The organism is Streptomyces sp. NPDC003034, from assembly GCF_053591375.1.
In genome coordinates this window covers 112,645-227,079 of record NZ_JBSFTS010000005.1, presented here as the reverse complement: position 1 = coordinate 227,079, position 114,435 = coordinate 112,645, and the positions used below count along the sequence as shown (strand labels likewise).

Sequence of the window (114,435 nt, the reverse complement as noted above, 5' to 3'; positions counted from 1 at the left end):
CGGCGGCCCCTACCCCGCGGCCACCTCGCATTCCACGTCGGTCGGCGGGACCGCCGTCGAACGCTGGCTGCGGCCGGTGGTCTACCAGTCGGTGCCGGACGCTCTCCTTCCGGCGGAGCTGCGCGAGGGGAACCCGCTGGGGCTGCCGCGCGTCGTCACGGGACCCGCGGGGGCCTGAGGGGCTTCGGGGCGGCGAGGTCGGCTGCGGGGTCGCGGCGGCCGCGGCTGCCGGGATGCCGGGATGCCGGTAAATCCGTTGCCGCCCCGCCCGCGGCGACGGCAGGCTGCGCCTCATGCCGAAGCCGCACGGGTTCACGTACGCCGTACACAGCGACCGCTCCGTCGTCATCACGCACCGGGGCCGCGCCGCGGGCACCCTGCGCGGGGGGCGCGCCGACAAGTTCCTGGCCGAGGTGGAATCGGGCGACGCGCAGCTGGTGATGGCCCGCTGGACCGGCACCTACAAGTTCGGCAACGAGCGGGCCGCGAAGAACCACCCGCGCAATCGGCGCTGAAATATCCCGCGAGGGCAAGGGAACGGCAAAGCACCTCCGGTCGTTCTCCGGGCATGACCGCAATGACCCCTGGTTCCAATCTGCCGCTCAATACCGTCCGGGTGACGGTGGATGTGGCTGCTCCGGTGCGGCTCGACGTATCGGGGCTCCTGCTCACGGCGGACGGCAAGGTGCGCTCCGACGCCGACTTCATCTTCTACAACCAGCCCTCCGGGCCGGGCGTCACCTACCGTTCCGGCGGCGGTTCCGCGCCGGACTCGATCAGCATCGACACCAGCGCGGTGCCGCCGGGAATCGAGCGGATCGTCGTCACGGCCAGCCCCGATGCGGCCGGGCAGACCTTCCAGGGCGTGGAGCCCACCGCCACGGTGCGGGCCGCGGACGGCGGCGCGGTGATCGCCTCCTTCACCCCGCCGAAGCTGGGCGCGGAGACCGCGCTCGTCGTGGTCGAGATCTACCAGCGGGGCGGCGTGTGGAAGGTTCGCGCGGTCGGCCAGGGGTATGCGAACGGCCTCGCCGGCATCGCCACCGACTTCGGCGTGTCCGTGGCGGAGGAGCCGGCTCCGGTAGCCGCCCCGCCCGCACCCGTGGCCCCGCCCGCACCCGTGGCCCCTCCGGCACCGCCCGCCGTGCCGGCTTCCTACCCGGCCTCCCCCTGGCTCGGCGGTGCGACACCCGCCGCGGCCGCGCCGGCCCCGGCGGCCCCCGCTCCCGCTCCCGCCGCGGCCGCCCCCGCCGGCTCCGGGAAGATCAATCTTGACAAGGGCCGGGTCAGCCTCCAGAAGAACCAGACCGTCTCCCTCGTCAAGGGCGGCCGCCCGCTGCTCTCCCAGGTCAAGATGGGTCTGGGCTGGGAGCCCGCGTACCGCGGCCGGGACATCGACCTGGACGCCTCCGTCATCGCGTACGGCCCCCAGCGCAACCACATCGACAGCTGCTACTTCGGCAAGCTGTCGATCCTCGGCGGCGCCGTCAAGCACTCGGGTGACAACCTCACTGGCGAGGGGGGCGGCGATGACGAGGTGATCGTCGTGGACCTGGGCCGCCTCCCCGCCGATGCCACCGGCCTGGTCTTCACGGTCAACTCCTTCTCCGGCCAGAAGTTCACCGAGGTCGCCAAGGCCTACTGCCGCCTGATCGACGCGGCGAGCGGCGAGGAGCTGGTGCGCTTCGACCTCACCACCGCCGAGCCGCAGACCGGCGTCATGATGGCCAAGCTGGTCAAGCAGTTCTCCGGAGAGTGGGAGATGACGGCCATCGGCGACTTTGTGAAGTCGCGCACAGTGCGCGGCATGGTCAAGCCGGCGGCGCAGGCACTCTGAGCAGGTGGGCGGGCACATGGCGCGAGCCGGTGGCCCTTGCGGGTGATGGATGCCACGCGTAATGCGGCGGTGGCTGTCAGTGTCCGCCCGTAGCCTTGAGGTATGCAAGAGACACTCGCACCCGTGGGTCCGGCCCGCCCGTCCGCCGCTGAGGCGAACGAGGCGATCCGGCACCTTGTGGAGACCCGGGTGGACGGCGAGTGGCCCTCGGAGGCGTATGAGTTCCTGCTCGCCGAGTGGGCCGCGGCCTCCCACGCGGAGGCTCCCGCAGCCCCGTGACCCGGCGGTATGCGGGCGCCCCCTGCGCCGGCTGTCACCGGCCCGCCGTCAGCCCCCCGGCTCCAGCTACTGCCCCGGCTCCGCTACTGCCCCGGGCCGCGCCGTCAGTGCCCGCGGCGCCACGGCCCGGTGATCGCGAGCATGATCCCCGGATCCTGGATGCACGCGTACAGGGTGCGCCCGTCCGGGGAGAAGCAGACCCCGGCGAACTCGGAGTACTCCGGCTCCTCGGCCGACCCGATGTTCAGTTCGTTGCGCGCCAGCGGGTAGGTGCGCCCTGAGGCGGTTGCGCCGAACAGGTGCTGCAGTCCGTCCCCGTCCTCCGCGAGGATCAGCCCGCCGTACGGCGACACCGTGATGTTGTCCGGTCCGTCGTGGCCGCCTCCCTCCGAGGGGTCCGCGTTCACACCGATCAGCACCGTGAGGCGCAGCGTGCGCCGCTTGGGGTTGTAGAACCACACCTGGCCGTCGTGCGCCGCGCCCGGGCTCTCCTCACGGGCGTAGGACGAGACGAAGTACGCGCCGCCGTCGGCCCACCACATGCCCTCCAGCTTGCGCCCCCGCGTCACGGCCCCGGCCGCGAACTGCTCGCGCACGGGCACGGTCCGCGCGTCGCGGTCCGCCACGTCCACCCAGTCGACCCCGTAGACGGTGCCGATCTTCACGGCGCGCGAGAGGTCGTCGACGAAGCGGCCGGAACTGTCGAAGCACTTGGCGGCCTGGAGCACACCGGCGTCGGCCGCGAGCTCGCGGAGCCGGCCGCGCCCGTGGCGGAAGTCACGGGGCGGGGTCCACCGGTAGAGCAGCCCGTTGGGTCCGGAGGCGTCCTCGGTCAGGTAGGCGTGCCCGTGGCGCGGGTCGATGACCACGGCTTCGTGGTCGAAGCGGCCGAAGGCTTTGACGGGCTGCGGGTCGCGGTTGGCGCGGCGGTCGTGCGGGTCGACCTCGAAGACGTAGCCGTGGTCCTTGGTCATCCCGTTCGTGCCCGCGCGGTCGGAGTTCTCCTCGCAGGTCAGCCAGGTGTCCCAGGGGGTGGTGCCGCCGGCGCAGTTGGTGGAGGTACCCGCGATGCCCACCCACTCGGCGACCTCTCCGCCGCGCCGGACCTCGACGACCGTGCAGCCGCCGGCCGCCGCCGGGTCGTATACGAGGCCCTCGGCGAGCGGGACGGGGTGGTCCCACTTCTCGCGCCTGCCCTTCAGTTCGTGGTTGTTGACGAGCAGCGTGACTCCGCGGCTGCCCTCGAAGGCGGCCGTCCCGTCGTGCCGGGTGGGGGTGCTCTCGCCGGAGTCGAGCTTGGTCACTCCGCTGTGGGTTATCACCCGATAGGAGAATCCGGCCGGGAGGGCGAGCAGGCCGACCGGGTCGGCGACGAGGGGACCGTAGCCGGGCTCGCAGGGCCGGCCGTGCTCGTCGCGCAGCGCGCCCTCCTCGGCCGCCAGCGCTCCGGGCGCGGTGGCGAGGGCGCCGACCGTACCGGTGAGCGCGACTCCCGCGCCGGCGAGGACGGTACGGGCGGTGAAGTCTCTGCGGCTGAGAGGCATCTCGTCTCCAGGGGTGGGGAGGTGGTGCGCCTGTCGTGCGGTCGTCGGCGCACACGCTCCCGCCCGCACGTGAACGGCGGCTGAACTACCCACGAAGGAGAACCGTCCCCCTGCCCGGTGGTCAGAATGGCCAACTCCACGTCAAGAAACGGCGCGTTGTCGACGTCCGATGAGCGCTTTGCGCAGGATCAGGACTGCTTCACGACTGCTCTGGCACCACTCCAGCACCACTTCACGACTGCCCCGCACCACTCCAGCACCGTTTCAGCCACGTCCGGGCCGCTTCACGACGACTGCCGGGAGCGCGCCTTGAAAGCGGCCTTGCGGGCCTCCTTCGCCGCCTTCCGGTCCGGGTGCAACCGTCCCATCGCCTCCAGGACGTACGCCGTCGCCGGGTGCTCCACCCGCCACACCTGGTCGAAGAAGCCCGAGTGATGTGCGGTCAGCGTCTCCATCAGGAGCGGCAGCTCCTCCGTCTCCCCGTCCGCGGCGAGCTGCGCCGCGATCGTGTCCACCGTCAGCCAGAACACCATCGCGCCGTCCGGCGCCGGTACGTCGGCCACGCCGCGCTCGGCCAGCCAGACCCGGGCGAGCCCGCCGAGCTGCGGATCGTCCAGCACCGCGCGGACCGCCGGCTCGGCCTGCGGCCCGGCCGGCGCGAGGGCCTGCTGGCAGCGCAGCCGGCGCAAGGGCGCGCCCTCGTCGTCACCGCGGGCCGCCGCCAGCAGTTCGGCCACCGCGGCCGGAAGTTCGCGGCCGGCCAGCCACTGCTCGATCTCGGCCTGGGCGGCGCTCTCGGGGTAGAAGGAGACTCCGTCGAGCAGCGCGTCCGCGCCCTTGTCGGCGAGTTCGCCGACGGCGGGGGCCTCGACTCCGGCCTCCAGCATCCGGGCGCGGACCCCGTACAGGCCCAGCGGGGTCAGCCGGACCAGCCCGTAGCGGGAGACGTCCTCGTCCTCCAGAGACCCGGCAGCGGCGCCGGCCGGAGAACCGGAGGCGGCTTCCGGCGCGGCCGGGTCCTCCACCTCCGCCAGCAGTTCCTCGTCCACGGGCCGGAACTCGACCAGCCCGATCGGCTCCAGCTGCCGGAACTGGTCGTCCAGGCGCATCATCGCGTCCGAGACCTGCTCCAGCACGGCGTCGGTCGGCTCGCCCATATCGTCGGGTACGACCATGGACGCGGCGAGCACCGGCAGCGGAACCTGCCCTCCCGGCGTCCCGCCCCCGGCCACGCTGAGCAGGTAGAGATTGGCGAGCACCCCGTCGAGGAAGTCCGCCTCGCGGCGCGGCTTCCAGTCCAGCTCGTCGAAGTCGATCTCGCCGCCCGCGTCCAGGGCGTCGACGAGGCCGTCCAGATCGGGTACCGCCGCGTCAGCAAGGACCGTGTCCAGAGCGACCAACCACAGGTCGAGTACGTCGCCCGGCGCACCGCTCGTCACCAGCGCGAGGTCCTCACCGGGCAGGGCGGTGCCGAAGCGCTCCTCGCCCTCACCCGCGGCCCCGCCCTCGCCCGCGGCCTCGCCCTCACCCGCAGCCCCGCCCGCAGCCTCGCCCCCAGCGTCTTCCTCCGGCTCGGTCACATCGACCAGGCCCGTGTCCACGGCCACCCGCCAGGCCCGGCTCGCCTCCATGGCGGCGTCCCCCTCGGCCGGGTCGAGGCCGAGCACCCCGGCCGCCTCGGCCAGCTGGGCGGCGACGAGTTCGCCGCCGGCGTCCACGCGGGTGTCGGGTCCGGCCCACCGGGCCAGCCGTACCGCGCGGGCGAACAGCGGGGCGACGAGGGCGTCGCGGGCCAGTTCCGCATCGGAGTGCAGCCGTACCGGCGGCAGCGTGGGGTGCGGCTCTGCGGACATGGGGCGGTTCTCCTCGCGGGCGTGGTGGGGCTGTCGGCACGATCTACGGCGCCCCAGCGTAGACGCATTTCGGGCGCCCCCGGCGAGGCATCCGTACGGGTTCATCCCCCAGTCAACTGCCGTCTTCCCGGGAAACCTTGACAACGTCCCTACGAACCCAGGAAATTGACGCGCGTAGACATGTAGAGGCCCTCGCGGTTTCCGCAGATCACACCGCACCTCCTCCGCTCCCCTCACCCAGACACCGGAGTTCCCGCCCATGCGCTCCTCGCATCCCCGTTCCGCCGCCGTCGCGGCCCTCGTCGCCACCGCGCTGGCCACCGGCCTGCTCGCGGGCTCCGCCGGCGCGGCCGAAGGCGACGCCGTGTCCGCCGATCCGATACGCATTCACGACATTCAGGGCACCACCCGGATATCCCCGCTGAACGGCAAGCAGGTCACCGACGTCGAGGGCATCGTGACCGGCGTGCGTACGTACGGCTCGCGCGGCTTCTGGATCCAGGACCAGGACGCCGACGACAACGCCGCCACCAGCGAAGGCGTGTTCGTCTTCACCGGCTCCGTCCCGACCGTCGCCGTGGGCGACGCCGTGAAGGTGTCGGGCACGGTCGGCGAGTACGTCCCCGGCGGCGCCAAGTCCGGCAACCAGTCGGCGACCCAGATCTCCAAGCCCGTCGTCACCGTCGTCTCCTCGGGCAACACACTGCCCCAGGCCGCCGCCATCAACGAGTACACCGTGCCCGCCGAGTACGCCCCGGCGGGCGACCCGGCCGCCGGCGGCAGCATCAACGGCCTGACCCTGGACCCCACGCGCTACGCACTGGACTTCTACGAGTCCCTTGAGGGCATGAACGTCGCCATCGGCACCTCGCGCGTGGTCGGCGCCACCGACCCGTACGCGGAACTGTGGGTCACCGTCAAGGGCTGGGAGAACGCCAACACGCGCGGTGGCACGGTCTACGGCTCCTACGAGTCCCAGAACACCGGCCGGCTCCAGATCCAGCAGCTCGCGCCCCTCGCGCAGCAGCCCTTCCCGGTGGCCAACGTCGGCGACAAGCTGACCGGCACGACCGAAGGCCCGCTGGACTTCAACCAGTTCGGCGGCTACACGCTCGCGGCCCGGACCCTCGGAACCGTCAAGGCGGGCACCCTCACCCCCGAGAAGACCAAGGCCCAGGGCGCGCACGAGCTCGCGGTGGCCACGTACAACGTCGAGAACCTCGATCCGACCGACCCCCAGGCCAAGTTCGACGCGCTGGGGAAGGCGGTCGTGGAGAACCTGGCCTCGCCCGACATCCTGGCCCTGGAGGAGATCCAGGACGACAACGGCAAGACCAACGACGGCACCGTCTCGGCCGAGCAGACGCTGACGAAGTTCACGGCGGCCATCAAGGCGGCCGGCGGCCCGGCGTACCAGTGGCGGACCGTGGACCCGGAGAACAACAAGGACGGCGGCGAGCCCGGCGGCAACATCCGCCAGGTGTTCCTCTTCAACCCGGAGCGGGTCTCCTTCACCGAGCGCGCCCCCGGCGATGCGACGACGGCGACCGGCGTGGTCCGGGAGAACGGCCAGGCCGCCCTGACCCGCTCCCCCGGCCGCGTCGACCCCGCGAACCCGGCGTGGGCCGACAGCCGCAAGCCGCTGGCCGGTGAGTTCGTCTTCCGCGGCAAGACCGTCTTCGTCATCGCCAACCACTTCGGCTCCAAGGGCGGCGACGAGGGCCTGACCTCGCACCACCAGCCGCCGGTGCGCTCCTCGGAGGCCAAGCGGCTGCTTCAGGCGCAGGCCGTGAACGGCTTCGTCAAGGAGATCCTGGCGGCGGAGAAGAACGCGAACGTCCTCGTCCTCGGTGACATCAACGACTTCGAGTTCTCGGCGACGACGGACGCGCTGACGGACGGCGGGGCGCTGTACCCCGCGATCAAGTCGCTGCCGAAGTCGGAGCGGTACTCGTACGTCTACCAGGGCAACTCGCAGGTGCTGGACCAGATCCTGACGAGCCCGGCGATCAAGCGCTTCACCTATGACAGCGTGCACATCAACGCGGAGTTCGCGGACCAGAACAGCGACCACGACCCCCAGGTGCTGCGCTTCCGCCCGTAACGGGCGACGTCCCCTGAGCCAGTGGGTCCGGCCACCGTCCCGGCCGGGCCCACTGGTCGCCAGGCACGAAGGAGTGGCTGGACCTCTCCCGGACAAGGGGGCTTTCGGCTGGGAAGTGACGCTCGACACATCTCGGCTGATTCGACCGGCATGTGGTGTTGAGTGTCTGCACGCCCGATCTCGGACCGCTTCGTACCGGCCGCTCTCCCTGGAGGACCGCGTGCTCCCCTCCGTCTCCCTCGCCCAGCACATCGGCCTGGCAGTCCTGGCCGTAGCCGTCCTGGTCCGGGTGGCCGGTCTCGGCCGCAGGACACGGGGCAGCCGCATCCCGCACCCGGAGCCGGCGGTGCCCAAGAACCTGCCGTCGATCCCGGCCCAGCGCGGCCGGGCGTCGCACCCGCTGGAGTCGGTGGAGCTGACCGAGGCGGAGAAGCAGGCCTTCGCGCGCCTCATCCGCTCGATCCCCCAGCGCTGACCGGGCCGCACACGACGCAGCCGCACGCAGCGGCACCCATCGGACGCAGCGCGCCCATCGGGCGCGCGCACAACGCCCTCCCACCCCGGCCGGGGTGGGAGGGCGTTGTGGCAGCCCGGACCCGGAGGGTCAGTTGTGGCTGTGGAGGATCTCGTTGAGGCCGCCCCAGACCGCGTTGTTCGGGCGGGCCTCGACGGCGCCGGTGACCGAGTTGCGGCGGAAGAGGATGTTGTTGGCGCCCGAGAGCTCCAGGGCCTTCACGATCTGGCCGTCGGGAAGGGTGACGCGGGTGCCCGCGGTCACGTAGAGGCCGGCCTCGACGATGCACTCGTCGCCCAGCGCGATGCCGACGCCCGCCTCGGCGCCGACGAGGGTGCGCTCGCCGATCGAGATGATCTGCTTGCCGCCGCCCGAGAGGGTGCCCATGGTGGACGCGCCGCCGCCGATGTCGGAGCCGTCGCCGACGACGACACCGGCGGAGATCCGGCCCTCGACCATGGAGGTGCCGAGGGTGCCGGCGTTGAAGTTGACGAAGCCCTCGTGCATCACGGTGGTGCCCTCGGCGAGGTGCGCGCCGAGGCGGACGCGGTCCGCGTCGGCGATGCGCACGCCCTTGGGGGCGACGTAGTCCGTCATCCGGGGGAACTTGTCGATCGAGGTGACCTGGAGGTGCAGGCCCTCGGCGCGCGCGTTGAGGCGGACGGTCTCGACCTGGTCGACCGCGACCGGGCCCAGCGATGTCCAGGCGACGTTGGCCAGCAGGCCGAAGACGCCGTCGAGGTTCTGGCCGTGCGGCTTGACCAGGCGGTGGCTGAGCAGGTGCAGGCGCAGGTACGCGTCGTGCGCGTCGAGCGGCTTGTCCTCCAGGGAGGAGATGACCGTGCGGACGGCTACCACCTCGACGCCGCGCACCGCGTCCACGCGGACGGCCTTCGGCCCGGTCGCGCCCAGCAGCTCCACGGCCTGCTCGGCGGTGAGGCGCTGGGTGCCGGCCGGTCCGGGCTCGGCGGCCAGCTGGGGGGCGGGGAACCAGGTGTCGAGAACGGTGCCGTCGGCGGCAATGGTGGCAAGTCCGGCGGCGACGGCGCCGGTGGTACGCGTAGCAGTCATGCCTGAAACCTAACCGGCGACGGCCCGCGGTCGCGAACCGGTCTCATGTGCCGGTCGCACGTCCGCCGCCCGGGCCCCGCCCCGGCACCCCGGCACCCCGGCACCCCCGCGGCGGACAGCGGGAAGGCCCCCGGCGGGAACCGCCGGGGGCCTTCCTCACGCACCACGCACGTCTCAGACGTTGAAGCCGAGGGCGCGCAGCTGCTCACGGCCGTCGTCCGTGATCTTGTCCGGGCCCCACGGGGGCATCCAGACCCAGTTGATGCGCAGTTCGTTGACGATGCCGTCCGTCGCCGACTTCGCCTGGTCCTCGATGACGTCCGTCAGCGGGCAGGCCGCCGAGGTGAGCGTCATGTCGAGGGTGGCGATGTTCGCGTCGTCGATGTGGATGCCGTAGATCAGGCCCAGGTTCACGACGTCGATGCCCAGCTCGGGGTCGACCACGTCGTAGAGGGCCTCGCGGACCTCTTCCTCGGTGGCCGGCTTGATCGACGCCTCGGGCGCCGCGTTCTCGGTCATGCCGTCTTCCTCTCCGCGTCGCCCAGCACCTGGGCGGTCGCGTCCTTCCACGCCATCCAACTCAGCAGAGCACATTTCACGCGCGCGGGATACTTGGAGACGCCGGCGAACGCGACCGCGTCCTCTAGCACCTCCTCCATCTCCTCGTCCGGCTCCAGCTTGCCCTTGGACTGCATCAGCTCCAGGAACACGCTCTGGATCTTCTGCGCCTCGGCCAGCTCCTTGCCCACGAGCAGCTCGTTCAGTACGGACGCGCTGGCCTGGCTGATGGAGCAGCCCTGGCCCTCGTACGAGACGTCGGTGAGCGTCTCGCCGTCGTACTTCACGCGGAGCGTGATCTCGTCGCCGCACGTCGGATTGACATGGTGCACCTCGGCATCGCCGTCGCGCAGGCCGCGCCCGTGCGGGTGCTTGTAGTGGTCCAGGATCAGTTCCTGGTACATCGAATCCAGCTTCACAGCGTCCTCGTCAGCCTCTTGTCGTCCGACTCGTCGTCATCCGAAGAAGTTCCGTACGTGCTCCAGCCCGTCGATCAGCGCGTCGACCTCGGCGGGAGAGGAGTACAGGTAGAAAGACGCTCGCGTCGTCGCGGGAATTCCGTACCGCAGGCAGACCGGTCGTGCGCAGTGGTGTCCCACGCGGACCGCGATGCCCTGCTCGTCCAGCACCTGCCCCACATCGTGCGGGTGAATGTCTCCGAGCACGAAGGAGATCGCGGCGCCGCGGTCCTCGGCCGTCAGCGGGCCGATGATCCGCAGGTCGGGAACCTCCGCGAGGCGCTTGACCGCGTAATCGGTGATCGCGTGCTCATGCGCGGCGATCTTGTCCATGCCGATCGCGGTCAGGTAGTCCACGGCCGCGCCGAGGCCGACGGCCTGGGCGATCGGGGGCGTGCCCGCCTCGAACTTGTGGGGTGCCGGGGCGTACGTCGACGAGTGCATCGACACGGTCTCGATCATCTCGCCGCCGCCGAGGAACGGGGGCAGGTCTTCCAGGAGCTCCTGGCGGCCCCAGAGGACGCCGATGCCGGTCGGGCCGCACATCTTGTGGCCGGTGAAGGCCACGAAGTCGGCGCCGAGCGACTGGACGTCCAGCGGCATGTGCGGAGCGGCCTGCGAGGCGTCGATCAGCACCAGGGCGCCGACGTCCTGGGCGCGGCGGACGATCGCCTCGACCGGGTTGACGGTGCCCATGATGTTGGAGACCAGCGTGAAGGAGACGATCTTCGTCTTCTCCGTGATGACCTCTTCGATGTTGGACAGGTCGAGCCGGCCGTCGTCGGTGAGGCCGAACCACTTCAGCTTCGCGCCGGTGCGCTGCGAGAGCAGCTGCCACGGCACGATGTTGGAGTGGTGCTCCATCTCCGTGATGGCGATCTCGGTGTCGCGGTCGACCCGGTAGGGCTCCTCGGCCCAGCCGAGCATGTTCGCGACCAGGTTGAGGGACTCCGAGGCGTTCTTGGTGAAGATCACCTCGTTGCGGCTCGGCGCGTTGATGAACGCGGCGACCTTGTCACGAGCGCCCTCGTACAGCGCCGTGGCCTCCTCGGCGAGCACGTGCACGCCGCGGTGGACGTTGGCGTTGTGCTGCTCGTAGTACTCGTTCAGCGCGTCGAGCACCTGGCGCGGCTTCTGGGAAGTCGCCGCGTTGTCCAGGTAAACGATCTTCTTCCCGTCGTGGACCACACGATCCAGCAGGGGGAAGTCCTTGCGGATCGCCTCTACGTCGAGGAGGCCGGGCATCTGAATCACGCGGTCGCGCCACCCTTCACGTACTTGTCGTAACCCTCGGCCTCCAGCTGGTCGGCGAGCTCGGCGCCACCGGATTCGGCGATGCGGCCGTTCGCGAACACGTGCACGAAGTCGGGCTTGATGTAGCGCAGGATGCGCGTGTAGTGCGTGATCAGCAGGGTGCCGACCTCACCGGACTCGCGGACCCGGTTGACGCCCTCGGAGACGACGCGCAGCGCGTCGACGTCCAGGCCGGAGTCGGTCTCGTCCAGGATCGCGATCTTCGGCTTGAGGAGCTCCAGCTGAAGGATCTCGTGGCGCTTCTTCTCACCGCCGGAGAAGCCCTCGTTGACGTTGCGCTCGGCGAAGGCCGGGTCCATGTGGAGCTGCTCCATGGCGGACTTGACCTCCTTCACCCAGGTACGCAGCTTCGGCGCCTCGCCGCGGATGGCGGTGGCCGAGGTACGCAGGAAGTTGGAGACCGAGACGCCGGGGACCTCGACCGGGTACTGCATGGCCAGGAACAGGCCGGCGCGGGCGCGCTCGTCGACGGTCATCTCCAGGACGTCTTCGCCGTCGAGGGTCACGGTGCCACCGGTGATGGTGTACTTCGGGTGACCGGCGAGCGAGTACGCGAGGGTGGACTTGCCGGAACCGTTGGGACCCATGATGGCGTGCGTCTCACCCTGCTTGACGGTGAGGTCGACACCCTTGAGGATCTCCCGGGCGCCGGACTCGGCCTCGACGGAGACGTGCAGGTCGTGGATTTCAAGCGTTGCCATGGATACCTCAGGACTCCTGGGTGAGGGAGACGAGCACGTCGTCCCCTTCGATCTTTACGGGGTATACGGGTACGGGGCGCGTCGCGGGCAGACCCGACGGCTTGCCGGTGCGCAGGTCGAAGGCCGATCCGTGCAGCCAGCACTCGATCATGCAGTCCTCGACCTCGCCCTCCGAGAGCGAGACGTTCGCGTGCGAGCAGATGTCGTTGATCGCGAACACCTCCCCCTCGGTGGAGACGATGGACACCGGCGTGCCGTCGAGTTCCACCCGCTTGGGGGTGTTCTCCTTGAGCTCGCTCAGCGCACAGGCCTTGACGTAGGGCATCAGACGGACGCCTGCAGCTCGTTTTCGATCCTCGTGAGCAGGCGCTCCTCGATGTCCGGGACACCGATCTGCTGGACGAGTTCGGCGAAGAAGCCGCGCACGACCAGACGGCGGGCCTCGTCGGCCGGGATGCCGCGCGCCTGGAGGTAGAAGAGCTGCTCGTCGTCGAAGCGGCCGGTCGCGGAGGCGTGGCCGGCTCCGACGATCTCGCCGGTCTCGATCTCCAGGTTCGGCACGGAGTCGACCCGCGCGCCGTCCGTGAGGACGAGGTTGCGGTTCATCTCGTAGGTGTCGGTGCCCTCGGCGGTCTTCTCGATGAGGACGTCACCGATCCAGACGGCGTGGGCGTCCTGGCCCTGGAGCGCGCCCTTGTACACCACGTGGGACTTGCAGTGCGGAGCACTGTGGTCGACCAGGAGGCGGTGCTCCTGGTGCTGGCCGGCGTCCGTGAAGTACAGGCCGAAGAGCTCGGCCGCGCCGCCGGGGCCGGCGTAGGTCACGCGCGGGTGCAGGCGTACGAGGTCGCCGCCGAAGGTGACCACGATCGACTTGAAGCTGGCGTCGCGGCCGACCAGGGCGTTGTGCTGGGAGACGTGCACTGCGGTGTCGTCCCAGTCCTGCACGGAGACGACGGTGAGCTTGGCGCCGTCGCCGACGAGGAAGTCGACATTGGCGGCTCGCACGCCGTCGCCGGTGTGGTCGATGACGATGACGGCCTCGGCGAAGGCCTTCACGTCGAAGACGGTGTGGCCGAAGGTGGTGCCGCCCTCGCCGTGCAGCGTGACGCGCACCGGCTCCGTGAGGACGGCTTCCTTGGGCACGGTCACGACCGTGGCCTTGGCGAAGGACGAGAACGCCTGGGCGGCGATCCGGTCCACCGGGGTGCCGGCCTTGCCGATGCGCGCGTCGTCGCGCTCCACCGACTCGATCGTCACGTTCTCGGGGGCGTCGATCTGGGCCTTCAGGGTTCCGTTGGCGACCGCGGTGCCGTCGTGGAGACCACGCAGGCGTGCCAGCGGGGTGAAGCGCCACTCTTCCTCGCGGCCGTGGGGCACGGGGAAGTCCGCCACGTCGTAGGACGGGGGGGCGCTCATCCGGGTGGCGACGGTGGACTCGGCGGCCACCGCGATCGCGCCGGCGGTGGTCGAACCCGCCGGAATGTTCTGAGCCTCAGCCATGGCTGTCGTGTTGCTCACTCTCTTTTACGGACACTGCCTACGTCGTTGCGATCCTCGGTCCGCGGGGGACACGGACCGCGGAGCTGGTGGTGGGAGGGCCGGGGTCAGCCGACCGATCCCTCCATCTGCAGCTCGATCAGCCGGTTCAGCTCCAGCGCGTACTCCATCGGCAGCTCACGCGCGATCGGCTCGACGAAGCCGCGCACGATCATGGCCATGGCCTCGAACTCGGTCAGGCCGCGGCTCATCAGGTAGAAGAGCTGGTCGTCGGAGACCTTGGAGACGGTCGCCTCGTGGCCCATGGACACGTCGTCCTCGCGGACGTCCACGTACGGGTACGTGTCCGAGCGGGAGATCGTGTCGACCAGGAGCGCGTCGCACAGCACGTTGGACTTGGAGCCGTGCGCGCCCTCGCCGATCTCGACCAGGCCTCGGTAGGAGGTGCGGCCGCCGCCTCGCGCCACCGACTTGGAGACGATGTTCGAGGAGGTGTTCGGCGCCATGTGGACCATCTTGGAGCCGGCGTCCTGGTGCTGGCCCTCGCCCGCGAAGGCGATGGACAGGGTCTCGCCCTTGGCGTGCTCGCCCATCAGGTAGACGGCCGGGTACTTCATCGTGACCTTGGAACCGATGTTGCCGTCGATCCACTCCATGGTCGCGCCCTCGTACGCCACGGCGCGCTTGGTGACCAGGTTGTAGACGTTGTTCGACCAGTTCTGGATGGTCGTGTAGCGGCAGCGGCCGCCCTTCTTCACGATGATCTCCACCACGGCGCTGTGCAGCGAGTCCGAGGAGTAGATCGGGGCGGTGCAGCCCTCGACGTAGTGGACGTAGGCGTCCTCGTCCACGATGATCAGCGTCCGCTCGAACTGGCCCATGTTCTCCGTGTTGATACGGAAGTAGGCCTGGAGCGGGATGTCGACCTTGACGCCCTTGGGGACGTAGATGAAGGAGCCGCCGGACCACACCGCGGTGTTCAGCGAGGCGAACTTGTTGTCGCCGACGGGGATGACCGTGCCGAAGTACTCCTGGAAGAGCTCCGGGTGCTCCTTGAGCGCGGTGTCGGTGTCGAGGAAGATGACGCCCTGCTCCTCCAGGTCCTCGCGGATCTGGTGGTAGACGACCTCGGACTCGTACTGGGCCGCGACACCGGCGACGAGGCGCTGCTTCTCCGCCTCGGGGATGCCGAGCTTGTCGTACGTGTTCTTGATGTCCTCCGGCAGGTCCTCCCACGAAGCGGCCTGCTTCTCGGTGGAGCGCACGAAGTACTTGATGTTGTCGAAGTCGATGCCAGAGAGGTCGGAACCCCAGTTGGGCATGGGCTTGCGGTGGAAGAGCTTGAGCCCCTTGAGACGGAGGTTCAGCATCCACTCCGGCTCGGACTTCTTCGCCGAGATGTCGCGGACGACTTCCTCGGACAGACCCCGCTTGGCAGCGGCGCCGGCCGCGTCGGAGTCGGCCCAGCCGTATTCGTAGGTGCCCAGGCCATCGAGCTCAGGGTGAGCAGTCTCCGTGGTCATGCGGGGTTCCTCCCGGCCGTACTTGCAGATACTGATGAGTCGGTCTGTGCGGCGCTCGCGCTGCGCGGAATGAAGGTGGTGCACACTCCGTCGCCGTGGGCGATCGTGGCGAGGCGCTGCACGTGCGTCCCGAGCAGACGGGAGAAGACCTCGGTCTCCGCCTCGCAGAGCTGCGGGAACTGCTCGGCCACGTGGGCGACCGGACAGTGGTGCTGGCAGAGCTGTTCACCGCTGTGCGGACCGGGAGCGCTCTTCGCCGTGGCAGCGTACCCGTCGGCGGTCAAGGCCTTGGCAAGGGCCTCGGTGCGCTCCTGCGGTGCGGCCGCCTCGACGGCCTCCTGGTAGGTCCGCGCCTGTGCTTCCATCCGCGCCCTCGCGAAGGCGGCCACGGCCGCCTCTCCCGGCTCCCCGCCGCCGGCGGCCTGCGCGATCCAGCGCAAGGCGTCCGCGGCGAGCGTGTCGTAGGACTGGTCGAAGGCGTCACGGCCGCAGTCGGTGAGCGCGAAGACCTTGGCGGGCCGGCCCCGGGTGCGCGCGCCGTACACGCGCTGCTCGCGGGACGCGACCACGTCGTCGGCGACGAGCGTGTCGAGGTGGCGGCGGACGGCGGCCTGGGTCAGGCCGAGGCGAGCGGCGAGGTCGGCGACGGTGGACGGACCGTGGTCCAGGATGGACCGCGCGACCCGGTTGCGGGTTGACCGCTCCCCGGTCGCGAGCTCCCCCTGGGGGGTCTCGGCCTGCCGTTCGCTGTATTTCACAACGCCATTGTTGCGTAATTAACCGAGCCCCGACAAGCCGTGACGGACGCCACCCCGGGTGGCCTCCATCACTAAGGGTTACCTTATCTATCGACGCAGAGTTATGCGGAGGGGAGCATTCCGCAGGTGCGCCGACCATCCGCACCGACCCGGCGAACGGCTCCCACCTGCGAAGCCCTGCCCGCTGGCGGCCGTCGGCGCCATGGACCCCGACGTCCCGAAAAGATCACGCGAATAGGCCCGGCCTTCCGCGATCGCCGGTCGAGAAGAGCGGAAACGGGCCTCGCCTGGCCCCCGACCCCGGCGCCCCGCACCCCTTCCCCGGCTCCGTAGACTCAACGCCCATGAGCAACGACCCCGCCGTGGAGATCCGCGGACTGGTGAAGCGGTACGGCGCCAAGACGGCGGTGGACGGCCTCGACCTCACCGTCCGCAAGGCCTCCGTCACCGCGGTCCTCGGTCCCAACGGCGCGGGCAAGACGACCACGGTCGAGGCCTGCGAGGGCTACCGCCGCCCGGACGCCGGCACCGTCCGCGTCCTCGGCCTCGACCCCTTCGCCCAGGCCGCGGCCCTGCGCCCCCGCGTAGGCGTGATGCTCCAGGCCGGCGGCGTCTACTCCGGAGCCCGCGCCGTCGAGATGCTGCGCCACATGGCCAAGCTGTACGCCGACCCGCTCGACGTGGACACCCTGGTGGAACGCCTCGGCCTCGGCGGGTGCGGCCGCACCCCCTACCGCCGCCTCTCCGGCGGCCAGCAGCAGCGCCTCGCCCTCGCCATGGCCGTGGTCGGCCGCCCCGAACTCGTCTTCCTGGACGAGCCGACCGCCGGCCTGGACCCGCAGGCCCGCCGCGCCACCTGGGACCTCGTACGCGAACTGCGCACCGACGGTGTCTGCGTCGTCCTCACCACCCACCACATGGACGAGGCCGAGCAGCTCTCCGACGAGGTCGCCATCGTGGACGCGGGACGGGTCATCGCCCACGGCAGCCCCGAGCAGCTGTGCCGCGGCGGCGCCGAGAACACCCTGCGCTTCACCGGCCGCCCCTCCCTCGACCTCGCCTCGCTGCTCAAGGCGCTGCCCGACGGCACGCGGGCCGCCGAGCTCAACCCCGGGGTCTACCGGCTCACCGGCGACGTCCACCCGCAGCTGCTGGCCACCGTCGCCTCCTGGTGCGCGCAGAACGGCGTCATGCCGGACAGCCTCTCCGTGGAGCGGCACACCCTGGAGGACGTCTTCCTGGAACTGACTGGCAAGGAGCTGCGCGCATGAGCGCCGGTACGTTCACCCCCAGCCCGGGGGCGGCTCCCGTCTCCCGCATGATCCTCGCGCAGACGGCACTGGAGACCCGGATGCTGCTGCGCAACGGGGAGCAGCTGCTGCTGACCGTGATCATCCCCGCGCTGCTCCTGGTGCTGTTCTCGGCCGTCGACGTGGTCACGGTGCCCGTGCGGGAGGACGGCAGCGGGAAGTCCGTGGACTACCTCGCGCCGGGCATCCTGGCCCTCGCCGTGATGTCCACCGCCTTCACCGGCCAGGCCATCGCCACCGGTTTCGACCGCCGCTACGGGGTCCTCAAGCGGCTCGGGGCCTCCCCGCTGCCGCGCTGGGCGCTGATGGCCGCCAAGACCTTGTCGGTGCTGGTCACCGAGGTGCTGCAGATCGCGCTGCTGACGGTGATCGCCTTCGCCCTGGGCTGGTCCCCGCAGGGCGACCCGCTGTCGGTGGCCGCGCTGATCCTGCTGGGCACGGCCGCCTTCTCCGGGCTGGGGCTGCTCATGGCGGGCACGCTCAAGGCCGAGATGACCCTGGCCGCCGCCAATCTCGTGTTCCTGCTGCTGCTGGTCGGCGGCGGGGTGATCGTGCCGCTGGAGAAGTTCCCGGACGCCGTCCGCTCCGTCCTCGGCCTGCTGCCCATCACGGCCCTGTCGGACGGGCTGCGCGAGGTGCTCCAGCACGGCGGCGCGCTGCCGTGGCGGGACGCGGCCCTGCTGGCGGGCTGGGCGGTGCTCGGCCTGGGGGCCGCCGCCCGGCTCTTCCGCTGGGAGTGAGCCCGGCGCCGCGGCGCCAGGAGGGGCGGCGCCGTGGCGCCACCCCCTCGTGAAAGTTTGCACAAGGCTCGGCTTACGATAGTGGCCGTGTTGAACCCCCTCGCTTACATCGCCAGCCGCTGGACTCCGTCACCCCGGACCGTCCGGCGGGCCGCGTTCGCCGCGCTCCTCATGAGCGTGGCCATCGTCGTCACCGGCGGCGCGGTACGGCTGACCGGATCCGGTCTCGGCTGCGACACCTGGCCCAAGTGCACCGACGACAGCCTGATCGCGACCCCGGCCCAGGGCTTCCACGGCGCCATCGAGTTCGGCAACCGGATGCTGACGTACGTGCTCTCCGCGGCCGTCGGCTGGGCCATCATCGCGGCGCGCTCGGCCAAGCCGTGGCGCCACTCGCTCACCAAGCTCGGCTGGATCCAGTTCGTCATCGTGATGTCCAACGCCGTACTCGGCGGCATCACCGTCAAGACGGGGCTCAACCCTTACAGCGTCGCTGGGCACTTTCTGCTCGCCACCGCCCTGATCGCGGTCACCACCCTCACCTGGCAGCGCACCCGCGAGGGCGACGGCGCCCCGCGGCCGCGCGTGCCCGGCCCGGTGCGCAAGCTGTCGTGGGCACTGATCGCGACCACCTTCGTGCTGATCGCGGCGGGCACCGTCGTCACCGGCTCCGGCCCGCACGCGGGCGACAGCAGTGAGATCGAGCGGATGCCGGTCGACTGGGCCTCCGTCGCCCACGTCCATGCCATCGCCGCCTGGGTGGTGTGCGCGCTCGCCGTCGCCCTGTGGCTGGTGCTCCGGGTGGTCGACGCCCCCGCCGACACCCGGGCCCGCGCCCGGGACCTGCTGATCGTGCTGCTGGCCCAGGGCGCCATCGGCTACGTGCAGTTCTTCACCGAGCTGCCCGAGCTCCTCGTCGCCGCCCACATGCTCGGCTCCTGCCTGGTGTGGATCGCGGTGCTCCGCGTCATGCTGAGCCTGCGCGAGCGGCCGGCGGCGAAGGCGGAGATCCCGGCCCAGGGCGACGCGCAGCTCTCGGCCGTCTGACGGGCGGCGGCCCGGTCCGGCGACGGCAGGGGGCGTCCCGGCCGCCCCCTCGCTCAGGGCCGCTCGTCCAGCCGGTAGACGCGGCGGGCATTGCCCGCCGCGACCATCGCCGCCACCCGTTCCGCGTCCCGCCAGGACCAGGCCCCCTCGCCGACCCAGCCGCCCAGCACCCGGTTCAGCGCCTCCCGGAACACCAGGGCGCCCACCGCGTGCAGTTCGGGCAGCTGCCGTCCGCCGCTGGAGTACAGCAGCTTTCCGAACGGCGCCGCTGCCAGCAGCTCCGCCAGCACCACCGCGGCCCGCGCCCCGCTCTGCCAGAGGGCCGCGCCGACATCGGCGTGCACGTGCGGGAAGGCCGAGGCCAGCTCCGCGGCCTGCCGGTGGTACGGGTACCCGCCGAGCAGCACCAGCCGCGTGCCGAGGCCGGCGGTGGCCCGTACGAAGCCGGTCAGCAGCGCGGGATCCGTCCGGTCCGCACACTCCCCCGGCTCCCCCGTGCCCGTACCCGTGTGCAGCTGGAGCGGCAGCCCGGACTCCACCGCGCTCCACAGCAGGTGCCGCAGGAGTACGGGGTCCCGTAGGACCGCGCCCTTGGAGCGCCCGGCCAGCCACCGCCCGGCCGCCGCACGCACCTCGCCCGGTCCGGGCGGACCGGGTTCCAGGGCCAGCGTGGCGGCGTATCCGGGGCGGGAGCCGCAGGTGAAGGCGGCGGCTCCCGTGGCGGCGTGGTGGACGGCGCCGGAGAGGTTGGCGAGGAAGGCGGCCACCGTCCCGGAGGTGTCGGCGACCTGCTCGGCCAGGAATTCCAGCCGGACGACCTCGAAGCCCTCGGCGTCCCCGGCGAGCGCCAGTTCCTTGGCCCCCGCGAGATCACCGGGCGCTCCCGTGTCCACCAGGTAGGCGGCGACCCCGGACCCCCGCAGCAGGCGGCGCCCGGCTTCGACCGCCCCCAGCTCGCGGCGCCGGGCCAGATACCGGGCGGCAGCGCAGTGCGGCTCCAGTCCGAGCAGCGGCGGGCACCACCGGCGCACCGCGAAACCGGTCTGCGAGTCGAAGAAGGTGGTGCCGGCGGCGGGCGGGCCCGCCGAGCGGACCAGCTGGGCCTCGAAGGTGCCGAGGCCCAGCTCCGTACGGAGCACTCCGTGGCAGTACTGGTCCACCAGGGGCGGGGTTTCGATCATCCGGGCATCCCGTTGCGGACGTGAGGAAGGGGCTTCCACACGTCCTAACGGGTGAGCGGGGTGCGAGGTGTTGCTCGCGCTGTTGACCGAGGGGCCACGGAGGGATCGGGCTCCTCGGTCACAGACCAGGCTCCTCGGTCAAAGACCGGGCTGCCCCGTCGAGGATCAGGCTGCCCGGTTCTCGGGGCCGCCGATCTGGATGCCCGCCATGCGCGTCCACTCGTACGGGCCGGTGCGCACCCGGGCGGCCAGCTCTCCGTCGAACTCCTCGTGGAGGGACAGCGCGGCCTTCTCGGCGGCCAGCCGGGCGACGGCGTGGGTCGGGGCCACCAGGTCGCCCCAGGCGCCGTCCTTGCCCACGAGCACGATCCGCGTGCCGGCCTGGCCGATGTGGGCGAGGTGTCCGTCGGCGCCGCCGTGCTCCTCGGCGAAGGCGCCGATCCGCCGGGCGAGCTTCGCCGCCTTGCGGTCCTGCTTCTTGTCCGCCGCGCCGGCGGTCTCTGCGGTGTCTGCGGTATCTGCCATACACCGCATGCTACCGGCGGGTAATCACCTGAGGAAGGGATCCACGGCCACCGCCACGAAGAGCAGCGACACATAGGTGATCGACCAGTGGAACAGGCGCATCTCCTTGAGCTTCGCGCCCGTCAGACCCGACTTCGCCCGGGCGTGCAGGGCGTGCGCCTCCCACAGCCACCAGCCGCCGGCCAGCAGCGCCACCGAGGTGTAGAACCAGCCGGTGTACCCCAGCGGGGTGAGCAGCAGCGAGACCGCGACCATCACCCAGCTGTAGAGGACGATCTGGCGCGCCACGACCCTGTTGCCGGCCACGACCGGGAGCATTGGCACGCCGACCCGCGCGTAGTCGTCCTTGACCTTCATCGACAGCGGCCAGTAGTGCGGCGGCGTCCAGAAGAAGATGACGAGGAAGAGGATGACGGCGGCCCAGGAGACCTCGTTCTTGACCGCGGACCAGCCGATGAGGACCGGCATGCAGCCCGCGATGCCGCCCCAGACGATGTTCTGGGCGGTGCGCCGCTTCAGCAGCATCGTGTAGACCACGACGTAGAAGAGGAGCGCGCCGAGCGCGAGGGCGGCCGACAGCCAGTTGACGAGCAGACCGAAGAAGAGGGTGGAGAGCACCGCGAGGGAGATGCCGAAGACCAGGCATTCGCGGGGGCTGACCATGCCGGTCACCAGCGGCCGCCCGGCGGTCCGGTCCATCAGCGCGTCGATGTCGCGGTCGATGTACATGTTCAGCGCGTTGGCGCCGCCGGCGGAGAGGTAACCGCCGAAGCAGGTCGCGAGCACCAGCCACAGCGACGGCACGCCCTGTTCGGCGAGGAACATCACCGGCACGGTCGTGATGAGCAGGAGCTCGATGATCCGAGGCTTGGTCAGTGCCACGAAAGCCATGGCCCGGGCCCGGAACGGCCGCTGACCGGAGCTCGTCCCGAGCGTCCCCTTGGCCCCGCTGGCATGGGCGGTGACCCCACCCGCTGGACGGGATTCGACGGCCGTCACGCACACCCCTGACAGAGAATCCAGCAAGCTCCAACTCGGACCGTTCAGGACATGAAGATCCGGTAAAGGCTTGCGCGTACCACGCCACTCTAGACGTTGCCCTTGGGCCGCCTTGCGCGGGGGTCGCCCCGTGTTGGGTTCGATCGGGCCGGGCCGGGCAGGCGGAGAAGGGCCCACGACGTAGTGACGGACTGCCGGTACTCGAATAGCTGCACGCCGTGGCGGGGGTAGGCTCAGAATCGCGCCGGTGCACCGTTCGTCACCGGGAACAGACATGTGGAGAGGAGCCCTGACCAACGGTGAGCACCAAGCCGACCACCACAGAGCTTGAGTGGACCGAACTGGACCAGCGGGCCGTCGACACCGCCCGCATCCTGGCCGCTGACGCGGTCCAGAAGGTCGGGAACGGCCACCCCGGTACGGCGATGAGCCTGGCCCCCGCCGCGTACACCCTCTTCCAGAAGGTGATGCGGCACGACCCGGCAGACCCGGAGTGGGTCGGTCGTGACCGCTTCGTGCTCTCTGCGGGGCATTCCTCCCTCACCCTCTACACCCAGCTGTACCTGGGCGGGTTCGGGCTCGAACTGGACGACCTGAAGGCCTTCCGCACCTGGGGCTCCAAGACCCCCGGCCACCCGGAGTACGGCCACACCCCCGGCGTGGAGACCACCACCGGTCCGCTGGGCCAGGGCGTCGCCAACGCGGTGGGCATGGCCATGGCCGCCCGCTACGAGCGCGGCCTGTTCGACCCCGAGGCCGCCCCCGGCACCTCCCCGTTCGACCACATGATCTACGCGATCGCGGGCGACGGCTGCCTCCAGGAGGGCATCTCCCACGAGGCGTCCGCCCTGGCGGGCCACCAGAAGCTCGGCAACCTCGTACTGCTGTGGGACGACAACCACATCTCCATCGAGGGTGACACGGAGACGGCCGTCTCCGAGGACACCGTCGCGCGCTACGAGGCCTACGGCTGGCACGTCCAGCGCGTCGCGCAGCAGGAGAACGGCGACCTCGACCCGAAGGCGCTCTTCCAGGCGCTCCAGGCCGCCAAGGCCGAGACCGAGCGCCCGTCCTTCATCGCGGCCCGCTCGATCATCGCCTGGCCCGCCCCGCACGCCCAGGGCACCGAGGCCTCGCACGGCTCGGCGCTCGGCGACGACGAGGTCGCCGCCACCAAGCGCGTCCTCGGCTTCGACCCGGAGCAGACCTTCGAGGTCTCCGACGAGGTCCTCGCCCACACCCGCAAGGCGCTCGACCGCGGCCGCGAGGCCAAGGCCGCCTGGGAGAAGGACTTCTCCGCCTGGCGCACCGCCAACCCGCAGCGCGCCGCGGAGTTCGACCGCATCAACGCCAACGAGCTGCCCGCCGGCTGGCAGGACAAGCTCCCCGTCTTCGAGCCCGGCAAGGGCGTCGCCACCCGCGCGGCCTCCGGCAAGGTGCTCCAGGCGCTCGGCGCGGTCATCCCGGAGCTGTGGGGCGGCTCCGCCGACCTCGCCGGCTCCAACAACACCACCATCGACAAGAGCTCCTCCTTCCTGCCGGAGGGCAACCCGCTGCCGGAGGCCGACCCGTACGGCCGCACCATCCACTTCGGCATCCGCGAGCACGCCATGGCCGCGGCCATGAACGGCATCGCCCTGCACGGCCACACCCGCGTCTACGGCGGCACCTTCCTGGTGTTCTCCGACTACATGCGCAACGCCGTGCGCCTGTCCGCGCTGATGCACGTGCCGGTGACGTACGTGTGGACGCACGACTCCATCGGTCTGGGCGAGGACGGCCCGACCCACCAGCCGGTCGAGCACATCGCCGCACTGCGCGCCATCCCGGGCCTGAACGTGGTCCGTCCGGCCGACGCGAACGAGACCGCCATCGCCTGGCGCGAGATCCTCAAGCGCCACACCAAGGTGTTCGGCAAGGGCGCCCCGCACGGACTGGCCCTGACCCGCCAGGGCGTGCCGACGTACGAGCCCAACGAGAATGCCGCCAAGGGCGGTTACGTGCTCTTCGATGCCGAGGGCGGCGACCCGCAGGTGGTCCTCATCGGCACCGGCTCCGAGGTCCAGCTCGCCGTCGCCGCACGGGAGGCGCTGCAGGCCGAGGGCATCGCGGCCCGCGTGGTCTCCATGCCGTCCGTCGAGTGGTTCGAGGAGCAGGACCAGGCGTACAAGGACAGCGTCCTGCCGCCCTCCGTCAAGGCACGCGTCGCGGTCGAGGCCGGCATCGGCCTGACCTGGCACCGCTACGTCGGCGACGCGGGCCGGATCGTGTCGCTGGAGCACTTCGGTGCCTCCGCCGACGGCGCCGTGCTGTACCGCGAGTTCGGCCTCACCGCCGAGGCCGTCACCGCGGCCGCCAGGGAATCGCTCACCGCCGCCGCGCGCTGACGCCGGTACAGAACCGAAGTAGGAGATGTAATCCCATGACAGACGCACTCAAGCGCCTCTCCGACGAGGGCGTGGCGATCTGGCTGGACGACCTGTCCCGCAAGCGCATCACGTCCGGCAACCTGGCCGAGCTCATCGACCAGTCGCACGTGGTCGGTGTCACCACCAACCCGGCCATCTTCCAGAAGGCGATCAGCAGCGGCGAGGGGTACGAGCAGCAGCTCGCCGACCTCGCGGTCCGCCGGGTCACCGTGGAAGAGGCGCTGCGCATGATCACCACGGCGGACGTCCGCGACGCCGCCGACATCCTGCGCCCGGTGTACGACCGCACCGACGGCCAGGACGGCCGCGTGTCGATCGAGGTCGACCCGCGCCTGGCGCACAGCACGCCGGCGACCATCGCCGAGGCCAAGCAGCTGGCCTGGCTGGTGGACCGCCCGAACACGCTCATCAAGATCCCGGCGACCAAGGCCGGCCTGCCGGCGATCACCGAGGTCATCGGCAAGGGCATCAGCGTCAACGTCACGCTGATCTTCTCGCTGGAGCGCTACCGCGAGGTCATGGACGCCTACCTCGCGGGTCTGGAGAAGGCCAAGGCCGCCGGCCTGGACCTCTCCCTGATCCACTCGGTCGCCTCCTTCTTCGTGTCCCGCGTGGACAGCGAGATCGACAAGCGCCTGGACGAGGTCGGCACCGACGAGGCCAAGGCCCTCAAGGGCAAGGCGGCGCTCGCCAACGCCCGTCTGGCCTACGAGGCGTACGAGGAGGTCTTCTCCTCGGACCGCTGGGCCGCCCTGGAGCGGGCCGGCGCCAACAAGCAGCGTCCGCTGTGGGCCTCGACGGGCGTCAAGGACCCGGCGTACAAGGACACCCTGTACGTGGACGACCTGGTCGCCCCCAACACGGTGAACACCATGCCGGAGGCCACGCTGGAGGCCGCCGCCGACCACGGCCGCATCACGGGTGACACCGTGCGCGGCACCTACGAGCAGGCCCGCGCCGAGCTCGACGCGGTCGCGAAGCTGGGCATCTCGTACGACGATGTGGTCCAGCTGCTTGAGGACGAGGGCGTCGAGAAGTTCGAGGCGTCCTGGAACGACCTGCTGAAGTCGACCGAGGCGGAACTCGTCCGTCTCGCCCCCGCGGAGGACTGAGTAACTTGTCGGTAAACGGAGCGAACCCGCTTCGTGACGCACAGGACCGGCGGCTCCCGCGCATCGCGGGGCCGTCCGGCCTGGTCATTTTCGGCGTTACGGGTGACCTGTCGCGCAAGAAGCTGATGCCTGCCGTCTACGACCTGGCCAACCGGGGCCTGCTCCCGCCGGGCTTCTCGCTGATCGGGTTCGCCCGCCGTGAGTGGCACGACGAGGACTTCGCGCAGGAGGTCCACGACGCCGTCAAGCAGCACGCCCGTACGCCCTTCCGCGAAGAGGTCTGGCAGCAGCTGGTGCAGGGCTGCCGCTTCGTCCAGGGCGACTTCGACGACGACCAGGCGTTCGAGACGCTGAAGGCGACGATCGAGGAGCTGGACAAGGCACAGGGCACCGGCGGCAACTTCGCCTTCTACCTGTCCGTCCCGCCGAAGTTCTTCCCCCAGGTCGTCGCCCAGCTCAAGAAGCACGGGCTCGCGGACCAGAAGGAGGGCTCCTGGCGCCGCGCGGTCATCGAGAAGCCGTTCGGGCACGACCTGACCAGTGCGCAGGAGCTCAACCAGCTCGTGCACGACGTCTTCCCGCCCAACGAGGTCTTCCGGATCGACCACTACCTGGGCAAGGAGACCGTCCAGAACATCCTGGCGCTCCGCTTCGCCAACACCATGTTCGAGCCGATCTGGAACCGGTCGTACGTCGACCACGTGCAGATCACGATGGCCGAGGACATCGGCATCGGCGGCCGGGCCGGGTACTACGACGGCATCGGCGCGGCCCGTGACGTCATCCAGAACCACCTGCTCCAGCTGCTCGCGCTGACGGCGATGGAGGAGCCCGGCTCCTTCCACCCCAAGGCGCTGGTGGCCGAGAAGCTCAAGGTGCTCACGGCCGTGGAACTGCCCGAGGACCTGGGCAAGCACACGGTGCGCGGCCAGTACTCGGCGGCGTGGCAGGGCGGCGAGAAGGTCGTCGGGTACCTCGAAGAGGACGGTATCGACCCCAAGTCGAAGACCGACACCTACGCGGCCATCCGCCTGGAGATCAACAACCGCCGCTGGGCGGGCGTGCCGTTCTACCTGCGGACCGGCAAGCGCCTGGGCCGCCGGGTGACCGAGATCGCGGTGGTCTTCAAGCGGGCCCCGTACCTGCCGTTCGAGTCGGGCGCGACCGAGGAGCTGGGGCAGAACGCCCTGGTCATCCGGGTCCAGCCGGACGAGGGCGTGACGGTCCGCTTCGGTTCGAAGGTTCCGGGCACCTCCATGGAGGTCCGGGACGTCACGATGGACTTCGCCTACGGCGAGTCCTTCACGGAGTCGAGCCCCGAGGCGTACGAGCGGCTCATCCTCGACGTGCTCCTCGGCGACGCGAACCTCTTCCCGCGCCATCAGGAAGTCGAACTGTCCTGGAACATCCTCGACCCGATCGAGGAGTACTGGGACAAGCACGGCAAGCCCGCGCAGTACCCGGCGGGCACCTGGGGGCCGGTCGAGGCGGACGAGATGCTCGCACGAGACGGACGGAGCTGGCGCCGGCCATGAAGATCGACCTCACGGAGACCAACTCCAGCAAGATCAACGCCGCGATGGTGCAGGCACGCCGGGACATCGGCACGCCGGCCATCGGCATGGTGCTCACGCTGGTGATCGTGACCGACGAGGAGAACGCCTACGACGCGCTCAAGTCGGCGAACGACGCCTCCCACGAGCACCCCTCGCGGATCATCGTCGTCATCAGGCGGGTCAGCCGCTCGCCGCGCAGCCGCCGCGAGGCCCGTCTCGACGCGGAGATCCGCGTCGGGGCGGACTCCGGCACCGGCGAGACGGTCGTACTGCGCCTGCACGGCGAACTGGTCGACCACGCCCAGTCGGTGGTCCTCCCCCTCCTGCTGCCGGACGCCCCCGTGGTGGTCTGGTGGCCGGACTGCGGGCCGTCCGACCTGGCGGGCGACCCGCTCGGCGCGCTCGGCCAGCGCCGGATCACGGACACGTACTCCTGCGAGGACCCGATCGGGACGCTCGCCGCGCGGGCGGCGGCCTACGCCCCCGGGGACACGGACCTGTCCTGGACGCGCATCACCCCGTGGCGGTCCATGCTGGCCGCCGCGCTGGACCAGCAGCAGACCCTTTCGGTCAGCTCCGCGACCGTCGAGGGCGAGGACGAGAACCCGAGCTGCGAACTGCTGGCCATGTGGCTGGCGGACCGGCTGCAGGTCCCCGTCAAGCGCGCGCTGTCCGCCGGGCCGGGCCTGACGGCCGTACGCCTGGAGACCAAGGACGGCGAGATCGTCCTGGACCGGGCGGACGGGTCCCTGGCCACCCTGTGCATGCCGGGTCAGCCCGACCGTGCGGTGGCGCTCAAGCGCCGGGAGACGGCCGAGCTCTTGGCGGAGGAGCTGCGCAGGCTGGATCCGGACAACACGTACGAGTCCGCGCTGAAGTTCGGCGTGACGAGACTGGAGGCCCTGTCCGCGGCCGCCGCTCCGGCGGAGGCCGAGCCTCCGGCGAAGGCCCAGGCCCAGGCCCAGGCTCCGGCGGAGGCCGAAGCTCCGGCCACGAAGCCCGCCCCGAAGTCGGCCGCCAAGCCGGCCGCCAAGCCGGCCAAGAAGGCCGCGGCCAAGTAGGCGGCACGGTGGGTGCGGGCTCCCCCGCACCCACCGTTTCCATCGCCGGCCCGCACCCGCCCTGGACGGAACCGGGCCCTGCCCGTCCCCGGCACCTCGAAGCCCGGACAGGCCGAAACACCGGCCGCGCCCGCGTGCGAGGCGCCGGCGCCGGCGCGGACCCCCGGAAAGGGGCCCGCGCGGCCCCACCCACCGCAACGACCAAGAAGGCGGCAGCAGCATGGGTATGACGACTCCCCAGGTCGTCGTCCACCGGGACAAGGAGCTGATGGCCCAGGCCGCGGCGGCCCGGCTCATCACCAAGATCGTGGACGCGCAGACGGCCCGCGGTACCGCGTCCGTGGTCCTCACCGGCGGCCGCAACGGCAACGGACTGCTCGCGGCGCTCGCCGCCGCCCCGGCCCGGGACGCGATCGACTGGCACCGGCTGGACCTGTGGTGGGGCGACGAGCGGTACCTCCCCGCCGACGACCCCGAGCGCAATCACACCCAGGCCCGCCGCGCCCTCCTCGACTCCGTCCCGGTGGACCCGGCCCGCGTCCACGCCATGCCCGCCTCCGACGGCCCGTACGGGACCGACGTCGACGCGGCGGCGGCCGCCTACGCCGCCGAACTGGCCAAGGCCGCGGGCCCGGAGGACCACGGGCCGGTGCCCCGCTTCGACGTGCTGATGCTGGGCGTCGGCCCGGACACCCACGTGGCGTCCCTCTTCCCCGAGCATCCGGCGGCCCGCGAGACTGAGCGCACGGTCGTCGGCGTCCACGGCGCGCCGAAGCCCCCGCCCACCCGGATCTCCCTCACCTTCCCGGCGATCCGGGCGGCCCGCGAGGTCTGGCTGCTGGCGGCGGGCGAGGACAAGGCCGGCGCGGTGACCCTCGCCCTCGGCGGCGCGGGCGAGGTCCAGGCACCGGCGGCGGCCGCCTACGGCCGCTCCCGCACCCTGTGGCTGCTGGACCGCGCGGCGGCGGCCAAACTCCCCCCGGGGATGTACCCGCCGGCTTGAGCGGCGTCGTCAGAGGTCCGGTAGGTCCGGCAGGACGCGCGGAGCGCCCCGCACCCCCCTCGGGTGCGGGGCGCTCCGCCGTTCGTACGGGGGAGGCCTCAGCCGCGGCCGCTCAGCCGGCGGTAGGTGGCCACCAGGGCCTTGGTCGAGGGGTCCAGGCCGGGCACGTCCGCGCCCTGCGACAGCGCCGGCTCGATCCTCTTGGCGAGCACCTTGCCCAGCTCGACGCCCCACTGGTCGAAGGAGTCGATGTTCCACACCGCGCCCTGGACGAAGACCTTGTGCTCGTACAGTGCGATCAGCTGTCCCAGCACCGCCGGGGTGAGCTCGGCGGCCAGGATCGTGGTCGTCGGGTGGTTGCCCTGGAAGGTCTTGTGCGCGACCAGCGGCTCGGGGGTCCCCTCCGCCCGCACCTCCTGCTCCGTCTTGCCGAAGGCCAACGCCTGGGTCTGCGCGAAGAAGTTCGCCATCAGCAGGTCGTGCTGGGCTGCGAGCGACGGCGACAGCTCGGCGACCGGCCGGGCGAAGCCGATGAAGTCGGCGGGGATCATCCGCGTGCCCTGGTGGATGAGCTGGTAGTAGGCGTGCTGCCCGTTGGTTCCGGGCGTGCCCCACACCACGGGACCCGTCTGCCATTCCACCGGATCGCCGTCCCGGTCCACGGACTTGCCGTTGGACTCCATGTCCAGCTGCTGCAAGTAGGCGGTGAACCGCGACAGGTAGTGGCTGTACGGGAGCACCGCATGCGACTGGGCGTCGAAGAACGCGCCGTACCAGATGCCCAGCAGCCCGAGCAGCAGCGGGGCGTTGCGCTCCGCCGGCGCGGTGCGGAAGTGCTCGTCCATCTCGGCGAAGCCGTCCAGCATCTCCCGGAAGGCGTCCGGGCCGATGGCGATCATCAAGGAGAGCCCGATGGCGGAGTCGAAGGAGTAGCGTCCGCCGACCCAGTCCCAGAACTCGAACATGTTGGCCGTGTCGATGCCGAAGTCGGTGACCTTCTCGGCGTTGGTGGACAGGGCCACGAAGTGGCGCGCCACCGCGTTGGGTCCGCCGGCCGCCGACCCGGAGGCGTCTCCCTCGGCGAGGCCCGCCAGCAGCCACGCGCGCGCGGCGGTGGCGTTGGTGATGGTCTCGATCGTCGTGAAGGTCTTGGAGGCGATGATGAACAGCGTCTCGGCCGGGTCCAGGTCGCGCAGCGCCTCGTGCAGGTCCGCTCCGTCCACGTTGGAGACGAAGCGCAGGGTCAGATCGCGGTCGGTGAAGGCGCGCAGGGCCTCGTACGCCATCGCCGGACCGAGGTCGGAGCCGCCGATGCCGATGTTGACGACGTTCTTGATGCGCCGTCCGGTGGAGCCGGTCCACTCCCCGGAGCGGACCTGCTCGGAGAAGGACGCCATCTTGTCGAGGACGGCGTGCACGCCGGGTACGACGTTCTCGCCGTCCACCTCGACGACCGCGTCCCGCGGGGCGCGCAGGGCGGTGTGCAGGACCGCCCGGTCCTCGGTCGTATTGATCTTCTCGCCGCGGAACATGGCCTCGCGCAGTTCGGCCACGCCCGTGGCCGACGCCAGCTCGCGGAGCAGTTCCAGCGTCTCGTCGGTCACGAGGTGCTTCGAGTAATCGATGTGCAGGTCACCGGCCCGCAGCGTGTAGCCGGTGCCCCGGCCCGGATTCGCCTCGAACAGCTCCCGCAGATGCGTCCGCCCGAACTCCTCCCGGTGCTTGCCGAGGGCCAGCCACTCGGGCATCCGGTTGAGCTTCGTACGACTGTCTGCGTTCATCTCGGACATCAACCCACTTCTTCCGTCCTGTCTTTGCCCCGCCCATGCCCAACCTAAGGGATCGGAAGCGGCTGCGTGTGACACCGGCTCCGGCGCGGGGCGCACGTGAAAGAGGTCCGGTCCCGCAGGAAGAAGTCTCCTGCGGGACCGGACCCCCGTCACACATTCACCCGGTAGTTTCAGATCTCGCCGCGAAGTTTGGCGAGGGCCTCCGCGAGGATCGCCTCGCCGTCCGCGTCCGTGCGCCGTTCCCGTACGTACGCCAGGTGGGTCTTGTACGGTTCGGTGCGCGGCGGCGCCGGCGGGTTGTCCCGGTCCTGGCCCGCCGGGAAGCCGCAGCGCGGGCAGTCCCACGTGTCCGGCACCTGCGCGTCGCTGGCGAAACTCGGCTGTGTCTCGTGCCCGTTGGAGCACCAGAAGGAGATGCGCAGGCGGGGCGCGGATTCCCCGCGCTCGGCCTCGCCCATCGGCCCCGCTCCGACCCGACTACCACGGATCGCGTTGCCACTTGCCACGGTCGTAACTCCCTGCGTGATGGTGCAGCCAAGCCTGAGTGGAATTCCTCATGATAGGCCGGGCCGAGCCGACCAAACCGCCGGAATGGCCAGAACGGTCAGCTGCTCGCCTTCATCAGCAGGCCGAGCGCCACGATGCACGCGAACCACAACAGGCCGACGACGACGGTGATGCGGTCCAGATTCCGCTCCGCGACGGAGGAACCGCCGACCGACGACTGCATACCGCCGCCGAACATGTCGGAAAGGCCGCCGCCCTTGCCCTTGTGCATCAGCACGAGCAGCATCAGCAGGGCGCTGAAGACGATCAGGGCGATCGAGAACCCCATAATCACGGCTGATTCCTACTTTCTGGCTTTCTGGCTTTCCGGCTTTGCTGGGATGTGCGCGGGGGCCAGCCGCTGGTGGTCCAGCCTCTGGCCCCCGCAAGGGTACGACGGATCGGCCCTACCGCATACTCACCGTGGTGCTCACTGGTCGCGGAAGCGGACGATCCTGACGAACTCGTCCGCGTCCAGCGCCGCGCCGCCGACCAGGGCGCCGTCGACGTCGGGCTGGGCCATGATCGCCGCGATGTTCCCGGACTTCACCGAGCCGCCGTACTGGATGCGGACCTTGTCGGCCAGCTCCTGCGAGTAGAGCTCGGCGAGGCGGCCGCGGATCGCACCGCAGACCTCCTGGGCGTCCTCGGGGGTGGCGACCTCGCCGGTCCCGATGGCCCAGACGGGCTCGTAGGCGATCACGATGGACTCGACCTGCTCGGCCGGGACGTCCTTGAGGCCGCCGTCGAGCTGGTTCAGCGTGTACTGCACCTGCCGGCCGGCCTTGCGGATGTCCAGACCCTCGCCGACGCACAGGATCGGGGTCAGTCCGTGCCGGTAGGCGGCCTTGACCTTGGCGTTGCAGAGCTCGTCGCTCTCGCCGTGGTACTGGCGGCGCTCGCTGTGGCCGACGGCGACGTACGCGCACTTCAGCTTCGCCAGCATCGCGCCGGAGATCTCGCCGGTGTAAGCGCCGGAGTCGTGCGCGGAGAGGTCCTGGGCGCCGTACTTGATCTTCAGCTTGTCGGCTTCGACCAGGGTCTGGACCGAGCGCAGGTCGACGAAGGGCGGCAGGACCGCGACCTCGACGGCGTCGTAGTCCTTGTCGTTGAGGGAGAAGGCGAGCTTCTGGGTGTGGGCGATGGCCTCAAGGTGATTGAGGTTCATCTTCCAGTTGCCCGCCATGAGCGGGGTGCGGGTGGTCATTGGGGGTCAGCCCTCCAGGGCGGCGAGGCCGGGGAGCGTCTTGCCCTCAAGGTATTCGAGGGAAGCACCACCACCGGTGGAAATGTGTCCGAAAGCGTTCTCGTCGAAGCCCAGCGTGCGCACGGCCGCGGCCGAGTCCCCGCCGCCGACGACGGTGAAGGCGCTGCTGTCGACCAGGGCCTGGGCAATGGCCTTGGTGCCGTGGGCGTAGTCGGGGTGCTCGAAGACACCCACCGGACCGTTCCAGAAGACGGTCTCCGCGTCGGCGATCTTCGACGCGTACAGCTCGCGCGTCTTGGGGCCGATGTCCAGGCCCTCCTTGTCGGCGGGGATCTTGTCCGCGTCGACGGTGACGTACTGGGCCGGAGTCTTGCCCTTGAGGTCCGGGAAGTCGGCCGAGGCCAGGATGTCGACCGGGAGGACCAGCTCGACGCCGGTCTCCTCGGCACGCTTCATGTACTCCTTGACGACGGCGACCTGGTCCTTCTGCAGCAGGGAGATGCCGACCTCGTGGCCCTTGGCGTAGAGGAAGGTGTACGCCATGCCGCCGCCGATGAGGATGCGGTCGGCCTTGCCGAGCAGCTGGTCGATGACGGCGAGCTTGTCGGAGACCTTCGCCCCGCCGAGGACGACGACGTACGGCCGCTTGACCTCGTCGGTCAGCTTCTTCAGGACGGCGACCTCGGTGGCGATGAGGTAGCCGGCCGCGTGCGGCAGGCGCGCGGGGAGGTCGAAGACCGAGGCGTGCTTGCGGTGGACGGCGCCGAAGCCGTCGCCGACGTAGACGTCGGCGAGCTCGGCGAGCTGGTCCGCGAAGGCGCCGCGCTCGGCGTCGTCCTTCGCGGTCTCACCGGCGTTGAAGCGCAGGTTCTCGATGACGGCGACCTGGCCGTCGGTGAGGGCCCGGACGGTCTCCTGGGCGGAGGGACCGACGGTGTCGGTGGCGAAGGCGACATCCGTCCCGAGCAGTTCGCCGAGGCGCCGGGCGGCCGGGGCGAGGGAGAAGGCCGGGTCCGAGGCGCCCTTGGGGCGGCCCAGGTGCGAGGCCACGATGACGCGGGCGCCGGAGGCGGCGAGCTTCGCGATCGTGGGCTGGACGGCGCGGATGCGGCCGTCGTCGGTGATGGTGCCCTCGGCGAGCGGGACGTTGAGGTCCGCGCGGACGAAGACCCGCTTGCCCTTGACGCCTTCGGCGAGCAGTTCGTCGATCGTCTTCATGTGTTTCTACTCCTTTGAGGCCTTCCCCCGAAGGGCGAGGAAGGGAGAACGAGGCAAGCGACAGGGCCCGTGCGGCGCTTCGTCGCGCTGCCCGGACCCTGTGCTCACATCGTGGTGCCTTGCCTAGACGCGTCTTTGAAGCCCGGCGGCCTTAGAGCTGGCCACCGACGAAGACCGTGAGGTCGACGAGACGGTTGGAGTAGCCCCACTCGTTGTCGTACCAGCCGATGACCTTGACCTGCTTGCCCTGGACCATGGTCAGGGAGGAGTCGAAGGTGCAGGAGTACGGCCAGTTCACGATGTCGGAAGAGACGATCGCGTCCTCGGTGTAGTCGAGGATGCCCTTCAGCTGGCCGGAAGCGGCCTTCTGGAAGGCGGAGTTGACCTCGTCCTTGGTGACCTCGCGCTCCAGCTCGATGACCAGGTCGGTGACGGAGCCGGTCGGGACCGGGACGCGCATGGCGATGCCGTCGAGCTTGCCCGCGAGCTCCGGGATGACCAGCGCGGTGGCCTTGGCGGCGCCGGTGGTCGTCGGGATGATGTTCTCGGCGGCGGCGCGGGCGCGGCGCAGGTCCGAGTGCGGGAAGTCCAGGATGCGCTGGTCGTTCGTGTAGGCGTGGACCGTCGTCATCATGCCCTTGACGATGCCGAAGTTCTCCAGGAGGACCTTGGCCATCGGCGCCACGCAGTTCGTGGTGCAGGAGGCGTTGGAGATGACGTGGTGGTTGGCCGCGTCGTACTTGTCCTGGTTGACGCCCATCACGATCGTGATGTCCTCGTCCTTGGCCGGAGCCGAGATGAGGACCTTCTTCGCGCCGGCCGCGAGGTGCTTGGCGGCGTCGGCCTTCTTGGTGAAGATGCCGGTCGACTCGATGACGATGTCGGCGCCCAGCTCGCCCCAGGGGAGGTTCGCGGGGTCACGCTCGGCAAAGGTCTTGAAGGTGTTGCCACCGACCGTGATGGTGTCGGAGGTGTGGGACACCTCGGCCTTGAGGCGGCCCAGGATGGTGTCGTACTTGAGCAGGTGCACCAGGGTCGCGTTGTCAGTCAGGTCGTTGACACCGACGATCTCGATGTCCGCTCCCTGCTCCAGGAGCGCCCGAAAGTAGTTGCGGCCAATGCGGCCAAAACCGTTGATGCCTACGCGGATCGTCACGAACCGATCTCCTCGTTGGTGCGCCGGTCTGTGCGCCGGCGAGCTGTATGGGATGTCCCCGACCGCTTACGACCCTACCTCTCCGTGAGCTTCGCAGTGACATCGGCCGGGGGCTGACACTCCCCCCACTTCCTGGGAGGACTCTTGCGGGGCCCCGGCCGGACACGTCGGCACGGGGCCCCGGGACCTTGGCCCCCGTCACTCACCGTGAGCATCGGGGAGGCCGTTGCTCAGTGCTTCAGCGAACTGAGCGCCCTACCGACGAGTACCGCGCGATCCGCCGCGGCCGGCAGGTGTTCGAGGCCGAAACCGAGGAGTACGGTGTTACGGCCAGTAACCGCCGCATAGGACGTGAACAGCTCCCCGGTCCGCGACCAGTCACCCGCGACCGCGGGACTTCCGGCGGGCGCGCCCCGGGCGCTCCAGGCTCCGAGGGAGGTCTCGAAGCCCTCGGCGGTCCGGTCCGCGCCGCCCACCGACAGGCGCGCCTCGTCCGCGAAGACGCCGCGGCCGCCCGAGCCGGGGTCGGTGATGGAGGAGAGCGAGAGCTCGACGCTCTTGCCCGCGTACGCGCTCAGGTCGAAGGAGACCTGCCGCCAGCCGTCGGAGGAGCCGGTGAAGCTGTTCCAGGCGCCGCTGCTGCCCCGGGGTGCGCAGCCGCCGCCGTCCAGGGTGAGGTAGTGGCGCAGGAAGGGATGGCCGTTCAGGAGGAATCCGGCCGCGCACTCCTGCGGCACCTCGGGGCTGGTGAGGCCGCCGGCTTCGGGCAGGGTGGTCCAGTCGTCCCCGCCGGCCGTGCGGGCCTCCAGGACGGCGTGGTCGTAGCCCTCCTCGGTGTTCCAGTTCAGCGCGAGCTTCAGACGCGGCTGGTCGGCCGCGCTGACGCCGGTGAGGTCGATCGTGCGGACCAGCCGCTGCCAGTCGTCGTCGTGATGGGTGGCCGCGGCCATCCCGGTACCAGCGTACGGGGCGTACGGGTTGACGACCCCGGCGAACCGGCCCGCTTGCGCGCTGGCGAACTGCGGGAACCGGTCGGGAGCCAGGGTCTCGGAGGTCACCGTGTAGGAGCCGGGGGAGTCGAGCGGGTTGCCCGCGGCGTCGCCGAGGCCGCCCCTGGCTCCGGCGAGGGCGCCCGCGCCGGTGAAGCCGGTGGCGCCGCGGGCACCGGTACGGGCGTACGCGCCCAGCCAGTACTGGCTGAAGTCATTGGTCACGGCCCGGCCGACCCGGGTGTTGCCGCCCGCCAGTTCACCGGCCTCGATCAGCCTGCCGCCCTCGTTCAGGAAGTCGCGCAGCGCCAGCTGGGTGTCGCCGCCGGGGGTCGCGGCGCCGGTGTAGTGCAGGGCCGTACGGAAGTGGGAGAGCACTCCGAGGTGGTGCGGGGCGCCCTGGGCGGCGACGTCCCAGATCGCGGCGGAGCGGCCGTTGGCGCGCAGGGCGTCCACGTACGTCTGGGCGTGCCGGGCCTTGGCCCCCTCCTCGGCGATCACGAGGACGTCCGCGCGCGGCCGCGCGGCCACCCTGTACGTGAAGTGCTCGCTGGAGACCTTCTTGCCCGAGCGGTCGCGGCCGGTGAACCAGACCTCGACCTCGTCGCCCGGGCCGGCGCCCTCGACCTCGGCGCGGTACTCGTCGAACCAGTTGTTGTCCTCGCCGCCGTAGACCTCGCCGCCCTTCCAGGCGGTGAGGTCATCGTCGTGCGTGCGCCCGCCGTTGATCTTGTAGTTGAGCTCCTTGTCCCGCAGGGACTTGCGGGCCGTGACGGAGACCGGCTGGTCCTCGCCGCGGGCGGCGTAGGAGGTGGTGAAGGGGTCCGGGGTGAAGTCCGCGGCGCTCAGGCCCACCGGGGACACCGGCCGGTCGGGGTGCGCGGCGCTCTCGCCGACCGAGAGGGCGAAGTCGATGTTCTTGGCGAACTCCGCCTGGATGAGCTTCTCGTCGTCCGGGAAGTTGAAGCCGGAGGCGCAGTCCTCGGGCTTCCACTCGTCGTCCGGGTCGCTCGCGGAAGCCGTCCGGCAGGTGGTCATCTCCGGCGTGAACATCATGATGCCGTTGACGTTGGCGGCGTGCCCGTCGGCCTCGCCGTTGGTGGTGTAGAGCTCGGAGGAGACCTGCGGGTGGTAGCCGGGGACTGCGGGGTTCTCCGGGGTCCCGGCGAGCGCCTGGTAGGCGACGTCGTCCGGGGTGGGGGTGGCCACCTGCCAGCCCACCCCGTAGAGCAGAAGCTCGGCGGCGGAGTGGTAGTTGATCGCGTACTCGAAGCCGATACGCTTCTGGAAGGCGTCCAGGGCGGCGGTCTCCGGCTCGGAGGAGGCCTTGGGGCCGCGGTAGGTCTCCCCCGCCGGATTCGGGGAGGAGCCCTCGTTGTCGTAGCCCCACTTGTAGGCGAAGTTGCGGTTGAGGTCGACGCCGTCGCCGGGGGCGTGCTTGCCGTCGCCGTCGTTGTCGCGCATGTTCTTGCGCCACAGCCGCTCGCCGTCGGGGGCGTGCGTGTAGTCGTACCCGTCGGGGTTGGCGGACAGCAGGAACCACAGCTCGGTGGAGTCCACCAGCCGGGTGATCCGCCGGTCCTTGCCGTAGTGGGTGAGGGTGTGGTGCATCAGCCGCCGGGTCATCTCGGGGGTGATCCACTCGCGGGCGTGCTGGTTGGACATGTACAGCACGGACGGCTTGGCGCCGTCCTCGACCTTGCGGGCGTTCTTGCTGACCTTGAGGGCGAGGATGTCCTGACCCCGGACGGTCTTGCCGATGGAGACGACCTTGGTGAGGCCGGGGTGGGCCCGGGCGGTGGCCCGGATCTCCTCCTGGAGCCCGCCCTTGCCGCTGTACGGGCGGAAGACCCCGTCGCCGGCGGCCTTGGCACGGGCCAGCGCCTCGGCCGCGACCTCGCGTTCGGTGAGCTCGACTCCCTGGGCGGCGAGTTCCCCGGCCTGGGCGCCGGTGAGGAAGAGCTCGACCTCGGCGGTACCGGTCGGCGGGGCCTGCTCGGTGAGCTCGTGGGCGTCCTGGCCGGCGGCGAGGACGAGCGGGACCTGCTCGCGGGTGATGCGGGCGTCGTAGACCCGTACCTCCCCGGCGCCGGACGCCTCGCCGGAGCGGGACGCCTCGCCGGGGCCGGCCGCGGGGCGGGCCTGGGCCGTCACGGGGAGCGCGGCCAATGTGGTTGCGAAGACGAGTGCGCTTGCGGCGAGGATCGATCTCGCGCGGTGCCTCATGTGCCCCCCTGGGCGTCGTCGGCCACGAAAGCGTTCGCACGACAGGCTCACGACAGCCCATGCCCATGTCAATGGGGCCTACGGGAAGGGGCCCGCACGATCACTCGTGCGGGCCCCTCGCGCCGTGCGTACGGGCTGGCCGGGGATGGTGTCCGGGGGCGGGCCGGGGACGGGACCTAACCGGCCATGTTGTCGGCCATCTCGTCGCTGAGGTCCAGATTCGACTCGGTGCCCGGAATGCCGAGGTCCTGGGCCCGCTTGTCGGCCATCGCCAGCAGCCGCCGGATCCGGCCCGCGACCGCGTCCTTGGTCAGCGGCGGGTCGGCGAGTGCGCCGAGCTCCTCCAAGGAGGCCTGCTTGTGCTCCATGCGCAGCCGGCCGGCCGCGGCGAGGTGCTCGGGGACCTCCTCGCCGAGGATCTCCAGCGCGCGCTGCACGCGGGCGCCGGCGGCCACCGCGGCCCGCGCCGAGCGGCGCAGATTGGCGTCGTCGAAGTTGGCGAGGCGGTTGGCGGTGGCGCGCACCTCGCGCCGCATCCGCCGCTCCTCCCAGGCCAGCACCGACTCGTGCGCGCCGAGCCGGGTCAGCAGGGCGCCGATCGCGTCGCCGTCGCGGACCACGACCCGGTCCACTCCGCGTACCTCGCGTGCCTTGGCGGCGATGGAGAGCCTGCGGGCGGCGCCCACCAGGGCCAGGGCGGCCTCCGGGCCGGGGCAGGTGACCTCCAGGGAGGAGGACCGACCCGGCTCCGTCAGGGAGCCGTGGGCCAGGAAGGCGCCGCGCCAGGCGGCCTCCGCGTCACAGGTGGCCCCGGAGACCACCTGCGGCGGAAGCCCTCGGATGGGGCGGCCGCGGCCGTCCACGAGGCCCGTCTGACGGGCCAGCTGGTCACCGCCGGCCACGACGCGCACCACGTAGCGGCTGCCGCGGCGCAGGCCGCCGGGGGCCATGACCACGAGGTCCGAGGAGTGGCCGAAGATCTCCAGGATGTCCTTGCGCAGGCGCCGGGCGGCGATGCCCGTGTCCAGCTCCGCCTCGATGACGATTCGTCCGCTCACCAGGTGCAACCCGCCCGCGAACCGAAGAATCGCCGAGACCTCAGCCTTCCTGCAGCAGGTCCGGGTGACGGGCAGGCGGGAGATCTCATCCTTCACCGCGGGCGTCATCGCCATGGGCCGATCCTTCCATGCATCCGAAAAATACGGTCGTACGCGGCGGCGAGCAGCTCCGGATCATGTTTCGGAGAGCCGTCCTGCCGGGCTACCGGCGCCAGCTCGACCGCGGCGCCGAACCGTTTTGCGGCATCGGCGAGGGAGTCGCGGTCGGGCACGGCGGCCTCGTCGGCCAGCACCACGTCCAGGGCGAGTTTAGGGGCGTGTCGGGCCAAAACCTCCAAATGACGCTGCGGAGAGAAGCCCTCTGTTTCGCCGGGTTGGGGCGCGAGGTTCAGCGAGAGCACCTTGCGGGCCTTCGTCTCGACCAGCGCGTCGAGCAGTTCCGGCACCAGCAGGTGCGGAATCACCGAGGAGAACCAGGACCCCGGACCGAGGACCACCCAGTCGGCGTCCAGGACCGCCGCGACGGCCTCCGGCACGGCCGGCGGGGCGTTCGGCACCACCTGCACCGAGAGCACCTCGCCCGGGGTGAGGGCCACCGTGGCCTGCCCCCGGACGGTGTCCACGTCCTCCGGGCGGGCCGGGTCGTGTCCCTTGACAAGGGCTTGCAGCTCCAGGGGCACCGCCGACATCGGCAGTACGCGGCCCTGCGCACCGAGCAGCCTGCCGACCAGGTCGAGGGCCTGTACCGGGTCGCCGAGCTGTTCCCACAGGGCGACGATGAGCAGATTGCCGACCGCGTGCTCGTGCAGCTCCCCGCGGGACTGGAAGCGGTGCTGGATGACGCGGGCCCAGGTCTGGCCCCATTCGTCGTCCCCGCACAGCGCGGCCAGCGCCTTGCGCAGATCGCCGGGCGGCAGCACGCCGAGCTCCTCGCGGAGCCGCCCGCTGGAGCCGCCGTCATCGGCGACGGTGACCACGGCGGTCAGCGCACCGGTGATCCGGCGCAGGGCGGTGAGGGAGGCCGACAGGCCCTGGCCGCCGCCCAGCGCGACCACCTTGGGGGCCGCGCCGCGGCGGCGGCCGGTGCGGCCGCCGCCGCCTTCCGCGTCACCGCGGCCGGCGGCGGGCCGGCGCAGGCGCAGGGTCCGACCGGTCACTCGCGCCCCATGTCCCGGTGGACTACGACGGTCTCGACTCCCTCGGAGGCAAGGCGGGCGGCGAGCTTCTCGGACATGGCGACACTGCGGTGCTTGCCGCCGGTGCAGCCGACCGCGATGGTCACATACCGCTTGCCCTCGCGGCGGTAGCCGGTGGCGATGAGCTGGAGCAGCTCGGTGTAGCGGTCGAGGAACTCCTTGGCGCCGGGCTGGCTGAACACGTAGCCCGAGACCTCCTCGTTGAGCCCGGTGAAGGGGCGCAGCTCCGGCACCCAGTGCGGGTTGGGGATGAAGCGGCAGTCGACCACGAGGTCGGCGTCGACCGGCAGGCCGTACTTGTAGCCGAAGGACATGACGGTGGCCCGCAGTTCGGGCTCTTCGTCACCGGCGAACTGGGCGTCCATCTTGGCGCGCAGCTCGTGCACGTTCAGGCTGGAGGTGTCGATGACCAGGTCGGCGTCGCCGCGCAGCTCGCGCAGCAGGTCCCGTTCGGCCGCGATGCCGTCGGTGATGCGCCCGTCGCCCTGGAGGGGGTGCGGGCGGCGGACCGACTCGAAGCGGCGCACCAGCGCGTCGTCGGAGGACTCCAGGAAGACGATGCGCCGGGTGACGCCCCGGCCGTCGAGGTCGGCGAGGGACTCGCGCAGGGCGTCGAAGAACTGGCGGCCCCGGACGTCCACGACGACGGCGATGCGCGCCACATTGCCCTGGGAGCGGGCGCCCAGTTCCACCATGGTGGGGATCAGTGCCGGCGGGAGGTTGTCGACGACGAACCAGCCGAGGTCCTCCAGACACTTGGCCGCGGTGCTGCGGCCGGCTCCGGACATACCGGAGATGATCACCAGCTCGGGGATGGCGGCCTCGGCCGTATCGCCGGGCTCCGCTGTCGTGCCCGTACTCACCTGTGCTCCGTCTCGGTCGTGCGTGCTCGCGTGCGTGGTCTCGTGCTCGGTCTCGTGCGTGGTCTCGTGCTCGGTCATTGCTCGGTCCCCCGTTCGGACGATGCTCCCGCTGGCGCGGGATTCTCATCCTCAATGATCTCTCCTGTCGCCGTGTTGACGGCAGGGCCGGCGGGAACCGCACCGGCGAGGGCCGCGGCCACGGTCTCCGCCGTCTTGCGCCCTATGCCCGGGACCTCGCAGATCTGGTCGATTGTCGCCTGTCTCAGCTTCTTCACCGAACCGAAGTGCTTGACCAGGGCCAGCCTGCGGCTCTCGCCGAGGCCGGGTACGTCGGCCAGCGGGCCGGTCCGCAGGCGTTTGCCGCGCTTGTTGCGCTGGTACTGGATGGCGAACCGGTGGGCTTCGTCACGGACCCGCTGGAGCAGGTAGAGGCCCTCGCTGCTGCGGGGCAGCACGACGGGATCCTCCTCGCCGGGCAGCCACACCTCTTCGAGCCGCTTGGCCAGGCCGCACACGGCGACGTCATCGACGCCGAGCTCCTCCAGGGCCCGCTTGGCGGCGGCGACCTGCGGCTGGCCGCCGTCGACCACGACCAGCTGGGGCGGGTACGCGAAGCGCTTGGGGCGCCCGTCGTCCTCGGGCGCATCCCCCTCCGCCTCCTCCTGCGCCTCCCACTCCCCCGTCTTCAGCTTCTCCTGGAGGTAGCGCCGGAAGCGCCGGGAGACCACCTCGTGCATGGACCGGACGTCGTCCTGCCCCTCGAACGATTTGATCTGGAAGCGCCGGTACTCGCTCTTGCGCGCGAGGCCGTCCTCGAAGACGACCATGGAGGCGACCACGTCGTCACCCTGGAGGTGCGAGATGTCGAAGCATTCGATGCGCAGCGGGGCGCCGTCCAGCTCCAGCGCCTCGGCGATCTCTTCCAGCGCCCGGGAGCGGGTGGTGAGGTCGCTGGCCCGCTTGGTCTTGTGCAGGGCGAGGGACTGCTGCGCGTTGCGGTGGACGGTCTCCATGAGGGCCTTCTTGTCGCCGCGCTGCGGGATGCGCAGGCTGACCTGGGACCCGCGGCGCTCGGCCAGCCACTCGGCGAGGGCGGGGGTGTCCTCGGGCAGCGCCGGGACCAGCACCTCCTTGGGGACGGCCTCGCCCTTCTCCTCGCCGTACAGCTGCTGGAGCGCGTGCTCCACGAGCCCGGCCGTGTCGACCGCCTCCACCTTGTCGGTGACCCAGCCGCGCTGGCCGCGGACCCGGCCGCCGCGTACGTGGAAGATCTGCACGGCCGCTTCGAGCTCGTCCTCGGCGACGGCGATGAGGTCGGCGTCGGTGGCGTCGGCGAGCACCACGGCGTTCTTCTCCATGGCCCGGCGCAGCGCCCCTATGTCGTCGCGCAGCCGGGCGGCCTTCTCGTACTCCATGTCCTCGGCGGCCTCGCGCATCTGCTGTTCGAGGCGGGAGAGGTAGGTGCCGGTGCGGCCGGCCATGAAGTCGCAGAAGTCCTCGGCCAGTTCGCGGTGCTCCTCGGGGCTGACCCGGCCGACGCAGGGCGCCGAGCACTTGCCGATGTAGCCGAGGAGGCACGGGCGGCCGATCTGCTCGGAGCGCTTGAACACCCCGGCGGAGCAGGTACGGACCGGGAAGACCCGGAGCATCAGGTCGACGGTCTCCCGGATCGCCCAGGCGTGTCCGTAGGGACCGAAGTAGCGCACGCCCTTCTTCTTGGGGCCGCGCATGACCTGGACGCGGGGGAACTCCTCGTTCATGGTGACCGCGAGGGAGGGGTAGCTCTTGTCGTCGCGGTACTTGACGTTGAACCGGGGGTCGTACTCCTTGATCCAGGAGTACTCCAGCTGGAGCGCCTCGACCTCGGTGGAGACGACGGTCCACTCGACGGAGGCGGCCGTGGTCACCATCGTGGCGGTACGGGGGTGCAGGCCCGCGACGTCCTGGAAGTAGCTGGCCAGGCGTTGGCGCAGGCTCTTGGCCTTCCCGACGTAGATCACCCGGCGGTGCTCGTCGCGGAATCGGTAGACCCCCGGGGAGTCGGGGATCTGTCCCGGCTTGGGGCGGTAGCTGGAAGGGTCGGCCATGCCAACCACCCTACTTGCGCCTGCTGACAACCGGCCGTACGCCCGGGCCGCGCCCTGGCGGGCCGGCCGACCCGTCGGCCGACCTGCCGGCCGGCGCGCCGCGAGGGCCCCGCCCTGGCGGAGCGGGGCCCTCGCGGGCGGGCGGCCCTACGCCCCGCCGGTGCGGCGGCGGCGCAGGAGCAGCACCCCGGTACCGCCCAGCGCGAGCGCCCCCGCGGCCGTCACCGCCACGGGCGGGTCCGGCTCGGCGGACGTGGCGGGAGCGGGAGCGGCGGCAGCGGCGGGAGCCGGAGCCGGAGCGGCGGGACCGGCAGCCGCGGGGCCCGGTGCGTAGCCCCCGGCCTTGCCGCCCTTGGCGTAGCCGGAGCCGGGCAGCTTGTCCCCGTACTGCGCGCTCACGCGCACCCGGTACGCGGCCAGGGTGGTCCCGCCCCCGCCCACGGCCTGTACGGCGTCCTCGTCCAGCGGGAGCACCCTGCCGCCTCCGGCGACGTACCAGGCGTCGATCTGCGGCTCCCGGAAGACGGTGCCGCCCGGCAGTTCGGCGGCGCCGAGCCGCGCGTAGCGGAATTCGTCGTCGCCGGTGGCGATGTTCACGACCTGCCAGCCGGACTCGGTCCACGCCGTCCACAGGGCGGCCTGCTGGCCGTCGGAGGAGACGGCCTTGCTGGCGAGGAATTCCAGGCGGGCTACGGGTGCGCCCTCCTTGCCCGCGACGAAGTCCGGGGAGAGGTGGTGCACCGGTATCGCCTCGCCCTCGATCCGGGGCTGCGCGGCGCTCTGGGCGACCTTGCCCTCCCGGGAGAAGAACCGGGAGAGGGTGGCCAGGGTGCCGGGGGCCGTGGCCGCCCGCGCGGCGGCGGACCGGCTCTCGGCGGTGTCGGACTGGGGCTGCGGTACGGGGGCCGCGGAGGCCTGCGGCGCGAGGGCCAGTACGGCGGTGGCCGCCGCGGCGGCGAGGACGGCAGCGGTGCGCCGGGTGCGGCCGCTGCGCCGGGTGGCGGTGCTGGAGGAGGCCATGGCGCTCACGCCCCGATCCGGTAGAGCGAGTGGGTCCAGGAGAAGGTGCTGTTGTCCACGTACCAGGCGTGTGAGGCCCAGTTGTAGCGGTCGCTGGAGGGCCAGGGGTCGCCCCAGTACACCCAGTCGCTCGCGGTGTCGTAGCCGTAGATGACGTGCATGTGGCCGCCGCCGTTGGACCACTGGATCCGGGTCTCGATCGGGCGGTCGGCGTTGATCTCGCTCTGGACGGTGGAGTACCTGAGCCAGCCGTTGACGTAGGAGCCGGCGTTGACGCCCGCCCAGCGCAGACCGGTCTGGACGTTGCCGAGCGTGGCCTGGCTGTTGGGGCAGTCGTAGCCCTGCTGGCGGTTGAAGGCGGCGTTGCAGAACTGGTTCTGGGTGTAGCCGCGGCCGAACCAGGTGGCGATGGTGTTGCCGCCCGCGGCCCAGCACCAGTTGGTCTTCTGCTGCGCCTGCATGGTGATGTTCAGGCGCTTGGAGGCCAGGGCCGAGCTGTCGCTGCCCGTACCGGCACCTGCCGCGCTGGCAGTGGCGGCGGGCAGGGCGAGGAGCAGGGCGGTGATGACGGCGGTGATGACGGCGGCCGGGGAAAGCCGCCGGTGGGGATCGCGCATCGCGTTCCTCCCGAGGTGGGGAGAGTGGGGGTGGAGGAGCGCGTCCGGACGCTGTGGAGGAGCATCGGGGAGTTGTCGCGATCAGGTCAACACGCTTCAATACACGGTGACATTGCAGTGTGAACGGTGGGGCGGGGGTGTGAACGGTTTCCCCCGTTGCACCTGGTCCCCCGGCCCATCGGCGCACCCCCGCCCGCCCCTCGCACTCCCCCACGCGTGAACGTTCACAGAGGAGCCGCCGTGCGAGCGACCGGAGACAAGGCGGAACTCGGTCAGTTACTTCGGGGCGGCCCCTTCCACCTGGCCCTGCGGGCCGCCCTCGCGGCGCGCGGACTGCCCCTGCACCGGGTGCAGCACCGGCTCGCCGCACGCGGGATCAAGGTCGGGGTCACGAGCCTCAGTTACTGGCAGCAGGGCGCCCGCCGGCCGCGCCACGCGGAATCCCTGCGCGCCGTCGGCGCCCTGGAGGAGATCCTGGAGCTGCCGCAGGGCGCTCTCCTGCGCCTGCTCGCGACCCCGGAGCCCGACCTCGGCGACGCCCGCCCGGCCGCGCGCTCGTACCGCGCCCTGGTGAGCGTGGGCGCGGCGGTGGAGCGGCTGCTGGCCGCGATGGAGCTCCCCTCGGACGGCGGCCTGCACTCGGTGGGCCACCACGAGCGGGTTCGCATCGGACCGGCCGGCGAACTGCGGGCGCGGGAGTCGCAGCAGATCGTCCGGGCCCACCGCGACGGGATCGACCGCTACCTCGCCATCCACCACGGCGACCCCGGCTGTGACGCGTCCCGGGTGGAGGTGACGGCGTACGAGAACTGCCGCACGGGCCGCGTCCGGTCCTGCCAGGAGGCCGGTGTGGTGGTCGCGGAACTGCTCTTCGACGCCCGGCTGCGGCGCGGGGACACGTACGTCTTCGGCTACGGCGTCGAGGACGGCACCGGCGCGCGCAGCAGCGAGTACGTGCGCGGCTTCAGCTACGCCGGCGGCCAGTACATGCTCCAGGTGCGGTTCGACGAGGCGGCGCTGCCCGTGCGCTGCCGCCGCTTCGCCCGCACCGGCCCGCGGGCACCGCGCACCGGCCTCACGGACCTGACGCCGAGCGGCCGGCACCGGGCGGTGCACCTGGTGGAGCAGTCGGTGCACCGGGGGATCATCGGGATCGGCTGGGACTGGGAGTAGCCGGGGCGTGCGGCGAGCAGTCGTGTCGTGGGGCGGGCGGCGGGTCAGCCCGCGATGAGCTTGCCGCCCTCGGCCCTGACCGGGACGGCGGGCAGCGCGTCCGTGGCCGGGCCGCGCAGCACCTGCCCGGTCGTCACGTCGAAGCGGCTGCCGTGGCAGGGGCAGTTCCCCTCACCTTCGACGATCTTGTCCAGGACGCAGCCGGCGTGCGTGCACTGGGCGCTGAAGGCCTTGTACTGGCCCTCCGCCGCGCAGCTGACGATCAGCTTCCGCTCCCGGAACAGCTTCGCCCCGCCGACCGGCACCGCGGCCGCGTCACCCAGCTCGACCGGAGCGGTGGGGGTCGCCGGGGTGCCGCCGCCGCTGTTGGTCTCGGTGGAGCAGGCCGTGAGGGTCCCCGCGGCGCCGGCGGCCCCGGCGAGCGCGGCGCCCTTGAGGACGGTACGGCGGGCGGCGGGGCGGGGCGCGGACATGCGGGCTCTCCTGGCGTGGGGGGTGGGGCGCGTGGGGTGGGGTGGGGCGTGCCCGGCGGGGCGCGTGCGGGGTGGGGCAAGGGGCCCGTCCGACGATACCGCCGGCGGATGGGGTAGCTTCCCCCGCGTGATCGTCGTCGGCGGAGAAGCCCTCATCGACCTGGTGCCCGTGGCGTCGCCGCCGGGCGCGCTGCTGCCGAGGCCGGGCGGGGGACCGTACAACACCGCGCTGGCGCTCGGGCGGCTCGGCGCCGAGGTGGCCTTCTGCTCGCGGGTCTCGGCGGACGGCTTCGGCGAGAGCCTGCTCGCGGGGCTGCGGGCGGCCGGGGTGGATCTCTCCCTGGTCCAGCGCGGGCCCGAGCCGACCACCCTGGCCGTGCCGTCGCTCGCCCCGGACGGCTCGGCCTCGTACGGGTTCTACGTCGAGGGCACGGCCGACCGGCTGTTCACCCTGCCCTCCGCCCTTCCGGCGCACGTGAGCGCCCTGGCACTCGGTACCTGCTCGCTGGTCCTGGAGCCGGGCGCGAGCGCGTACCAGGACCTGCTGCGCCGGGAGTCCCGGCGCGGTCTGCTGACGCTGCTGGACCCCAACATCCGGCCGGCGCTGATCGGGGACCCGGCGGTGTACCGCGCTCGTTTTTTGGAGCGGCTGCTGCCGTACGCCTCCGTCCTCAAGCTGTCGGAGGAGGACGCCGGCTGGCTGGGCGGCCGGCCCGGGGACTGGCTGGCGGCGGGACCGTCGGCGGTGGTGCTGACCCGCGGCGCGGCCGGGCTGACGGTGTGGACGCGGGAGGGCGCGGAGCACACGGCGGCGGCCCGCCGGGTCGCGGTGGCGGACACGATCGGCGCAGGCGACACCGTGAACGCCGCCCTGCTGCACCGACTTTCGGGCGCGCGGGGCCCGGTGGACTGGCCGGACGTACTGGCCTACGCGGCCCACGCGGCGGCCCTGACGTGTACGCGGGCAGGGGCGGAGCCGCCGTACGCGGCGGAGCTTGAGGGGTCGGACTGATCAAGCCGGGGGGTTTGTGCCGGGGGGTGGGGTGCTGACCCTGTCGATGTCGGTGAGGACTTTGCGTGTGAGACGGAGCTCTATTTCGAGAATGTCGCGGTCGAACTTCCCCGGGTCCCTCTCATAGCGGGCTTTGCCCACTTCGGAGCTGAACGCGGATGCAGGGATGGCGTCCTGACCAGGAGGGAGAAACTTGAGGACTTCCTCGATGGCGGCCACTGCGTAGGCCATCGCGCCGCGGTGCTTGTGATGCTCGGATTCGGGCGAGTTGAGCATCGCGAGTCCGGCTCGTCGGCAGACGCGGTCCGTAACCTCCGAGAACTCACCGGGGTCGATGATCTGGGACGGTTCAGGACCGCCGAAGGCGGGCGGGGGCGGGGGATCTCTTCAGCCATCACGAAGGTGAAGCCCCGACTGCCACCGCACTGCGCGCATGCGCCCTCGTACACCGCGGCGAGGTCGTTTCCGTACTGCTCCAGATGGTGCCGGCGCTCGAAGTCGGAGCCCCCGCACTCGCACGGGTGCAGATCCATGTACAGGTGTGCTTCCAACGAGGAACGGGCTCTCAACATGACATGCCCCTTGAAGGTCACGGCCCCGGCCATCCGGCCGGGCTCATCACGCCTTGGGGCCTGTGCCGTGAGGTGGGCTGCTGACCTCGTCAATATTGGCGAGGATCTGGCGTGTGAGGCGAATGTCCATTTCGATAATGCGACGATGGAACTTTGCTGGCTCCCTCTCGTAGCGGGCCCTGCCCACTTCGGAGGTGAAGGCGGATGCGGGGATCGCGTCCTGACCCGGAGGAATGAACTTGGCGACCTCTTCAAAGGCAGCCAGTGCGTGAACCACGGCACTGCGGTACTTGTGATGCTCGGAATCAGGTGAGTTGAGCAGCCCGAGCCCCGCACTCCGGGAAATACGGTAGGCGACGTCCACGAACTCACCCGGGTCGATGATCTGAGACGGCTCAGAGCCGCCGAAGGCGGGCGGCGGCGGCGGGATCTCGTCCGCCATCACGAAGGTGAAGCCCCGGTTGCGGTCGCACTGCCGACATGCGCCCTCGTACACCGCGGCGATGTCGTCACCGTGCTGCTCCAGATGGTGCCGACGCTCGAAGTCGGAGCCCCCGCACGCGCACGGGTGCAGGTCCATGTACAGGTGCGCTTCCAACGAGGAACGGGCTCTCAACATGACATGCCCCTTGAAGGTCACGGCCGCAGTCGGCGGGGCTGATCACGTCTGGGGGTCAGTACCGCGGGGTGGGCTGCTGACCCTGTCGATGTTGGCAAGGATCTTGCGTGTGAGGCGCAGCTCGATCTCAAGGATGTCGCGACGGAACTTTCCCGGCTCTCGCTCGTAGCGGGCCCTGCCAACTTCGGAGGTGAAGGCGGAAGCGGGGATCGCGTCCTCGCCCGGAGGCAGGAACTTGAAGACCTCGTCGAGGGCTGCCAGTGCATAGGCCGCAGCGCCCCGGTGCTTGTGGTGCTCGGAGTGGGGTGAATTGAGCATCGCAAGCGCCGCACGTTCGGACAGGCGCCGCACAACCTCCGCGAATTCACCGGGATCGATGATCTGGGACGGCTCAGGGCCGCCGAAGGCGGGCGGCGGCGGAGGGATCTCGTCCGCCATCACGAAGGTGAAGCCCCGGTCGCGACCGCACTGCCGACATGCGCCCTCATACACCGCGGCGATGTCGCCACCGTGCTGCTCCAGATGGTGCCGACGCTCGAAGTCGGAGCCCCCGCACTCGCACGGGTGCAGGTCCATGTACAGGTGCGCTTCCAACGGGGAACGGGCTCTCAACATGACATGATCCTAAAGTCTGTTGTACGAGGTGCATACGGCAGGGCCCGGGGAGGGGCATCACATGGACAGGTCGGTCGACCCCCGGCTGGTGATGGGCACGCTGGCTCCGCGCGCACACGCGCACCAGGAAGAACTCGTGTCGGCGGCGCAACGTGACATGAGTGCGGTGGCCGCCGTTGTCCTCGGCGATAGGCTGCGCTCCCTTCAAGCGGGTCGGACCGAGGACGGGCGTCAGTATTTCGATCTTCAGGACGGCGGCCAGGGCAAATCCCCGAGGATCTGGGTGGATGCCGTTCCGCTGGAGGCGGGGAGGATCGCCGACACAGCGACCAACACGACCTCACAGAATTACGTCATCCGTGTCTCCGACCGTCTTCCGACCGAGATGCTGGGACGGGTACTCGCACACGAACTCGGTGAGCTCACTGCCGTCCGTGAACGGGCGGCCGAGGGCCTGACCCCGGTACGGGAAGACTTTCTGCGGGAAGGAGCCGAGCTCCCGGTGAGCCGCGAACTGTCCGCAGCGGACAGGGGGCGCGTAGGAGAGCTCAACTGGCTCGCCGAGCGGAGCGGAGACCCTTCCCTTTCCCCGCAACAACAGACGGATGCGCGTGCGCAGTTCTCGGCACTGCTCGACCCGTACGGGCTCCGACCGACCGTCGCCATGAGCGACGAGGACGCCTTCCTCGGGCACAGGATCGCAGCAGACCATCGCTACCAGTTGTCGTACGACTCGCTCTCCCTCGATTCCGTGAGTCTTCTCGACGACCTCGCCCGCCCCATCGAGCAGCTCGCCCCCGCCGACGCCACCGCGCTCCAGGCCTCCCGTGACGCGGCCCTGCGGGCCCAGCGCCAGGTCGAGGCCTTCATCGGCCGGCGAGAGGTCACCATGCCGATGCCCGGCTACGACCAGAACGGGCTTCCGCTGCCCCGCGACCAGTTGGGCAGGGCGGCCGCTGAGTGGGCGGCGTGGCGGGAGCACATCAGTGAGCGGACCGTGCAGCAGCTGGAGGCACAGCGCGCGGCCGGCGAGACCCCGCTCCGCAGGGTGGTGATCGGCGGCGGGGCGAGCCTCAGCGGCCGCGATCCGGAAGCGCTGCTGGTCGATGCCGCCGGGCGGTGGCACCTGGACCCCGGGGCCGGGATCGTGCAGTCGGCGGACCAGGACCGCGACCTGGCGCAGTGGATGGGAGTGGACCCGTACGGGACCGTGGACGATCCCCGGCACCGGGTCCCCGTCGAGGCGGTGCGGCTGTGGGAGGACCAGTTGGCCTCCCAGGGCGACGTAGTCAACGGGCAGGCGCGGCTGCGGCTGGGCAAGAACGGTGAACTCCTCGCCGAGATATACGCGTTCGGAAAGGACGGCGCACCGGGCGACAAACCGCTGCAGGTGGCCTGCGACGGGGTGCCGAGTGTGGCGACCGGCCTGCCGCCGGAGCTCGTACCCGGAACCGTCCGTGGCAGGTACGGGGTGGAGAGCCGCAGCGAGGCCCTGCGACTGGTCGGTGAGCGGCTGCTGGAGTTGCAGGGGCAGGGGGTTGCCGGTGCGCAGGAGTTGCGTGAGCGGCTGGTCAAGGCCGAACGGGGCGGCGTGGACACCCGGACCGTACTGGCCGCCCTGGAGGAGTCGCCGCTCAAGGACGCCCTCCAGGCCGGGCAGGACGGCGAGCCCGCCGTCCGTATCCAGAACTGCTTCACCGTTCTGGAGGCGACCCGCAAGTGGGAGGCCGCCCGCGAGGAGGCGCCCGGGCGAGTGCTGATGGGTGACGAGGTCGCCGAGAACCGGTTCGACGCAGGCGACGCCCAGCACTGGATCATCGCCGGTTCAGGGGGGACCGGGGTCGCCAACGCGGAGATCATCCTGCGGGAGAACCCCACTGCGACGGTCACGGTGGTGGGGCGCCCGCCGCCGGCGGCCCTGAGGCACCAGGTCCAGTTCGGGGCCATGGAGCAGAAGTACGGGCCCGCGGGTGAGGGGCGGCTGGAGTTCGGCAACGCTGACGTGGGGGAGGTCGAGACGGTCCGTGGCGAAGACGGGCGGACCCGTTTCCGGATGTCGTACACGGTGGGCGAGGGCGAGGCGAAGGAGCACAGGACGGTCGATGCGGACGGCTACGTCGCCAGTCTCGGCCGCACGAATCCGCTGCCCGCCGCCGTGCAGGTTCTCGCGGACGAGGTGCGGGTCAAGGGCGGAGAGATCAACGGGGATCTGCTGTTCGACAAGGACGATCAGTACATCGGCTACGGTCTCAGCTTCGCCGTGGGCGGCCGGGAGCACCGGGTGGACGTGGACGGTGCGGCGTCCTGGCAGCTGCCGCGCAAGGTCTTCGCCCCCGAGACCGGTATCCAGCAGGATCTGAACAACATGGGCGTGCGCGCTCTGCCGGCCGAGACGGGCAACGCCGCGCCCGGCTTCTCGCCCATCGCCCGGCAGAGCGCGCTCCGCGCGCGGGCGCTCGCGCAGGCGCGGGACGGGGACGGTGGGACGGTCCAGCGGTTGTCGTCCGTGCCGGAACGCTGGAAGACCCCGGCGCCAACCGCCCCGGTGACGGCTCCCCCGGCCCCCGAACAGACGGCGCCCGCCGAGCACACCGCGGGCGCCGAGCGGGCGGCGGGTGAGGACCGGACGGTCTCCCCCGCGCCGGCACCGGGCCGCGGCGCGCCCGGCGCCCACTTGTGGCAGATGGGGGTCCCCCGGAGCAACGGGCGTCCCCCGACCGGACCCGTACGGTCGACGCCCCCGCCCCCGGAGGCCGGCCCGCCCGGGCCGGGACTCGGTTTCGGGGTCTAAGACCTCGACGGTCCTCGACCGCACCTCGCGGGCCACGCGGCGGCGCAGGGCCCGTCCGCCGGGCCGGGAGGGGGTCCGGCACCCGCCGGGCCCTCCCCCTCAGCCCGGCGGCTACGCCTTGCGGGCCCGCGCCGTCGCCTTCCGGGCCGGAGCCGGCACCTTCTTCGCGGCGGCGGCCTTCTTCGCCGGGGCCTTTTTCGCGACCGCGGTCCGCGCCGGAGGCGAGCCCGCGTCCGAGACCCGGTCCGCGCCCAGGATGTCCCGCAGGAACTTGCCCGTGTGGCTCGCGCCCACCGAGGCGACCTGCTCCGGCGTCCCCTCGGCGACCACCAGGCCGCCGCCGTAACCGCCTTCCGGGCCCATGTCGATGACCCAGTCCGCGGTCTTGATGACGTCCATGTTGTGCTCGATGACGATCACCGAGTTGCCCTTGTCCACCAGCCCCGACAGCACCTTGATGAGCTTCGAGATGTCCTCGAAGTGCAGGCCCGTCGTCGGCTCGTCCAGCACGTACACCGTCCGGCCCGTCGACCGCTTCTGCAGTTCGGAGGCCAGCTTGACGCGCTGCGCCTCGCCGCCCGACAGCGTCGGCGCGGACTGGCCGAGCCGGACATAGCCGAGCCCGACCTCGTTCAGCGTCCGCAGGTGGCGCGAGATCGTCGGCACCGCGTCGAAGAAGTCCAGCGCCTCCTCGATCGGCATGTTCAGGACTTCCGCGATGGACTTGCCCTTGTAGTGGACCTCCAGCGTCTCCCGGTTGTACCGGGCGCCGTGGCACACCTCGCACGGGACGTAGACGTCCGGCAGGAAGTTCATCTCGATCTTGATCGTGCCGTCACCGGAGCAGTTCTCGCACCGGCCGCCCTTGACGTTGAAGGAGAAGCGGCCCGGCAGGTAGCCGCGCACCTTCGCCTCCATCGTCTCCGCGAACAGCTTGCGCACGTGGTCGAAGACGCCGGTGTACGTGGCCGGGTTGGACCGCGGGGTCCGGCCGATCGGCGACTGGTCGACATGGACGACCTTGTCGACCAGGTCGTCGCCGTCGACCCGGGTGTGGCGCCCCGGAACGGACCGGGCGCCGTTCAGCTCGCGGGCCAGATGCGTGTAGAGGATGTCGTTGACCAGCGTCGACTTGCCCGAGCCCGACACACCGGTCACGGCCGTGAGCACACCCAGCGGGAAGGACACGTCGATGTCCTGGAGGTTGTTCTCCCGGGCGCCGTGGACGGTGAGCTTGCGCTCCCCGTCGACGGGACGGCGGGCCTCCGGCAGCGCGATCGACCGCTTCCCGGACAGGTACTGCCCGGTCATCGACTCGGAGTTCTTCAGCAGGTCCTTCAGCGAGCCGCTGTGCACCACCTTGCCGCCGTGCTCGCCCGCGCCGGGGCCGATGTCCACGACCCAGTCGGCCACCTTGATGGTGTCCTCGTCGTGCTCGACCACGATCAGCGTGTTGCCCATGTCGCGCAGCCGGACCAGCGTCTCGATGAGCCGGTGGTTGTCGCGCTGGTGCAGGCCGATGGAGGGCTCGTCCAGCACGTACAGCACGCCGACCAGGCCGGAGCCGATCTGCGTGGCGAGCCGGATGCGCTGCGCCTCGCCTCCCGACAAGGTGCCGGCGGCGCGGTTGAGCGAGAGGTAGTCCAGGCCGACGTCCACGAGGAAGCGCAGCCTCTCGTTGACCTCCTTCAGGACCCGCTCGGCGATCTTCTTGTCGCGGGCATCGAGGCGCATCCGCCCGAGGAAGTCCGCGCACTCGCTGATCGACATGGCGGCGACCTGGGCGATGGACTTCTCCATCACCGTCACCGCGAGCACGATCGGCTTGAGGCGGGTGCCCTCACAGGTCGGGCAGGGCACCTCGCGCATGTAGCCCTCGAAGCGCTCGCGGCTGGCGTCGCTCTCCGATTCGGAGTGCCGCCGCTTGACGAACGGCACCGCGCCCTCGAAGGCCGTGGTGTAGGCGCGCTCGCGCCCGTACCGGTTGCGGTAGCGGACTTCGATCTGCGTCTTGTGCCCGTACAGCAGGGCCTTCTTGGCGCGCTGCGGCAGCCCGGCCCACGGGATGTCCGTACGGAAGCCCAGCTCGGCGGCGAGTGCGCCGATCAGCCGCTGGAAGTAGTCCTTGGTGTGGCCGAGGGACCACGGCGAGACCGCGCCCTCGTCCAGGGACTTGTCCTCGTCCGGAATGATCAGCTCCGGGTCCACCTCCATGCGCGTACCGATACCGGTGCACTCGGGGCAGGCGCCGAAAGGCGAGTTGAAGGAGAAGGAGCGGGGCTCCAGCTCCTCGAAGGACAGGTCGTCGTACGGACAGTAGAGGTGCTCGGAGAACATCCGCTCGCGCTCGGGATCGTCCTCGGCGAGGTCGACGAAGTCCAGGATGACCATGCCGCCGGAGAGGCCGAGGGCGGTCTCCACCGAGTCGGTGAGCCTGCGCTTGGCGCTCTCCTTGACGGTGAGGCGGTCGATGACCACCTCGATGGTGTGCTTCTCCTGCTTCTTCAGCGTCGGCGGCTCGGAGAGCTGGATCGTCTCCCCGTCCACCCGCGCCCGGCTGTAGCCCTTGGTCTGGAGGTCGGAGAAGAGATCGACGAACTCGCCCTTGCGCTCGCGCACCAGCGGCGAGAGCACCTGGAAGCGGCTGCCCTCGGGAAGGGCGAGCACCCGGTCCACGATCGCCTGCGGCGACTGGCGCGAGATGGGGCGGCTGCACTCGGGGCAGTGCGGCTTGCCGATGCGCGCGAAGAGCAGCCGGAGGTAGTCGTAGACCTCCGTGATGGTGCCCACGGTGGAGCGCGGGTTGCGCGAGGTGGACTTCTGGTCGATGGAGACGGCCGGGGAGAGGCCTTCGATGAAGTCGACGTCGGGCTTGTCCATCTGCCCCAGGAACTGCCGGGCGTAGGAGGAGAGCGACTCGACGTAGCGGCGCTGCCCCTCGGCGAAGATGGTGTCGAAGGCCAGGGAGGACTTGCCCGACCCGGACAGTCCGGTGAAGACGATGAGGGAGTCGCGGGGCAGGTCGAGCGAGACGTTTTTGAGGTTGTGCTCGCGAGCGCCACGAACGATGAGACGGTCGGTCACGCCGGTCCGCACCTTTCTTGAGAGAGCGGGGGGCACGGGCCCCCGTCCCAGGGTATGGGGGGCGCCTCTGCGATGGAGTTGGAGAGTGGACTTCCGAGCGTATAGCACGCGCATTCGATTTACGGCACCCGGCAGACCGCTTCACCCGATCGTGTGGCCGCAGGCCTCGAACCACTAGGCTCGAAGCCATGACTGATCATGTGCACGACCTGCGATCCGTACATGAGGCCACCGACCGGCTGCTGACCGCGGTCGCGAAACTGGACAAGGCCGCCCTCGCCGAGGAGTCACACCTCCCGGGCTGGAGCCGAGGCCACATCCTGGCCCACCTGGCACGCAACGCGGACGCCCTCGTGAACGTCTTCGAGGGACGCCCGATGTACGAGAGCGCCACCGCACGCGACGCGGACATCGAGCGCGACGCCGGCCGGACTCTGGAAGAACACCTTACGGACGTCCGTGATTCCGCGGCCCGCTTCCTCGCCGTCGCGGAGCGCCCCCAGGACTGGTCCCGCACCGTCGAGCTGCGCAACGGTGTGACGGATCTCGCCGCCAACGTGCCCTTCCGCCGGCTGGTCGAGGTCGAGCTGCACCACGTCGACCTGAACATCGGCTACGAGCTCTCCGACCTCCCGGAGGAGTTCACCGCCCGGGAGATCGCCTTCCTCGCCGACCGCTGGTCGGCCCGTCCCGAGGTACCGCCGACGGCCCTGGCCGCGACCGACGGACGCACCTGGCGCACCGGCTCCGCCGGGGACCCGGCCGTCACCGTGTCCGGCACCCCGGCCGGGCTGCTGGCCTGGCTGTCCGGCCGCGGCGACAAGGGCACCTCCCTGACCATCACGGGCGGCGGGCTCCCCGCACTCCCCACGCTCTGACGCGACGCCTATAGGTCCTGTCGTCAAAGTGGCTCGGGCCAGGAGGGACGTTGACGACAGGGCCTAGGATCGGCACATGACGTACAGCGGAGCGGTCAAGGTCGGCGGCCCGGCCGACGTGCACGAACTCGCGGACCTGATGATTTCGAAGGTCGCTGTGGGCCCGATGAACAACAACGCCTACCTGCTGCGCTGCCGGGCCACCGGCGAGCAGCTCCTCATCGACGCGGCCGCCGACGCGGACACGCTGCTCAGCCTGATCGGCGACGACGGCATCGCGTCCGTCGTCACCACCCACCGGCACGAGGACCACTGGAGCGCCCTCCGGGCCGTGGTCGAGGCGACCGGGGCCACCACCTACGCGGGCGTCCACGACGCCGAGGGCATCCCGGTGCCGACCGATGTCCCGGTCGAGGACGGGGACACCGTACGCGTCGGGCGGGTGGAGCTGACCGCGCGGCACCTGGTCGGCCACACCCCCGGCTCGATCGCCCTGATCTACGACGACCCCCACGGGCACCCGCACGTCTTCACCGGTGACTGCCTCTTCCCCGGGGGCGTCGGCAACACGTGGGGCGATGCCGGGGCCTTCGCGCGGCTGCTCGACGACGTGCGGCACAAGCTGTTCGACCAGCTCCCGGACGAGACCTGGGTCTACCCCGGCCACGGCAACGACACGACCCTCGGCGCCGAGCGGCCGCACCTGGCGCAGTGGCGCGAGCGCGGCTGGTAGTCCCCCCGGGGGTCAATTCCGGTACGACGCGCACACCTTCCGGTCGATCGTGGCCGAATGCACCTCCCGCGGGGCCGGGGAGGGGGTATCTGCTGCACCATGCAACAAGATCCCCCCTCCGTCCCGACACCCGCCGCGGCTGACCCCTCCGCGGCGGCCGGATCCGGCCGGCCCGGCATGCTGCGGCTCGCCGTAGCCTCGCTCGCCGGCACCGCCATCGAGTTCTACGACTTCTTCATCTACGGCACGGCCGCCGCCCTCGTGCTCGGACCGCTCTTCTTCCCCTCCTTCTCCCCGCTCGCCGGGACCCTCGCCGCCTTCGGCACCTTCGGCGTCGGCTTCCTCGCCCGGCCGCTGGGCTCGGCGGTCTTCGGCCACATCGGCGACCGCTACGGCCGCCGCCCGGTGCTCCTCGGCTCCCTGCTGCTCACCGGCCTCGCCACGGTGGCCGTCGGCTGCGTGCCGACGTACGCCTCGATCGGCGCGGCGGCCCCCGTCCTGCTGCTCCTGCTCCGCTTCCTGCAGGGCCTCGGTCTCGGCGGCGAGTGGGGTGGGGCGGTCCTGCTGACCGCCGAGCACGCCCCCGAACGGCGGCGCGGCCTGTGGTCGAGCTTCCCGCAGATCGGCCCGGCGGTGGGTTTCCTGCTGGCCAACGGCATGGTCCTGGCCCTGTCCGCGACCCTGACCGATGCCCAGTTCACCTCCTGGGGCTGGCGGGTGCCGTTCTGGGCGGCCGGGCTGCTGGCGTTCGCCGGGCTGTGGCTGCGCCGCTCGGTGGAGGAGACCCCGCAGTTCCGCGCGCTGGCCGAGACCGGGCGCCGGGCCGATGCCCCGCTGGCCGAGGTCGTACGGGGCCACTGGCGGCTGCTCCTGCTGACCGGGGGCGCGCTGGCCGTCGGGTACGCCGTCTTCTACACGGTGACGACCTGGTCCCTCGCGTACGCCACCGAGCGCCTGGCCGTGGACCGCACGGTGGTGCTGGCCTGCATCATGGCGGCGGTCGCGGTCAAGGGGCTGGTGACCCCGCTGGTGGCGGTGCTGGGCGACCGCCACGGCCGGCGCCCCCTGTGCCTGGCCGGCTGTGCGGCTTGCGCGCTGTGGATGTTCCCGCTGGTGGCGCTGTTGCGTACGGCCGACCCGCTGCTGATGACGCTGGGCTTCGTCGGCGCCCTGCTGGGGATGGTGACGATGTTCGCGGTGGTCGGCGCGTACCTGCCGGAGCTGTACCCGCCGCGGATCCGCTGCACGGGCGCGGCCGTCGGTTACAACCTGGGCGGTGTGCTGGGCGGGGCGCTGACCCCGATCATGGCGACGGCGCTGGCGGAGGGCTCCGGTCCGCCGTGGGGCGTGGCGGTGTACCTGAGCGCGATCGCACTGGTCAGCCTCGGCTGCTTCGCGCTCCTGCCCGAGACCAGTCCGGTCGTGGTGGGGAAGCGGGCGGCCCAGGACAAGGCGACGGGGGCGGCCGAAGCGGCCGCCCCCGCATCCTCGCGCGTGGGTCCGTAAGCGCACGCCGGCGCGTACGGGTGACGCGAGCCGGTGACGCGTACCGGTTAGGCGTCGATGCTCTCCGGGCGGGCGGCGGCCTCGGCGGCCGCCTGCTTCTTCGAGGCCATCAGGCTGGTGATCGTGGTGATCACCAGGACGGCGCAGATGACGCCGAGGGAGACCGGGATGGAGATCACCGGGACGTGCACCCCCGACTCGTGCAGGGCGTGCAGCACGAGCTTGACGCCGATGAATCCGAGGATGACGGACAGGCCGTAGCTGAGGTGGACGAGCTTCTTGAGCAGTCCGCCGATGAGGAAGTACAGCTGGCGCAGACCCATGAGGGCGAAGGCGTTGGCGGTGAAGACGATGTACGGGTCCTGGGTGAGGCCGAAGATCGCGGGAATCGAGTCCAGGGCGAACAGCAGGTCGGTGCTGCCGATGGCGAGCATGACGACCGCCAGGGGGGTCAGGACGCGCTTGCCGTTGTTCTGGATGAAGAGCTTGGTGCCGTGGTACTTGTCGGCGACGCCGAACTTCCTCTCCACGGACTTGAGGAGACGGTTCTCCTCGAACTCTTCGTCCTCCTCGCCCTTGCGCGCCTCCTGGATCAGCTTCCAGGCGGTGTAGATCAGGAAGGCGCCGAAGATGTAGAAGACCCAGGAGAAGCTGGCGATGATGGCCGCGCCGGCCGCGATGAAGATCGCGCGCAGCACCAGGGCCATCAGCACGCCCACCAGCAGGACGCGCTGCTGGAGGTGGGAGGGCACCGAGAACTTCGCCATGATCAGGACGAAGACGAAGAGGTTGTCCACGCTCAGGGACTTCTCGGTGATGTAGCCCGCAAAGAACTCCTGGGAGGCCTGGCCGTTACCGAAGAACCACAGGCCGAGGCCGAAGAGTACGGCGAGGACGACCCAGACGACCGTCCAGGTACCGGCTTCCTTGATCGATACGTCGTGCGGTTTGCGGCCGATGAAGAAATCGGCGCCGATGAGAAGGATCAGACCAAGAATGGTCAGCGCCCACAGGGTCCACGAAACGTCCACGGTTGAGATGCCTCCGGCAGATGGCTCAGCACTTCGTCAGCGTCATCGCTGCCGGAGGTCTCTTCCACCCGGGCGGCCTGGAGGCCGTGGGCCGACGCCCCGGGACCGGTTGGGGTCCGTATTGACGGGCACGCCGTAGCAGGAAAGCAGGAATACTCCCCTCCGCGCTGCCAGGGTACCGGCTGGAACCGCCGCAGGTAAAGGGATACCCAAGTAATGGTCAGGGAGAGGTCAGGAAGGCTTTCTCTGCCCGCTCCTCGCCGCTACCCGGAGCCCCTGCTGTCCGAGCTGATCCAGCTGCCCCTGTGCCCCTCTTGCCCGCGCTCCCCCTTCCCAAGCCTCAGGAGCGAGCCGTGCGCCGGGCCTCCGCCACCCGGTCCAGTGCCTGGTCCAGCACCCGGCTGCCCCGCGGCGGCAGGTCCGGCTCGAAGGTCCAGGCGTGGCCGACCCACGGATCGGCCAGGTGACTGTCCGCAACCGGCGACAGCCGCATGAGCGAACGCCACAGGGGGTCCAGCAGCGGCCCGTAGGCCGAGGCCTCGTCACGGTCCGCGACCATCAGCAGGTGCACGCCGACGGCCGGACCCTCATCGGCCAGGTAGCGCAGCCGGGTGACGGCGCGGTCGTCGAAGCCGTGCGGGAAGTCGTGCACGATCAGCAGCTGCTCGGCCGTGTCCAGATCGGGAGGCAGGTCCTCCGGGGCACCGGCGCGCAGGGCCATCTGTACGAGGTCCACCCGCCGGGTCAGGTCCGCCAGCTTCCGGGTGACCCCGGCGGCACCGGCGGCGGGCGGCCCGGCCAGCACCCCGGAGCGCACGAGCGGCGCCAGCGAGGCCGATCCGGCGCCGGCCGCGTCGATGACGTGGACGGAGAACCGGTCGCCGGGGTGGACCGCGAGCAGCCGCACGGCGAGCGCGACGGCCATGTCCATGGCGGCGCGGCGCAGCGGGTCGGTGTCCATGGTCATCGCGGCCTCGGAGCCGGTGCGGCCGTTGTCGATCCACAGGCCGCGCTCCAGCGGCACGCGGACCAGCATGGGAATGCGCAGAGCGGGCCGCTCGGGCAGGTGGAGGTCCCCGAGGCGCAGCGCCAGGGGGCTCTCGCCGGGTATCCGGTGGCCGTGCCACACCGGGTTGTCCCACCGGGCGTACGCCGCCGGCAGCGCGGGCTCGACCACCTCGCACTCGGCGGTCAGCTGGGCGAGGTCCCGGTCGAGGACGGCCTTGGCCTGCGCGGCGAGCTCGTCGCGGCGGGCCCGGGCGGTGTCGCGGGCGGCGCTGCCGGAGCCGCCGAGGCGGTGGCGGGGGTCGGACAGGGCCTCGTCGAGCTCGCGGTCCATGCGGGAGTCGGCGAACTCGACGGCGCTGCGGTAGGCCGCGACCGAGCGGGCCAGGTCCTCGAACATGCCCCAGACCTGGTTGTAGAGCCGCTCCTCCATGGACCAGCCGCCGGCGTCTCCGGCGACGGGCACCGGCGGAAGGCCCGGCTGCGCCGGAGGGGCCGCGCGCGGTGCGGGTTCGGGCGGCTCGGTGCTGGTGCGGCGGCGGCTGGGGTGCACGTAGCTGAGGGTGGGGGGAGAACCGGCGCCGTCGCTTCCGGCAGCGGGGGCGGTTCCGGGGGCGGTGTTCGGCGCGGCGCTCGGCGCGGCGGCGGCCGGAGCCGTCGCGGTGGGGTCCTGCTGGGTGCCGGCTCCGCGCGGGGAGGTCGCCGCCGGCATGGCCGCCGGGACCGGACGTTCGCGCGCCGCCTGCGTGGCGGTGTGCAGCGCGGCAGCGGCCAGGGCAGTGGCGTCGGGCGCGGCCATTCCGCCGTCGGCCAGCAGGGCGCCGAGCCCTCCGGCGTACCCCTGGCCCACGGCCCGGACCTTCCATGCGCCTTGGCGCCGGTACAGCTCCAGGGCCACCACGGCGGTCTCGGCGTCCAGCCCCGTCAGGGTGTACCCGGCGAGCTCGGCGCCCTCCGGGTCGGCCACGGCCACGTACGAGGCCGGGACCGCGCCGAAGTTCACCGGGCCGCCGGGCGGCAGGACGAGCAGCACGCCGACGCGGTGGACGTCCTGCGCGACGGCGTCGAGGTCGACGGCGAAGGTGTGCCGGCCGGCGGGCTCCCCGGGCGCCAGCACCCCGGGGAGGGACCGTGCGCCCGGATGGGCGAGTACCTCGCGACCGGAGAACCGGCCTTGCCCGTCGGTGAACGAGGCCAGGGCGAGCACGGGTGTGCCCGCCGAGACCCTGATCTCCACCCGGCTGTGGGACACGGGGTGGTTCTGCCCCCGGACCAGTTCGGCCGTCATCGTGCAGCCCTCCCCCGTGCCTTTTCTCTTGTTCCGTGCGCGTGTATCCGTACGGGGTGGATCCGTACCACCGTGGATCCGTACGAGGTGAGTCCGTACGGGGTGAGTCCGTACGGTGAAGCTGTTACAGGTGCGGCAGGATCGCCGGCATCAAGTCCTGGAAGGTGCGGCCGTTGGCCGGGTTGCCCAGGGCCGTCATCTGCCAGCCGGTGCCCACGCGGGAGACCTTCGCCATGATCTGCGCGGTGTACTGCCCGCCGCCGTCGAGGGTGTAGCGGGCCATCTCCTGGCCGTTGGTCTCGTCCACGATGCGGCAGAACGCGTTCTGCACCTCCTGGAAGGTCTGGCCGGTGAACGAGTTCACCGTGAAGACGATCTGGTCGATGTGGACCGGAACGCGCTGGAGGTCCACGAGGATCGCCTCGTCGTCGCCGCCCTGGCCGACACCGCCGACGAGGTTGTCACCGGTGTGGCGGACCGAGCCGTCGTCGCTCTGCAGGTGCCGGAAGAAGACGACGTCCACGGGCTGCTTGTCGGCGAACAGCACCGCCGACGCGTCCAGGTCGATCTCCCGGGTCCGGGAGCCGAACAGTCCGCGGCGCTTCGCCGCCTGCCAGCCGAGGCCCATCCGGACCGCGGTCAGCGTGCCCCCGTCCGCCTTCTGCAGACTGATCGCCTGACCCTTGGTCATGTTGACCGTCACTCGCTGTCCCCTCTCCATAGCCCGCCCCAATAACGAGCGCGTGACCGTGTACCCGCGGCCGTAGCCCAACCCTACTGACAGGCCCCCGGTCAGGCGAGGCCCGCTTCCTTCATCTGCCGCAGCTCCTTCTTCAGCTCGCTCACCTCGTCCCGGATCCGGGCCGCCACCTCGAACTGCAACTCCGCCGCGGCGCCGCGCATGCGTTCGGTCATCTGCTCGATGAGGGCGGCCAGTTCCGCGGCGGGCCGGTCGGTCAGCACCTCGGCCGGCTGCGCTCGCTTGCCGCCCTTGGCGCCCTTGGCACCTGCCTTGACGTGTGCGGCCGCCTTTCCGCCGAGCGCCGGCACCGGAGCCTTGGCGGCCTTGCCGTCCTTCGCCTGCCGGTAGCCGGTGCCGAGGAGCTCCTCGGTGTCGAGCTCCTCGCGGGCGATGGTGGCGACGATGTCGTTGATCTTCTTGCGCAGCGGCTGGGGATCGATCCCGTGGGCGGTGTTGTAGGCGACCTGCTTCTCCCGGCGCCGGTTCGTCTCGTCGATCGCCTGGGCCATCGCCGGGGTGATGGTGTCCGCGTACATGTGGACCTGGCCCGACACGTTGCGCGCCGCCCGGCCGATGGTCTGGATGAGCGAGGTGCCGGAGCGCAGGAAGCCCTGCTTGTCGGCGTCGAGGATCGCGACCAGCGACACCTCGGGCAGGTCGAGGCCCTCGCGCAGCAGGTTGATGCCGACCAGGACGTCGTACTCGCCGGCCCGCAGTTCGCGCAGCAGCTCGATGCGGCGCAGGGTGTCCACGTCGCTGTGCAGGTAGCGGACCTGGATCCCGAGCTCCAGGAAGTAGTCGGTGAGGTCCTCGGCCATCTTCTTGGTGAGGGTGGTGACGAGCGTCCGCTCGTTCTTCTCGACGCGCTCGCGGATCTCGTGGACCAGGTCGTCGATCTGGCCCTCGGTCGGCTTGACGACGACCTCCGGGTCGATGAGCCCGGTGGGGCGGATGATCTGCTCCACGAAGCCGTCGCCGCGCGAGAGCTCGTACTTGCCCGGAGTCGCCGACAGGTAGACGGTCTGGCCGATCCGCTCCTGGAACTCCTCCCACTTCAGCGGCCGGTTGTCCAGCGCCGACGGCAGCCGGAATCCGTGGTCGACCAGGGTCCGCTTGCGCGAGGCGTCGCCCTCGTACATGGCGCCGATCTGCGGCACGGTGACGTGCGACTCGTCGATGACGAGGAGGAAGTCCTCGGGGAAGTAGTCGATGAGGGTGTTGGGCGCGGAGCCGCGCTCGCGGTCGTCCATGTGCAGCGAGTAGTTCTCGATGCCGGAGCACGACCCGATCTGCCGCATCATCTCCAGGTCGTAGGTGGTGCGCATGCGCAGCCGCTGGGCCTCCAGCATCTTGCCCTGCTTCTCCAGCTCGGCCAGACGCCCGGCCAGCTCGGCTTCGATGCCGGCGATCGCCTTCTCCATGCGCTCGGGGCCGGCGACGTAGTGGCTGGCGGGGAAGACGTACAGCTCGCGGTCCTCGCTGATGACCTCGCCCGTCAGCGGGTGCAGGGTGGAGAGGGCCTCGATCTCGTCGCCGAACATCTCGATGCGGACGGCCAGTTCCTCGTAGACCGGGAAGATCTCGATGGTGTCGCCGCGCACCCGGAAGGTGCCTCGGGTGAAGGCCAGGTCGTTGCGCGTGTACTGGATGTCCACGAAGCGGCGCAGCAGCTGGTCCCGGTCGATCTCCTCGCCCACCTTGAGGGAGACCATCCGGTCGACGTACTCCTGCGGGGTGCCGAGGCCGTAGATGCACGACACGGAGGCGACGACGATAACGTCCCGCCGGGTCAGGAGCGAGTTGGTGGCGGAGTGGCGCAGCCGCTCCACCTCCTCATTGATCGAGGAGTCCTTCTCGATGTACGTGTCGGACTGCGGTACGTAGGCCTCGGGCTGGTAGTAGTCGTAGTACGACACGAAGTATTCAACGGCGTTGTTCGGCAGGAGCTCGCGGAACTCGTTCGCCAGCTGGGCGGCGAGCGTCTTGTTCGGTGCCATCACCAAGGTGGGGCGCTGGAGCTTCTCGATCATCCAGGCGGTGGTCGCCGACTTGCCGGTGCCGGTCGCACCGAGCAGGACGACATCCTTCTCACCTGCACGGATGCGCTTCTCCAGCTCGGCGATGGCCGCCGGCTGGTCGCCGCTGGGCTGGTAGGGGCTGACGACCTCGAAAGGTGCCACCGTGCGTTCGATCTTCGATACGGGCCGCATGAGTCAACCGTACGACCCCCCACTGACACTCACGTATCCGCACGGCCCTATACCCGGCGGTGGCGCCACCCTGGTCCGTTTGTCGTAGTTCGGTGGCGGCCGGGTGATCTTCACCCCCATGATCGCGGTGAGTGCATCGTCCACATCCCGGATCCCGGAAACCGACGGCGCCGGCGCCCTGCGCGCCGGCGCCTTCGCTTACCCGCCGCCACCTCTGCCGCATCGTCATCCGCCACCTCTGCCGTCACCTCTGCCGCCCGTCTGCCGCAACCTCTGCCGCAACGTCCGCCGTCCCGGGCCCGTTTGAGGCCGGGAGCAGGACTCACGACCCGAGGAGAACGCACATGTACATCCGACCCGTCACCGCGGCCGCGGCCGCCGTCCTCGGGCTCACGCTCACCGTGCTGGGAAGTGCGGCCGGCACCGCCGCCGCCCGCTCCGGCGCGGTCGCTGCCGGTTCGGACGCGGCCGCTGCCGGTTCGGACGCGGTCGCTGCCGCCTCGGACGCCGCCGCCGGTCCGGGCGCGCTGACGGGACCCGTCGTCTACGCCCACCGCGGGGCCTCCGCCTACGCTCCGGAGAACACCCTCCCCGCGGTCGACCTCGCGATGCTGATGGGGTTCACCTGGGTCGAGAACGACGTCCAGCGCACCAAGGACGGGGAGCTGGTCGTGATCCACGACGACACCCTGGCCCGGACCACCGACGTCGAGACGCTGTTCCCGGACCGCCGGCCATGGCGGGTCAGGGATTTCACGGCGGCGGAGATCGCACTCCTGGACGCGGGCAGCTGGTTCGGCGAGGGGTACGCGGGCACCCGGGTTCCGACCCTGCGCCAGTACCTCGAACGGGTCCAGCGCAACCAGCAGCGGCTGCTGCTGGAGATCAAGAGGCCGGAGCTCTACCCGGGGATCGAGCGGCAGACCCTGCGCGTGCTGGAGGAGGCCGGCTGGCTCGATGAGCAGCATGTGGTCCATCGCCTGATCGTGCAGAGTTTCAGCGCGGACAGCGTGCGCCTCGTGCACGACCTGCGCCCGGATCTCGTGACCGCCTTCCTGGGCACTCCGGCGGCGGCGGAGCTGCCGTCGTACGCGGAGTTCACCGACCGGATCAACCCGTGGCACACCACGATCTCGGCCGAGTGGGTGGCGGCCGTGCACGGGCTGCGGGGGGCCCACGGCAAGGCGATGGAGGTGGACACCTGGATCGTCGACGACGCGGCGACGGCCCGGAAGGTGCGGGACATGGGTGTGGACGGGATCATCACGAACGCCCCGGACGTCATCCGGGACGCGGTCGGCGGTTTCGCCACGGGGTGAAGCGGCGCCGCGGTCACCCCACCGCTGTCCGGAGTCGTCGGCCGGCCGCGGGGCGCGGTGGGTGGCACGGGGCGGGCGTCGGTCGGTGTGGGTCGGTGTGGGTCGGGGTCAGGGGTCAGGACCGGCGCGCAGCGGCGTTGTCCGTGCCTGCCCGTACGGTGGACGGGTGGACAGCACCGAGCGGCCTCGCGGGCCGCGCCTCGAATGGACCGTCGTCGCGAGCGACATCGGTCCCCTGCTCCTGGCCGCGACCCCGGAGGGTCTGGTCCGGGTCGAGTTCCATGCCGAGCCGGAGCGGGTCGACGCGATGATCGGCCGGCTCGTCTCCCGCCTCGGCGCCGACGCCCGCCGGCCGACTCCGGGCGAGGAGATCCTGCTGGCCGAGCCGATACGCCAGCTCGCCGCGTACTTCGCCGGTTCGCTCCGGCGGTTCGAGCTGCCGCTGGACTGGCGGCTCAGCTCCGGCTTCAACCGGCAGGTGCTGCGGGAGCTCGACCGTTCGGTGCCGTACGGAGCGGTCGTCGGGTACGGGGAGCTCGCCGGGCGCGTCGGTCAGCCCGGCGCGGCCCAGGCGGTGGGCAATGCCATGGGCTCGAACCCTCTGCCGCTGGTGGTGGCCTGTCACCGGGTCGTGGAGAACGGCGGCGGAATAGGCGGCTTCGGTGGCGGGGTCGAGACGAAGCGGCGGCTGCTGGCGCTGGAAGGCGTCCTCCCGCAGCCCCTGTTCTGAACGGTCCCACCCCGATGCCCCGTCCCGGCCGCCCCGTCCCCCGCACCCGCCACTCGACCCCTCGCCTGACGGTGTCCGCGTCCCGGTTCCCTCCCCGGTGGTGCGGTGCGTCCCCTGCCTGGCGGTGCGTGCGTCGCGTATCGCTGCGGCGCCAGGTGGCCGGTCCCCCGGCCGGGGAGGTCGGACGGGGCCGGAGGCCGGGTCGGATCCGGTGGTTCGCGATTCCGGTGGTTCGCGATCAGTCGCCGATTCTCGGTTCCGCCGGGCGGTAAGGGGTGGGAAACTGCCGCGGTGACTACTGCTGCCGCCGCCCACGGCCTCCACGGCCTCACCGCGTCCGTTCGCGCACCGCACCCCTCGAAGGGGTGCGGCGCATGACCACCTCGCACGGCACCGGCCGGCCGGCTCCGCCGATCGCTCTCGCGGATCTCCCCCGGCTGCGCCGCCGCACCTCCGGCGTGCTCATAGCCAGCCAGATACTCGGGGGCCTCGGCGTGCCCATCAGCATCGCCCTGGCCCCCGTGCTCGCGACCGAGGTCAGCGGCACCGAAGCCATGTCCGGTTTCGCCTCCACGGCCTCGGTCATCGGCACCGCGCTGCTCTCCCTGCCCCTCGCCGCCCTGATGACCGCCCGGGGCCGCCGTCCCGGGCTGGTTCTCGCGTACTTGATCGGCGCGGCCGGAGCCGCCCTCGTCGTGCTGTCCGCCGTCGTGGACAACTTCCCGCTCCTGCTGCTCGGCATGGCCGCCTTCGGCGCCGCCTCCTCCGCCAACCTCCAGTGCCGCTTCGCCGCCGCCGACCTCGCCGCCCCGGACCACCGGGCGCGGGCAATCTCCGTCGTCGTGTGGGCCACCACCATCGGTGCGGTGCTCGGCCCCAACCTCTCCGCCCCGGCCAGCCACGGCTTCGCGGGTACCTCCGTACCCGAGGTGGCGGGCCCGTTCGTGTGGGCCGCCGTGATCTTCCTGCTCACCGCCGCCCTCATCGCCGTATTCCTGCGGCCGGACCCGCTCCTGACGGCCCGGGCACTGGCCGGGGCCGAGGAGCAGACCCGCGAGGGTCGCTCACTGCGCGCGGGAGTGGCGGCGGTCAAGGCCTCCCCACGGGCCCGGCTCGCCCTGGTCACGGTGGCGGTGTCCCACACCACCATGGTCTCGATCATGGTGATGACCCCGGTAGACCTCGGCCACCACGGCGCCGGGCTGGAGCTCATCGGCCTCGTGATCAGCGGGCACATCGCCGGCATGTTCGCCTTCTCGCCCGTCATGGGCTGGCTCGCCGACCGGATCGGCCGGCTGTCGGTGATCGGTCTGGCCGCCGGACTCCTCTCGGTCGCCGCCCTGCTGGCCGGTACCGCCGGGCCGAACCACGGCCAGACCGCACTCGGCCTGTTCCTGCTGGGCCTCGGCTGGTCGGCCGGGCTGGTGGCCGGCTCCGCGCTGCTGACCGATTCGGTGCCGCAGGCCGCACGGGCCGCCGTACAGGGGCTGAGCGACCTCACGATGAACACGACGGCCGGCGTGGGCGGCGCGGCTTCCGGTCTGATCATGTCCCAGGCCGGCTACGGCTGGCTGAACGCGATCGGCGCCGCGCTGCTGCTCCCGATGGCGGCGCTGGCCCTGTTCACCGCACGCCGGCACCCGCTGCCCGGGAAGGGCGTCGGCGGCTGATCGTGTGAACCCGCTGCGCGGAGGGGCGGCTGACACGGGCGTGGCGGAAGGGGGTTTGGCGGCACGAATCCGGTGCCATGGATGGGGACATGTCACAGCACACAGCATCCGAGGTCCCCGTCCTGTCGGAAGAGGTACGCGAGGCACTCGCCCGGCGGCGCCCCGTGGTGGCCCTGGAGTCGACAATCATCGCGCACGGTCTTCCCCGGCCCCGCAATCTGGCGGTGGGCGGGGAACTGGAGGCGCTGGTCCGGGCGGAGGGCGCGGTTCCGGCGACGATCGCGGTGGTGGACGGGGTGGCGTACGCGGGCCTCGACAAGGCGCAGCTGGAGCGGATCGCGGCCGGAGAGGGCGTGCGCAAGCTCGGCCACCGGGATCTGGCACCCGCGCTCGCGGCGGGGGCGACCGGGGCGACGACGGTGTCCGCGACGGCCTTCCTCGCCGCTCGGGCCGGCCTGCGGGTCTTCGCCACGGGCGGACTGGGCGGCGTACACCGGGAGTGGGCACAGACGCAGGACGAGTCGGCGGACCTCTCGTTGCTCGCCCGGACGCGGATCACGGTGGTGTGCGCGGGAGTGAAGTCGATCCTGGACGTGCCGGCCACGCTGCAGCGGCTGGAGACGCTGGGGGTGGGGGTGCTCGGCTACGGGACGGAACGTTTCCCCGGCTTCTACCTGGCCGATTCCGGTGAGCCGGTGGACTGGACCGTCCATCGGCCGGAGGAGGTCGCCGCGGTGATGGCCGCTCAGGACGAGCTCGGCGGCCCGGACTGCGGGCTGCTGGTGGCGAACCCGGTGGCCGAGGCGGAGCAGTTGGATCCGGAACTGCACGACCGGGTGCTGGCGGAGGCGCTCGCCGCGTGCCGGGAGCGGGGGATCACGGGGCAGGCGGTGACACCGTTCCTGCTGGGGTTCCTGGTACGGGCCACCGGTGGGGCCTCGCTGGAGGCCAACCTGGCGGCGGTCCGGGGCAATGTGCGGCTCGGGGCACGGATCGCGGGGGCCTGGGCGGCGCGTCCGTGACGGGGGCCCTCCTGGTGGTCGGCGATGTGGTGACGGACGTGGTCGCGGTGCATCCGGAACCACTGGCTCCGGCCACCGACACGGCCGCCCGCATCCGCACCCTGCCGGGTGGCGCCGGAGCCAACGCCGCCTGCTGGGCGGCCCGGACGGGCTCCGTGGAGGTACGGCTCCTCGCGCGGGTGGGCGCCGAATCGGCGCGGTGGCACGAGCGGGCGCTGCTCGCAGCCGGGGTGTGTCCGCGGCTGGTGGTGGACCCGGAGGAGCCGACGGGGACGGTGGTCGCGCTGGTCGGCAAGGACGCGGAGCGTACCTTCCTGACCGACAGCGGCGCCGCGCTACGGCTCTGCCCCGCCGACTGGACGCCCTCCCTGCTGGACGGCGTGGCCCATCTCCACCTGTCCGGTTATCTGTTCTTCGCCGACAGCAGCCGGGAAGTGGCCCGGGTCGCGCTACGGGCGGCCCGCGCGCGGGGGGTGCCGGTGAGCGTGGATCCCGCCTCGGCCGGCTTCCTGGCCGGGCTGGGCACTGAGCGGTTCCTCGCCGCCACCGAGGGGGTCGGGGTACTGCTGCCGAACGAGGACGAGGCGCGGCTGCTGGCCGGCCTTCCGGAGCGGGCCGGGCCGGCGCGCTCCGCGGCGGAGCTGAGCCGGAGGGTGCCGCTGGTGGTGGTGACCCGGGGGGCGGCGGGGGCGCTGATCGCCGAGGACGGCCGGATCACCGCCGAGGTGGCCGCCGAAGCGGCCGAGGCGGTGGACACCACGGGTGCGGGGGACGCCTTCACCGGCGGCTTCCTCGCGGCCAGGCTGGCGGGCGCGGACCCGGCGGAAGCCGCCCGGGCAGGCTGCCGCGCGGCGGCCCAGGCGGTCACCCGCCTGGGCGGCCGCCCATAACCCCGCGCGGCGGGGCCCACCCCGGCTCACAGCACACCCCCGGGCCGGTCAGACCCGGCACCGCCCGCACGCTGACCGGCATTCCGGCTGAGGCGAGGCTGGGCCGGAGCCGGAGGGGTGAGCCTCGGCAGCACTTGAGCCGGGCCCGGTCAGGCCCAGGGCGCGCTTACCGACGCATGCGGCCCAGGCCCGGCTTGGCCGGAGCCGACCTGAGCCGGACGGGAGGGCCTCGGCTTGTGGCCTCCGCGGGGGCTTGGGCCGGGCCCGGCCCACCTGGACCGGCAGTCGCCGCCCTGAGCCCAGCAGGTCCAGAACCGGCCGCACGCGCGTATTCCCCGCACCGACCGCGGGCCTACCCGCTGCGGCCCAGGCCAGGCCGGGCCGGGCCGAAGCCGACCTGAGCCGGATGGGTGGGGCTCGGCTACGGCCCCGGCGCCGCTTGCGCCGGGCCTGAGCCGGACTGGGCCGGGGCTGAGCCGACTCAGCCCCGGCGGGCCTGGCCCGCCCTGGCAGGCCTGGCGCGGGCCTATCCCGGGCCGGGCTGGCCGGGCTCGGGCCCAGCCGGGCCCAACGGCCGCCACCCGTGGCCCGGCAGGCCGGTGGCGGCGGCGCGCGCCGGTCCTCCGCTCGTGCCGCAGGCTAACCGCGGATTCCGGTCCAGGCCGGATGGCGGGGGTCGTCGGCCCTGACCAGCGCGTCGGCGATCGAAGCCGGGTCGGTGTCGGCCTCGTACCGCGCGAAGGCGGGCAGCGTCCAGCGCGCGGACTCCTCCGTCCGGCGGGCGAGCGCCCCCGGGGAGAGCCGGACGTGGAGGCTCAGGTCGAAGGGGAACCAGTGGCCCAGCAGCAACGGGCCGTGCACGATCAGCACGCCGCCCGGCGGGAGTTCGACGTACGGGCTGCGGGTCGCCCGGTCGGTCACCGGATCCCAGAGGTCGGGCAGCACGCGTCCGGTGCCACCGGGATCCGTCGGACCGAACACCTCGCGCCACAGGGCGGCGGTGTCGTACCAGCCACCGAGGTACGAGTCCACGTCCTGACGGCCGAACTCGAAGCGGAGGGAGGCCGGCCGCAGGAAGCCCTCGACCGGGACGACCAGCACCGAACGCCCGCGCAGGCGCAGCGCGGCGGCGAGGTGTCCGGCGAGGACACCGGTGCCGGCCGCCGGTGCGCCGTCGACGCCCACCCGCTGCCAGGTGTCCTGGCCCGCGGCAGCCTCCCGGCCCGGATCCCGGCCCGGATCCCGCCCCGGCCCGGGCCCCGGCCCCCGGTCGTCGAGGTGAGCGGCGAGCCGCTCCGCCATTCGCTGCCATGTGATCGCTTCCAGCTGCACGATCCCATTGTCAGTGGTGACCCTTAGCGTCTTTCACAAGGGATCACCGGCGGAAAGAAGCCGGCGGCCCGGCCTTTGGGGAGGGGTCTGTCATGGCTCGGGAGACGACGTATCTGGAGCTGTCGCAGGACGACGGCGGCGCGCACAAGTTCTACGAGGTGACGGTCGACGGCGCCACCGTCTCCGTGCGGTACGGGCGCATCGGCGCCGAGGGCCAGCTGCAGAACTCCTCCTTCCCCACCGCCGACAAGGCGCGGGCGGCCGCCGCGAAGAAGATCGGCGAGAAGCTGCGCAAGGGGTACGAGCCTGCCGTGCGGGGACAGCGCGTCGCCCGCTCGGTGACCCGCCGCCAGGTCACCTCGGCACCTTCGACGGCGCGGGCGCTCGCCCCGGTGCTGTGGCGTTTCCGCACCGGCTCGGCGGCCTTCGGGATCCATGTGGACGAGGACCGCTGCTGGGTCGGCAACCAGGCGGGCGATGTCCACACGCTGAGCCACGGCGGTGAGGTGCTGGCCCGGTACTCGCTGCCCGACGGGGTGAAGTGCCTGGTGGCGGACGAGTTCTGGATATACGCGGGCTGTGACGACGGCACGGTCTACGACCTGTCGTCGAAGGTGCCCTTCGGCGCCTACGACATTGCGGCGGATGTGGACATCTTCTGGCTCGACATCCGCGAGGGCGTGCTCCACGTGTCCGACCGCAGCGGCGGTCTGACCGTCATCGACCACGAGGACGAGTTCCAGTGGTCGCGGAGATCGGCCGGCTCGAACGCCTGGATGGTCCGGGCCGACGAGCGGGCCGTCTACCACGGACACAGCCAGGGCGTCACGGCCTACGCCCCGGACGGGGGAGGCCAGTTGTGGCACACGGCGACGAACGGCTCGGTGCTCTTCGGCTGGCAGGAGGAGGACGCGGTGTATGCGGGTACCGGGCGCAACACCGTGCAGCGGCTGTCGAAGGCCACCGGCGCGGTAGAGGCCTCGTACCGGTGTGACGCGGCGGTGTACTCGTGCGCGACCTCCCCCGACGGCAGGCACGTCTTCGCCGGCGACCTCGCCTCCTCCGTGTACTGCTTCGACGCCGACGGACGCCGGCTGTGGAAGCTCGGCACGGGCGGCGGGTCCGCGCTGTCGATGCAATATCTGGAGGAGCGGCTCTACCTGGTCACGACGGACGGCTCACTGGTCTGCGTGGACGCGAGCGAGGCGGCCATCGCCGCGGCGCAGCAGGGTTCGGTGCCGGCCCCGCTGGACGTGAAGTCGGCGGCGGCCCTGCCCGTGTACACGCCGGCCGCTTCGGCCTCGGCGGTGGCGACGGTCTCGGTGTCCGCGGCGCCCGCGGGTGCGGTGGTCGTGGAGTGTGTCCAGCGGGGTGGCCGGATGCGGGTCCAGGTGGTGTCGGGCGGCTTCAACTCCTCCTGGAACGTGCAGTTCCCGCTGGGGATCCGGGAGGTCGGCGCCCGCTATGTCGTGGACGGGCTGCATGCGGCTTCGGGTGGTTTCTACCGCGTGCGCGGAGAGATACGCCGGCTCGTGTGAGTGCCGCGGTGGGAGTGCCGTCTGCATGCTGCCCCGGTAGTGGCGGAGCCGGGACGGCGGACCGGTTCTCCCGGGTTCACGGAGCATGGTCCCGGCAGACCGCCGGTGTGACGCCCGGCGGGGCCGGGGTGGGTATGGAGAAGGGAGTGCCCTCGGGGAGGAGCGGAGTCACGTAGAGGACGACCGGCTCGGTGCCGAGGTTGTGGCCCAGGTGGGTGTGGAGGATGCCCGCGGGCTCCACGAAGGTGGCCCCGGCCGGGTGCACCTCGACCGTCTCGTCGTGCAGGACCCGCGTTAGCGTGCCGGATCTGACGACCGCGTCCAACTGGACCCGGTGGTAGTGCCATCCGGTGCAAGCACCGGGCGCGATGACTATTTCCCGCCCCGCGCCGTGCTCGGCGACACAGGCCCCCGCGAACCGGTCGACGGTCGCCTGTCGCACACTCATGAGCCCTCCTCTGTGGACGGATCATCGTCCACTCGGGCCACGGTAGAAGGAGATCAAGCCATCCGGGAAGAGTTTGTGAAACATCAACTGCCGCTCCTCACCAGGTGATATACGGCCGCAGCGGCGGTATCACCTCTGTATGAGCCTCGTGGTCTTCGAGTCGCTGAAGCAGATCCACTGCGCCCAGTGCCGACAGGGCCCGCTGCGGCACCTCGTCCGCGAGGTCGGCGTGCCGCGCTGTCTGGACTGCGCCGATCTCGGACATCTGATCTACCTGCCGCGCGGCGATGCCGCGCTCACCCGCCGGGCTCGCGAGGCCAGTTCCCTCTCGGCCGTCGTCGTCCGCTTCCACAAACGCCGGCGCCGCTACGAGCGTCAGGGGCTCCTGGTCGAGGAGGCCGCCCTGGCCCGCGCGGAGCGTGCCTGCCTTCTGGACTCCGAGGCGCGGGCCCGCCGGCGGGAGCGCGACCGGCTGCGCCGCGCGGCCGAGGACACCCGCTTCACGGCGGCCTTCACCGCCGAGATACGGCGACTGTTCCCCGGCTGCCCGGCCGATCGGGCACTGGCCATCGCCACCCATGCCTCGGTGCGCGGCAGCGGCCGGGTGGGCCGCAGCGCGGCCGGCCGCGCCCTGGACGAACTGGCCGTCTCGATGGCGGTACGAGCCGCCGTACGGCACACCGACACCGGGTACGACGCCCTCCTGATGGCAGGGGTCCCGCGCTTCGCCGCCCGCGCCCGCCTGGCCGCCCAGATCGACGCCATCTTGGACGGGTGGCGTACGGGACCTGCTCCCGATCGGGCAGGTCGTGGCGCTTCGGAAGGTCCTCATCCACAAGGATGATCTACTCCGCCCCGCCCGCCACAGGCATGTGCTGGGGCAGGCGGGCCAGCAAGTGGGCGTCGAGGAAGCCGCGTGCGGAGGCCGGGTCGTGGAGCAGCCGGGCGAAGGGGACGAGCCCGGCCCCGGCCAGCAGCTCGGCGAGCCGGTCCACCGGCCAGCTATAGGCGGGCGTCACCTTGTGGTCGAAGCGGACCGGCTCCGGTCCCTCGGTCGCGAAGAAGGAGGCCAGGAGCAGGCCCCCAGGCGCCAGGACACGCGCCTGCTCGGCGAGTAGGTCGGGCAGTTCCGCGGGCGGAGTGTGGATCATCGAGTAATGGGCCAGCACGCCACCGAGGGCGCCGTCCTCGACGGGGAGGGCCTCCATCCGCGCCTCGTCGAACCGCAGCGCCGGATGGGCCCGCCGGGCGTGGTCGACCATGGCCGGGGAGAGGTCGAGCCCGAAGGCGTCCAGCCCCAGATCGTGCAGCATGGCCGTCAGATGTCCGGGCCCGCACCCGACGTCGGCTGCCCGCAGGTTCCCCGTCCCGCGCACCAGCTCGGCGAAGGTGCCGATCATGGCCCGCGCGAACGGCTGCCCCTCCAGCCGGTCGGCGAACAGCGACGCGTACAGCTCGACGATCCCGTCGTAGGCCGCCCTGGTCTCGTCCTGGTGCTCCACCACGGGAAGGAAGCTAACATCCCCATCCCCATCCCCGCACGTGCGCGGCCGGTCTCCGACCCTCTTCCAGCCCACACCCCTGGGGACCGAATGGCGCGTCATGCCAGCACGGAAGAGGCCTAGTTCAGGCGGAACCGGCGGTAGAGCAGCACACCGCCGAGCATCAGCGCTCCGCCGCCGGGCAGGAGGTAGCCGAGGCCGTCGGCGCCGGTCTCCGCGAGGGCCGAGGTGTGCCGCGGCGGCGTCGGCGGGAGCGTCGGGGCCACCGGCTGCCCGACGGCGGGGGGCTGCGTCGGCTTGGCGACGCTGGGCGCGGGGCCGTTGACGGAGGTGTTGCCGCTGGAGCTGTTGCCGACCCCGACGACGCTCACCGCGTTCCCGCTGACATTGACGGGCACGTCGATGGGGAGCTGGAGACCGTTGCCGGACAGCAGCCCGGGCGAATCCTTTCCGCGTCCTTCGGCCACGGCTCCCCCGCCGTTGCCCCCGCCCTGCTTCGAAGACTGCGACGACGGCTGCCCCGACGACTGCGAGGACTTGTGGCCCGGCTTGCCGCCACCGCCCGGCGCCTCGTTGGCACAGCGGTTCCCGGCCGCCGGGTTCAGCAGACCGACCACGTTCACGGTGTTGCCGCACACATTGACCGGGGAGTGCACGGGCAGTTGCACCAGATTCCCCGAGAGCAGCCCCGGCGAGCCCGCGGCCACTGCGCCCGCCTCCGCGTCGGCGTAGGCGAATCCGCCGACACCGGCGACCGCCAGCCCACCTCCCGCAACGACCGCCGCGATCAAGCCATTCCGACGACTGTGACGCATCAGTTTTCCCGCCTTCCGGAGGAGTTCACGGGTGTTGCACCCGCACCGGAGACAACGCGCTGAACCCATTCGGGTTATAGGCCCGGTAGGCATTTCACTCCATCGTGTACTGGGTACTGCCTATTTCATGACTGACCGCTCACGGCTCCCACTGCTCCTGCTTGACGTGGACGGCCCCCTCAACCCCTTCCGGTCCACCCTCGCCGGCCTGCACGGTTACACCAGTCACCGGATGCGTCCGGCCATCTGGATGTCCCGCCGCGCCCCCGGTTCCCGGAGCGCTCGGCGAGGCCTGCGGGTCCGCCTCCACCCCGCGCACGGCGCCCGGTTGGGAGCCCTGCCCTTCGAGCTCGCCTGGGCCACGACCTGGATGCACCAGGCCAACACGATGATCGCCCCGCACATAGGACTTCCCGGTGATCTTCCTGTCATCGAATGGCCGGAACTCTTCGCCCACGACCCCGAAGGACTCTCCTGGAAGACCCGCGCCCTCGTGGAGTGGGCGGCGGGCCGCCCCTTCGCCTGGGTGGACGACATGATCAATGCCCGCGACCGCGCCTGGATCGCCACCCACCACCCGGCCCCGGCGCTCCTGCTGCGCATCCACCCGCGCCACGGCCTGCGCGAGCGCGACTTCGACACCCTGGCCCGCTGGGCCACCGGGATCAGTGCCGCAGAGCGGTGACCGGGTCGGTGGAGGGGCGGCCCGCCGGCCACCAGTCGTCATCGCCCGGGCGGGATTCGTAGGCGTACCAGAGGGCGTCGCGGCCCAGGCGCAGTTGGCGGGTGCTCGCCGTGAGGCGGTTGCGGTCGGGGCGGAAGGAGCCCTGGGACGCCGCGAGGAGCGCCGGGCGGGCCCGGTCGAAGGGGCCTGCGGGAGGGTCCCAGGGCTCCTCCAGAGCGGCGAGCGCGGCCCGGCCGCCCTGGCGCCAGGCCGCGGCGGCGCGGGCGAGGTCGGTGGTGGTGCGGCCGGTGGCGCGCGCCAGATCCCGGTAGAGGGTGCGGGCCGCCCCGGTGAGGCCCGCGGTGGCGTGCGCGGAGGCCAGCCGGACGGCGTCCTGCCACAGGGACAGCCCGGCGATGGGGTCCTCGGCGGTGGTGAGAAGGGCGAGGGCGCGGGCGGCGGCGTCGGAGGCGAGCTGGTCCAGGGCCAGCGGGTCGGGGGCGGCGGGATCGGCCGGGTAGCTGGGCGGGAGCCCCGCGGCGGCGGGCGCGGCGAGCGGGGCGGGCAGCAGCGGCAGACTGGTTCGGGCGAGCGCCTCGCGGGCCGGGACGCCCGGGAAGTCGGGTGCGGTGTCGGGCTGTTCGCGGGCGGCGTGGGCGGCATTGCGGCGGGCGAGCTCTTCGAGGAGCTCGCGCTCTCCCCGGCCGCGCAGGAGCAGCAGGACGAGCGGGTCCTCGTCGAGGAGGCGGGCCGCCCGGTAGCAGAGGGCGGCCGCGTGCTTGCACGGCGGACGCCCGAAGTCCGGGCAGGAGCAGTGCGCGACGAGCTCGCCCACGCCGGGCAGGATCGTCCCCGCGAGGCTCTGCGGGACCTCCCGCTCCAGGAGCGCGGCGAGCGCCGCGGGATCGGCCGCCGTCGCCTCCAGGAGCTCGCTCCACTCGGAGTCCTCGAAGGCGGGCAGGACCAGCTCGGTGCGGTACGGGCGGGCCCGGCTGCCCCGGACGTACGCCACGATCCTGCCCGGGGTGACGGTGACGGCATCGACGTGGCCCTCGGCGGCGTACGCACGGCCCCGGGCCAGACGGCCCGCATCGTGGGAGGCCTCTTCCAGCGCCGCCACCCAGGCCCGGCCCCACCAGCTCGCCGCCTCCACCCCGGGGGGCACGGTCTCGAAGGTGCGGCGGCGGTCGTCCCGCGCGGTGATCATGCGGGCCTCCGGAGCGATACGAGGTCGGCCAGCTCGCGGTCGGTCAGCTCGGTGAGCGCCGACTCGCCGGAGCCGAGGACGGCATCGGCCAGGGCCCGCTTGGCCTCCAGCATCTCGGCGATCCGGTCCTCCACGGTGCCTTCGGCGATGATCCGGTGCACCTGGACGGGCTGGGTCTGGCCGATCCGGTAGGCGCGGTCGGTGGCCTGCTCCTCGACGGCCGGGTTCCACCAGCGGTCGAAGTGGATGACATGGCCGGCCCGGGTCAGATTCAGCCCGGTGCCCGCCGCCTTCAGGGACAGCAGGAAGACGGGGACCTCGCCCGCCTGGAAGCGGTCCACCAGTTCCTCGCGGCGGGGCACCGGCGTCCCGCCGTGCAGGAGCTGGTGGGAGATCCCGCGGTCGGTCAAGTGCCGCTCGATGATGCGGGCCATCGTCACGTACTGGGTGAAGACGAGCACCGAGCCGCCCTCGGCCAGGATCGTGTCGAGGAGCTCGTCCAGCAGGGCGAGTTTGCCCGAGCGGTGCGCGATGCGCAGCTGCCCTCCCTTCACCTCCTGCTCTTTCAGATACTGCGCCGGGTGGTTGCAGATCTGCTTGAGCGAGGCCAGCAGCTTCATGATCATGCCGCGCCGCTCGATGCCCTCGCTCGCCTCGATCACCGCCATCGCCTCGTCCACCGCGGCCCGGTAGAGCGAGACCTGTTCGCGGGTCAGGGCGACCGGGTGGTCCGTCTCCGTCTTCGGCGGCAGCTCCGGTGCGATGCCGGGGTCGGACTTCTTGCGCCGCAGCAGGAACGGCCGTACGAGAGCGGCCAGTCGGGCCACGGCCGCCTCATTTCCGCCGTCCTCCTCCTGCTGGTGCTCCACGGGGCGGGCGTGGCGGGCGCGGAAGGCGGTGAGCGGGCCGAGCAGCCCGGGCGTCGTCCAGTCGAGCAGGGCCCACAGCTCGGAGAGGTTGTTCTCCACCGGGGTCCCGGTCAGGGCCACCCGGGCGGGCGCCGGTACGGTGCGCAGCGCCTTCGCCGTCGCCGAATGCGGGTTCTTGACGTGCTGCGCCTCATCGGCGACGACCATGCCCCAGCGCTGCCCGGCCAGTTGGGGGGCGCTGGCACGCATCGTCCCGTACGTGGTGAGTACGAAGCCGCCCGCCAGGCCGTCGAGGCTGCGGCTGCCGCCGTGGAAGCGGCGCACGGGCGTGCCGGGGGCGAACTTCTCGATCTCCCGCTGCCAGTTGCCCAGCAGCGACGCCGGACAGACCACGAGCGTCGGCTCGGGGCGGTCCCGGTGCAGGTGCAGCGCGATCAGCGTGACGGTCTTGCCCAGGCCCATGTCGTCGGCGAGGCAGCCGCCGAGGCCGAGCGAGGTCATCAGGTCCAGCCAGGCCAGGCCGCGCGCCTGGTAGTCGCGCAGGGTGGCCTTGAGCCCGGCGGGCTGCGGAAGCGGGGCGAGCTCGCCCGTCAGCCGCTCGCGCAGCGCTGCCAGCGCCCCCACCGGAACCGCCTCGACCGCTTCCCCGTCGATCTCCGCCGTCCCCGACAGTACGGTGGCCAGCGCTGCCACCGGGTCCAGCAGGCCCAGCTCCCGCTTGCGAGCCTTGCGCACCAGCTCCGGATCGACCCGCACCCACTGGTCGCGCAGCCGCACCACGGGCCGGTGGGCCTGCGCGAGCGCGTCCATCTCCCCCGGGGTGAGCCGGTCACCGCCGAGCGCCAGCTCCCAGGAGAAGGCGAAGAGGTGCTCCGCGTCGAAGAAGGCGGTGCCGTCGGTGGCGGACCCCGGCGCGGTGGACCGTATGACGGCGGTCGCCGACAGGGTCCGGGCCAGCTCGCGCGGCCAGTGGACCGGGACCCCTGCCTCCGCGAGGCGGGTGGCGGCCACGCCCAGCAGGTCTTCGAGCTCCGGGTCCGAGAGGGCAAGGACGTCCGGCGCGGGCTGGTCGAGCAGGCGCAGCAGCGGCGGCCAGGTCCGGGCGGCCCGACGCAGCGCGAGCACGGCATCGATCCGGGCCCGGGGACCGAAGCCGGCTCCTGCGGCGCCGGCCCACAGCGGCCCCGCATCGGTGATCAGCGTCGGGTCGGCGAGGCTGTGCACCTGTACGACGGCGGCCCCCGCCCGCCGGAGACCGTCGTCCTCCTCGGCCTCGTCGAAGAGGCGCGAGGAGGACAGGTCGAGCCGGAGCGAGATGCCCACGCCGGTGTCGGCTCCGGCCGCCACCTGCGCGGCCCACTCCCCCATCCCGGACACCCGCTGCGGCTCCCGCGCGGCGAAGGGCAGTCCGGCGGCGACGGGCGCGGCCGGGGTACGGGGCAGGCTGTCCGCGACGGCGTCGAGGAACGAGCGGACCAGCGCCTCCGGTTGGGGCAGCCGCAGCGGACGGCGCCCCGGGAGGGGGGTCGCATACCCCTCGTGCGGCATCGCGGAGGCGACCGCGCGGAGATGATCCACATCCGCGGCGTCCAGCGGTCCCGCCCGCCAGGCGTCGACGCCGTCGGGTGTGATCCCGGGGAGCAGTCGGCCACGGGCGACCAAGGTGAGCGCCTGCACGGCGGCGGTGCCCCAGGCCCGGGTGGCGGGATGCGCGGCAGGGCTGCGGGGCGCCTGGGCGAAGAGCGGCAGGGCGGCGGTGACGGACAGGGTCACGGCGGGCACGCTCCGGCTGCGGACCCCGTCACCGTGGGGGCGCACGACCGTCAGCGATCCCGGTGTCCCCACCTCGGGCAGGACGTCCCCCTCGGGCGACCAGAAGGCGACCCGCCCCTCCCTCGGCACGGCCGCGGGCAGGAAGACGGCGGCGTGGCGCAGCAGAGCCGTGGCGTCTGCCCGCAGCGGCGACTGCGACGGCTGGTGCTGCGGGTGTCGCTGATCCTGGTGCCGGTGCTGGTGCTGTAGGTGCGTTGTCACTGCTTCCCCCCTTTCCCGACCGCTTCCCGACCGTTTCCCGACCGATGCGGATTTCTTCTGCCACGAGTCTAGGTGCGGCCACTGACAACGCCGCTGACCTGGGGATACGTCGAGATGGACACCGGGGATGGGCCCGGACGAGGGCCGGCGACGGGGACGCCAGATGGGCGACCTGAGCCACGCCCCGGTCGCCGGCTTCAAGAAGACGACGACCCGGGCCGTGCACAAGCTGAACTCGTGAACCCCTGAGCCGTCTCGCCGCCGCCTCCCCGGTGGGGCCGTGCCGGTGCCACCATGGACGTGAGGCATGCGACGGAGCTGAAGCAAGCGTGCGAGGCGATGGTCATGCGTTCCGGAAACGAGCCGGTCACCGCCCGCAGTCCGCTGCGGCTGCGGTTCTGGCTGAGTCTGTGGGGTCTGATCTGGGCCTCGGCGGGGGCGACCGCCTTCGTCCTGGCCGACCGTCCGGGGTGGGCGGCCGCCTGCGCGGTGGTCGCGGTACTGGCCGTCGTGGACCTGGCCGTGGTGGTCCGCCACATCCATCAGGGGCCGCACTACCAGCCCGGTCGCGACGTCCCTCCGTACGAGCCACCCGGGGCGCGGTGACCGGGCGCCGGAGCCGTCGAGCCCGGGCCAGGCCAGGCCGCCGGTTCGGCTCTGGCCGGCCGGTCCGGGTCAGGCCTCGAAGCGGGCCGCCTGCAGGTACTCCGGCTGCGGGTCGAGCGCAGCGGCCAGCCGGAAGTGCTTGCGCGCCTGCTCGGGCCGCCCCGAGCGCTCATGGGTACGGGCCAGCGCGAAGTGGGCGAAGGCGTTGTCCGGCTCCCGCTCCAGTACGAGCTCGAACTCCAGCGCCGCGGGTCGCAGCTGGGCGGCCGCGAAGAAGGCGCGGGCGCGCAGCAGCCGGGCCGCCGTGTTCTCCGGGTGGGCCGCTATCACCGAGTCGAGCAGTTTGACCGCGCCCCGCGGGTCGCGGGCGGCGAGCAGGTGCTCGGCGGCCCGGTAGTCGATGACGTGCGTCTCCGGACTCGCGGAACCCGACGGCGAAGGCGATGACGACGAAGGCTGCGGCGTAATGTCGGACACGTTCTCTTCCTTCCCTCTCCAGGCCTGTTCAACGCCCCCCGCCCCGGCCGCTATTTCCGTGGGCACGTCAGGCCCCGCAGCCGCCGCCCGCGTCTCCCGCGGTCCGCTCCTGGAGCCGCGCCCGCACGGTGAGTTCCTCCCACACCTTGCGCACCTGCGGCTCCAGCGCCTCCAGCGGCCCGTCGTTGTCGATCACGAGCGTGGCCACCGCCAGCCGCTGCGCCCGCGTGGCCTGGGCGGCCATCCGGGCCCGCGCCTCCTCCTCGGTCATGCCGCGCAGGGCGGTCAGCCGGGCGAGCTGCGTCTTCGGCGCCGCGTCCACCACGACCACCAGGTCGTACAACGAGGCGAGGCCGTTCTCGGCGAGCAGGGGTACGTCGTGCACCACGATCGCGTCCGGCCCCGCGGCGACTTCCAGCTCGGCCGACCGCGCCCCGACCAGCGGGTGCACGATCGCGTTCAGACGCCGGAGCAGCTCCGGGTCGGCGAAGACGATCGACCCCAGTTTCTGCCGGTCCAGGTCCCCGTCGGCGGTCAGCACCGACTCCCCGAAGGCCGCCACGACTGCCGCGAGCCCGGGCGTGCCGGGGGCGACGACCTCCCGCGCGATCCGGTCGGCGTCCACGATGACCGCCCCGTACCCCGCCAGCAGCCGCGAGACCTCGCTCTTGCCGGCTCCGATTCCGCCCGTCAGGCCCACTTTCAGCATGGCTCGCAGCTTAGTCGGGTCCCCGTGGCCGACGCCGGGCGCCCGTACGACGGCCCCCGGCGCCGGGCCCCGCATACGACTCCGCCACCCGGGCCGTCCGGCGTCAGCCTTCGCCCTCGCGCTCCGCGAGGAAGCGCTCGAACTCGCGGCCGATCTCCTCCGCCGACGGGATCTCCGCCGGCTCGGCCATCATGTTGCCCCGGGTCTCGGCCCCGGCCGCCGCGTCGTACTGGTGCTCCAGGCCCTGTACCAGGGCGACGAGTTCCTCATCGCCCTCCCGGATCTGCCGGTCGATCTCCGTCTGCGTGCGGTGTGCCTCGGTGCGCAGCCCGTGCGCCACCGCCGGCAGGACCAGCCCGGTCGCCGCCGTGATCGCTTCCAGCACCGTCAGCGCGGCGTCCGGGTACGGCGAGCGCGCGACGTAGTGCGGTACGTGCGCGGCGACACCCAGCACGTCGTGCCCTGCCTGGCCGAGGCGGAACTCCACCAAGGACTCCGCGCTGCCGGGCACCTGCGCCTCTTCGAAGGGGCTGCGGTGGCCGGGCATCAGGTCCGTCCGGTTGCCGTGCGGGGTGATGCCGACGGGCCGGGTGTGCGGGACACCCATCGGGATGCCGTGGAAGTTGACGGAGAGCCGGACCCCGAGGCGCTCGACGATCTGCCGGACGGCAACGGCGAAGCGCTCCCATTCCACATCGGGCTCGGGGCCCGACAGCAGCAGGAACGGCGCACCGGTGGCGTCCTGGACGAGGCGCACCTCCAGCCGGGGCTCTTCGAACTCGCTCCAGTGGTCGCGCTGGAAGGTCAGCAGCGGCCGGCGGGCCCGGTAGTCCACCAGCCGGTCCGCGTCGAACCGGGCGACGACTTGGTGGGGCAGGGTGTCGAGGAGCCGCTCGACGATCTGCTCCCCTGCCTCACCGGCGTCTATGTACCCCTCGAAGTGGTAGAGCATGACCAGCCCGGCCGAGTCCTGGGCAAGGGCCAGGTCCGCCACCGCCAGGCCCTTGGCATCCCATTCGTACAAACCTTGTGGATCAAGCACAGTCACCACTCCTCCTCGCCGCGTTCTCTGCACAGAACGTCCAAGGGGGCCTGACCATTCCCCAGTTGGCCGCATTCACCGGAACGCGTGCATCCACAACGCGGTAAGGCCCGCCCCCCTGAGGGGACGGGCCTTACCGTTTTCAGCTCAGCTCAGCTCACACCGGAGTGTGATGCGCGCTGCGATCAGCTCTGGCCGCCGGCCAGCTTCTCGCGGAGCGCGGCCAGGGCCTCGTCCGAAGCCAGGGCGCCGGAGGTCTCGTCCGACTCCGAGGAGTAGGAACCACCCGAGATGCCCGCACCGGCGTTGCTCGCGGCGGCCGGGGCGGCAGCACCCTCGGCAGCAGCGGCCTCGTCGGCCTCGCGGCTCTTGATGACCTGGGCCTGGTGCTGCTCGAAGCGCTGCTGCGCCTCGGCGTACTGGGCCTCCCAGGCCTCGCGCTGCTTCTCGAAGCCCTCGAGCCAGTCGTTGGTCTCGGGGTCGAAGCCCTCGGGGTAGATGTAGTTCCCCTGGTCGTCGTAAGACGCGGCCATGCCGTACAGGGTCGGGTCGAACTCGACCGACGCCGGGTCGGTACCGAAGGACTCGTTGGCCTGCTTCAGCGACAGCGAGATCCGGCGACGCTCAAGGTCGATGTCGATGACCTTGACGAAGATCTCGTCGTTGACCTGGACGACCTGCTCCGGGATCTCCACGTGGCGCTCGGCCAGCTCGGAGATGTGGACCAGACCCTCGATGCCCTCGTCCACGCGGACGAACGCGCCGAACGGAACCAGCTTGGTGACCTTACCCGGGACGACCTGACCGATCTGGTGCGTCCGGGCGAACTGCTGCCACGGGTCTTCCTGCGTCGCCTTCAGCGACAGGGAGACGCGCTCGCGGTCCATGTCCACGTCGAGGACCTCGACGGTGACTTCCTGGCCGACCTCGACAACCTCGGACGGGTGGTCGATGTGCTTCCAGGACAGCTCGGAGACGTGGACGAGACCGTCGACGCCACCCAGGTCCACGAAGGCACCGAAGTTGACGATCGAGGAAACGACGCCGGAGCGGACCTGACCCTTCTGCAGGGTGGTGAGGAACGTCTGGCGAACCTCGGACTGGGTCTGCTCGAGCCAGGCGCGGCGGGACAGGACCACGTTGTTGCGGTTCTTGTCCAGCTCGATGATCTTCGCCTCGAGCTCCTTGCCCACGTAGGGCTGGAGGTCGCGGACACGACGCATCTCGACGAGAGAGGCCGGCAGGAAGCCGCGGAGGCCGATGTCGAGGATGAGACCACCCTTGACGACCTCGATGACGGTACCGGTGACGATGCCGTCTTCTTCCTTGATCTTCTCGATGGTGCCCCAGGCACGCTCGTACTGAGCGCGCTTCTTCGAGAGGATCAGGCGGCCTTCCTTGTCCTCCTTCTGGAGGACCAGGGCCTCGATCTCGTCACCGACCTTGACGACCTCGTTCGGGTCGACGTCGTGCTTGATCGAGAGCTCGCGGCTCGGGATGACACCTTCGGTCTTGTAACCGATGTCGAGGAGAACCTCGTCCCGGTCAACCTTGACGATGACGCCGTCGACGATGTCGCCATCGTTGAAGTACTTGATCGTCTCGTCGATCGCCGCGAGGAACGCGTCCGCGTCGCCGATGTCGTTGACCGCAACCTGCGGAGTGGTGGCGGTGGTCTCGGTGCTGCTCGTCATGTGGGAAAGGGCTCCGGTTACGGACAGAAAGTCGTAGGTACTGCTACGCCGGAGCCCTTATCGGCATCCACCGAAGCCGGACAGCCAAGGAGACCCCCATTCCGCGCAGCGCGGAGGGCCTCGAAAACCGAGGGGACATCAACAGATGCAAGCGCAGCCTGCTAGGTCTGAGGAGCACAGGCTCGCAGCGCAACTTGTAGCATACGGGGGCAGCCGGACAGGGTCAATGCGCGAAGGCCCGCACGCCGGGCAGATCGCCGGATAACCGGCACAATTCGTAGGCGGGAAGGCCCTGATGGCCCTTCTCCGTCTGTTCCACAGACACCGGCCGACACGCGCCGACCATTCGCAGACTACGACGACGGGCCCCATGAACCAAGAGGACTACGCCCCCCAGGACGCCTACGGGGCCGGTGTCGGCCCCGAGGACGACGCCGAGGCCACGCGCCGGGAGGCGGGGGAAGCGGAGAGCAGCCGCGCCAGCCGGGGCTGGTGGGACCGCAACGCCGACGAGTACCAGAGCGAGCACGGCCCCTTCCTCGGCGACGACCGCTTCGTGTGGGGGCCGGAAGGGCTGGACGAGGCGGACGCGGCCCTGCTCGGCCCCGCCGCCTCCCTGAAGGGCAAGGACGTCCTGGAGATCGGCGCCGGCGCCGCGCAGTGCTCGCGCTGGCTGGCGGCGCGGGGCGCCCGCCCGGTCGCCCTCGACCTCTCCCACCGCCAGCTCCAGCACGCCCTGCGCATCGGCGACGACGTGCCCCTGGTCGAGGCGGACGCTGGCAGGCTGCCCTTCCGCGACGGCTCCTTCGACCTCGCCTGCTCCGCCTACGGCGCCGTCCCCTTCGTAGCCGACCCGGTGAACGTCATGCGCGAGGTGCACCGCGTCCTGCGCCCGGGCGGCCGCTGGGTCTTCTCGGTCACCCACCCCATCCGGTGGGCCTTCCCGGACGAGCCCGGTCCCGAGGGGCTCACCGTGGCCGCCTCCTACTTCGACCGGACCCCGTACGTCGAGCAGGACGAGCAGGGGCGCGCCGTGTACGTCGAGCACCACCGCACGCTCGGCGACCGGATCCGCGACGTGGTGGCGGGCGGCTTCCGCCTGGTCGACCTGGTCGAGCCGGAGTGGCCCGAATGGAACAGCCAGGAGTGGGGCGGCTGGTCCCCGCTGCGCGGCAACCTGATCCCCGGCACGGCGATCTTCGTCTGCGAGCGGAGCGAGACGGCCCTCCCGGCCGGGGGCCGGGCGGAGGAACCGACGTGATCCGCCACCGCGAGCTCGACGCCCTTGCGGTACGGGAGGCCCTGCCGGCGCTCGTCTCGGCGCTCGACGGCCACGGCACCGCGGTGCTCTGCGCCCCGCCCGGCACCGGCAAGACCACGCTGGTGCCGCTGGTGCTGGCGGGACTGGTGGGGGACGGACCCCGCCGCCGGGTCGTGGTCGCCGAGCCCCGGCGGATCGCCGCCCGGGCCGCCGCCCGCCGGATGGCCTGGCTGCTGGGCGAGCAGGTCGGCGCCTCGATCGGCTTCACGGTCCGGGGCGAGCGGGTGGTGGGGGCGCGGACCGCGGTGGAGGTGGTCACCACCGGGGTTCTGCTGCAGCGCCTGCAACGCGACCAGGAGCTGTCCGGCGTCGATGTCGTCGTCCTGGACGAGTGCCACGAGCGGCACCTGGACGCCGATACGGTCGCCGCCTTCCTCCTGGACGTACGCGAGACCCTGCGGCCGGAGCTGCGCCTCGTCGCGGCTTCGGCGACGACCGACGCGGCCGGATGGTCCCGGGTGCTCGGCCAGGGCTGGCACGGCGGTCCGGGCGGCCTGGGCCGTCCCGGCGGTGCGCCGGTCGTGGAGGCCGCGGGCGTCTCGTATCCGGTGGAGACCGTCTGGGCTCCTCCGGCCAGGCCGGTCCGGCCGCCCCACGGCCTGCGGGTGGATCCTGCGCAGCTGGCGCACGTGGCCTCGGTGGTGCGGCGGGCGCTGGCGGAACGTTCCGGCGACGTCCTGTGCTTCCTCCCCGGTGTCGGGGAGATCGCCCGCGTCGCCGGGCAGCTGGGCGACGTGGACGCGGAGGTGCTCCAGATCCACGGCCGGGCCCCGGCGGCCGTGCAGGACGCCGTGCTGACGCCGGCGGACCACCGGCGGGTGATCCTGGCGACGGCGGTGGCCGAGTCGAGCCTGACCGTGCCCGGCGTACGCGTGGTGGTGGATTCCGGGCTGGCCCGCGAGCCGCGCGTCGACCACGCGCGGGGCCTGGGCGCGCTGGCGACCGTACGGGCCTCCCGCGCGGCCGGGCGCCAGCGGGCGGGCCGGGCGGGGCGGGAGGCGCCGGGCACGGTGTACCGGTGCTGGACGGAGGCCGAGGACGGCCGCCTGCCCGCGTTCCCCGCACCGGAGATCCGCATCGCCGACCTGGCGCAGTTCGCCCTCCAGGCCGCCTGCTGGGGCGACCCGGACGCGGCCGGCCTGGCACTGCTGGACCCGCCGCCGGCCGGTGCGATGGCGGCGGCGCGGGAGGTACTGGTCGCGGTGGGGGCGGTGGACGCGGCGGGACGGCCCACCCCGCGCGGGCTCGCGATGTCCCGCCTGGGCCTCCACCCCCGGCTGGCGCGCGCCCTCCTGGACGGCGCGCGGACGCTGGGGGCGCGGCCGGCGGCGGAGGTGGTGGCCCTGCTCAGCGAGGAGCCGCCGCGGGAGTACGGCGACGACCTGGCCGCGGCGTGGCGCACGGCCCGCCGGGGCGCCGACGGCTACGCGGCGCGCTGGCGCGCGGAGGTCCGGCGCCTGGAGCGCGCCGCGCAGGACCCGGCGGGGCTCTCCCCCGCCCCGCCCCTTCCCGGAACCGGGGCCGCGCCCCCGGCCGCCCGCACCGCTGCCCCGGGCGAAGTAGGCACCCCTGACCCGGGCGAAGCCGGCACCGCCCTGCGGGGAAGGCGGCGCCAGGCGGACGGCGCCGGCCGAGATCGGGCCGCGCCGGCGTTCGAGGCGCCCGGCCGGGGCCGCGGCCCCGGTGCGGATGCCGTCCCCGATGACGCCGCCGCCGGTCTCGTCGCCGCGCTCGCCTTCCCCGAGCGGGTGGCGAAGGCCAAGGGCGACGGAGCCTTCCTCATGGCCTCCGGAACCGGGGCCGAGCTCGGCGAAGGGTCGCGGCTGCGCAGCGCGCCCTGGCTGGCCGTCGCCGTCGCCGACCGGGCCCCGCACGCGGCCTCCGCGCGGGTCCGGCTGGCCGCCGTACTGGACGAGGAGACCGCCCTGGCCGCCGCCGCCCACCTGCGGACGGAGGGCGCAGAGGTGCGCTGGGAGGGCGGGGAGGTCCTCGCGCGTTCGGCACAGCGCCTCGGGGCGATCGAGCTGGCCGTGCGGCCGCTGCGCGACCCCGACCCGCGGCGGGTGCGGGCGGCCCTGCTCGACGGGCTCCGCGCCGAGGGCCTGGGCCTGCTGCGCTGGTCCCAGGACGCGCTGGCGCTGCGGGCCCGGCTGCGGTTCCTGCACCGGACGCTCGGCGGCGGCTGGCCCGACGTGGAGGACGACGGCGCGCTGCTGGAGCGGGCCGACGACTGGCTGGAGCCGGAACTGTCCCGGGCCCGGCGCCGCGCCGACCTCGGGCGGATCGATGCCGGGCAGGCCCTGAACCGGCTGCTGCCGTGGGCCACCGGGGAGGCGGGCCGGCTGGACGAGTTGGCTCCGGAACGGCTCCCGGTCCCGAGCGGCTCCCGGATCCGGGTGGACTACTCGGCCGGACAGCCCGTGCTCGCCGTGAAACTCCAGGAGTTGTTCGGGCTGGCGGAGACTCCGCGGGTGGCCGGCGTACCGGTGCTCGTGCACCTGTTGTCGCCCGCCGGGCGCCCCGCTGCCGTCACCGCCGACCTCGCCTCCTTCTGGCAGGGCGGCTACCGCGCCGTACGGGCCGAACTGCGGGGCCGCTACCCCAAGCACCCGTGGCCCGAGGACCCGGCGACCGCGGAGCCCACCCGCCACACGAACGCCCGGCTCAGGCGCTGACCCCGTCCCCGGGTTCGTGGCGTCCGCGTTGCCCGGGTTCCTCCCGTACGCGTTCCGCGGGTTCCTCGCGTACGCGCCGGCCGCGGGCCTCCAGCCACAGCGACAGGGCGAGCAGCGCGAGGCCGCCGGCCGCCAGGCCGGCCGGCGCGTACGTGTGCAGCGCGAGGACCTTCGTACGGTTCGACTTGACCAGGTCGAGCGTGTACCTGCTGTAGTCCTCGCGCATCTTCACGTGCCCGGCGAAGGCGGTGAGCTTGCCGTCAGGTCCGCTCGCCGCGATGCCGCCGCGCATCTCCTGCCGGATGTCCTGCTCGGCGTTGACGGGCGCACCGGTCACCGGGTCGACCCAGAACATCACCTTGGCCGTGTACCAGAGGCTGGTGCCGGTGGTCTCTTCGATCGTCGCCGGGTCGATGCCCTCGATCGGCATCTTCTTCGGCATGGCGACCTTGGTCCACGGAATGGTCTGCTCGAAGTAGTAGACGTCCATGCCGCGGAACTTCCGCGAGCCGACGAAGTGGATCGGCGACGCCGTACGGGTCTGCGCGTCGAAGTAGAGGTAGTCGCGCGGATCGGTGAAGAACGGCCACTTGAACTCGATGCCCTCGCGCTTGACCGGATCCCCGTCGACCATCTCTCCGGTGGCGTGCACCGGATCCTGGGTGTGCGCGTCGAAGATGTAGCGCTCGGGGATCTGAGAGACCATCTTCCCGTCGGGGCCGATGATGTGCGACAGCGTGTCCCAGACGACGACGTCCTTGCCCGCGCTCGCCTCGATCTCCCGCGAGGCTTCCACGTTGCCCTTGAGGGTCTGGACGATCGTCACCTTGTCGACTTTTTTGGGCTTCATGCCGTCGTGGTAGTCGATGAGGGTCGCGTCCTTGGCCTCAAGGACCATCTCCTGGTACTGGCCGGCCGGAATCTGGGCGAGGCGGGGGTACGCGTACCAGCGCAGCAGCGGGGCGAGGGCTGCGCAGAAGACGGCTAGGGCCAGCAGGACAAGGCTCGCTGTGCGTCGCATCGCCGGGCCCTCCTCTACTTTCCGGGCGCGGCGGGCGCGGTGGTGAGCAGGGGCTTGGGGGAGGTCTCACCCTCGGGCGCCCCGAGCGCCGTGACGGCGAGGACGAGGAGCACGGCGAGGACGAGCCCGCCGACGGCGGCGGCGAACGCGCGCATACCGGCCTCCGGAACTGATAGGGCGTCAGGGCGCAGGCACCGTAGCAACGCGGGGCCGAGATGAGAACGGCCTGGGCCCTCGGGCTGGGCTCCGCGCGCGACTTGACGGCCGCCGGCGACCCCCTGCCCGGGACCCGCCCCCGAAGCCCGGGCGCCCCGGTCCGCGCGGCCGGCGGCGGCCGGAGCCTGCGAGGTGGCCGTCAGGGCGCAGAGCGGGGCGGCGGAACCGCGTTCGCGCGGGGGACGTCCGAATGTGCGAGCCGCCGGGCGCCGCAGGCCTCACTCGCGACGACGCACGGGGCGCGGGCCGGAGGACGGAGTTCACCCGTCCCCGCGCCCTGGGCGGCTCACGCATACTGTCCGGAACGCGGACCGTTCGGCCCTTTTCGGGCCTTCCGGGCCGTTTCAGATCAACGCGAGGTGCCATGCCGTTCACCCTCAGCCATGCGGCCGCCGTACTGCCGGTCCTGCGCCGGACCGGGCGGGCCCGGGGGCCGCTGGTGGCCTCGGCGCTGGTCCTCGGCTCCTTCGCGCCGGACACCTTGTACTTCGCGGACGCCGTCGTTCCGGGCTTCATGCGGTACGGCGACTTCACGCACTCGCTGCCGGGCGTGCTCACCGCCGACGCGGTCCTGACGGCCGCCCTCGCGGCGTGCTGGCTGCTGCTGCGCGAACCTCTGACCGCGCTCCTGCCGCGCGGCTGGCAGGGCCGTGTGCACGCCTTCGTCCGGGGTGAGCACTGGCGTACCCGCCGACCGGCATCACTCGCGCTCTGGTTCTACGTCTCGGCGGTCGCCGGCTCCCTGACGCACCTCGTGTGGGACAGCTTCACGCACCTGGACCGCTGGGGGACGAACGCGCTGCCCGATCTGGGGCGGCCCCTGGCCTTCGGCCTGCCGCTCTACTCGTACCTCCAGTACGGCAGTTCGGCGGTCGCGGCGGGCGCGCTGCTCTGGTTCACGGTAACCGCCCTGCGGCGGCTGCCGGACTCTCCCGTCCCCGCGTCCGTGCCGGTGCTCGGCCGCGCCGAACTCTGGGGCGCCGCCGTCCTGATCCTGGTGTGCGTGGCGGCCGGGGTCACGCTGCGCGTGATCCGCTGGTTCACGTTCTTCGACCGGATCCGGACGCCGCTCGACATCATCCCCACCGTCTGCTTCGGCGCGGGCGGCGGCCTCGCCGTGTCCCTCCTGCTGTACGGGGTGCTCGTACGCCTGCGCCACCGGCGCGGCCGGCGCCCGGACGGCGAGGACGGGGGCGGAGGCGCGGCGCAGGACGACGACGCGCGCACGCCCGTCCCCGCGTAGCTCCTGTCGTCAAAGGAGCTCCGAAGCAGAGCCGGGGCACGGCACGGGCCCCGATCCGCGCAAGCCGTGCCTGCGCGGGATCAGAGCGCAGGCACGGCGTAGGCAGTGCGCGGATCGGGGGGCGCAGTCGGCTGCGCGGGTCAGTGCGCGGCGGACTCCCAGTCGGGGCCGACGCCCACGGACACGTCCAGCGCGGCCCGCAGTTCCACGGCGGCGCCCATCTCGCGGCGCACCAGTTCCTCGACCTGCTTCCGCTCGCCCGGGGCGATCTCCAGCACGATTTCGTCATGGACCTGGAGCAGGATCCGCGACTTCAGCCCCGCCTCGGTGATCGCCTTGTCCACGCGGAGCATCGCGACCTTGACGATGTCGGCCGCGGTGCCCTGGATCGGGGCGTTGAGCGCCATCCGCTCGGCGGACTCCCGGCGCTGGCGGTTGTCGCTGTTGAGGTCGGGCAGGTACCGGCGCCGGCCGAAGATCGTCGCCGTGTATCCGGTCGCCCGGGCCTCGTCCACGACGCGGCGCAGGTAGTCCCGCACGCCGCCGAACCGCTCGAAGTACGTCTCCATCAGACCGCGTGCCTCGGCGGGCTCGATGTTCAACTGCTGGGCGAGACCGAAGGCGGAGAGCCCGTACGCCAGCCCGTACGACATGGCCTTGATCTTGCGCCGCATCTCGGGGTCGACCGCGGACCGCTCCACCCCGAACACCTGGGAGGCGACCGTGGTGTGCAGGTCCTCGCCGGTGGCGAACGCCTCGATCAGGCCCTCGTCCTCGGAGAGGTGCGCCATGACGCGCAGCTCGATCTGGCTGTAGTCGGCCGTCATCAGCGACTCGAAGCCCTCGCCGACGACGAACCCGCGGCGGATGGCGCGGCCCTCGTCCGTGCGCACCGGCACGTTCTGCAGGTTCGGATCGGTGGACGACAGGCGTCCGGTCGCGGCGACGGTCTGGCTGAAGCTGGTGTGCACCCGGCCGTCGGCGCCGATGGTCTTGACCAGGCCCTCGACGGTGACGCGCAGCTTGGCCTGCTCACGGTGGCGCAGCATGATCACCGGAAGCTCGTGGTCGGTCTGCGTGGCCAGCCACGCCAGGGCGTCCGCGTCCGTGGTGTAACCGGTCTTGGTCTTCTTCGTCTTCGGCAGGTCCAGCTCACCGAAGAAGACCTCTTGGAGCTGCTTGGGCGAGCCGAGGTTGAACTCGTGACCGACCGCCGCGTGCGCCTCCTTCACCGCCTGCTGCACCGCTCCCGCGAACTGCTGCTCCATGGCTTCCAGGTGGTCGCGGTCGGCGGCGATGCCGGCCCGCTCCATGCGGGCGAGCAGCTCTGACGTCGGCAGCTCCATGTCGTGCAGCAGCTCGACCGCGCCCACCTCGGCGAGCTTCCCGGTGAAGGCCTCGCCCAGGTCCAGGACCGCGCGGGCCTGCCCCATCAGCGCCTGCGCCTCGGCCGTGTCGTCGGCGCCGAAGGCCAGCTGCCCGTCGGCGGCGGCCGGAGCCAGCTCCCGGTGCAGGTACTCCATGGACAGCACGTCCAGCGCGAAGGACCGGCGGCCCGGCTTGACCAGGTAGGCGGCGAGCGCGGTGTCCATGGTGACGCCCGCGAGGCTCCAGCCGTGCTCCGGGAAGACCCGCATCAGGCCCTTGGCGTTGTGCACCACCTTCGGCTTCGCCGGATCGGCGGCCCAGGCCGCGAAGGCCCGCTCGTCGGCCTCGTCCAGCTCGGAGGGATCGAACCAGGCCGCCGCTCCCCCGGCCGCGGCCAGCCCGATCTCGCTGACATTGCCCTGCCCCAGCGCCCAGCTGTCCACGGTGGAGATGCCCAGCGGCCCGCCGCCGTGCGCCTCCAGCCACGGCGCGAGCTCACCCGCGCCGAGGACCGAGCCGTCCAGTTCCACGCCGGGCGCCGGGGCCGGCGCCTCCTGCTCCGCGGCGGCGCCCGGGTCCACGGCCAGCAGCCGCTCGCGCAGCGAGGTGTTGCGGATCTCCAGTACGTCCAGCACCCCGGTCACGGCGGACCGGTCGTACGGCAGGCGCGTGAGGTCCGCCGGGGTCTTGGGCAGCTCCACGTCCCTGACCATCTCGGTCAGGACCCGGTTGAGCTTCACGGCCTCCAGGTGGTCCCGGAAGTTCTGCCCGGCCTTGCCCTTGACCTCCTCGGCGCGCTCCACCAGCTGCGCGAACGACCCGAACTGGGTGATCCACTTGGCGGCGGTCTTCTCGCCGACGCCCGGGATGCCGGGCAGGTTGTCGGACGGGTCGCCGCGCAGCGCCGCGAAGTCCGGATACTGCTGGGGGGTGAGGCCGTACTTCTCCTCGACCTTCTCCGGGGTGAACCGGGTGAGCTCGGAGACGCCCTTGGTCGGATACAGCACGGTGGTGTGCTCGGAGACCAGCTGGAAGGAGTCCCGGTCGCCGGTGACGATCAGCACCTCGAAGCCCAGCGCCTCCGCCTGCGTCGCCAGCGTGGCGATCACGTCATCGGCCTCGAAGCCGTCGATCGCGAACCGCGGCACGTGCATCGCGTCGAGCAGCTCGCCGATCAGCTCGACCTGCCCCTTGAACTCGTCGGGGGTCTTGGAGCGGTTCGCCTTGTACTCGGGGAACTCCGTCGAGCGCCACGTCTTGCGCGACACGTCGAACGCCACCGCGAAATGCGTGGGCGCCTCGTCGCGCAGCGTGTTCGCCAGCATCGACGCGAAGCCGTAGATGGCGTTGGTCGGCTGGCCCGTCGCGGTCGTGAAATTCTCCGCGGGCAGCGCGAAGAACGCCCGGTACGCCAGGGAGTGCCCGTCCATGAGCATCAGGCGGGGGCGGTCCGCTGCGGTCGTCTGGTCGGTCTTCTTCGATGCTGTCTCTGCCACGCCTCCGATCCTAGGCGTCCGCACCGACAATCCCGGACGGGCCGTCGCCCGGCCCCCGATGCCGGCGCCCCGTCCTCGATGTCAGCGGCGCGTGGCAGGATCGGACGTGTACGCCGGATACGCGCCGGATACGCACCGGACACGCGGCAACGCCGCCGCGCTGCCCGCAAGCCTGAACCGCAAGCCCGAACCGCAAGCTGGAACCGGAAGCTCGAAGGGGAGCGCCATGGCCGCCAAGCCGCCCGCAGGTGATCCGGTACAGGACGCGCCGCAGGTCGCGCCCCCGCAGCACGCGGCCGCCGGGCTGCCCGCCATCGGGCACACCCTGAAGATCGCGCAGCAGCAGATGGGCCTGGCGCGCACCGCCCGCACCCTGCTCAAGGTCAATCAGAAGGACGGCTTCGACTGCCCCGGCTGCGCCTGGCCCGAGGGAGACAAGCGGCACACCGCCGAATTCTGCGAGAACGGCGCCAAGGCCGTCGCGGAGGAAGCCACCCTGCGCCGGGTGACCCCCGCGTTCTTCGCCGCCCACCCGCTCGCGGACCTGGCCGGCCGCTCCGGCTACTGGCTCGGCCAGCAGGGGCGCATCACCCAGCCCGTGTACCTGGAAAGAGGGGTCCCCTCCGAGGGCGCCGAGCGGTACGAGCCGATCAGCTGGGAGCGGGCCTTCGCGATCATCGCGGAGGAGCTGACCGCACTGGACTCCCCCGATGAGGCCCTCTTCTACACCTCGGGCCGTACGAGCAACGAGGCCGCGTTCCTCTTCCAGCTCTTCGCCCGCGAGTTCGGCACCAACAACCTCCCCGACTGCTCCAACATGTGCCACGAGTCCTCCGGCTCCGCACTGAACGAGACGATCGGCGTCGGCAAGGGCAGCGTCTCCCTCGAAGACCTCCACCAGGCCGACCTGATCATCGTCGCGGGACAGAACCCGGGCACCAACCACCCGCGCATGCTCTCGGCCCTGGAACAGGCCAAGTCCGCCGGCGCGAAGATCATCTCGGTGAATCCGCTGCCCGAGGCCGGCATGGAGCGGTTCAAGAACCCCCAGCGCCCCCTCGGCATGATCAAGGGCACCGCCCTGAACGACCTGTTCCTGCAGATCCGCATCGGCGGCGACCAGGCCCTCTTCCGCCTCCTCAACAAGCTCGTCATCGAGAGCGACGGAGCCACCGACGACGCTTTCATCCGCGAACACACCCACGGATACGAGGAGTTCGCCGCCGCAGCACGCCAAGCCGACTGGGACGAGACGCTCACCGCCACCGGCCTGACCCGGCCCGACATCGAGCGCGCCCTCGCCATGATCCTCGCCTCCGAGCGCACCATCGTCTGCTGGGCGATGGGCCTCACCCAGCACAAGCACGCCGTCGCCACCATCCGCGAGGTCGTCAACCTCCTCCTGCTGCGCGGCGCCATCGGCCGCCCCGGCGCCGGCGTGTGCCCCGTCCGCGGCCACTCCAACGTCCAGGGCGACCGCACGATGGGCATCTTCGAGCGGCCCGCACCCGCCTTCCTCGACGCCCTCGACGAGGAATTCGGCATCACCTCGCCCCGGCACCACGGCTTCGACGTGGTCCGCTCCATCCAGGCCCTGCGCGACGGCCGGGCCAAGGTGCTCTTCGCCATGGGCGGCAACTTCGTCGGCGCGACCCCCGACACCGAGGTCACCGAGGCCGCGATCCGCCGCGCCTCCCTGACCGTGCACGTCTCGACCAAACTCAACCGCTCCCACGCGGTCACCGGCCGGCGCGCCCTGATCCTGCCCACCCTCGGCCGTACCGACAAGGACCTCGGGCCCGCGGCCCCGGGCAAGAAGCGGACCGCGCGGTTCGTCACCGTCGAGGACTCCATGGGAATGGTCCACGCCTCCCGCGGCAACCTCACCCCCGCCGGCCCCCACCTGCTCTCCGAGCCCGCGATCGTGGCCCGGATGGCCCGCGCGGTCCTCGGCGAGGCATCGAAGACGCCGTGGGAGGAGTTCGAGCAGGACTACGGGGCCATCCGCGACCGGATCTCCCGCGTGGTCCCCGGCTTCGAGGACTTCAACGCCCGCGCCGCCCGCCCAGGCGGCTTCACCCTGCCGCACGCCCCGCGCGACGAGCGCCGCTTCCCCACCAAGACCGGCAAGGCGAACTTCACCGCGGCGCCCGTCGAGTACCCCCGGGTTCCGGCGGGACGGCTGCTCCTGCAGACCCTGCGCAGCCACGACCAGTACAACACCACGATCTACGGCCTCGACGACCGCTACCGCGGCATCACCGGCGGCCGCCGTGTCGTCATGGTCAACCCCGAGGACGCGGCGGAACTCGGGCTGGCCGACGGCGCGTACACCGACCTGGTCAGCGAGTGGAAGGACGGCGTGGAGCGGCGCGCGCCCGGCTTCCGCGTCGTGCACTACCCCACGGCCCGCGGCTGCGCCGCCGCGTACTACCCGGAAACCAATGTGCTGGTCCCGCTCGACTCCACCGCGGACACCAGCAACACCCCTGCGAGCAAGTCCGTCGTCGTGCGCTTCGAACCGGCCTGATAGAACGACCTCAGGACAAGATGGTTAACGAGCGTTGACGAACGGAGCCGGCCCATGGGCGAGCAGCAGACCGTGAAGTTCCCGCAGGAAGTCCTCGACGAGTACGCGGCCCTGGGCATCGACCTGCCCGCGCTGTTCTCGGCAGGACACCTCGGCGAGCGGATGGACGTCCGCATCCTGGAGGCCTCGGCCGAGCGGGTGGTGGGCACCATGCCGGTCGAGGGCAACACCCAGCCGTACGGGCTGCTGCACGGCGGGGCCTCCGCCGTCCTGGCCGAGACCCTCGGCTCGATCGGCGCGATGCTGCACGGTGGCGTCACCAAGATCGCCGTCGGGGTGGACCTGAACTGCACCCACCACCGGGGCGCCCGCTCCGGCCTCGTCACCGGCGTCGCCACCCCCGTGCACCGCGGCCGCTCCACCGCCACCTACGAGATCGTGATCAGCGACGAGCAGGACCGGCGGGTCTGCACCGCCCGGCTGACCTGCCTGCTGCGCGCCGCCGGCCCGGCGGCGCAGGGCCCCGCCTCCGCCTGACCGCGCCCCTGCCCCTGCCCCTCGTCGCGGTCACGTCACAGCTCCCGGCAGGCCCGCACCCCGCCCACGCGGCGGGGTGCGGGCCTGCGCCGCTTGCCGGGGGTCGTGCCCGTGCTCGGGCCCGCCCGCTCCCGTCCGTCCGTCCGCCATCCCACCCGGGCACGCACCCGTCCGCGGGCCGCCGACCGGAATCGGCCAGTCCGCACACTTTTCGGCGTCCTTCTGTTGTGTCACCGATGGTGACCGCCTACCTTCCCCTCATGGGGATCCCGCCACGCACCACGCTCCGGTGCGCCGCCCACGCCCTCCTCGCCGCGCTGATCTTGTCCGGATGCTCCCGCTCCGCCCCATCGGCCACGGCCGGCTCCTCCCCCGCGCCCACCCCGTCCTCGCCCGTACAGATCTGCACAACTCTCGTGTCCTACTGGGCGAAAGAGACCCTCATGGGCACCAAGTGGTCCGGTCTGGACTGGGAACAGAAGGGGTTGTCCAACGAGCAGTACGCGATCCACGAGGACGCCGTCGCGGCCGGGCGCGCGGAAGAGCGAACCGCCGGGCGGGACAAGGCACTTGAGCTGATCGACCGGTTCACGGCGCAGCGCTGCGCGGAGCGCGGCGGCGCCACCGCGAGCTCCGGGACCGGGCCTCGCGCGACGTGAGCCGGGTCACCGGAATCCCGCGCGCGATGTCCGCGTACCGGTCAGCCGGGACGCCGGGACGCGGGGAAGGAACCGCAGGTCGAGGCCCCTTTCGCCCCCGGGGCGCGCTCGGTGCGGCCCTGCGGATCACCGCTTTCCGTCACTTTGCGTCACGCCAACGCCATCCGTAATCCTCTTTTTCCATGGGGAAATGCCACCCGTCGAATTTTTTCGGACACGCTCGGCCACATTCGGCCGAATTTGATCAAAGACAGGTGCATGGAGGCCTCAAGCCCCTTAGAGGAGCAGTCGATTCTCACCATGCGGACATTCTCTGACGTCGCAAAACGCCCGATTTGTCCACACTCCCAGCGCACATTCTCGGCCTTGGCATAACAAGAGCGTCACATCATTCTTTCCCCGCTCCCCGCTCCGCCACCTCGGGCCTAGAGTCACGGCCAGTCACCGCGCCGCAGAGCGCGAATCAGCACGGCCGTGGACCTCCCAGTGCGGCCCGGCGACCAAACGGCACCTCCACAGAGGGGGCCGCGCCAGGGAAAGGAAGAATCGTGCGACACCGTTCTTTGCTCGTCCTCACCACCGTGATCACCACGGGAGCACTGACCCTCACCGCTTGCGGATCGCGCGACGGAGGCTCCACCGACAACAGCGGCGGCAAGAAGACCGTCGTCGTCATCGGCGTGGACGCCCCCCTCACCGGTTCGCTCTCCGCGCTCGGACAGGGCATCAAGAACTCCGTCGACCTCGCGGCCAAGACGGCCAACAAGAACAACGAGGTCCCGGGCATCGAGTTCAAGGTCGAGGCCCTCGACGACCAGGCCGTCCCCGCCTCCGGCCAGGCCAACGCCACCAAGCTCGTCGGCAACAAGGACGTCCTCGGCGTCGTCGGCCCGCTGAACTCCGGCGTCGCCCAGCAGATGCAGGGCGTCTTCGCCTCCGCCAAGCTGGCCCAGGTCTCCCCCGCCAACACCAACCCGGCGCTCAGCCAGGGCGACAACTGGGGCAAGGGCGAGTTCAAGCGCCCCTTCGAGACCTACTTCCGCACCGCCGCCACAGACGTGGTCCAGGGCAAGTTCGCCGCCCAGTACCTCTTCAAGGACGCCGGCAAGAAGAAGGTCTTCGTCGTCGACGACAAGCAGACCTACGGCGCCGGCCTCGCCGCGATCTTCTCCGACGAGTTCAAGAAGCTCGGCGGCGAGGTCGTCGGCACCGACCACGTCACCGTGAAGGAGACCGACTTCTCCTCCACCGCCGACAAGGTCAAGTCCTCCGGCGCCGACTCCGTCTACTTCGGCGGCCAGTACCCCGAGGGCGGCCTGCTCGCCGACCAGATCAAGAAGACCGGCGCCAACGTCCCCCTCATGGGCGGCGACGGCATCCAGGACCCCGCCTTCATCAGCGCCTCCGGTGAGGCCAACGAAGGCGACCTCTCCACCTCCATCGGCTTCCCGGTCGAGAAGCTCCCCACCGCGAAGACCTTCATCGCGGACTACCAGGCCGCCGGCTACAAGGACCCCTACGCCGCCTACGGTGGCTACTCCTACGACGCCGGCTGGGCCCTGGTCCAGGCCGTCAAGGCCGTCGCCGCCGCCAACGGCGGCAAGCTCCCCGCCGACGCCCGCGCCAAGGTCGTCGAGGCACTCGGCAAGGTCTCCTTCGAGGGCGTCACCGGCAAGGTCGCCTTCGACCAGTACGGCGACACCACCAACAAGCAGCTCACCGTCTACAAGGTCGAGGGCGGCAAGTGGGTCGACGTCAAGAGCGACACCTTCAACGAGTAAGCCCGTAGCACCCAGCACCATCCGCAACACGCGTAACACCTAAACCACGCCGCGCGAGGGCGCAAACAGCGCCCTCGCGCGGAGTCTTATCCGACACGCTCATCGGAGGCCCTGCGGTGCACGAACTGCCGCAACAGCTGGCCAACGGCCTGGCCCTCGGTGCTCTCTATGGCCTCATCGCCATCGGGTACACCATGGTCTACGGCATCGTCCAGCTCATCAACTTCGCCCACGGCGAGATATTCATGATCGGCGGCTTCGGCGCACTCAGCGCCTACGCCCTCCTCCCGACCGGCACCTCCCTGCTGATCGCGATACCCATCATGATCATCGGAGGGGCACTCGCCTCCGTCGCCGTAGCCACCGCAGCCGAACGCTTCGCCTACCGCCCCCTGCGCAGCGCCCCCCGGCTCGCTCCCCTCATCACCGCAATCGGCCTCTCGATCGCGCTCCAGCAACTCGTCTGGCAGTTCTACCCGGACGCCAAGAAGGCAGTCAGCTTCCCCGAATTCACGGGCGCATCCTTCAAGATCACCGACAGCCTCGCGATCCAGCGCGCAGACGCCTTCGTCCTCATCCTCGCCCCCCTGTGCATGCTCGCCCTCGGCGTCTTCGTCTCCAAGAGCCGCAGCGGCCGCGCCATGCAAGCCACCGCACAGGACCCCGACACCGCGAAGCTGATGGGCATCAACACCGACCGCATCATCGTCATGGCCTTCGCCATCGGTGCCGCGTTCGCCGCCGTCGCCGCCGTCGCCTACGGCGTCGACAAGGGCCAGATCAACTTCGAAATGGGCTTCATCCTCGGCCTCAAGGCCTTCACCGCAGCCGTCCTCGGCGGCATCGGCAACATCTACGGCGCCATGGTCGGCGGCGTCGTCCTCGGACTCGCCGAAGCACTCTCGATCGCCTACATCGAAGAGATCCCCGGCATGCAGCAGCTCGGCGGTGGAGCCTGGTCCAACGTCTGGGCGTTCGTACTCCTCATCGTCGTCCTCCTCGTGCGGCCACAAGGCCTGCTCGGCGAGCGCGTCGCGGATCGGGCGTGAGAACCATGACCACCAACACCACCCCGCAGACCGACACCGCGAAGCAGGGCCCCGCCCCCACCACGCTCCTGTACACGGTCATCGGCGGCAGCCTCCTCACCGCCATCAGCGTCTTCCTCGCATGGACCTGGACCGCCGAATTCCCGGGTGACCTCACCTACTACGGCAGCCCGGCCCCCATCCAATTCCTCAGCCTCGTCAGCGCCGCCCTCACCCTCGCCTACGCGCTCTCCGCACTCGGCATCAAGGGCCTGCGCTGGCTCACCCCCACCGGCGCCCGCAAGCCCCTGTTGATCCTCGCGCTCGGCACCCTCGCCGGCACCTGGTTCACCGTCCTCTCCATCGCCTGGGTCCTCGGCGGAGTCGTCCACCTCGAACCCGGCGCCCTCGTCGCCCTCGTCGGCTCGCTCATCCCAGCCCTCGCCGCGCACAAGCTCCCCGACGACAGCCACAAGGCAGCCCCCGCCAAAAAGCTGCCCTCCTGGGCCGAAATCCTCATCATCACCGGCGTCTTCGCCCTCGGCCTCTACGCCGTCACCTTCGGCATCGACACCGACGACAAAGAACCGCAGCTCTTCGTCACCTACCTGATCATCGTCGGCTTCGCGGCCTTCGCCCTGCTCAAAGCCGGCCTCTTCGACCGACTCGGCACCCTCACCGCGAACAACCGCCAGGTCACCCTCATCGGGACCGCCGCCGCCGCGATCGCCTTCCCCTTCATCCAGCAGAGCGGCGACACCTACACCCTCATCGCGGTCAACATCCTGATCTTCGCGACCGTCGCCCTCGGCCTCAACGTCGTCGTCGGCCTCGCCGGCCTCCTCGACCTCGGCTACGTCGCCTTCCTCGGCGTCGGCGCCTACGCCGCCGCCCTCGTCTCCGGAAGCACCGCCTCCGCCTTCGGCATCCACCTCCCCTTCTGGGCAGCGGTCATCGTCGGCGCCCTCGCCTCCCTCATCTTCGGCGTGGTCATCGGCGCACCCACCCTCCGCCTGCGCGGCGACTACCTCGCCATCGTCACCCTCGGCTTCGGAGAAATCTTCCGCATCGCCATGGGCAACCTCGACGGCACCTCCGGCCCGGACATCACCAACGGCCCCAACGGCATCCCCAACATCCCCCACCTCGACCTCTTCGGGTGGAACTTCGGGGAATCCCACGACGTCCTCGGCATCACCCTCGGCGCCTACGCCAACTACTACTTCCTGATGCTGCTCGTCATGGCCCTGGTCGTCCTGGTCTTCGCCCGAGCCGGCAACAGCCGCATCGGCCGCGCCTGGGTCGCCATCCGCGAAGACGAGACCGCCGCCGAAGCCATGGGCATCAACGGCTTCAAGGTCAAGCTCATCGCCTTCGCCCTCGGCGCCACCCTCGCCGGCCTCGCCGGCACCGTCCAAGCACACGTCAACACCACGGTCGTCCCCGAGAACTACGTCTTCGCCGGACCCGTCCCGCCGAACTCCGCGTTCCTCCTCGCCGCCGTCATCCTCGGCGGCATGGGCACCATCCGCGGCCCCATCCTCGGCGCCGCACTCCTCTTCCTGATCCCGGCGAAACTGGCCTTCCTCCAGGACTACCAGCTCCTCGCCTTCGGCATCGCCCTCATCCTGCTCATGCGCTTCCGCCCCGAAGGCCTCATCGCCAACAAGCGCGCGCAACTCGAGTACCACGACGACACCGCTGGCCAGGCCCCCACGGACCCGGCCACCGCCAAGGCGGGGGCGTGAACACCATGACCACCACAGACACCACCACCACGACCACCGTCCTCGAAGCCAGCGGCGTCACCATGCGCTTCGGCGGCCTCACCGCCGTCAAGGGCGTCGACCTCAAGGTCAACGCCGGCGAGATCGTCGGCCTCATCGGCCCCAACGGCGCCGGCAAGACCACCTTCTTCAACTGCCTCACCGGGCTGTACGTCCCCACCGAAGGCACCGTCAGCTACAAGGGCACCGTCCTGCCGCCCACACCCCACAAGGTCACCGCAGCAGGCGTCGCCCGCACCTTCCAGAACATCCGGCTCTTCCACAACATGACCGTGCTGGAAAACGTCCTCGTCGGACGCCACACCCGCACCAAGGAAGGCCTCTGGTCCGCCCTCCTGCGCGGCCCCGGCTTCAAAAAAGCCGAAGCCGCCAGCGAAGCACGCGCCATGGAACTCCTGGAGTTCATCGGCCTCCAGCACAAGGCCGGCCACCTCGCCAAAAACCTCCCCTACGGCGAACAGCGCAAGCTCGAAATCGCCCGCGCCCTCGCCAGCGACCCCGGCCTCATCCTCCTCGACGAGCCCACCGCCGGCATGAACCCGCAGGAAACCCGGGCGGCCGAAGAACTCATCTTCGCCATCCGCGACATGGGCATCGCCGTCCTCGTCATCGAGCACGACATGCGCTTCATCTTCAACCTCTGCGACCGCGTCGCCTGCCTCGTCCAAGGCGAAAAGCTCATCGAAGGCACCGCCGCGGAAGTCCAGGGCGACGAACGCGTCATCGCCGCCTACCTCGGCACCCCCTTCGAGGGCGCCCCGGGCGAAGAAGAAGTCGCCGAGGTCGAAGCCGCCGAAGCCCACGCCGAAGCGGACAGCACCACCAGCACCACCAGCACGGAAGGAGAGGCCAAGTGACCGCACTGCTCAAGGTCGAAGACCTCAAAGTCGCCTACGGCAAGATCGAAGCCGTCAAGGGAATCTCCTTCGAAGTCAACGAAGGCGAAATCGTCTGCCTCGTCGGCACCAACGGCGCCGGCAAGACCACCACCCTGCGCACCCTCTCCGGGCTCCTCAAACCCACCGCGGGCACCATCACCTTCGACGGCAAGCCCCTCGCCGGCGTCCCCGCCCACAAGATCGTCTCCATGAAGCTGGCCCACTCCCCCGAGGGACGCCACATCTTCCCCCGGCTGACGATCGCCGAAAACCTCCAGCTCGGAGCCTTCCTCCGCACCGACAAAGAAGGCATCGAAAAGGACATCCAGCGCGCCTACGACCTCTTCCCCATCCTGGGCGAACGTCGCAAGCAGGCCGCCGGCACCCTCTCGGGCGGCGAACAGCAAATGCTCGCCATGGGCCGCGCCCTCATGTGCCAGCCCAAACTGCTCATGCTGGACGAGCCCTCCATGGGCCTCTCCCCCCTCATGATGCAGAAGATCATGGCCACCATCGCCGAACTCAAGGCCACCGGCACCACCATCCTGCTCGTCGAGCAGAACGCCCAGGCCGCACTCTCCCTGGCCGACCAGGCACACGTCATGGAAATCGGCAAGATCGTGCTCTCCGGCACCGGCCAAGACCTCCTCCACAACGAGGACGTCCGCAAGGCCTACCTCGGCGAGGACTGAACCACCACGCACCACCCACACGTGAGGCCCGCCTCCCCTCGGGGGGAGACGGGCCTCACACCTGCACCACGCCATCAAAGACCACCGGCGCACCGGCACGCCCCGCTACCCCTTGGCAGCGTTCTTCTTCTCCTCGGCATCCTCGATGACCGCCTCGGCAACCTGCTGCATCGACATCCGCCGGTCCATCGACGTCTTCTGAATCCAACGGAACGCCGCCGGCTCACTCAGCCCGTACTGCGTCTGCAGAATGCTCTTGGCCCGGTCGACCAGCTTCCGCGTCTCCAGCCGCAGCGAAAGATCCGCGACCTCCTTCTCCAACGCCCGCAGCTCCGCGAACCGCGACACCGCCATCTCGATGGCCGGCACCACGTCACTCTTGCTGAACGGCTTCACCAGGTACGCCATGGCCCCGGCGTCCCGCGCCCGCTCGACCAGGTCGCGCTGCGAGAACGCGGTCAGCATCAGCACCGGGGCGATGGACTCCTCCGCGATCTTCTCCGCGGCGGAGATCCCGTCCAGGACGGGCATCTTCACATCCAGGATGACCAGGTCCGGCCGGTGCTCCCGCGCCAGCTCCACGGCCGTCTGCCCGTCCCCGGCCTCCCCGACGACGGAGTACCCCTCCTCTTCGAGCATCTCCTTGAGGTCAAGACGAATGAGCGCCTCGTCCTCGGCGATGACGACACGCGTCGTCAGCGGCGGAACGTGCGGCTGGTCGGCGTCGGGCGTGGGCGTCGACTCGTGCTCGGCGGTCACGGAGGGCTCCTCTTTGCGGGGCTGTGCTGCTTGGATGAGCCTACCTAGGAGCGCCGCCGCATGGTCACCCGGTACACTCCGACGTGCGACCCTGCCGGGTTGGTGGAATGGCATACACGGATGTCTCAAACACATCTGCCCGTGAGGGCTTGCGGGTTCGAGTCCCGCACCCGGCACAATGCCCCAAAGCGGACGTTCACCTTCGCGTGAACGTTCGCTTTTTGCTACGCACTGCCACGCATGTTCACGCACAGTAGAGCCATGCAACTCCACAGCCTTGAGGTGCGGCAAAAGGCCCTCACCCTATTGCGCGGCGGCACGCCGAATGCCGAGGTCGGTCGCCGCCTCAATGTGCCGCTGGGCACGATCAGCTACTGGGAGCACGTAGACCGAGCCAAGCGGGGCGAGTGCCCCGGTCCTCACCAGCCGGACTGCCCACGCTGCCATTCCAGCCCCCTTGACGCGCGGGCCTACGCCTATCTTCTGGGCCTGTATCTCGGGGACGGCCACATAAGCCAGTACTCGGACCATCGCGTGCCCAGCCTCATGATCACCTGCTGTGACGGTTGGCCTGGACTCATAAGCCTCGCTGAACAAGCCGTACGACAGGTGCTCCCCTTCAATCGGGTATGCCGTGTGCAGAGAACCGGATGCCAGAACGTCAAGGTGTACTCGAAACACTTGACCTGCCTGTTCCCGCAGCACGGGCCCGGTAAGAAGCACGAGCGGCGCATCGTCCTCGAAGGCTGGCAGCAGGAGATCGTTGACGCTCACCCGTGGGAGTTCATCCGGGGGCTCATCCACTCGGACGGGTGCCGGATCACCAACTGGACGACCCGCCTGGTCGGCGGGGAGCGGAAGCGGTATGAGTACCCCCGGTACTTCTTCACGAACAAGTCGGACGACATCCGGAAGCTCTGTACCGACACGCTCACCCAGGTCGGTGTCGAGTGGACGGTCCTCGCGCGGGGCAGTGACCCGTTCAACGTGTCGATCGCGCGCAGGGCGTCCGTCGCTCTGATGGATGCGCACATCGGGCCGAAGCACTAGCCGGGACTTGTCCGGGTCCAGCGGTTGTTGTGCCCAGGACGCACTCGGCGGGGTTCAGCGGCAGAGGGCGCTGTCCACCGCGCGTTCGAGGCCCCTCCGGCCCGCCTCGTCGGTGAGTTGCATGGTGACGGCGACGTTGGTGGCGCGGCCGTCGTCGGTGGCGCCGCCCCGGGTTTCGTAGCCGGGGAAGCTGCCGCCGTGGCCCCAGGAGAGGCCGCCGCAGGGTAGGGGCCTGCTGACGAGTCCGAGTCCGTAGCGGGCGCCGGGGCCGAAGGTGGTTTCGGCGGGGATGGTGGTGCGCATTTGGGTGAGCTGGGCGGGGGGCAGGAGGCGGCCGTTGAGGAGTGCGGTGAAGAAGCGGTTGAGGTCGGTGTTGGTGGAGATCATTTGGCCTGCCGCCCAGGCCCAGGAGGGGTCGATCTCCGTGATGTCGTGCGGTGGTGTGTCGGCCGTTGCCCGGTGGTAGCCGTGGGGGTGGGGTTCGTGGATGGTGGCGTCGCGGGGGGCGGGGAAGTAGGTGTGGCGTAGTCCGGTCGGCTTGATGATGCGCCGGTTGATCTCTTCGGGCAGGGGGTGGCCGGTGATTTTCTGGATGAGCAGGCCGGCGAGTACGTAGTTGGTGTTGCTGTATTTCCACCGTGTGCCGGGGGTGAAGTCGGCCGGGTGCTGGAGGGCTGTGGTGAGTAGTTGGTGGGGGTCGTAGGGGCGGATGTCGTCTCCGAGGTGGTCGGTGTAGTTGGGGAGTCCGCTGGTGTGTTGGAGGAGTTGGCGGACGGTGATGTGGCGTCCGTCGATGCCTTGCCCTCGGACGAGGTCGGGTAGGTAGGTGTCGATGGTGGCGTCCAGGTCGATTTTTTGTTCGGCGGCGAGTTGGAGGGCGATGACCGCGACGAAGGTTTTGGTGTTGCTGCCGATGCGGACTTGTCCGTCGGCGGGTACGGGTTCGCGGGTGGTCAGGTTGCCGAGGCCTGCGGTGTGGGTGCGGGTGTGGCCGTGACGGTTTTGGACGCTTGCGAGTGCGGCGGGTGTCCCGTGGTCGCGTACGAACGTGTTCAGGCTGTGCTGGATGGTGTCGGGCTTGGCGGTGGCGGTGGGGGGTGGAGCGAGGGCGCCTAGTGTCATGAGGCCGATGGCCATCGCGGGTGTGACGAGTGGGGTGCGTCGTCGGCTGCGTTGTTGTGCGGCGGGCGGGTGTGGTCCTGGCCGTGTCGGTCGGCTCATGGGTCAATTCCTGACCAGTCGGTGGGTGGTTGTTGGGGTGGCCTGGGTGGTTTCCAGGTCATCGGGTTGGGGTCGTCTGTTTGTGCTGGGGTCTGGTTCAGCCGCACAGGGCCTTGTCGACGGCGTCGTTGACGTGTTCCGTGGCGGTCTTGTCCGTCGGGATGCTGGTGACGGTGAGGTTGGCGGCGCGGCCGTCGTCGGTGGCGCCGCCTCGGGTTTCGTATCCGGCGATGTCGCCGCCGTGGCCCCAGTAGACGCCGCCGCAGGACAGTGGCCGGCTCGTGAGTCCCAGTCCGTAGCGGAGGCCGGTGGTGCCGGCGGGGATGGTGGTGCGCATCTCGGCGAGTTGGGCGGCGGGGAGGAGGCGGCCGGTGAGGAGTGCGGTGAGGAAGCGGTTGAGGTCGGAGTTGGTGGAGATGAGCTGGCCTGCGGCCCAGCCTGCGGAGGGGTCCATCTGCGTGTAGTCGTGCAGCGGTCCGTCGGCCGTGGTGCGGTGGTATCCGTGGGGGTGGGGCTTTCGGATGGTGGTCTCGCCGGGGGCGGGGAAGTAGGTGTGGCGTAGTCCGGCCGGTTTGATGATGCGTCGGTCGATTTCTTCGGCGAGGGGGCGGCCGGTGGTTTTCTGGATGATGAGGCCGGCGAGGAGGTAGTTGGTGTTGCTGTAGGCCCATGTCGTGCCGGGGGCGGTGTGGGCCTTGTTGCGGAGGGCGATGTCGAGTAGTTCGCGGGGTTCGAAGTACCGGTTTCGGATTTCGTCGTCTTTGAAGTGGGCGCTGTATTCGGGGAGTCCGCTGGTGTGCTGGAGGAGTTGGCGGACGGTGATGTGGCGTCCGTCGATGCCTTCTCCGCGGACGAGGTCGGGCAGGTAGGTGTCGACGGTGGCGTCGAGGTGGATCTTTCCTTCGCTGACGAGTTGCAGGATGACGACGGCGGTGAAGGTCTTGGTGTTGCTGCCGATCCGTATGTGGCCGTCCTTGGGTACTTTTGTGCCGGTGGTGAGGTCGCCGACTCCGGCGGTGTAGGTGCGGGTGTGGCCGTTGCGGTCTTGGACGGTGGCCAGCGCGGCGGGCATGGCGTCGTCGCGTACCAGTGTGTTCAGGGCTTGCTGGACGGCGTCGGGCCTGGTGGCGGGGGTGGTGGCGGCGGGTGGGGCGAGGGCGCCGAGTGTCATGACGCCGATGGCCGCGGCGGCCACGGCGGCTGCGGCGGCCGCGGCTCGTCGTCGCCTGCCGGTCTGCTGGCGGGTCGGGGAATCGGGGCTTTGCGGGGTCTGGGTGTGCATGGGTCGGCTCCTGGGGGATCGTTGGTTGGTTGGAGCACGATCCTGGTTCCCGGGGGCCTGTGTGCGCATCGCGGGAAGGTGGGGGAAGCTGCTCCCCCGATCGGGGGAGGCTGCCGGTGGGCTGCCCGGTGATACTGGCGGCCATGATCAGGGGAATCGGGCCGCTGCTGCGCGGCTCCACGTATTCGGGTGTGCTGTTCGCCTTGTGCGGGGCGCTGGCGAGCCTTCCGTTGTTGCCGCTCGCGCTGTTGCCGGCGTTGTCGCGGCCGTTCGTGCCCGAGGGCGTGCAGGTCGTGCTGGTGCTGTTGCTGTGGGCGGTACTGGTGGGGGTGGTGGGGCTGGCGCGTCCGGTGCGGCGGGCGATGGTGGTGTCTGCCCGTCGGTTGCTGCGGGTGCCGTTGCCGGATCCGGTGGCCGGTCGCGGGGCTTCTGGTTCGGGTGGGCTTGATCGCTGGCGGACTCCGTTTTGGCTGGTGTTGCACGCGGCTGTCGGGTGGATGGGGGCGTTGGCGGGCGGGGTGTTGTTGGTCATGGGCCTTTCGCTGCCGGGGAACTGGCTGGGCGGGGAGGTGCGGGCGGGTCTGTTCGGCATGTCGGTGCGGGTGTCGGGCGGGTGGAGCTGGGTGGTGGGGGCGGTGTGCGTTCTGCTGGCGGTGGGGGTGTGCGTGCTGATGACGAAGGCGCTGCGGTGGTCGGCGCCGCGGTTGTTGGGGCCGTCGGCGGCTGAACGGCTGGCGTTGGCGGCCGAGCGGGAGCTGCTGTTGGCGGAACGCAATCGGATCGCTCACGAGTTGCACGACTCGATCGGGCACACGTTGACGGCGGCGACCATTCAGGCGGCTGTGGCGGGTGAGTTGCTTTCGGCCGATCCGGTGGCGGCGCGGGCGGCCATGCGCAGCATTGAGGAGTCGACGCGGGTGGCGCTGGAGGATTTGGATTACGTACTGGGTGTGCTGCGCGAGGAGCAGTCGGGGACGGCGCCGGCTCGGACTTTGGGTGACCTGTCGGAGCTGTTGGACCGTTTGCGGCACGCGGGGGCGGTGGTGGAGCCTGAGTTGTCGGGTGAGTTGGGGCAGGTGCAGGGGACGCTCTCGCGGGCGGCGTACCGGATTCTTCAGGAGGGGCTGACGAACGCGCTGCGGCACGGGGCGGGTGGTCCGATCGGGGTGCGGGTGGCGGTGGGGCCGGGTGGTGTGGATCTGGCGGTGGTCAATCGGATCGGGGATCGGACGGGGCCTGGTCCGGGGCGGGGTGGTTTTCGGAGCTCAGGGCATGGTCTGCCGGGATTGGCTGAGCGTGTCCGGTTGCTGCACGGTGAGTTCGAGGCGGGTGCGGATGGGACGGGGCATTGGCGGCTGGTGGTCCGGTTGCCGGTGCGGGCGTCGGCGTGAGCGGGTCGGACGGGGTGGGAGGCGTAACCCTCTCGGCACCGGCCGGGCCCGCAGCGGCCGGGCCGGACGTCACCGGTCCGGACGTCACGCTGCTGATCGCGGACGACGACGAGGTGACCCGCAGTGGCCTGCGCGTGCTGCTCGCCGCGCAGCCGGGGATCGCGGTGGTCGGCGAGGCCGCCGACGGTGTGGAGGCGGTCGAACGGGCGCTGAGCTTGCGGCCGGACGTGGTGCTGATGGATGTCCGGATGCCGCGTCGCAATGGGATCGAGGCCACGCGCCAGCTGCTGGCCGAAGCGGCCGATCCGCCGAAGGTGGTGGTGATCACCACCTTCGAGAATGACGGCTACGTCACGGCCGCCCTGAGCGCGGGCGCCAGTGGGTTCGTGCTCAAGCGTCTGCCGGTGCGCCGGATCGCCGAGGCGGTCCGGGTGGTGGCGGTGGGCGAGGCGGTCCTGTTCCCGGCCGCGCTGGGGCGTATGGTCGCTCCCCGCCCGCTGGGTTCCGCCGAGGCCCTGCCGCAGGCCGCCTTGACGGGCCGGGAGGAGGAGGTTCTGCGGCTGATGGCCACGGGGCTGTCCAATCCGGAGATCGCGCAGTCACTCGGGGTGAGCCTTGAGACGGTCAAGAGCCATGTGGGGAACGTTCTGACCAAGTTGGGCGCGCAGAACCGGACGCATGCGGTCGTGATCGCGTACGAGTCGGGCCTGGTGGTCCCGGGTTTCGCCGGCTGACGGCTGGTTGTGCGGCGGCCGCCTCGGCCCGGTCACCCGTAGGTTCGGCCGACTGGGGGCCGAGCCGGTGGGGGGTGGACGCCGTGTGGCTGGCTAGGGTTCTGGGGAGGAGGCGATCATGGGCATTGAGCTGGAACTGCATTCCACCCGGCCGACGCGGTACAACTGGGACACGTCCCGGACCACGTTGCTGCACGGGTCGTATGAGCACGGTGAGGCGCTGGCGCAAGTGTTGGGCGCGTTCAGGATGGATCGTCCCGGTCGGTTGGGGTGGGTGGCCCTGTACGGCAACACGCTGTTCAACGGGCAGGAGGCGCAGGCGGCGCTCAGGGAGGTCGCCGGTCTGTTGGAGGGGTGTGCCGATGAGGCGCAGGCGGCGGCGGTGGGTGACCTTGAGGCGTTGCTGAAGTCTTGTGCGGTGACGCCGGGCAGTTGCCTGTGGTTCATCGGGGACTAGGCTGACGGCCCGCCAGAAGCGTGGGCGAGGTCCATGTGCTCACGGTACGTCCGGACCGGAAGGTCGTCGGGGGGTGACGCGGCGTCCTCTGAAGGACGCCGCGGCCGACCGCCCGCGGATGCAGGGCGTGCGGGGTCTCGCCGCTGGTCTGGGAGGCGGTCGAGTGGAGCGTTCCGTGCGGCTTTGTCTCCCGGGGGCGGCCGGGGCGGTGCGGTCGGGGTGTGGGGTTCAGCGGACGGTGTCGCCGATGTGGTGGATGCGGACGAGGTTGGTGGATCCGGCGACGCCGGGGGGCGAGCCGGCGGTGATCACGACGACGTCGCCGGGGACGCAGCGGCCGATGCGCAGGAGTTCCTCGTCCACCTGGGCGACCATGGCGTCGGTGGAGTCGACGTGGGGGCCGAGGAAGGTTTCGACGCCCCAGGTGAGGTTGAGTTGGGAGCGGGTGGCGGGGTCGGGGGTGAAGGCGAGGAGGGGGATGGGTGAGCGGTAGCGGGAGAGCCGGCGGACGGTGTCTCCGCTCTGGGTGAAGGCGACGAGGAATTTGGCGCCGAGGAAGTCGCCCATTTCGGCGGCGGCGCGGGCTACGGCGCCGGCTTGGGTGCGGGGCTTGTTGCGCTCGGTGAGCGGGGGGAGGCCCTTGGCGAGGATGTCTTCTTCGGCTGCTTCGACGATGCGGGCCATGGTGCGGACGGTTTCGACGGGGAATTTGCCTACGCTGGTCTCGCCGGAGAGCATGACGGCGTCGGTTCCGTCGATAACGGCGTTGGCGACGTCGGAGGCTTCGGCGCGGGTGGGCCGGGAGTTGTCGATCATCGAGTCGAGCATCTGGGTGGCGACGATGACGGGCTTGGCGTTGCGCTTGGCGAGTTTGACGGCGCGCTTTTGGACGATGGGGACTTGTTCCAGGGGCATTTCGACGCCGAGGTCGCCGCGGGCGACCATGATGCCGTCGAAGGCGGCGACGATGTCGTCGATGTTTTCGACGGCCTGGGGCTTTTCGATCTTGGCGATGACGGGGAGGCGGCGGCCTTCTTCGGCCATGATGCGGTGGACGTCGTGGATGTCGCGGCCGCTGCGGACGAAGGAGAGGGCGATGACGTCGGCGCCGGTGCTCAGGGCCCAGCGGAGGTCTTCGATGTCCTTGTCGGAGAGGGCGGGGACGGAGACGGCGACGCCGGGGAGGTTGAGGCCCTTGTGGTCGGAGACCATGCCTCCTTCGATGACGAGGGTGCGGACGCGGGGGCCGTCGATGCCGATGACCTGGAGGGTGACGCGGCCGTCGTCTACGAGGATGCGTTCGCCGGTGGTGACGTCGGCGGCGAGTCCCTTGTAGGTGGTGCCGCAGGTGTGGCGGTCGCCTTCGAGGTCTTCGACGGTGATGGTGAATTCGTCGCCGCGTTCAAGGAGTACGGGTCCTTCTCGGAAGCGGCCGAGGCGGATCTTCGGACCTTGAAGGTCGGCGAGGATGCCGACGCTGCGGCCGGTCTCGTCGGAGGCCTTGCGTACGCGCTGGTAACGCTCCTCGTGTTCGGCGTAGGTGCCGTGGCTGAGGTTGAAGCGGGCGATGTCCATGCCGGCTTCGACCAGGGCTTTGATCTGGTCGTATGAGTCGGTGGCGGGGCCCAGGGTGCATACGATTTTCGCTCGGCGCATGGGACGAGCGTATGCCCCTACCAGGGAGTAGGAAATTGGTTCCGGGTGTCCAGTCAACAACCTTTGGGGAAAAGCTTGTTGACAACTGTTGAATGTGCATGGGGGTGCTCTGATGAGCACCCCCAGTGGTGCGTTTTTCTCTAGCTCAGAGCTGGGGAGGGGTCATGGTGAAGCGGGCGTTCACCTGGGCGTAGACGGTCTGGCGCTGGGGTTCCAGGTCGAGCGGCGGGGCGCCGGCGTCTTCGGCGCCGCCGTAGGCCATGGTCCGCATCGTGCCGCCGGGGGCGGCCGCGGTGAGGGTGACGGCGTTCTCGGCGCCGAGGTCGGCGAGTTCGACGAGGGCGGCGAGGCGGGCGCCGAGGGCTTCGGCGTATTCGCGGGCGCGCTGGACCGCTTCGAGTACGGCTTGGCGGCGGGCTTGTCCGTGGGCGGGGGAGGTGGGTCGCAGGGCCCACCAGGGGCCGTCGACCTGGGTGAGGTCGAGGTCGGCGAGGCGGGTGGTGAGTTCGCCCAGGGTGGTGAAGTCGTTGAGTTCGGCGGTGATGTGGACGCGGCCGTGGTAGGCGCGGATGCGTTCGCCGCGGCCGTGGCGGGTCAGTTCGGGGGTGATGGAGAAGGAGCCGGTTTCGAGTTTCTCGACGGGGTCGCCGTAGCCCTTGATGAGGTCGAGGACGGCGTTGTTGCGTCGGGTGAGGTCTTCGAGGGCGGTCCGCCGGTCGGTGCCGCGGGCGCTGACGGTGATCCCGATGCGGGCGATCTCGGGGTCGACTTCGATGCGGGCTTCGCCGCGGACTGCGACGCGGGGTACTTCGGGGGTTCCGTAGGGCTGGTGTGATGCGTCTTGGGTCATACCCGAAACTGTCGCATCGGAGGCCGACCCGGCAAGGGTGCGTCATCGCCGGGCGTGGGGTGGGATCGAACGCGCCGGGGCCGCCGCGGCTTCGTTCGGGGAAGGCGGCGGCCTGTAGGGGCCGTAGGACTGCGGGACTGCGGGACTGCGGGACTGCGGGACTGCGGGACTGCGGGACTGCGAGGGCTGCCGGGCTCCGGGCGCTGCGAGGCTGCCGGTGCTCCTGAGATCAGGCCGTTTCGGGAAGCTGCATTTCCAGCATCTTCTGCTCGTTGAACTTCGGGTAGAACTTGCGCAGCAGTGCGAAGGTCTCCGGGAAGTCGAGCTGGCCGGGGGCGGAGCTGCTGCCGATGAAGGAGTAGGTCACCCGTGACCCCAGGGCGGGGAAGAAGATGCGGGAGACGGCGCCGGTGGGGCCCATCGCGATGACGATGAGTTCCGTGTCGGCGTCCGCGTTGAGCAGCAGGGAGGCGAGCCGCTTCACGTCGCTTTCGGAGGTCACCATGGTGGACACCTTGACGATGTCGGCGCCGGCGGTCTTCGCGTCGTCGAT

99 protein-coding genes and 1 tRNA gene (2 of these 100 cut by a window edge) are annotated in these 114,435 nt (G+C 71.2%); 45 read left to right on the top strand and 55 right to left on the bottom strand.

Annotation, left to right across the window (positions count from 1 at the left end):
• From ACWDX7_RS08830 to ACWDX7_RS08815, 4 genes are all read left to right on the top strand, one after another.
• Positions 1-178, top strand: partial view of an aldehyde dehydrogenase (NADP(+)) gene (locus tag ACWDX7_RS08830; RefSeq protein ID WP_451492314.1) — the 3' end only. It extends 1,361 nt beyond the left edge of the window; 178 of the gene's 1,539 nt are visible here — the last part of the coding sequence; its start codon lies off the left edge, out of view; its stop codon occupies positions 176-178.
• A 115-nt stretch (positions 179-293) separates the two neighbouring features.
• Positions 294-515 carry a hypothetical protein gene (locus tag ACWDX7_RS08825; RefSeq protein ID WP_451492313.1) on the top strand — a complete coding sequence of 74 codons (222 nt, stop codon included), beginning with the start codon at positions 294-296 and terminating at the stop codon, positions 513-515.
• A 53-nt stretch (positions 516-568) separates the two neighbouring features.
• Positions 569-1,837 carry a TerD family protein gene (locus ACWDX7_RS08820; RefSeq protein WP_451492312.1) on the top strand — a complete coding sequence of 423 codons (1,269 nt, stop codon included), beginning with the start codon at positions 569-571 and terminating at the stop codon, positions 1,835-1,837.
• Between the two features lie 102 nt (positions 1,838-1,939).
• Positions 1,940-2,116 (top strand): hypothetical protein, encoded by a 177-nt coding sequence (locus ACWDX7_RS08815; RefSeq protein ID WP_451492311.1) that lies wholly within the window; start codon positions 1,940-1,942, stop codon positions 2,114-2,116.
• Positions 2,117-2,220: 104 nt separating this feature from the next.
• Here the strand turns inward: ACWDX7_RS08815 and ACWDX7_RS08810 are convergent, their stop codons facing one another.
• Entirely contained in the window at positions 2,221-3,660 is a 1,440-nt protein-coding gene (locus ACWDX7_RS08810) for an alkaline phosphatase PhoX (protein ID WP_451492310.1), read from the bottom strand.
• A gap of 284 nt (positions 3,661-3,944) precedes the next feature.
• Entirely contained in the window at positions 3,945-5,513 is a 1,569-nt protein-coding gene (locus ACWDX7_RS08805) for a hypothetical protein (protein WP_451492309.1), read from the bottom strand.
• 259 nt (positions 5,514-5,772) lie between these two features.
• Here ACWDX7_RS08805 and ACWDX7_RS08800 point away from each other — a divergent pair, with 259 nt between their 5' ends.
• Positions 5,773-7,617, top strand: a complete 1,845-nt coding sequence (locus ACWDX7_RS08800) for an endonuclease/exonuclease/phosphatase family protein (protein WP_451492308.1) — start codon at positions 5,773-5,775, stop codon at positions 7,615-7,617.
• Between the two features lie 220 nt (positions 7,618-7,837).
• Positions 7,838-8,092 carry a hypothetical protein gene (locus ACWDX7_RS08795; RefSeq protein ID WP_451492307.1) on the top strand — a complete coding sequence of 85 codons (255 nt, stop codon included), beginning with the start codon at positions 7,838-7,840 and terminating at the stop codon, positions 8,090-8,092.
• A gap of 129 nt (positions 8,093-8,221) precedes the next feature.
• Here the strand turns inward: ACWDX7_RS08795 and dapD are convergent, their stop codons facing one another.
• The 9 genes from dapD to ACWDX7_RS08750 form a co-directional block, all read right to left on the bottom strand.
• Positions 8,222-9,202 (bottom strand): 2,3,4,5-tetrahydropyridine-2,6-dicarboxylate N-succinyltransferase, encoded by a 981-nt coding sequence (gene dapD / locus ACWDX7_RS08790; protein ID WP_451493078.1) that lies wholly within the window; start codon positions 9,200-9,202, stop codon positions 8,222-8,224.
• 174 nt (positions 9,203-9,376) lie between these two features.
• The gene (locus ACWDX7_RS08785; RefSeq protein WP_266937365.1) at positions 9,377-9,721 is read right to left on the bottom strand and encodes a metal-sulfur cluster assembly factor; all 345 of its coding nucleotides are present in this window, start codon (positions 9,719-9,721) and stop codon (positions 9,377-9,379) included.
• Positions 9,718-10,179, bottom strand: coding sequence for a Fe-S cluster assembly sulfur transfer protein SufU (sufU, locus tag ACWDX7_RS08780; protein ID WP_451493077.1), 462 nt, complete (start codon positions 10,177-10,179; stop codon positions 9,718-9,720). The genes ACWDX7_RS08785 and sufU overlap by 4 nt, the downstream gene beginning before the upstream one ends.
• A 36-nt stretch (positions 10,180-10,215) precedes the next feature.
• Entirely contained in the window at positions 10,216-11,472 is a 1,257-nt protein-coding gene (locus ACWDX7_RS08775) for a cysteine desulfurase (protein ID WP_451493076.1), read from the bottom strand.
• Positions 11,469-12,233: a Fe-S cluster assembly ATPase SufC gene (gene sufC / locus ACWDX7_RS08770; protein ID WP_451493075.1), complete on the bottom strand. Its 765-nt coding sequence runs from the start codon at positions 12,231-12,233 to the stop codon at positions 11,469-11,471. The genes ACWDX7_RS08775 and sufC overlap by 4 nt, the downstream gene beginning before the upstream one ends.
• A gap of 7 nt (positions 12,234-12,240) precedes the next feature.
• A complete protein-coding gene (locus ACWDX7_RS08765) occupies positions 12,241-12,558 on the bottom strand; it encodes a bifunctional 3-phenylpropionate/cinnamic acid dioxygenase ferredoxin subunit (RefSeq protein ID WP_451493074.1) in 318 nt (105 codons plus the stop codon).
• Positions 12,558-13,736, bottom strand: coding sequence for a Fe-S cluster assembly protein SufD (gene sufD, locus ACWDX7_RS08760; RefSeq protein ID WP_451493073.1), 1,179 nt, complete (start codon positions 13,734-13,736; stop codon positions 12,558-12,560). The genes ACWDX7_RS08765 and sufD overlap by 1 nt, the downstream gene beginning before the upstream one ends.
• A 104-nt stretch (positions 13,737-13,840) precedes the next feature.
• Positions 13,841-15,256, bottom strand: coding sequence for a Fe-S cluster assembly protein SufB (sufB, locus tag ACWDX7_RS08755; RefSeq protein WP_451493072.1), 1,416 nt, complete (start codon positions 15,254-15,256; stop codon positions 13,841-13,843).
• The gene (locus ACWDX7_RS08750) at positions 15,253-16,014 is read right to left on the bottom strand and encodes a helix-turn-helix transcriptional regulator (protein ID WP_451493071.1); all 762 of its coding nucleotides are present in this window, start codon (positions 16,012-16,014) and stop codon (positions 15,253-15,255) included. Before ACWDX7_RS08750 ends, sufB begins: the two co-directional genes overlap by 4 nt.
• A 344-nt stretch (positions 16,015-16,358) precedes the next feature.
• Here ACWDX7_RS08750 and ACWDX7_RS08745 point away from each other — a divergent pair, with 344 nt between their 5' ends.
• From ACWDX7_RS08745 to ACWDX7_RS08735, 3 genes are read left to right on the top strand one after another with little or no spacing between them, the layout of a single operon-like run.
• Positions 16,359-17,285, top strand: a complete 927-nt coding sequence (locus ACWDX7_RS08745) for an ABC transporter ATP-binding protein (RefSeq protein ID WP_451493070.1) — start codon at positions 16,359-16,361, stop codon at positions 17,283-17,285.
• Complete coding sequence (locus ACWDX7_RS08740; RefSeq protein ID WP_451493069.1) at positions 17,282-18,064, top strand: ABC transporter permease; 783 nt, start codon at positions 17,282-17,284, stop codon at positions 18,062-18,064. The genes ACWDX7_RS08745 and ACWDX7_RS08740 overlap by 4 nt, the downstream gene beginning before the upstream one ends.
• 57 nt (positions 18,065-18,121) lie before the next feature.
• Positions 18,122-19,111: a COX15/CtaA family protein gene (locus ACWDX7_RS08735; protein WP_451493068.1), complete on the top strand. Its 990-nt coding sequence runs from the start codon at positions 18,122-18,124 to the stop codon at positions 19,109-19,111.
• Between the two features lie 53 nt (positions 19,112-19,164).
• Here ACWDX7_RS08735 and ACWDX7_RS08730 read toward each other — a convergent pair whose 3' ends face one another.
• The 3 genes from ACWDX7_RS08730 to ACWDX7_RS08720 form a co-directional block, all read right to left on the bottom strand.
• Positions 19,165-20,292 carry an amidohydrolase family protein gene (locus ACWDX7_RS08730; protein WP_451493067.1) on the bottom strand — a complete coding sequence of 376 codons (1,128 nt, stop codon included), beginning with the start codon at positions 20,290-20,292 and terminating at the stop codon, positions 19,165-19,167.
• Between the two features lie 165 nt (positions 20,293-20,457).
• On the bottom strand, positions 20,458-20,817 hold the full coding sequence (locus ACWDX7_RS08725; RefSeq protein WP_451493066.1) for a hypothetical protein: 360 nt from the start codon (positions 20,815-20,817) through the stop codon (positions 20,458-20,460).
• Between the two features lie 24 nt (positions 20,818-20,841).
• On the bottom strand, positions 20,842-21,816 hold the full coding sequence (locus ACWDX7_RS08720) for a heme o synthase (protein ID WP_451493065.1): 975 nt from the start codon (positions 21,814-21,816) through the stop codon (positions 20,842-20,844).
• Positions 21,817-22,115: 299 nt separating this feature from the next.
• Between ACWDX7_RS08720 and tkt the strand changes: the two genes are divergently transcribed.
• From tkt to pgl, 5 genes are all read left to right on the top strand, one after another.
• Positions 22,116-24,203, top strand: a complete 2,088-nt coding sequence (tkt, locus tag ACWDX7_RS08715) for a transketolase (RefSeq protein ID WP_451493064.1) — start codon at positions 22,116-22,118, stop codon at positions 24,201-24,203.
• A gap of 35 nt (positions 24,204-24,238) precedes the next feature.
• On the top strand, positions 24,239-25,357 hold the full coding sequence (gene tal / locus ACWDX7_RS08710) for a transaldolase (protein ID WP_451493063.1): 1,119 nt from the start codon (positions 24,239-24,241) through the stop codon (positions 25,355-25,357).
• A 5-nt stretch (positions 25,358-25,362) separates the two neighbouring features.
• The gene (gene zwf, locus ACWDX7_RS08705) at positions 25,363-26,892 is read left to right on the top strand and encodes a glucose-6-phosphate dehydrogenase (protein ID WP_451493062.1); all 1,530 of its coding nucleotides are present in this window, start codon (positions 25,363-25,365) and stop codon (positions 26,890-26,892) included.
• Entirely contained in the window at positions 26,889-27,974 is a 1,086-nt protein-coding gene (gene opcA, locus ACWDX7_RS08700) for a glucose-6-phosphate dehydrogenase assembly protein OpcA (RefSeq protein WP_451493061.1), read from the top strand. The genes zwf and opcA overlap by 4 nt, the downstream gene beginning before the upstream one ends.
• Before the next feature lie 226 nt (positions 27,975-28,200).
• Positions 28,201-28,977, top strand: a complete 777-nt coding sequence (pgl, locus tag ACWDX7_RS08695) for a 6-phosphogluconolactonase (RefSeq protein ID WP_451493080.1) — start codon at positions 28,201-28,203, stop codon at positions 28,975-28,977.
• Between the two features lie 98 nt (positions 28,978-29,075).
• On the opposite strand, the gene pgi is transcribed toward pgl, so the two are convergent.
• The 13 genes from pgi to ACWDX7_RS08630 form a co-directional block, all read right to left on the bottom strand.
• Entirely contained in the window at positions 29,076-30,758 is a 1,683-nt protein-coding gene (gene pgi / locus ACWDX7_RS08690) for a glucose-6-phosphate isomerase (RefSeq protein WP_451493079.1), read from the bottom strand.
• A gap of 179 nt (positions 30,759-30,937) precedes the next feature.
• Positions 30,938-31,273 carry an RNA polymerase-binding protein RbpA gene (locus ACWDX7_RS08685; protein ID WP_007263454.1) on the bottom strand — a complete coding sequence of 112 codons (336 nt, stop codon included), beginning with the start codon at positions 31,271-31,273 and terminating at the stop codon, positions 30,938-30,940.
• A gap of 98 nt (positions 31,274-31,371) precedes the next feature.
• Positions 31,372-31,602 carry a preprotein translocase subunit SecG gene (gene secG / locus ACWDX7_RS08680; RefSeq protein WP_189973883.1) on the bottom strand — a complete coding sequence of 77 codons (231 nt, stop codon included), beginning with the start codon at positions 31,600-31,602 and terminating at the stop codon, positions 31,372-31,374.
• A 141-nt stretch (positions 31,603-31,743) separates the two neighbouring features.
• Positions 31,744-32,520 (bottom strand): triose-phosphate isomerase, encoded by a 777-nt coding sequence (gene tpiA, locus ACWDX7_RS08675; RefSeq protein ID WP_451493060.1) that lies wholly within the window; start codon positions 32,518-32,520, stop codon positions 31,744-31,746.
• 6 nt (positions 32,521-32,526) lie between these two features.
• Positions 32,527-33,738, bottom strand: coding sequence for a phosphoglycerate kinase (locus tag ACWDX7_RS08670; protein WP_451493059.1), 1,212 nt, complete (start codon positions 33,736-33,738; stop codon positions 32,527-32,529).
• 151 nt (positions 33,739-33,889) lie between these two features.
• The gene (gap, locus tag ACWDX7_RS08665) at positions 33,890-34,894 is read right to left on the bottom strand and encodes a type I glyceraldehyde-3-phosphate dehydrogenase (protein ID WP_451493058.1); all 1,005 of its coding nucleotides are present in this window, start codon (positions 34,892-34,894) and stop codon (positions 33,890-33,892) included.
• A gap of 230 nt (positions 34,895-35,124) precedes the next feature.
• Positions 35,125-38,109: a M14 family zinc carboxypeptidase gene (locus ACWDX7_RS08660; RefSeq protein WP_451493057.1), complete on the bottom strand. Its 2,985-nt coding sequence runs from the start codon at positions 38,107-38,109 to the stop codon at positions 35,125-35,127.
• A 176-nt stretch (positions 38,110-38,285) separates the two neighbouring features.
• The gene (gene whiA / locus ACWDX7_RS08655; RefSeq protein WP_355410489.1) at positions 38,286-39,281 is read right to left on the bottom strand and encodes a DNA-binding protein WhiA; all 996 of its coding nucleotides are present in this window, start codon (positions 39,279-39,281) and stop codon (positions 38,286-38,288) included.
• Positions 39,272-40,324: a gluconeogenesis factor YvcK family protein gene (locus tag ACWDX7_RS08650; protein WP_451493056.1), complete on the bottom strand. Its 1,053-nt coding sequence runs from the start codon at positions 40,322-40,324 to the stop codon at positions 39,272-39,274. Before ACWDX7_RS08650 ends, whiA begins: the two co-directional genes overlap by 10 nt.
• On the bottom strand, positions 40,321-41,304 hold the full coding sequence (gene rapZ / locus ACWDX7_RS08645) for an RNase adapter RapZ (protein WP_451493055.1): 984 nt from the start codon (positions 41,302-41,304) through the stop codon (positions 40,321-40,323). Before rapZ ends, ACWDX7_RS08650 begins: the two co-directional genes overlap by 4 nt.
• Complete coding sequence (gene uvrC / locus ACWDX7_RS08640; RefSeq protein WP_451493054.1) at positions 41,301-43,313, bottom strand: excinuclease ABC subunit UvrC; 2,013 nt, start codon at positions 43,311-43,313, stop codon at positions 41,301-41,303. Before uvrC ends, rapZ begins: the two co-directional genes overlap by 4 nt.
• A gap of 147 nt (positions 43,314-43,460) precedes the next feature.
• On the bottom strand, positions 43,461-44,333 hold the full coding sequence (locus ACWDX7_RS08635) for a hypothetical protein (RefSeq protein WP_451492233.1): 873 nt from the start codon (positions 44,331-44,333) through the stop codon (positions 43,461-43,463).
• 5 nt (positions 44,334-44,338) lie between these two features.
• Positions 44,339-44,950, bottom strand: coding sequence for a papain-like cysteine protease family protein (locus ACWDX7_RS08630; RefSeq protein ID WP_451492174.1), 612 nt, complete (start codon positions 44,948-44,950; stop codon positions 44,339-44,341).
• Between the two features lie 240 nt (positions 44,951-45,190).
• Here ACWDX7_RS08630 and ACWDX7_RS08625 point away from each other — a divergent pair, with 240 nt between their 5' ends.
• Positions 45,191-46,123 (top strand): hypothetical protein, encoded by a 933-nt coding sequence (locus tag ACWDX7_RS08625; RefSeq protein ID WP_451492175.1) that lies wholly within the window; start codon positions 45,191-45,193, stop codon positions 46,121-46,123.
• A 44-nt stretch (positions 46,124-46,167) separates the two neighbouring features.
• On the opposite strand, the gene ACWDX7_RS08620 is transcribed toward ACWDX7_RS08625, so the two are convergent.
• Complete coding sequence (locus tag ACWDX7_RS08620; RefSeq protein WP_451492176.1) at positions 46,168-46,596, bottom strand: Rieske (2Fe-2S) protein; 429 nt, start codon at positions 46,594-46,596, stop codon at positions 46,168-46,170.
• A 127-nt stretch (positions 46,597-46,723) separates the two neighbouring features.
• Between ACWDX7_RS08620 and ACWDX7_RS08615 the strand changes: the two genes are divergently transcribed.
• Positions 46,724-47,608, top strand: a complete 885-nt coding sequence (locus ACWDX7_RS08615) for a carbohydrate kinase family protein (protein ID WP_451492177.1) — start codon at positions 46,724-46,726, stop codon at positions 47,606-47,608.
• Here ACWDX7_RS08615 and ACWDX7_RS08610 read toward each other — a convergent pair whose 3' ends face one another.
• From ACWDX7_RS08610 to ACWDX7_RS08600, 3 genes are all read right to left on the bottom strand, one after another.
• The gene (locus ACWDX7_RS08610; RefSeq protein WP_451492178.1) at positions 47,609-47,884 is read right to left on the bottom strand and encodes a hypothetical protein; all 276 of its coding nucleotides are present in this window, start codon (positions 47,882-47,884) and stop codon (positions 47,609-47,611) included.
• 342 nt (positions 47,885-48,226) lie between these two features.
• The gene (locus ACWDX7_RS08605; RefSeq protein ID WP_451492179.1) at positions 48,227-48,820 is read right to left on the bottom strand and encodes a hypothetical protein; all 594 of its coding nucleotides are present in this window, start codon (positions 48,818-48,820) and stop codon (positions 48,227-48,229) included.
• Positions 48,821-48,841: 21 nt separating this feature from the next.
• Positions 48,842-49,375, bottom strand: coding sequence for a hypothetical protein (locus tag ACWDX7_RS08600; RefSeq protein WP_451492180.1), 534 nt, complete (start codon positions 49,373-49,375; stop codon positions 48,842-48,844).
• 100 nt (positions 49,376-49,475) lie between these two features.
• Between ACWDX7_RS08600 and ACWDX7_RS08595 the strand changes: the two genes are divergently transcribed.
• Positions 49,476-52,205 carry a hypothetical protein gene (locus tag ACWDX7_RS08595; RefSeq protein ID WP_451492181.1) on the top strand — a complete coding sequence of 910 codons (2,730 nt, stop codon included), beginning with the start codon at positions 49,476-49,478 and terminating at the stop codon, positions 52,203-52,205.
• A 111-nt stretch (positions 52,206-52,316) separates the two neighbouring features.
• Here the strand turns inward: ACWDX7_RS08595 and uvrA are convergent, their stop codons facing one another.
• A complete protein-coding gene (uvrA, locus tag ACWDX7_RS08590) occupies positions 52,317-55,289 on the bottom strand; it encodes an excinuclease ABC subunit UvrA (RefSeq protein ID WP_451492182.1) in 2,973 nt (990 codons plus the stop codon).
• Positions 55,290-55,477: 188 nt separating this feature from the next.
• Between uvrA and ACWDX7_RS08585 the strand changes: the two genes are divergently transcribed.
• From ACWDX7_RS08585 to ACWDX7_RS08575, 3 genes are all read left to right on the top strand, one after another.
• Positions 55,478-56,167, top strand: coding sequence for a maleylpyruvate isomerase family mycothiol-dependent enzyme (locus ACWDX7_RS08585; RefSeq protein ID WP_451492183.1), 690 nt, complete (start codon positions 55,478-55,480; stop codon positions 56,165-56,167).
• A 76-nt stretch (positions 56,168-56,243) separates the two neighbouring features.
• Positions 56,244-56,900, top strand: a complete 657-nt coding sequence (locus ACWDX7_RS08580) for an MBL fold metallo-hydrolase (protein ID WP_451492184.1) — start codon at positions 56,244-56,246, stop codon at positions 56,898-56,900.
• 177 nt (positions 56,901-57,077) lie between these two features.
• Positions 57,078-58,406, top strand: coding sequence for an MFS transporter (locus tag ACWDX7_RS08575; RefSeq protein WP_451492234.1), 1,329 nt, complete (start codon positions 57,078-57,080; stop codon positions 58,404-58,406).
• A 47-nt stretch (positions 58,407-58,453) separates the two neighbouring features.
• Here ACWDX7_RS08575 and ACWDX7_RS08570 read toward each other — a convergent pair whose 3' ends face one another.
• From ACWDX7_RS08570 to uvrB, 4 genes are all read right to left on the bottom strand, one after another.
• A complete protein-coding gene (locus ACWDX7_RS08570; RefSeq protein WP_451492185.1) occupies positions 58,454-59,437 on the bottom strand; it encodes a TerC family protein in 984 nt (327 codons plus the stop codon).
• Positions 59,438-59,777: 340 nt separating this feature from the next.
• A complete protein-coding gene (locus ACWDX7_RS08565) occupies positions 59,778-61,730 on the bottom strand; it encodes a TerD family protein (RefSeq protein WP_451492186.1) in 1,953 nt (650 codons plus the stop codon).
• A 124-nt stretch (positions 61,731-61,854) separates the two neighbouring features.
• Positions 61,855-62,433: a TerD family protein gene (locus ACWDX7_RS08560; protein WP_451492187.1), complete on the bottom strand. Its 579-nt coding sequence runs from the start codon at positions 62,431-62,433 to the stop codon at positions 61,855-61,857.
• An 89-nt stretch (positions 62,434-62,522) separates the two neighbouring features.
• Positions 62,523-64,682, bottom strand: a complete 2,160-nt coding sequence (uvrB, locus tag ACWDX7_RS08555) for an excinuclease ABC subunit UvrB (protein WP_451492188.1) — start codon at positions 64,680-64,682, stop codon at positions 62,523-62,525.
• 344 nt (positions 64,683-65,026) lie between these two features.
• Here uvrB and ACWDX7_RS08550 point away from each other — a divergent pair, with 344 nt between their 5' ends.
• From ACWDX7_RS08550 to ACWDX7_RS08530, 5 genes are all read left to right on the top strand, one after another.
• Positions 65,027-66,001: a glycerophosphodiester phosphodiesterase gene (locus ACWDX7_RS08550; protein WP_451492189.1), complete on the top strand. Its 975-nt coding sequence runs from the start codon at positions 65,027-65,029 to the stop codon at positions 65,999-66,001.
• Positions 66,002-66,167: 166 nt separating this feature from the next.
• On the top strand, positions 66,168-66,731 hold the full coding sequence (locus ACWDX7_RS08545) for a methylated-DNA--[protein]-cysteine S-methyltransferase (protein WP_451492190.1): 564 nt from the start codon (positions 66,168-66,170) through the stop codon (positions 66,729-66,731).
• A gap of 374 nt (positions 66,732-67,105) precedes the next feature.
• Positions 67,106-68,401 (top strand): MFS transporter, encoded by a 1,296-nt coding sequence (locus ACWDX7_RS08540; RefSeq protein WP_451492191.1) that lies wholly within the window; start codon positions 67,106-67,108, stop codon positions 68,399-68,401.
• 89 nt (positions 68,402-68,490) lie between these two features.
• Positions 68,491-69,423, top strand: coding sequence for a pseudouridine-5'-phosphate glycosidase (locus ACWDX7_RS08535; protein WP_451492192.1), 933 nt, complete (start codon positions 68,491-68,493; stop codon positions 69,421-69,423).
• Complete coding sequence (locus ACWDX7_RS08530; RefSeq protein ID WP_451492193.1) at positions 69,420-70,313, top strand: carbohydrate kinase family protein; 894 nt, start codon at positions 69,420-69,422, stop codon at positions 70,311-70,313. Before ACWDX7_RS08535 ends, ACWDX7_RS08530 begins: the two co-directional genes overlap by 4 nt.
• Positions 70,314-70,952: 639 nt before the next feature.
• Here the strand turns inward: ACWDX7_RS08530 and ACWDX7_RS08525 are convergent.
• Positions 70,953-71,645, bottom strand: a complete 693-nt coding sequence (locus ACWDX7_RS08525) for a uridine kinase (RefSeq protein WP_451492194.1) — start codon at positions 71,643-71,645, stop codon at positions 70,953-70,955.
• A 92-nt stretch (positions 71,646-71,737) separates the two neighbouring features.
• Here ACWDX7_RS08525 and ACWDX7_RS08520 point away from each other — a divergent pair, with 92 nt between their 5' ends.
• Complete coding sequence (locus tag ACWDX7_RS08520) at positions 71,738-73,183, top strand: WGR domain-containing protein (protein WP_451492195.1); 1,446 nt, start codon at positions 71,738-71,740, stop codon at positions 73,181-73,183.
• Between the two features lie 76 nt (positions 73,184-73,259).
• On the opposite strand, the gene ACWDX7_RS08515 is transcribed toward ACWDX7_RS08520, so the two are convergent.
• Complete coding sequence (locus ACWDX7_RS08515) at positions 73,260-73,631, bottom strand: cupin domain-containing protein (protein ID WP_451492196.1); 372 nt, start codon at positions 73,629-73,631, stop codon at positions 73,260-73,262.
• A 139-nt stretch (positions 73,632-73,770) separates the two neighbouring features.
• Between ACWDX7_RS08515 and ACWDX7_RS08510 the strand changes: the two genes are divergently transcribed.
• Entirely contained in the window at positions 73,771-74,475 is a 705-nt protein-coding gene (locus tag ACWDX7_RS08510; RefSeq protein ID WP_451492197.1) for a DUF2293 domain-containing protein, read from the top strand.
• 1 nt (position 74,476) lies between these two features.
• On the opposite strand, the gene ACWDX7_RS08505 is transcribed toward ACWDX7_RS08510, so the two are convergent.
• A complete protein-coding gene (locus ACWDX7_RS08505; RefSeq protein WP_451492198.1) occupies positions 74,477-75,136 on the bottom strand; it encodes a class I SAM-dependent methyltransferase in 660 nt (219 codons plus the stop codon).
• A gap of 116 nt (positions 75,137-75,252) precedes the next feature.
• Positions 75,253-75,948 carry a chaplin gene (locus tag ACWDX7_RS08500; protein WP_451492199.1) on the bottom strand — a complete coding sequence of 232 codons (696 nt, stop codon included), beginning with the start codon at positions 75,946-75,948 and terminating at the stop codon, positions 75,253-75,255.
• 127 nt (positions 75,949-76,075) lie between these two features.
• On the opposite strand from ACWDX7_RS08500, the gene ACWDX7_RS08495 reads away from it, so the two are divergent.
• Positions 76,076-76,633 (top strand): hypothetical protein, encoded by a 558-nt coding sequence (locus ACWDX7_RS08495; protein ID WP_451492200.1) that lies wholly within the window; start codon positions 76,076-76,078, stop codon positions 76,631-76,633.
• Here ACWDX7_RS08495 and ACWDX7_RS08490 read toward each other — a convergent pair.
• Positions 76,614-77,819, bottom strand: coding sequence for an SWIM zinc finger family protein (locus ACWDX7_RS08490; RefSeq protein ID WP_451492201.1), 1,206 nt, complete (start codon positions 77,817-77,819; stop codon positions 76,614-76,616). The genes ACWDX7_RS08495 and ACWDX7_RS08490 overlap by 20 nt on opposite strands.
• Complete coding sequence (locus tag ACWDX7_RS08485) at positions 77,816-80,647, bottom strand: DEAD/DEAH box helicase (protein ID WP_451492235.1); 2,832 nt, start codon at positions 80,645-80,647, stop codon at positions 77,816-77,818. Before ACWDX7_RS08485 ends, ACWDX7_RS08490 begins: the two co-directional genes overlap by 4 nt.
• Before the next feature lie 420 nt (positions 80,648-81,067).
• On the opposite strand from ACWDX7_RS08485, the gene ACWDX7_RS08480 reads away from it, so the two are divergent.
• On the top strand, positions 81,068-81,328 hold the full coding sequence (locus ACWDX7_RS08480; protein WP_451492202.1) for a DUF6343 family protein: 261 nt from the start codon (positions 81,068-81,070) through the stop codon (positions 81,326-81,328).
• 69 nt (positions 81,329-81,397) lie between these two features.
• Here the strand turns inward: ACWDX7_RS08480 and ACWDX7_RS08475 are convergent, their stop codons facing one another.
• The 4 genes from ACWDX7_RS08475 to rpsA form a co-directional block, all read right to left on the bottom strand.
• Positions 81,398-81,805, bottom strand: a complete 408-nt coding sequence (locus ACWDX7_RS08475) for a tetratricopeptide repeat protein (protein ID WP_451492203.1) — start codon at positions 81,803-81,805, stop codon at positions 81,398-81,400.
• Positions 81,806-81,872: 67 nt separating this feature from the next.
• Positions 81,873-82,514 carry a dephospho-CoA kinase gene (coaE, locus tag ACWDX7_RS08470; protein WP_451492204.1) on the bottom strand — a complete coding sequence of 214 codons (642 nt, stop codon included), beginning with the start codon at positions 82,512-82,514 and terminating at the stop codon, positions 81,873-81,875.
• A 103-nt stretch (positions 82,515-82,617) separates the two neighbouring features.
• On the bottom strand, positions 82,618-83,556 hold the full coding sequence (locus tag ACWDX7_RS08465) for a PAC2 family protein (protein WP_451492236.1): 939 nt from the start codon (positions 83,554-83,556) through the stop codon (positions 82,618-82,620).
• Between the two features lie 185 nt (positions 83,557-83,741).
• The gene (gene rpsA, locus ACWDX7_RS08460) at positions 83,742-85,250 is read right to left on the bottom strand and encodes a 30S ribosomal protein S1 (RefSeq protein ID WP_451492205.1); all 1,509 of its coding nucleotides are present in this window, start codon (positions 85,248-85,250) and stop codon (positions 83,742-83,744) included.
• Between the two features lie 370 nt (positions 85,251-85,620).
• Between rpsA and ACWDX7_RS08455 the strand changes: the two genes are divergently transcribed.
• Both ACWDX7_RS08455 and ACWDX7_RS08450 read left to right on the top strand, forming a co-directional pair.
• Positions 85,621-86,511, top strand: coding sequence for a class I SAM-dependent methyltransferase (locus ACWDX7_RS08455; protein WP_451492206.1), 891 nt, complete (start codon positions 85,621-85,623; stop codon positions 86,509-86,511).
• Positions 86,508-89,246 carry an ATP-dependent RNA helicase gene (locus tag ACWDX7_RS08450; RefSeq protein ID WP_451492207.1) on the top strand — a complete coding sequence of 913 codons (2,739 nt, stop codon included), beginning with the start codon at positions 86,508-86,510 and terminating at the stop codon, positions 89,244-89,246. Before ACWDX7_RS08455 ends, ACWDX7_RS08450 begins: the two co-directional genes overlap by 4 nt.
• Here ACWDX7_RS08450 and ACWDX7_RS08445 read toward each other — a convergent pair.
• Together ACWDX7_RS08445 and ACWDX7_RS08440 are read right to left on the bottom strand one after the other, a co-directional pair.
• Positions 89,236-90,267 (bottom strand): DUF3068 domain-containing protein, encoded by a 1,032-nt coding sequence (locus tag ACWDX7_RS08445; RefSeq protein ID WP_451492208.1) that lies wholly within the window; start codon positions 90,265-90,267, stop codon positions 89,236-89,238. The two genes, ACWDX7_RS08450 and ACWDX7_RS08445, sit on opposite strands and share 11 nt — an antisense overlap.
• A gap of 14 nt (positions 90,268-90,281) precedes the next feature.
• Entirely contained in the window at positions 90,282-90,422 is a 141-nt protein-coding gene (locus ACWDX7_RS08440) for an SPW_0924 family protein (RefSeq protein ID WP_451492209.1), read from the bottom strand.
• A gap of 425 nt (positions 90,423-90,847) precedes the next feature.
• Between ACWDX7_RS08440 and ACWDX7_RS08435 the strand changes: the two genes are divergently transcribed.
• On the top strand, positions 90,848-91,726 hold the full coding sequence (locus ACWDX7_RS08435) for a DUF4184 family protein (protein ID WP_451492210.1): 879 nt from the start codon (positions 90,848-90,850) through the stop codon (positions 91,724-91,726).
• A 140-nt stretch (positions 91,727-91,866) separates the two neighbouring features.
• On the opposite strand, the gene polA is transcribed toward ACWDX7_RS08435, so the two are convergent.
• Positions 91,867-94,590, bottom strand: a complete 2,724-nt coding sequence (gene polA / locus ACWDX7_RS08430; protein WP_451492211.1) for a DNA polymerase I — start codon at positions 94,588-94,590, stop codon at positions 91,867-91,869.
• Positions 94,591-94,816: 226 nt separating this feature from the next.
• Between polA and ACWDX7_RS08425 the strand changes: the two genes are divergently transcribed.
• From ACWDX7_RS08425 to ACWDX7_RS08390, 8 genes are all read left to right on the top strand, one after another.
• Positions 94,817-97,120: an FdhF/YdeP family oxidoreductase gene (locus tag ACWDX7_RS08425; protein ID WP_451492212.1), complete on the top strand. Its 2,304-nt coding sequence runs from the start codon at positions 94,817-94,819 to the stop codon at positions 97,118-97,120.
• 54 nt (positions 97,121-97,174) lie between these two features.
• Entirely contained in the window at positions 97,175-97,657 is a 483-nt protein-coding gene (locus tag ACWDX7_RS08420) for a PaaI family thioesterase (RefSeq protein ID WP_451492213.1), read from the top strand.
• Between the two features lie 260 nt (positions 97,658-97,917).
• Complete coding sequence (locus tag ACWDX7_RS08415; protein ID WP_451492214.1) at positions 97,918-98,316, top strand: hypothetical protein; 399 nt, start codon at positions 97,918-97,920, stop codon at positions 98,314-98,316.
• Between the two features lie 548 nt (positions 98,317-98,864).
• Positions 98,865-100,097, top strand: coding sequence for a branched-chain amino acid ABC transporter substrate-binding protein (locus ACWDX7_RS08410; RefSeq protein ID WP_451492215.1), 1,233 nt, complete (start codon positions 98,865-98,867; stop codon positions 100,095-100,097).
• A 116-nt stretch (positions 100,098-100,213) separates the two neighbouring features.
• Positions 100,214-101,146, top strand: coding sequence for a branched-chain amino acid ABC transporter permease (locus tag ACWDX7_RS08405; protein WP_451492216.1), 933 nt, complete (start codon positions 100,214-100,216; stop codon positions 101,144-101,146).
• Positions 101,147-101,151: 5 nt separating this feature from the next.
• Entirely contained in the window at positions 101,152-102,873 is a 1,722-nt protein-coding gene (locus tag ACWDX7_RS08400) for a branched-chain amino acid ABC transporter permease (protein WP_451492237.1), read from the top strand.
• Between the two features lie 5 nt (positions 102,874-102,878).
• Entirely contained in the window at positions 102,879-103,769 is an 891-nt protein-coding gene (locus ACWDX7_RS08395) for an ABC transporter ATP-binding protein (protein WP_451492217.1), read from the top strand.
• Positions 103,766-104,482, top strand: a complete 717-nt coding sequence (locus ACWDX7_RS08390; RefSeq protein ID WP_451492218.1) for an ABC transporter ATP-binding protein — start codon at positions 103,766-103,768, stop codon at positions 104,480-104,482. The genes ACWDX7_RS08395 and ACWDX7_RS08390 overlap by 4 nt, the downstream gene beginning before the upstream one ends.
• A gap of 105 nt (positions 104,483-104,587) precedes the next feature.
• Here ACWDX7_RS08390 and ACWDX7_RS08385 read toward each other — a convergent pair whose 3' ends face one another.
• Positions 104,588-105,241, bottom strand: a complete 654-nt coding sequence (locus tag ACWDX7_RS08385) for an ANTAR domain-containing response regulator (protein ID WP_451492219.1) — start codon at positions 105,239-105,241, stop codon at positions 104,588-104,590.
• A gap of 93 nt (positions 105,242-105,334) precedes the next feature.
• Between ACWDX7_RS08385 and ACWDX7_RS08380 the strand changes: the two genes are divergently transcribed.
• Positions 105,335-105,417 (top strand) — tRNA-Leu (locus ACWDX7_RS08380).
• An 85-nt stretch (positions 105,418-105,502) separates the two neighbouring features.
• Positions 105,503-106,291: a helix-turn-helix domain-containing protein gene (locus tag ACWDX7_RS08375; RefSeq protein WP_451492220.1), complete on the top strand. Its 789-nt coding sequence runs from the start codon at positions 105,503-105,505 to the stop codon at positions 106,289-106,291.
• A 54-nt stretch (positions 106,292-106,345) separates the two neighbouring features.
• Here ACWDX7_RS08375 and ACWDX7_RS08370 read toward each other — a convergent pair whose 3' ends face one another.
• Both ACWDX7_RS08370 and ACWDX7_RS08365 read right to left on the bottom strand, forming a co-directional pair.
• On the bottom strand, positions 106,346-107,428 hold the full coding sequence (locus ACWDX7_RS08370; protein ID WP_451492221.1) for a serine hydrolase domain-containing protein: 1,083 nt from the start codon (positions 107,426-107,428) through the stop codon (positions 106,346-106,348).
• Positions 107,429-107,609: 181 nt separating this feature from the next.
• Entirely contained in the window at positions 107,610-108,794 is a 1,185-nt protein-coding gene (locus tag ACWDX7_RS08365) for a serine hydrolase domain-containing protein (protein ID WP_451492222.1), read from the bottom strand.
• Between the two features lie 143 nt (positions 108,795-108,937).
• Here ACWDX7_RS08365 and ACWDX7_RS08360 point away from each other — a divergent pair, with 143 nt between their 5' ends.
• The 3 genes from ACWDX7_RS08360 (at position 108,938) to ACWDX7_RS08350 (ending at position 111,376) form a co-directional block, all read left to right on the top strand.
• Positions 108,938-110,185, top strand: a complete 1,248-nt coding sequence (locus ACWDX7_RS08360) for a sensor histidine kinase (protein ID WP_451492223.1) — start codon at positions 108,938-108,940, stop codon at positions 110,183-110,185.
• Between the two features lie 14 nt (positions 110,186-110,199).
• The gene (locus ACWDX7_RS08355) at positions 110,200-110,919 is read left to right on the top strand and encodes a response regulator transcription factor (protein ID WP_451492238.1); all 720 of its coding nucleotides are present in this window, start codon (positions 110,200-110,202) and stop codon (positions 110,917-110,919) included.
• A 118-nt stretch (positions 110,920-111,037) separates the two neighbouring features.
• Entirely contained in the window at positions 111,038-111,376 is a 339-nt protein-coding gene (locus ACWDX7_RS08350; RefSeq protein WP_451492224.1) for a hypothetical protein, read from the top strand.
• A 228-nt stretch (positions 111,377-111,604) separates the two neighbouring features.
• Here the strand turns inward: ACWDX7_RS08350 and pyk are convergent, their stop codons facing one another.
• From pyk to aroD, 3 genes are all read right to left on the bottom strand, one after another.
• Positions 111,605-113,032 carry a pyruvate kinase gene (gene pyk, locus ACWDX7_RS08345; protein WP_451492225.1) on the bottom strand — a complete coding sequence of 476 codons (1,428 nt, stop codon included), beginning with the start codon at positions 113,030-113,032 and terminating at the stop codon, positions 111,605-111,607.
• Positions 113,033-113,177: 145 nt separating this feature from the next.
• Positions 113,178-113,882 (bottom strand): SIMPL domain-containing protein, encoded by a 705-nt coding sequence (locus tag ACWDX7_RS08340; protein ID WP_451492226.1) that lies wholly within the window; start codon positions 113,880-113,882, stop codon positions 113,178-113,180.
• A gap of 229 nt (positions 113,883-114,111) precedes the next feature.
• Positions 114,112-114,435: the end of a type I 3-dehydroquinate dehydratase gene (gene aroD / locus ACWDX7_RS08335; protein WP_451492227.1), read on the bottom strand. The gene runs 429 nt beyond the window's last position; only the last 324 of its 753 coding nucleotides appear in the window; its start codon lies beyond the right edge, outside the window; the stop codon is at positions 114,112-114,114.

What these genes read in the sequence shown, in the direction of transcription:
- pgi (WP_451493079.1), bottom strand. Translation starts at nt 30,758, where the DNA reads ATGAACGCAGACAGTCGTACGAAGCTCAACCGGATGCCCGAGTGGCTG.
- rpsA (WP_451492205.1), bottom strand. Translation starts at nt 85,250, where the DNA reads ATGACGAGCAGCACCGAGACCACCGCCACCACTCCGCAGGTTGCGGTC.
- whiA (WP_355410489.1), bottom strand. Translation starts at nt 39,281, where the DNA reads ATGGCGATGACGCCCGCGGTGAAGGATGAGATCTCCCGCCTGCCCGTC.
- dapD (WP_451493078.1), bottom strand. Translation starts at nt 9,202, where the DNA reads ATGACTGCTACGCGTACCACCGGCGCCGTCGCCGCCGGACTTGCCACC.
- ACWDX7_RS08550 (WP_451492189.1), top strand. Translation starts at nt 65,027, where the DNA reads ATGTACATCCGACCCGTCACCGCGGCCGCGGCCGCCGTCCTCGGGCTC.
- ACWDX7_RS08480 (WP_451492202.1), top strand. Translation starts at nt 81,068, where the DNA reads ATGCGTTCCGGAAACGAGCCGGTCACCGCCCGCAGTCCGCTGCGGCTG.
- ACWDX7_RS08595 (WP_451492181.1), top strand. Translation starts at nt 49,476, where the DNA reads ATGGACAGGTCGGTCGACCCCCGGCTGGTGATGGGCACGCTGGCTCCG.
- ACWDX7_RS08415 (WP_451492214.1), top strand. Translation starts at nt 97,918, where the DNA reads ATGGGGATCCCGCCACGCACCACGCTCCGGTGCGCCGCCCACGCCCTC.
- ACWDX7_RS08350 (WP_451492224.1), top strand. Translation starts at nt 111,038, where the DNA reads ATGGGCATTGAGCTGGAACTGCATTCCACCCGGCCGACGCGGTACAAC.
- ACWDX7_RS08810 (WP_451492310.1), bottom strand. Translation starts at nt 3,660, where the DNA reads ATGCCTCTCAGCCGCAGAGACTTCACCGCCCGTACCGTCCTCGCCGGC.
- ACWDX7_RS08600 (WP_451492180.1), bottom strand. Translation starts at nt 49,375, where the DNA reads ATGGACCTGCACCCGTGCGAGTGCGGGGGCTCCGACTTCGAGCGTCGG.
- ACWDX7_RS08520 (WP_451492195.1), top strand. Translation starts at nt 71,738, where the DNA reads ATGGCTCGGGAGACGACGTATCTGGAGCTGTCGCAGGACGACGGCGGC.
- rapZ (WP_451493055.1), bottom strand. Translation starts at nt 41,304, where the DNA reads ATGACCGAGCACGAGACCACGCACGAGACCGAGCACGAGACCACGCAC.
- ACWDX7_RS08400 (WP_451492237.1), top strand. Translation starts at nt 101,152, where the DNA reads ATGACCACCAACACCACCCCGCAGACCGACACCGCGAAGCAGGGCCCC.
- ACWDX7_RS08725 (WP_451493066.1), bottom strand. Translation starts at nt 20,817, where the DNA reads ATGGCAGATACCGCAGACACCGCAGAGACCGCCGGCGCGGCGGACAAG.
- ACWDX7_RS08630 (WP_451492174.1), bottom strand. Translation starts at nt 44,950, where the DNA reads ATGCGCGATCCCCACCGGCGGCTTTCCCCGGCCGCCGTCATCACCGCC.
- ACWDX7_RS08820 (WP_451492312.1), top strand. Translation starts at nt 569, where the DNA reads ATGACCGCAATGACCCCTGGTTCCAATCTGCCGCTCAATACCGTCCGG.
- ACWDX7_RS08420 (WP_451492213.1), top strand. Translation starts at nt 97,175, where the DNA reads ATGGGCGAGCAGCAGACCGTGAAGTTCCCGCAGGAAGTCCTCGACGAG.
- ACWDX7_RS08730 (WP_451493067.1), bottom strand. Translation starts at nt 20,292, where the DNA reads ATGATCGAAACCCCGCCCCTGGTGGACCAGTACTGCCACGGAGTGCTC.
- ACWDX7_RS08635 (WP_451492233.1), bottom strand. Translation starts at nt 44,333, where the DNA reads ATGGCCTCCTCCAGCACCGCCACCCGGCGCAGCGGCCGCACCCGGCGC.
- ACWDX7_RS08490 (WP_451492201.1), bottom strand. Translation starts at nt 77,819, where the DNA reads ATGATCACCGCGCGGGACGACCGCCGCCGCACCTTCGAGACCGTGCCC.
- ACWDX7_RS08440 (WP_451492209.1), bottom strand. Translation starts at nt 90,422, where the DNA reads ATGCGCGCGTTCGCCGCCGCCGTCGGCGGGCTCGTCCTCGCCGTGCTC.
- ACWDX7_RS08585 (WP_451492183.1), top strand. Translation starts at nt 55,478, where the DNA reads ATGACTGATCATGTGCACGACCTGCGATCCGTACATGAGGCCACCGAC.
- pyk (WP_451492225.1), bottom strand. Translation starts at nt 113,032, where the DNA reads ATGCGCCGAGCGAAAATCGTATGCACCCTGGGCCCCGCCACCGACTCA.
- ACWDX7_RS08740 (WP_451493069.1), top strand. Translation starts at nt 17,282, where the DNA reads ATGAGCGCCGGTACGTTCACCCCCAGCCCGGGGGCGGCTCCCGTCTCC.
- ACWDX7_RS08785 (WP_266937365.1), bottom strand. Translation starts at nt 9,721, where the DNA reads ATGACCGAGAACGCGGCGCCCGAGGCGTCGATCAAGCCGGCCACCGAG.
- ACWDX7_RS08670 (WP_451493059.1), bottom strand. Translation starts at nt 33,738, where the DNA reads ATGAAGACGATCGACGAACTGCTCGCCGAAGGCGTCAAGGGCAAGCGG.
- opcA (WP_451493061.1), top strand. Translation starts at nt 26,889, where the DNA reads ATGAAGATCGACCTCACGGAGACCAACTCCAGCAAGATCAACGCCGCG.
- ACWDX7_RS08660 (WP_451493057.1), bottom strand. Translation starts at nt 38,109, where the DNA reads ATGAGGCACCGCGCGAGATCGATCCTCGCCGCAAGCGCACTCGTCTTC.
- ACWDX7_RS08565 (WP_451492186.1), bottom strand. Translation starts at nt 61,730, where the DNA reads ATGACGGCCGAACTGGTCCGGGGGCAGAACCACCCCGTGTCCCACAGC.
- uvrB (WP_451492188.1), bottom strand. Translation starts at nt 64,682, where the DNA reads ATGCGGCCCGTATCGAAGATCGAACGCACGGTGGCACCTTTCGAGGTC.
- ACWDX7_RS08365 (WP_451492222.1), bottom strand. Translation starts at nt 108,794, where the DNA reads ATGCACACCCAGACCCCGCAAAGCCCCGATTCCCCGACCCGCCAGCAG.
- ACWDX7_RS08575 (WP_451492234.1), top strand. Translation starts at nt 57,078, where the DNA reads ATGCTGCGGCTCGCCGTAGCCTCGCTCGCCGGCACCGCCATCGAGTTC.
- ACWDX7_RS08535 (WP_451492192.1), top strand. Translation starts at nt 68,491, where the DNA reads ATGTCACAGCACACAGCATCCGAGGTCCCCGTCCTGTCGGAAGAGGTA.
- pgl (WP_451493080.1), top strand. Translation starts at nt 28,201, where the DNA reads ATGACGACTCCCCAGGTCGTCGTCCACCGGGACAAGGAGCTGATGGCC.
- ACWDX7_RS08815 (WP_451492311.1), top strand. Translation starts at nt 1,940, where the DNA reads ATGCAAGAGACACTCGCACCCGTGGGTCCGGCCCGCCCGTCCGCCGCT.
- ACWDX7_RS08805 (WP_451492309.1), bottom strand. Translation starts at nt 5,513, where the DNA reads ATGTCCGCAGAGCCGCACCCCACGCTGCCGCCGGTACGGCTGCACTCC.
- ACWDX7_RS08610 (WP_451492178.1), bottom strand. Translation starts at nt 47,884, where the DNA reads ATGCTCAACTCGCCCGAATCCGAGCATCACAAGCACCGCGGCGCGATG.
- ACWDX7_RS08445 (WP_451492208.1), bottom strand. Translation starts at nt 90,267, where the DNA reads ATGCGACGCACAGCGAGCCTTGTCCTGCTGGCCCTAGCCGTCTTCTGC.
- ACWDX7_RS08455 (WP_451492206.1), top strand. Translation starts at nt 85,621, where the DNA reads ATGAACCAAGAGGACTACGCCCCCCAGGACGCCTACGGGGCCGGTGTC.
- ACWDX7_RS08765 (WP_451493074.1), bottom strand. Translation starts at nt 12,558, where the DNA reads ATGCCCTACGTCAAGGCCTGTGCGCTGAGCGAGCTCAAGGAGAACACC.
- ACWDX7_RS08495 (WP_451492200.1), top strand. Translation starts at nt 76,076, where the DNA reads ATGACTGACCGCTCACGGCTCCCACTGCTCCTGCTTGACGTGGACGGC.
- ACWDX7_RS08515 (WP_451492196.1), bottom strand. Translation starts at nt 73,631, where the DNA reads ATGAGTGTGCGACAGGCGACCGTCGACCGGTTCGCGGGGGCCTGTGTC.
- ACWDX7_RS08540 (WP_451492191.1), top strand. Translation starts at nt 67,106, where the DNA reads ATGACCACCTCGCACGGCACCGGCCGGCCGGCTCCGCCGATCGCTCTC.
- ACWDX7_RS08395 (WP_451492217.1), top strand. Translation starts at nt 102,879, where the DNA reads ATGACCACCACAGACACCACCACCACGACCACCGTCCTCGAAGCCAGC.
- ACWDX7_RS08825 (WP_451492313.1), top strand. Translation starts at nt 294, where the DNA reads ATGCCGAAGCCGCACGGGTTCACGTACGCCGTACACAGCGACCGCTCC.
- ACWDX7_RS08745 (WP_451493070.1), top strand. Translation starts at nt 16,359, where the DNA reads ATGAGCAACGACCCCGCCGTGGAGATCCGCGGACTGGTGAAGCGGTAC.
- sufB (WP_451493072.1), bottom strand. Translation starts at nt 15,256, where the DNA reads ATGACCACGGAGACTGCTCACCCTGAGCTCGATGGCCTGGGCACCTAC.
- tal (WP_451493063.1), top strand. Translation starts at nt 24,239, where the DNA reads ATGACAGACGCACTCAAGCGCCTCTCCGACGAGGGCGTGGCGATCTGG.
- ACWDX7_RS08340 (WP_451492226.1), bottom strand. Translation starts at nt 113,882, where the DNA reads ATGACCCAAGACGCATCACACCAGCCCTACGGAACCCCCGAAGTACCC.
- ACWDX7_RS08510 (WP_451492197.1), top strand. Translation starts at nt 73,771, where the DNA reads ATGAGCCTCGTGGTCTTCGAGTCGCTGAAGCAGATCCACTGCGCCCAG.
- uvrC (WP_451493054.1), bottom strand. Translation starts at nt 43,313, where the DNA reads ATGGCCGACCCTTCCAGCTACCGCCCCAAGCCGGGACAGATCCCCGAC.
- ACWDX7_RS08425 (WP_451492212.1), top strand. Translation starts at nt 94,817, where the DNA reads ATGGCCGCCAAGCCGCCCGCAGGTGATCCGGTACAGGACGCGCCGCAG.
- coaE (WP_451492204.1), bottom strand. Translation starts at nt 82,514, where the DNA reads ATGCTGAAAGTGGGCCTGACGGGCGGAATCGGAGCCGGCAAGAGCGAG.
- sufD (WP_451493073.1), bottom strand. Translation starts at nt 13,736, where the DNA reads ATGGCTGAGGCTCAGAACATTCCGGCGGGTTCGACCACCGCCGGCGCG.
- sufC (WP_451493075.1), bottom strand. Translation starts at nt 12,233, where the DNA reads ATGGCAACGCTTGAAATCCACGACCTGCACGTCTCCGTCGAGGCCGAG.
- ACWDX7_RS08620 (WP_451492176.1), bottom strand. Translation starts at nt 46,596, where the DNA reads ATGTCCGCGCCCCGCCCCGCCGCCCGCCGTACCGTCCTCAAGGGCGCC.
- ACWDX7_RS08500 (WP_451492199.1), bottom strand. Translation starts at nt 75,948, where the DNA reads ATGCGTCACAGTCGTCGGAATGGCTTGATCGCGGCGGTCGTTGCGGGA.
- ACWDX7_RS08800 (WP_451492308.1), top strand. Translation starts at nt 5,773, where the DNA reads ATGCGCTCCTCGCATCCCCGTTCCGCCGCCGTCGCGGCCCTCGTCGCC.
- secG (WP_189973883.1), bottom strand. Translation starts at nt 31,602, where the DNA reads ATGGGGTTCTCGATCGCCCTGATCGTCTTCAGCGCCCTGCTGATGCTG.
- tpiA (WP_451493060.1), bottom strand. Translation starts at nt 32,520, where the DNA reads ATGACCACCCGCACCCCGCTCATGGCGGGCAACTGGAAGATGAACCTC.
- ACWDX7_RS08435 (WP_451492210.1), top strand. Translation starts at nt 90,848, where the DNA reads ATGCCGTTCACCCTCAGCCATGCGGCCGCCGTACTGCCGGTCCTGCGC.
- ACWDX7_RS08370 (WP_451492221.1), bottom strand. Translation starts at nt 107,428, where the DNA reads ATGGCCATCGGCCTCATGACACTAGGCGCCCTCGCTCCACCCCCCACC.
- ACWDX7_RS08360 (WP_451492223.1), top strand. Translation starts at nt 108,938, where the DNA reads ATGATCAGGGGAATCGGGCCGCTGCTGCGCGGCTCCACGTATTCGGGT.
- ACWDX7_RS08580 (WP_451492184.1), top strand. Translation starts at nt 56,244, where the DNA reads ATGACGTACAGCGGAGCGGTCAAGGTCGGCGGCCCGGCCGACGTGCAC.
- ACWDX7_RS08375 (WP_451492220.1), top strand. Translation starts at nt 105,503, where the DNA reads ATGCAACTCCACAGCCTTGAGGTGCGGCAAAAGGCCCTCACCCTATTG.